At 46.0% G+C, this 115343-nt stretch carries 112 protein-coding genes, 4 tRNA genes and 1 riboswitch (1 of these 117 running past the window's edge); of the genes, 97 read left to right on the top strand and 19 right to left on the bottom strand.

The features are described 5' to 3' along the window. Positions 1–115: 115 nt before the first annotated feature. The 3 genes from V7Z69_RS01880 to V7Z69_RS01890 all read left to right on the top strand — a co-directional run bounded on the left by V7Z69_RS01880 (position 116) and on the right by V7Z69_RS01890 (position 2026). Positions 116–190 (top strand) — tRNA-Ala (locus V7Z69_RS01880). A gap of 221 nt (positions 191–411) precedes the next feature. Next, positions 412–822 carry an adenosylmethionine decarboxylase gene (gene speD / locus V7Z69_RS01885; RefSeq protein WP_014163526.1) on the top strand — a complete coding sequence of 137 codons (411 nt, stop codon included), beginning with the start codon at positions 412–414 and terminating at the stop codon, positions 820–822. A gap of 31 nt (positions 823–853) precedes the next feature. Further along, a complete protein-coding gene (locus V7Z69_RS01890; protein WP_334138220.1) occupies positions 854–2026 on the top strand; it encodes an RtcB family protein in 1173 nt (390 codons plus the stop codon). 63 nt (positions 2027–2089) lie between these two features. Here V7Z69_RS01890 and V7Z69_RS01895 read toward each other — a convergent pair. Together V7Z69_RS01895 and V7Z69_RS01900 are read right to left on the bottom strand one after the other, a co-directional pair. Beyond that, positions 2090–2165: transfer RNA gene (locus tag V7Z69_RS01895), tRNA-Glu, on the bottom strand. 9 nt (positions 2166–2174) lie between these two features. Continuing rightward, positions 2175–2249: transfer RNA gene (locus tag V7Z69_RS01900), tRNA-Gln, on the bottom strand. A 180-nt stretch (positions 2250–2429) separates the two neighbouring features. Between V7Z69_RS01900 and V7Z69_RS01905 the strand changes: the two genes are divergently transcribed. The 16 genes from V7Z69_RS01905 (at position 2430) to V7Z69_RS01980 (ending at position 19639) form a co-directional block, all read left to right on the top strand. Then, entirely contained in the window at positions 2430–3716 is a 1287-nt protein-coding gene (locus V7Z69_RS01905) for a class II fructose-bisphosphate aldolase (RefSeq protein ID WP_334138222.1), read from the top strand. Between the two features lie 29 nt (positions 3717–3745). Then, positions 3746–5470, top strand: a complete 1725-nt coding sequence (locus V7Z69_RS01910) for a ribonuclease J (protein WP_334138224.1) — start codon at positions 3746–3748, stop codon at positions 5468–5470. Positions 5471–5506: 36 nt separating this feature from the next. Continuing rightward, complete coding sequence (locus tag V7Z69_RS01915) at positions 5507–7123, top strand: Na/Pi cotransporter family protein (protein WP_334138227.1); 1617 nt, start codon at positions 5507–5509, stop codon at positions 7121–7123. 3 nt (positions 7124–7126) lie between these two features. Then, positions 7127–7930, top strand: coding sequence for an undecaprenyl-diphosphate phosphatase (locus V7Z69_RS01920; protein ID WP_334138229.1), 804 nt, complete (start codon positions 7127–7129; stop codon positions 7928–7930). Positions 7931–7936: 6 nt separating this feature from the next. Continuing rightward, the gene (locus V7Z69_RS01925; RefSeq protein ID WP_014163521.1) at positions 7937–8179 is read left to right on the top strand and encodes a DUF4321 domain-containing protein; all 243 of its coding nucleotides are present in this window, start codon (positions 7937–7939) and stop codon (positions 8177–8179) included. Beyond that, a complete protein-coding gene (locus tag V7Z69_RS01930) occupies positions 8164–8772 on the top strand; it encodes a Maf family protein (RefSeq protein ID WP_334138232.1) in 609 nt (202 codons plus the stop codon). Before V7Z69_RS01925 ends, V7Z69_RS01930 begins: the two co-directional genes overlap by 16 nt. Next, positions 8769–10676, top strand: a complete 1908-nt coding sequence (locus V7Z69_RS01935) for a DUF5693 family protein (RefSeq protein ID WP_014163519.1) — start codon at positions 8769–8771, stop codon at positions 10674–10676. Before V7Z69_RS01930 ends, V7Z69_RS01935 begins: the two co-directional genes overlap by 4 nt. Continuing rightward, complete coding sequence (gene csaB, locus V7Z69_RS01940) at positions 10673–11698, top strand: polysaccharide pyruvyl transferase CsaB (protein WP_014163518.1); 1026 nt, start codon at positions 10673–10675, stop codon at positions 11696–11698. The genes V7Z69_RS01935 and csaB overlap by 4 nt, the downstream gene beginning before the upstream one ends. Before the next feature lie 6 nt (positions 11699–11704). Next, the gene (locus V7Z69_RS01945) at positions 11705–12568 is read left to right on the top strand and encodes a transketolase (protein WP_334138233.1); all 864 of its coding nucleotides are present in this window, start codon (positions 11705–11707) and stop codon (positions 12566–12568) included. Further along, positions 12561–13505: a transketolase family protein gene (locus V7Z69_RS01950; protein WP_334138235.1), complete on the top strand. Its 945-nt coding sequence runs from the start codon at positions 12561–12563 to the stop codon at positions 13503–13505. The genes V7Z69_RS01945 and V7Z69_RS01950 overlap by 8 nt, the downstream gene beginning before the upstream one ends. A 2-nt stretch (positions 13506–13507) precedes the next feature. Then, positions 13508–14203: a cell division ATP-binding protein FtsE gene (locus V7Z69_RS01955; RefSeq protein ID WP_334138237.1), complete on the top strand. Its 696-nt coding sequence runs from the start codon at positions 13508–13510 to the stop codon at positions 14201–14203. Next, positions 14190–15077, top strand: coding sequence for a cell division protein FtsX (locus V7Z69_RS01960; protein WP_334138239.1), 888 nt, complete (start codon positions 14190–14192; stop codon positions 15075–15077). Before V7Z69_RS01955 ends, V7Z69_RS01960 begins: the two co-directional genes overlap by 14 nt. An 18-nt stretch (positions 15078–15095) precedes the next feature. Further along, a complete protein-coding gene (locus V7Z69_RS01965) occupies positions 15096–16301 on the top strand; it encodes a murein hydrolase activator EnvC family protein (RefSeq protein ID WP_334138240.1) in 1206 nt (401 codons plus the stop codon). Between the two features lie 39 nt (positions 16302–16340). Continuing rightward, positions 16341–17555 carry a S41 family peptidase gene (locus V7Z69_RS01970; protein ID WP_334138242.1) on the top strand — a complete coding sequence of 405 codons (1215 nt, stop codon included), beginning with the start codon at positions 16341–16343 and terminating at the stop codon, positions 17553–17555. 99 nt (positions 17556–17654) lie between these two features. Further along, positions 17655–18350 carry a divergent polysaccharide deacetylase family protein gene (locus V7Z69_RS01975; protein ID WP_334138243.1) on the top strand — a complete coding sequence of 232 codons (696 nt, stop codon included), beginning with the start codon at positions 17655–17657 and terminating at the stop codon, positions 18348–18350. Positions 18351–18352: 2 nt separating this feature from the next. Beyond that, complete coding sequence (locus V7Z69_RS01980) at positions 18353–19639, top strand: adenylosuccinate synthase (RefSeq protein ID WP_334138245.1); 1287 nt, start codon at positions 18353–18355, stop codon at positions 19637–19639. Positions 19640–19714: 75 nt separating this feature from the next. On the opposite strand, the gene V7Z69_RS01985 is transcribed toward V7Z69_RS01980, so the two are convergent. Beyond that, positions 19715–19789 (bottom strand) — tRNA-Val (locus V7Z69_RS01985). Positions 19790–19918: 129 nt separating this feature from the next. Between V7Z69_RS01985 and V7Z69_RS01990 the strand changes: the two genes are divergently transcribed. Genes V7Z69_RS01990 through V7Z69_RS02000 form a run of 3 tightly spaced genes read left to right on the top strand, consistent with a single transcriptional unit; the run spans position 19919 to position 22080 of the window. Beyond that, positions 19919–20407 (top strand): hypothetical protein, encoded by a 489-nt coding sequence (locus V7Z69_RS01990; protein WP_334138246.1) that lies wholly within the window; start codon positions 19919–19921, stop codon positions 20405–20407. Between the two features lie 54 nt (positions 20408–20461). Beyond that, positions 20462–21511, top strand: a complete 1050-nt coding sequence (locus V7Z69_RS01995; protein WP_334138248.1) for a carbon starvation CstA family protein — start codon at positions 20462–20464, stop codon at positions 21509–21511. Continuing rightward, entirely contained in the window at positions 21508–22080 is a 573-nt protein-coding gene (locus tag V7Z69_RS02000) for a carbon starvation CstA family protein (RefSeq protein ID WP_334138250.1), read from the top strand. Before V7Z69_RS01995 ends, V7Z69_RS02000 begins: the two co-directional genes overlap by 4 nt. A 91-nt stretch (positions 22081–22171) precedes the next feature. Here V7Z69_RS02000 and V7Z69_RS02005 read toward each other — a convergent pair whose 3' ends face one another. The 3 genes from V7Z69_RS02005 to V7Z69_RS02015 form a co-directional block, all read right to left on the bottom strand. Next, on the bottom strand, positions 22172–22342 hold the full coding sequence (locus V7Z69_RS02005) for a TFIIB-type zinc ribbon-containing protein (RefSeq protein WP_014163507.1): 171 nt from the start codon (positions 22340–22342) through the stop codon (positions 22172–22174). A gap of 102 nt (positions 22343–22444) precedes the next feature. Then, complete coding sequence (locus tag V7Z69_RS02010) at positions 22445–23131, bottom strand: aromatic aminobenezylarsenical efflux permease ArsG family transporter (RefSeq protein WP_334138252.1); 687 nt, start codon at positions 23129–23131, stop codon at positions 22445–22447. Beyond that, positions 23131–23619, bottom strand: coding sequence for a nitrophenyl compound nitroreductase subunit ArsF family protein (locus tag V7Z69_RS02015; protein ID WP_014163505.1), 489 nt, complete (start codon positions 23617–23619; stop codon positions 23131–23133). The genes V7Z69_RS02010 and V7Z69_RS02015 overlap by 1 nt, the downstream gene beginning before the upstream one ends. Positions 23620–23723: 104 nt before the next feature. On the opposite strand from V7Z69_RS02015, the gene V7Z69_RS02020 reads away from it, so the two are divergent. After that, positions 23724–25931, top strand: coding sequence for a heavy metal translocating P-type ATPase (locus V7Z69_RS02020; protein WP_014163504.1), 2208 nt, complete (start codon positions 23724–23726; stop codon positions 25929–25931). Further along, on the top strand, positions 25924–26124 hold the full coding sequence (locus V7Z69_RS02025; protein WP_014163503.1) for a heavy-metal-associated domain-containing protein: 201 nt from the start codon (positions 25924–25926) through the stop codon (positions 26122–26124). Before V7Z69_RS02020 ends, V7Z69_RS02025 begins: the two co-directional genes overlap by 8 nt. A gap of 18 nt (positions 26125–26142) precedes the next feature. Here the strand turns inward: V7Z69_RS02025 and V7Z69_RS02030 are convergent, their stop codons facing one another. The 5 genes from V7Z69_RS02030 to V7Z69_RS02050 all read right to left on the bottom strand — a co-directional run bounded on the left by V7Z69_RS02030 (position 26143) and on the right by V7Z69_RS02050 (position 30891). Continuing rightward, the gene (locus tag V7Z69_RS02030) at positions 26143–26766 is read right to left on the bottom strand and encodes a hypothetical protein (protein WP_334138253.1); all 624 of its coding nucleotides are present in this window, start codon (positions 26764–26766) and stop codon (positions 26143–26145) included. A 153-nt stretch (positions 26767–26919) separates the two neighbouring features. Continuing rightward, a complete protein-coding gene (folK, locus tag V7Z69_RS02035) occupies positions 26920–27405 on the bottom strand; it encodes a 2-amino-4-hydroxy-6-hydroxymethyldihydropteridine diphosphokinase (RefSeq protein ID WP_014163501.1) in 486 nt (161 codons plus the stop codon). Then, on the bottom strand, positions 27406–28617 hold the full coding sequence (gene folP / locus V7Z69_RS02040) for a dihydropteroate synthase (RefSeq protein WP_014163500.1): 1212 nt from the start codon (positions 28615–28617) through the stop codon (positions 27406–27408). Positions 28618–28729: 112 nt separating this feature from the next. Then, positions 28730–30172, bottom strand: a complete 1443-nt coding sequence (locus V7Z69_RS02045; RefSeq protein ID WP_334138255.1) for an NAD(P)/FAD-dependent oxidoreductase — start codon at positions 30170–30172, stop codon at positions 28730–28732. 68 nt (positions 30173–30240) lie between these two features. Continuing rightward, a complete protein-coding gene (locus V7Z69_RS02050) occupies positions 30241–30891 on the bottom strand; it encodes a histidine phosphatase family protein (RefSeq protein WP_334138257.1) in 651 nt (216 codons plus the stop codon). A 172-nt stretch (positions 30892–31063) separates the two neighbouring features. Here V7Z69_RS02050 and hrcA point away from each other — a divergent pair, with 172 nt between their 5' ends. The 33 genes from hrcA (at position 31064) to V7Z69_RS02215 (ending at position 64665) form a co-directional block, all read left to right on the top strand. Next, positions 31064–32092 (top strand): heat-inducible transcriptional repressor HrcA, encoded by a 1029-nt coding sequence (gene hrcA / locus V7Z69_RS02055; RefSeq protein WP_334138259.1) that lies wholly within the window; start codon positions 31064–31066, stop codon positions 32090–32092. After that, on the top strand, positions 32092–32736 hold the full coding sequence (locus V7Z69_RS02060; RefSeq protein ID WP_014163495.1) for a nucleotide exchange factor GrpE: 645 nt from the start codon (positions 32092–32094) through the stop codon (positions 32734–32736). The genes hrcA and V7Z69_RS02060 overlap by 1 nt, the downstream gene beginning before the upstream one ends. A gap of 16 nt (positions 32737–32752) precedes the next feature. Next, positions 32753–34582 (top strand): molecular chaperone DnaK, encoded by a 1830-nt coding sequence (dnaK, locus tag V7Z69_RS02065; protein WP_334138262.1) that lies wholly within the window; start codon positions 32753–32755, stop codon positions 34580–34582. A gap of 18 nt (positions 34583–34600) precedes the next feature. Continuing rightward, complete coding sequence (gene dnaJ / locus V7Z69_RS02070; protein ID WP_334138263.1) at positions 34601–35719, top strand: molecular chaperone DnaJ; 1119 nt, start codon at positions 34601–34603, stop codon at positions 35717–35719. 43 nt (positions 35720–35762) lie between these two features. Continuing rightward, positions 35763–36650 carry a 50S ribosomal protein L11 methyltransferase gene (locus V7Z69_RS02075; RefSeq protein WP_014163492.1) on the top strand — a complete coding sequence of 296 codons (888 nt, stop codon included), beginning with the start codon at positions 35763–35765 and terminating at the stop codon, positions 36648–36650. Then, positions 36619–37332, top strand: coding sequence for an RsmE family RNA methyltransferase (locus tag V7Z69_RS02080; RefSeq protein ID WP_334138265.1), 714 nt, complete (start codon positions 36619–36621; stop codon positions 37330–37332). Before V7Z69_RS02075 ends, V7Z69_RS02080 begins: the two co-directional genes overlap by 32 nt. A gap of 20 nt (positions 37333–37352) precedes the next feature. Continuing rightward, complete coding sequence (gene mtaB, locus V7Z69_RS02085) at positions 37353–38666, top strand: tRNA (N(6)-L-threonylcarbamoyladenosine(37)-C(2))-methylthiotransferase MtaB (RefSeq protein ID WP_041446086.1); 1314 nt, start codon at positions 37353–37355, stop codon at positions 38664–38666. 25 nt (positions 38667–38691) lie between these two features. Next, positions 38692–39762, top strand: a complete 1071-nt coding sequence (locus V7Z69_RS02090; protein WP_014163489.1) for a bis-aminopropyl spermidine synthase family protein — start codon at positions 38692–38694, stop codon at positions 39760–39762. 77 nt (positions 39763–39839) lie between these two features. After that, on the top strand, positions 39840–40181 hold the full coding sequence (locus V7Z69_RS02095; RefSeq protein ID WP_014163488.1) for a histidine triad nucleotide-binding protein: 342 nt from the start codon (positions 39840–39842) through the stop codon (positions 40179–40181). Positions 40182–40209: 28 nt separating this feature from the next. After that, positions 40210–40386, top strand: a complete 177-nt coding sequence (rpsU, locus tag V7Z69_RS02100; protein WP_014163487.1) for a 30S ribosomal protein S21 — start codon at positions 40210–40212, stop codon at positions 40384–40386. A gap of 4 nt (positions 40387–40390) precedes the next feature. Beyond that, positions 40391–40849, top strand: coding sequence for a GatB/YqeY domain-containing protein (locus V7Z69_RS02105; protein ID WP_334138268.1), 459 nt, complete (start codon positions 40391–40393; stop codon positions 40847–40849). Positions 40850–41028: 179 nt separating this feature from the next. Further along, the gene (gene nrdR / locus V7Z69_RS02110; RefSeq protein ID WP_334138270.1) at positions 41029–41505 is read left to right on the top strand and encodes a transcriptional regulator NrdR; all 477 of its coding nucleotides are present in this window, start codon (positions 41029–41031) and stop codon (positions 41503–41505) included. 4 nt (positions 41506–41509) lie between these two features. Beyond that, entirely contained in the window at positions 41510–43666 is a 2157-nt protein-coding gene (nrdD, locus tag V7Z69_RS02115) for an anaerobic ribonucleoside-triphosphate reductase (protein WP_334138272.1), read from the top strand. Between the two features lie 4 nt (positions 43667–43670). Continuing rightward, positions 43671–44363, top strand: a complete 693-nt coding sequence (locus tag V7Z69_RS02120) for an anaerobic ribonucleoside-triphosphate reductase activating protein (protein ID WP_014163483.1) — start codon at positions 43671–43673, stop codon at positions 44361–44363. A 44-nt stretch (positions 44364–44407) separates the two neighbouring features. Further along, complete coding sequence (locus V7Z69_RS02125; protein ID WP_014163482.1) at positions 44408–45598, top strand: glycine C-acetyltransferase; 1191 nt, start codon at positions 44408–44410, stop codon at positions 45596–45598. Positions 45599–45769: 171 nt separating this feature from the next. Further along, complete coding sequence (locus V7Z69_RS02130; RefSeq protein ID WP_334138334.1) at positions 45770–46843, top strand: ABC transporter substrate-binding protein; 1074 nt, start codon at positions 45770–45772, stop codon at positions 46841–46843. Positions 46844–46923: 80 nt separating this feature from the next. Next, complete coding sequence (locus V7Z69_RS02135) at positions 46924–47817, top strand: branched-chain amino acid ABC transporter permease (protein WP_014163481.1); 894 nt, start codon at positions 46924–46926, stop codon at positions 47815–47817. Next, positions 47814–48866 (top strand): branched-chain amino acid ABC transporter permease, encoded by a 1053-nt coding sequence (locus V7Z69_RS02140; protein ID WP_014163480.1) that lies wholly within the window; start codon positions 47814–47816, stop codon positions 48864–48866. The genes V7Z69_RS02135 and V7Z69_RS02140 overlap by 4 nt, the downstream gene beginning before the upstream one ends. Further along, positions 48863–49657 (top strand): ABC transporter ATP-binding protein, encoded by a 795-nt coding sequence (locus tag V7Z69_RS02145; RefSeq protein WP_014163479.1) that lies wholly within the window; start codon positions 48863–48865, stop codon positions 49655–49657. Before V7Z69_RS02140 ends, V7Z69_RS02145 begins: the two co-directional genes overlap by 4 nt. After that, positions 49650–50354, top strand: a complete 705-nt coding sequence (locus V7Z69_RS02150; RefSeq protein WP_014163478.1) for an ABC transporter ATP-binding protein — start codon at positions 49650–49652, stop codon at positions 50352–50354. The genes V7Z69_RS02145 and V7Z69_RS02150 overlap by 8 nt, the downstream gene beginning before the upstream one ends. Before the next feature lie 81 nt (positions 50355–50435). Continuing rightward, positions 50436–50975 (top strand): CDP-diacylglycerol--glycerol-3-phosphate 3-phosphatidyltransferase, encoded by a 540-nt coding sequence (gene pgsA, locus V7Z69_RS02155; protein ID WP_014163477.1) that lies wholly within the window; start codon positions 50436–50438, stop codon positions 50973–50975. A 123-nt stretch (positions 50976–51098) separates the two neighbouring features. Further along, positions 51099–52124: a tryptophanase gene (locus tag V7Z69_RS02160; protein WP_334138277.1), complete on the top strand. Its 1026-nt coding sequence runs from the start codon at positions 51099–51101 to the stop codon at positions 52122–52124. Positions 52125–52261: 137 nt separating this feature from the next. Beyond that, positions 52262–54949, top strand: coding sequence for a preprotein translocase subunit SecA (secA, locus tag V7Z69_RS02165; protein WP_014163475.1), 2688 nt, complete (start codon positions 52262–52264; stop codon positions 54947–54949). Positions 54950–55015: 66 nt separating this feature from the next. Continuing rightward, positions 55016–56833, top strand: coding sequence for a hypothetical protein (locus V7Z69_RS02170; protein WP_334138279.1), 1818 nt, complete (start codon positions 55016–55018; stop codon positions 56831–56833). Between the two features lie 17 nt (positions 56834–56850). Then, the gene (gene argS / locus V7Z69_RS02175; protein ID WP_014163473.1) at positions 56851–58530 is read left to right on the top strand and encodes an arginine--tRNA ligase; all 1680 of its coding nucleotides are present in this window, start codon (positions 56851–56853) and stop codon (positions 58528–58530) included. A gap of 2 nt (positions 58531–58532) precedes the next feature. Then, positions 58533–58838 (top strand): FtsB family cell division protein, encoded by a 306-nt coding sequence (locus V7Z69_RS02180; RefSeq protein ID WP_014163472.1) that lies wholly within the window; start codon positions 58533–58535, stop codon positions 58836–58838. 72 nt (positions 58839–58910) lie between these two features. Then, a complete protein-coding gene (gene rpsF, locus V7Z69_RS02185) occupies positions 58911–59192 on the top strand; it encodes a 30S ribosomal protein S6 (RefSeq protein ID WP_014163471.1) in 282 nt (93 codons plus the stop codon). Positions 59193–59204: 12 nt separating this feature from the next. Beyond that, positions 59205–59696 carry a single-stranded DNA-binding protein gene (locus V7Z69_RS02190; RefSeq protein WP_014163470.1) on the top strand — a complete coding sequence of 164 codons (492 nt, stop codon included), beginning with the start codon at positions 59205–59207 and terminating at the stop codon, positions 59694–59696. A gap of 33 nt (positions 59697–59729) precedes the next feature. Continuing rightward, on the top strand, positions 59730–59969 hold the full coding sequence (gene rpsR, locus V7Z69_RS02195) for a 30S ribosomal protein S18 (protein WP_014163469.1): 240 nt from the start codon (positions 59730–59732) through the stop codon (positions 59967–59969). Positions 59970–60101: 132 nt separating this feature from the next. Continuing rightward, positions 60102–61052 carry a YybS family protein gene (locus V7Z69_RS02200; protein WP_014163468.1) on the top strand — a complete coding sequence of 317 codons (951 nt, stop codon included), beginning with the start codon at positions 60102–60104 and terminating at the stop codon, positions 61050–61052. A gap of 7 nt (positions 61053–61059) precedes the next feature. After that, positions 61060–61506 (top strand): 50S ribosomal protein L9, encoded by a 447-nt coding sequence (rplI, locus tag V7Z69_RS02205; RefSeq protein ID WP_334138283.1) that lies wholly within the window; start codon positions 61060–61062, stop codon positions 61504–61506. A gap of 1 nt (position 61507) precedes the next feature. Further along, positions 61508–62863 (top strand): replicative DNA helicase, encoded by a 1356-nt coding sequence (gene dnaB, locus V7Z69_RS02210; protein WP_014163466.1) that lies wholly within the window; start codon positions 61508–61510, stop codon positions 62861–62863. Positions 62864–62892: 29 nt separating this feature from the next. After that, a complete protein-coding gene (locus V7Z69_RS02215) occupies positions 62893–64665 on the top strand; it encodes an O-antigen ligase family protein (RefSeq protein ID WP_014163465.1) in 1773 nt (590 codons plus the stop codon). A gap of 40 nt (positions 64666–64705) precedes the next feature. On the opposite strand, the gene V7Z69_RS02220 is transcribed toward V7Z69_RS02215, so the two are convergent. Both V7Z69_RS02220 and V7Z69_RS02225 read right to left on the bottom strand, forming a co-directional pair. Continuing rightward, a complete protein-coding gene (locus V7Z69_RS02220) occupies positions 64706–66817 on the bottom strand; it encodes a glutamine synthetase III family protein (protein WP_334138284.1) in 2112 nt (703 codons plus the stop codon). Positions 66818–66977: 160 nt separating this feature from the next. Continuing rightward, on the bottom strand, positions 66978–67628 hold the full coding sequence (locus V7Z69_RS02225; protein WP_014163463.1) for a GntR family transcriptional regulator: 651 nt from the start codon (positions 67626–67628) through the stop codon (positions 66978–66980). Positions 67629–67776: 148 nt separating this feature from the next. Between V7Z69_RS02225 and V7Z69_RS02230 the strand changes: the two genes are divergently transcribed. The 5 genes from V7Z69_RS02230 to V7Z69_RS02250 are packed head-to-tail and all read left to right on the top strand — an operon-like array spanning position 67777 to position 73472. Then, positions 67777–68523 (top strand): SDR family NAD(P)-dependent oxidoreductase, encoded by a 747-nt coding sequence (locus V7Z69_RS02230; protein WP_334138286.1) that lies wholly within the window; start codon positions 67777–67779, stop codon positions 68521–68523. Between the two features lie 24 nt (positions 68524–68547). After that, positions 68548–69312 carry an SDR family NAD(P)-dependent oxidoreductase gene (locus tag V7Z69_RS02235; RefSeq protein ID WP_014163461.1) on the top strand — a complete coding sequence of 255 codons (765 nt, stop codon included), beginning with the start codon at positions 68548–68550 and terminating at the stop codon, positions 69310–69312. 27 nt (positions 69313–69339) lie between these two features. Then, positions 69340–70731: an aminomethyl-transferring glycine dehydrogenase subunit GcvPA gene (gene gcvPA / locus V7Z69_RS02240; RefSeq protein WP_014163460.1), complete on the top strand. Its 1392-nt coding sequence runs from the start codon at positions 69340–69342 to the stop codon at positions 70729–70731. Positions 70732–70756: 25 nt separating this feature from the next. Beyond that, positions 70757–72346, top strand: a complete 1590-nt coding sequence (gene gcvPB, locus V7Z69_RS02245) for an aminomethyl-transferring glycine dehydrogenase subunit GcvPB (protein ID WP_014163459.1) — start codon at positions 70757–70759, stop codon at positions 72344–72346. Next, positions 72339–73472: an ATP-NAD kinase family protein gene (locus V7Z69_RS02250; RefSeq protein ID WP_014163458.1), complete on the top strand. Its 1134-nt coding sequence runs from the start codon at positions 72339–72341 to the stop codon at positions 73470–73472. The genes gcvPB and V7Z69_RS02250 overlap by 8 nt, the downstream gene beginning before the upstream one ends. A 22-nt stretch (positions 73473–73494) precedes the next feature. On the opposite strand, the gene V7Z69_RS02255 is transcribed toward V7Z69_RS02250, so the two are convergent. Together V7Z69_RS02255 and dapA are read right to left on the bottom strand one after the other, a co-directional pair. Further along, complete coding sequence (locus tag V7Z69_RS02255; protein ID WP_014163457.1) at positions 73495–74052, bottom strand: flavodoxin family protein; 558 nt, start codon at positions 74050–74052, stop codon at positions 73495–73497. A gap of 1 nt (position 74053) precedes the next feature. Further along, positions 74054–74953, bottom strand: coding sequence for a 4-hydroxy-tetrahydrodipicolinate synthase (gene dapA, locus V7Z69_RS02260; protein WP_041445790.1), 900 nt, complete (start codon positions 74951–74953; stop codon positions 74054–74056). Positions 74954–75078: 125 nt separating this feature from the next. On the opposite strand from dapA, the gene V7Z69_RS02265 reads away from it, so the two are divergent. The 11 genes from V7Z69_RS02265 (at position 75079) to V7Z69_RS02315 (ending at position 85336) form a co-directional block, all read left to right on the top strand. Continuing rightward, positions 75079–76014: a DUF72 domain-containing protein gene (locus V7Z69_RS02265; RefSeq protein ID WP_334138290.1), complete on the top strand. Its 936-nt coding sequence runs from the start codon at positions 75079–75081 to the stop codon at positions 76012–76014. Between the two features lie 68 nt (positions 76015–76082). Beyond that, entirely contained in the window at positions 76083–76445 is a 363-nt protein-coding gene (gene queD / locus V7Z69_RS02270) for a 6-carboxytetrahydropterin synthase QueD (protein ID WP_041446077.1), read from the top strand. Position 76446: 1 nt separating this feature from the next. Next, positions 76447–77220, top strand: a complete 774-nt coding sequence (gene folE2, locus V7Z69_RS02275; protein WP_014163453.1) for a GTP cyclohydrolase FolE2 — start codon at positions 76447–76449, stop codon at positions 77218–77220. Positions 77221–77225: 5 nt separating this feature from the next. Further along, on the top strand, positions 77226–78191 hold the full coding sequence (locus V7Z69_RS02280; RefSeq protein WP_014163452.1) for a 2-hydroxyacid dehydrogenase: 966 nt from the start codon (positions 77226–77228) through the stop codon (positions 78189–78191). Between the two features lie 15 nt (positions 78192–78206). After that, the gene (locus V7Z69_RS02285; RefSeq protein WP_014163451.1) at positions 78207–79163 is read left to right on the top strand and encodes an efflux RND transporter periplasmic adaptor subunit; all 957 of its coding nucleotides are present in this window, start codon (positions 78207–78209) and stop codon (positions 79161–79163) included. Further along, positions 79157–79855: a YggS family pyridoxal phosphate-dependent enzyme gene (locus V7Z69_RS02290; RefSeq protein WP_014163450.1), complete on the top strand. Its 699-nt coding sequence runs from the start codon at positions 79157–79159 to the stop codon at positions 79853–79855. The genes V7Z69_RS02285 and V7Z69_RS02290 overlap by 7 nt, the downstream gene beginning before the upstream one ends. Before the next feature lie 35 nt (positions 79856–79890). Further along, positions 79891–80382: a DivIVA domain-containing protein gene (locus tag V7Z69_RS02295; protein WP_014163449.1), complete on the top strand. Its 492-nt coding sequence runs from the start codon at positions 79891–79893 to the stop codon at positions 80380–80382. A gap of 8 nt (positions 80383–80390) precedes the next feature. Beyond that, positions 80391–82472, top strand: a complete 2082-nt coding sequence (gene recG / locus V7Z69_RS02300; RefSeq protein WP_334138291.1) for an ATP-dependent DNA helicase RecG — start codon at positions 80391–80393, stop codon at positions 82470–82472. After that, on the top strand, positions 82469–82906 hold the full coding sequence (locus V7Z69_RS02305) for a regulatory protein RecX (protein WP_334138292.1): 438 nt from the start codon (positions 82469–82471) through the stop codon (positions 82904–82906). The genes recG and V7Z69_RS02305 overlap by 4 nt, the downstream gene beginning before the upstream one ends. 98 nt (positions 82907–83004) lie before the next feature. Further along, positions 83005–84534: a ribonuclease Y gene (rny, locus tag V7Z69_RS02310; RefSeq protein ID WP_334138293.1), complete on the top strand. Its 1530-nt coding sequence runs from the start codon at positions 83005–83007 to the stop codon at positions 84532–84534. A gap of 19 nt (positions 84535–84553) precedes the next feature. Next, a complete protein-coding gene (locus tag V7Z69_RS02315; protein WP_014163445.1) occupies positions 84554–85336 on the top strand; it encodes a TIGR00282 family metallophosphoesterase in 783 nt (260 codons plus the stop codon). 41 nt (positions 85337–85377) lie between these two features. On the opposite strand, the gene hypE is transcribed toward V7Z69_RS02315, so the two are convergent. The 3 genes from hypE to V7Z69_RS02330 are packed head-to-tail and all read right to left on the bottom strand — an operon-like array spanning position 85378 to position 87699. Next, entirely contained in the window at positions 85378–86370 is a 993-nt protein-coding gene (hypE, locus tag V7Z69_RS02320) for a hydrogenase expression/formation protein HypE (protein ID WP_014163444.1), read from the bottom strand. Next, positions 86370–87476: a hydrogenase formation protein HypD gene (gene hypD, locus V7Z69_RS02325; RefSeq protein WP_014163443.1), complete on the bottom strand. Its 1107-nt coding sequence runs from the start codon at positions 87474–87476 to the stop codon at positions 86370–86372. The genes hypE and hypD overlap by 1 nt, the downstream gene beginning before the upstream one ends. Further along, positions 87451–87699: a HypC/HybG/HupF family hydrogenase formation chaperone gene (locus V7Z69_RS02330; protein ID WP_334138294.1), complete on the bottom strand. Its 249-nt coding sequence runs from the start codon at positions 87697–87699 to the stop codon at positions 87451–87453. Before V7Z69_RS02330 ends, hypD begins: the two co-directional genes overlap by 26 nt. A gap of 137 nt (positions 87700–87836) precedes the next feature. On the opposite strand from V7Z69_RS02330, the gene V7Z69_RS02335 reads away from it, so the two are divergent. From V7Z69_RS02335 to V7Z69_RS02440, 22 genes are all read left to right on the top strand, one after another. After that, a complete protein-coding gene (locus tag V7Z69_RS02335) occupies positions 87837–88613 on the top strand; it encodes a nitrilase-related carbon-nitrogen hydrolase (RefSeq protein ID WP_014163441.1) in 777 nt (258 codons plus the stop codon). Positions 88614–88824: 211 nt separating this feature from the next. After that, positions 88825–90165: a sodium-dependent transporter gene (locus V7Z69_RS02340; RefSeq protein WP_334138296.1), complete on the top strand. Its 1341-nt coding sequence runs from the start codon at positions 88825–88827 to the stop codon at positions 90163–90165. Between the two features lie 123 nt (positions 90166–90288). Further along, a riboswitch (glycine riboswitch) is annotated at positions 90289–90403 on the top strand. Positions 90404–90487: 84 nt separating this feature from the next. Then, entirely contained in the window at positions 90488–90922 is a 435-nt protein-coding gene (locus tag V7Z69_RS02345; protein ID WP_334138298.1) for a GrdX family protein, read from the top strand. Between the two features lie 66 nt (positions 90923–90988). Next, complete coding sequence (locus V7Z69_RS02350) at positions 90989–91306, top strand: thioredoxin family protein (RefSeq protein ID WP_014163437.1); 318 nt, start codon at positions 90989–90991, stop codon at positions 91304–91306. 35 nt (positions 91307–91341) lie between these two features. After that, positions 91342–92628 carry a glycine/sarcosine/betaine reductase component B subunit gene (locus tag V7Z69_RS02355; RefSeq protein ID WP_014163436.1) on the top strand — a complete coding sequence of 429 codons (1287 nt, stop codon included), beginning with the start codon at positions 91342–91344 and terminating at the stop codon, positions 92626–92628. Between the two features lie 45 nt (positions 92629–92673). Further along, positions 92674–93150 (top strand): glycine/sarcosine/betaine reductase complex selenoprotein A, encoded by a 477-nt coding sequence (grdA, locus tag V7Z69_RS02360; RefSeq protein ID WP_334138300.1) that lies wholly within the window; start codon positions 92674–92676, stop codon positions 93148–93150. A gap of 31 nt (positions 93151–93181) precedes the next feature. Continuing rightward, positions 93182–94489 (top strand): glycine reductase complex selenoprotein B, encoded by a 1308-nt coding sequence (gene grdB / locus V7Z69_RS02365; protein ID WP_334138301.1) that lies wholly within the window; start codon positions 93182–93184, stop codon positions 94487–94489. Positions 94490–94549: 60 nt separating this feature from the next. After that, the gene (grdC, locus tag V7Z69_RS02370) at positions 94550–96088 is read left to right on the top strand and encodes a glycine/sarcosine/betaine reductase complex component C subunit beta (RefSeq protein ID WP_334138302.1); all 1539 of its coding nucleotides are present in this window, start codon (positions 94550–94552) and stop codon (positions 96086–96088) included. 13 nt (positions 96089–96101) lie between these two features. Next, positions 96102–97253: a glycine/sarcosine/betaine reductase complex component C subunit alpha gene (grdD, locus tag V7Z69_RS02375; RefSeq protein ID WP_334138303.1), complete on the top strand. Its 1152-nt coding sequence runs from the start codon at positions 96102–96104 to the stop codon at positions 97251–97253. 249 nt (positions 97254–97502) lie between these two features. Next, positions 97503–98879 carry an alanine/glycine:cation symporter family protein gene (locus V7Z69_RS02380; protein ID WP_334138305.1) on the top strand — a complete coding sequence of 459 codons (1377 nt, stop codon included), beginning with the start codon at positions 97503–97505 and terminating at the stop codon, positions 98877–98879. An 80-nt stretch (positions 98880–98959) separates the two neighbouring features. Then, positions 98960–100075: an alanine racemase gene (gene alr / locus V7Z69_RS02385; RefSeq protein WP_334138307.1), complete on the top strand. Its 1116-nt coding sequence runs from the start codon at positions 98960–98962 to the stop codon at positions 100073–100075. Positions 100076–100188: 113 nt separating this feature from the next. After that, the gene (ald, locus tag V7Z69_RS02390) at positions 100189–101304 is read left to right on the top strand and encodes an alanine dehydrogenase (protein WP_014163429.1); all 1116 of its coding nucleotides are present in this window, start codon (positions 100189–100191) and stop codon (positions 101302–101304) included. 103 nt (positions 101305–101407) lie between these two features. Then, positions 101408–103357, top strand: coding sequence for a transketolase (locus tag V7Z69_RS02395; protein ID WP_014163428.1), 1950 nt, complete (start codon positions 101408–101410; stop codon positions 103355–103357). A 28-nt stretch (positions 103358–103385) separates the two neighbouring features. After that, a complete protein-coding gene (locus V7Z69_RS02400) occupies positions 103386–104015 on the top strand; it encodes a MotA/TolQ/ExbB proton channel family protein (protein WP_014163427.1) in 630 nt (209 codons plus the stop codon). Continuing rightward, the gene (locus tag V7Z69_RS02405; RefSeq protein ID WP_334138310.1) at positions 103993–104892 is read left to right on the top strand and encodes an ABC transporter substrate-binding protein; all 900 of its coding nucleotides are present in this window, start codon (positions 103993–103995) and stop codon (positions 104890–104892) included. The genes V7Z69_RS02400 and V7Z69_RS02405 overlap by 23 nt, the downstream gene beginning before the upstream one ends. After that, positions 104889–105284, top strand: coding sequence for an ExbD/TolR family protein (locus V7Z69_RS02410; protein WP_014163425.1), 396 nt, complete (start codon positions 104889–104891; stop codon positions 105282–105284). Before V7Z69_RS02405 ends, V7Z69_RS02410 begins: the two co-directional genes overlap by 4 nt. Further along, the gene (locus V7Z69_RS02415) at positions 105281–106027 is read left to right on the top strand and encodes an energy transducer TonB (RefSeq protein ID WP_334138314.1); all 747 of its coding nucleotides are present in this window, start codon (positions 105281–105283) and stop codon (positions 106025–106027) included. The genes V7Z69_RS02410 and V7Z69_RS02415 overlap by 4 nt, the downstream gene beginning before the upstream one ends. Before the next feature lie 157 nt (positions 106028–106184). After that, positions 106185–108329 carry an HD domain-containing phosphohydrolase gene (locus V7Z69_RS02420; RefSeq protein WP_334138316.1) on the top strand — a complete coding sequence of 715 codons (2145 nt, stop codon included), beginning with the start codon at positions 106185–106187 and terminating at the stop codon, positions 108327–108329. Positions 108330–108368: 39 nt separating this feature from the next. Continuing rightward, a complete protein-coding gene (locus V7Z69_RS02425; RefSeq protein WP_334138318.1) occupies positions 108369–109142 on the top strand; it encodes a tRNA (adenine-N1)-methyltransferase in 774 nt (257 codons plus the stop codon). Next, positions 109143–109730, top strand: coding sequence for an epoxyqueuosine reductase QueH (locus V7Z69_RS02430; RefSeq protein WP_334138320.1), 588 nt, complete (start codon positions 109143–109145; stop codon positions 109728–109730). Then, complete coding sequence (locus tag V7Z69_RS02435; RefSeq protein ID WP_334138322.1) at positions 109696–110682, top strand: AIR synthase family protein; 987 nt, start codon at positions 109696–109698, stop codon at positions 110680–110682. The genes V7Z69_RS02430 and V7Z69_RS02435 overlap by 35 nt, the downstream gene beginning before the upstream one ends. 3 nt (positions 110683–110685) lie before the next feature. Further along, entirely contained in the window at positions 110686–111792 is a 1107-nt protein-coding gene (locus V7Z69_RS02440) for a M24 family metallopeptidase (protein WP_334138323.1), read from the top strand. On the opposite strand, the gene galE is transcribed toward V7Z69_RS02440, so the two are convergent. Continuing rightward, positions 111785–112759, bottom strand: coding sequence for a UDP-glucose 4-epimerase GalE (galE, locus tag V7Z69_RS02445; RefSeq protein WP_334138324.1), 975 nt, complete (start codon positions 112757–112759; stop codon positions 111785–111787). The genes V7Z69_RS02440 and galE overlap by 8 nt on opposite strands. Positions 112760–113190: 431 nt before the next feature. On the opposite strand from galE, the gene brxF reads away from it, so the two are divergent. Together brxF and V7Z69_RS02455 are read left to right on the top strand one after the other, a co-directional pair. Further along, positions 113191–113685, top strand: coding sequence for a BREX-3 system P-loop-containing protein BrxF (gene brxF / locus V7Z69_RS02450; RefSeq protein WP_334138325.1), 495 nt, complete (start codon positions 113191–113193; stop codon positions 113683–113685). A 37-nt stretch (positions 113686–113722) separates the two neighbouring features. Then, positions 113723–115343, top strand: the beginning of a protein-coding gene (locus V7Z69_RS02455; protein ID WP_334138327.1) for a DUF6079 family protein. Its footprint extends 2129 nt past the window's final position; only the first 1621 of its 3750 coding nucleotides appear in the window; the start codon lies at positions 113723–113725; its stop codon lies off the right edge, out of view.

Below are 115343 nucleotides of genomic sequence, written 5' to 3' on the forward strand. Positions count from 1 at the left end.
TTATCTCTTTCACTTTACCAAAGTAGACGGAACGAAATATAGGCTCATCTACATTTACCTGAAACATTTATGTTGACAGTTGAGCCGTCCCTGCGTATAATGTTCGCCGTTATGTGGGGCGTTAGCTCAGCGGGAGAGCACTTGCATGGCATGCAAGGGGTCGGGGGTTCGAATCCCCCACGCTCCACCATTTTTATTGTCTTGTTCCCTTCTCCTGCTCCCCTAGTAGATGCGAAAGCGGCCTAATGGGTTATCTTTTAGTTGATTGTAGAGACTCGGTTTATGGTTTGTGGACACTCCATTTGTTTCCCTCAAAAGCGTAGGTTGGATGTATAATATTACGAAAGCAGCGAACCACTTCAATAGGATAAGAATAATCCTGTAACCAGGGAAAAGAAAGGAGCGAGAGAATTGGACCCTAAGGGAGTTCATTTCATAGTTGAAGCCTCAGGCTGTTCTCCTGTGATAGGAGAAGTAGATAGGATGCAGGAAATATTAGTTGAGTCTGCCAGGAGAGCCAATGCTCAGATATGGGCTGTGTCTTTCCACCGTTTTCCGCCGAATGGAGTTAGTGGAGTTGTGGTTATTAGTGAGTCTCATCTCTCTGTTCATACATGGCCCGAAGTGGGTTACGTAGCGTTGGATATCTATACCTGTGGTTCGGAAAGTCTTCCGGAGAAGGCCGTGGATTATGTGCTCGAGATGGTGGAAGCCAAGCATACTCATGTGACGGAGATAACTAGAGGTTTGGAGGACAACGGAGACCATGAATTTTACCATTCCCTTATAACATGGGAGGAAGTCCTGAAAGAAGATAAATAAGATTTGCTCCTTCGAAAAAAGAGTGTTGATTATGGCAGATGTGTTGATTCATGCCAAAAAAGTTGACGAAATTACAATGAAACAAATAGAAGACATAAGCCACCACCCCGTGGTGAAGGGGTTGGTGGCTATTATGCCTGATTGTCATGCAGGAGCGGGATGTGTGATAGGTTTCACTGGTAAGTTCGTAGGTGGGGTCATCCCCAACGTGGTTGGAGTGGATATTGGGTGCGGCGTTTCTGCGGTGTGCCTAAATGGGATTAAAAGAGATGATGTGAATTTCGGAGATCTTGACAGATACATAAGGGCAAAGATTCCTCTTGGGATGAAGCATCATAAGGACAAAAATGCTCTTGCCATTATGCGTAGAGAGTACCCTGCTCTCTACGAAGAGATGATAAGTTTGTCTGAAAAAGCGGAAACTGACTTTTATGGCGGCAAGATGGGGAAGAAAACCAAGATTCCCCCGTGGTCCCAATATGGTACCTTGGGGGGAGGTAACCACTTTATAGAGATAGACCAAGATCCTCAAACAAAAGAGTTGTACCTAGTGGTACATACAGGAAGCAGGCACTTTGGTTACGATGTGGCCAATTTCTTCCAAAGAGAAGCCAAAAAGTTCTGTAGGAAAAGGTCAGAGCATTTGCCCTCCGGCTTGGAGTATTTGCCTTTGGACGAGGGCGGAGCGGAATACATGAAGTGGCTTGTCGTGGCGCAAAGGTATGCGGAATTGAATCGCTTTACCATCTTGGCGATCATTTTGAGATACTGGGGTGAGATGTTACGCGAAGATAGACTAATTCAAAGCGTCCATAATTACATAAGCCAAAAAGACGGAATAGTAAGGAAGGGCGCCATTTCTGCTCATAAGGGTGAAAAGGTCATAATTCCTCTTAACATGGCAGAGGGTGTAGTGATCGGCTTGGGTAAGGGTAACGAATTGTTTAATTATTCTGCCCCCCATGGTGCAGGTCGGGCTTATGGCCGAAAAGAGATGAAAAGGATGCTTGAAAGGGGTCAGATAACCCTGGAAACTTTTAGGAAGAGCATGGAGGGAGTTTTTTCGACCTCAATAAGTAAAGACACAATCGATGAGGCTCCCATGGCATATAAAAATTGGGAGGACATACAGGAGGAGCTTCAAGAAACTGTCGATATAGAAAAAATATTGAAACCTGTTTACAACCTCAAAGCTCCTGAGTAGCTTCAAAATGCTGGAAGTTCCATTAAAAAAGCGGTGCTCCTAAAGGAACACCGCTTGATTTCTTGGTAGCCCCAACGGGATTCGAACCCGTGTTGCAGGACTGAGAACCCTGAGTCCTAGACCGCTAGACGATGGGGCCACTATTAGTTGGCTGGGGGACAGGGACTCGAACCCCGACTTCTTGATCCAGAGTCAAGCGTCCTGCCGATTAGACGATCCCCCAACTTGCGAAGCCATGACGTTAACTCGCCACGGCGCCGGTTATATTATCACGGCTTCGCACTTTATGCAAGTCCGTTTTGCACGTTTTGCTATAAAAATTTTCGTCTTGCCTTTAGACACGTTTTGACATGCTCTAATGGGCTTTTCGTGTTATAAAATATAAAGGCTTGGTAAGGATCATATGTCTGCGGGGGTGTTTTTTGTGATTAAGATAGAGTCAGCCGGATATAAAGAGCTCTTGAGCAAGAGGCCTTTAAATGTTCAGGCTGTATATTCAAATGAACCAGTTGCTTTGGTCAGTGGCAGAGACATAGCGGAAGCAGCGAAGCGGAAAGGCGCCATAGTACTTGCGGCTAACGTAAGAAACCCCCTTACCATAAAAGGGGTTTTGAAAGCAGCTAAGAAAAAACGAGCTGCCGTTTTGTTGGAACTAGCCAAATCAGAGGCAACCTACTGTGGTTGCACTTTTGAGAACGTTCCTGATTTTGCCGTTCAGTATTCCGCAGAGCTTGGACATGGGGTTGTATTTGGTCTGCACGTGGACCACTACGGAATTAAATCAAAGGAAGACCTTTTAAAAGCTATTTCCCATCTAGGCCGTATTGTGGAAAAGGGGTGGACTTCTGTCGCAGTTGACGCTTCCCATAACCCAGACTGGGAGAATTTTTGCTACACCCGAGATGTGGCAATGTCTGTGCCTCCATATTTGGGCCTTGAAGTAGAAGTGGGAGAAATCAAGGGGCCAGGAGAATTGACCACGGTTGAGGAAGCCCTTTTCCTGGTTGGGGGGCTTAACGCCTGGGGAATATTCCCAGATTATCTAGCCATATCCAATGGCAGCAAACACGGCACATACGATACAACTAAGGGAGAAAGGGAAGGCATAGATCTTGAAAGGACAAAAGAGGTAGCAGATGCTATATCCCAATTTGGTGTTTCCATAGCTCAGCATGGCATATCTGGTACTCCATTGGACAAAGTGTCCTTGTTCCCCAAGTACGGTATAAACAAGGGTAATGTAGGGACCCTTTGGCAAAACATAGTCTTTGGCCTGGTGATGGACCCAGAAACAGGTAACGCAATCACAGAAAACGGTGAGTTCGTCAAAGATCCAAACAGGGGAATACCTCAAGACCTGTGGCAGGAAATTGTAAAATGGGCTGATTCTCAAGGGTACTCTCGAAATGATGGCAACTACAAAAAAGCCAATAAGCCCTTCCATGATGCCATAATGTCCTTGCCTGAAAAGGTAAAAGAATCCATCGTGGAGGAAACTGCCGAGTGGGCTGAAAGGTTTATAGATTGCTTTAATTGCGAAGGAACAGCAGAACTGGTCCTTGAAATAATGTCGGAGAGGCAAGATCATAATTGCGCTCCCTGCAGGAAGGTGCTGTCTCATCGAAGTGATTACACACAGGAGAAAGCTCCTAACAGAAGAAAACTAGAAGGAAAGGATTATTCCGATTAATTTTTTGCGTTTTTTTCGGAGGTGAATTAATGGAGAAAAAAATCGGTAGGGGCAAAAAGAGGCGAAGGACCGCAAGGGATGGAGAGCTCCTTTTTGTCCCATTGGGAGGTCTTGGCCAAATAGGCCGCAACATGTTCGCCCTGGAGTATGAGGATGAGATGATGGTAGTAGATTGCGGTTTGATGTTCCCTGATGATGAGATGCTGGGGATAGATTTTGTCATTCCTGATGCCTCATACTTATTTGAACGGAAGGAAAAGATAAAAGGTCTCATCTTGACTCATGGTCACGAAGATCACATAGGTGCTTTGCCGTTCATCTTGCCCAAGCTGGATGTTCCTATATACGGGACAAAGCTAACGCTGGGGATGGTCGCAAACAAATTCTTGGATGTGGCTCCAGATTATCCGCTACAGATGAACGAGTTCAAGGCAGGAGATGTGTTCAAATTAGGTAAAAACTTTAAAGTTAAGACGATTTCTGTGTGTCATTCCATACCCGATGGTGTAGGCCTCGCCATAGAAACCCCTGTGGGCACAGTGGTACACACAGGAGATTTCAAGCTGGACCCCACGCCTGTGGACGGAAAGGAGACGGATTATGCAGCCTTTGCCGAGCTGGGTAAAAAAGGCGTACTGTTGATGCTGTCCGATTCCACTAATGTGGAAAGGAGCGGTTTTACTCCTTCAGAGCGTGTTATAGGGTCGACCCTGGAACGGCTTTTCCGCCAGTACAGGAACAAAAGGATCGTGATAGCAGCCTTCGCCAGCAACCTGCACAGGGCCCAACTGGTCTTCAACGCTGCAGCGGCCTTCAACAGGAAGGTTGCCCTTGTAGGCCGGAGCATGATTCAAAATGTTAGGCTGGCAAGGGAGCTTGGCTATATTACTGCTGAGGATGACCTTTTTGTGAAAGCCGAGGACATAGAGAAAATGCCTGCAAAGAAGATGGTGGTGTTCACCACAGGAAGCCAAGGTGAACCCTTTTCAGGGTTGGTGCTGATGAGTAAGGGCGAACATAGGCATATAACGTTGAACTCCAAGGATGTGGTAGCTGTCTTCGCCTCTCCCATTCCGGGAAATGAAAAGCTGGTTAGCAGGACCATAAATCAGCTTTTTTCCTGCGGTTGTGATGTGGTCTACGACAAGGACCAGCAAGTACATGTGTCTGGTCACGCATCAAGAGAGGAACTGAAGATGATGTTGAGCCTTGTGAAGCCCAGATATTTTGTGCCTGTCCACGGTGAGTACAGGCACTTGGTTAGGCACGCGAATGTTGCCCAGGAGATGGGCATACCTAAGAAAAATATTTTTTTGATGCAAAACGGTGATATCTTAAGAATTACCGCCCACAAGGCCAGCCTTAAAAAAGCTGCAGCGCCGGCAGAGGGTGTTCTGGTGGACGGTATGGCTATAGGTGAGATGCAAGGAAGTTTGTTGAAAGAAAGAAAAGACTTGTCCGAGGAAGGGGTGATGGTGGTCTCCGTAGTTCTTGATTATAAAGGGAGATTGTTAGCGGATCCTGTGATAGAGACCATGGGCTTCATCCATATAAAGGACGCCGTTGTTTTGCGAGAGGAGCTTTTAAAGGTCATTAAGATAGCTCTTGAAAGGGCAAGGGGTAAAAGACCGGGGGATAAAGATTATTTGTCCTCAATCCTGAAGAGTCGCATAAAAGAGTCTTTGAAAAGATTAGGTGTGGCCGCAAGGTCCTCTCCTGTAATTTTGCCACTAATTTCTGTCGTGGAAAGGTAATTATCTTCTAAATTCAGCAACCAGGAGGAGATTGTTTTGTCTACTAGTGTCATTTTCAACTTGCTTGGTGGTTTGGGGCTTTTCCTATATGGCATTAAGATTATGGGCGAGGCGCTACAGGATCTAGCTGGGGATCGGATGCGCAAGCTCATAGCAGCTTTGACCAGCACTCCTTTCAAAGGAGTTTTGGTGGGTACCTTGGTCACCATGCTAATTCAAAGCAGTAGTGCAACCACCGTCATGGCCACCAGCTTCGTGCATGCAGGGCTCATGACCCTTAAGCAGGCCATCGGTGTGATAATGGGGGCAGCAATAGGAACTACCATAACCGCGCAGATAATCGCCTTCAAGATTTCTGCTTTTGCAATGCCGCTTATAGGCGTAGGGATGGTCTTCGCTGTTTTTGGTAAGACGAAACGTCAAAAATATATAGGAAACGGCATAGTAGGGTTTGGTTTGCTTTTCGTGGGAATGAAAACCATGGAGCATGCCATGTATTTCTTGAGGGATCATCAAGGGTTGTTTTTGGCTTTCTCTCACAATCCCATCTTAGGGGTTATTGCCGGTACTGCGCTTACCATGGTTGTTCAGTCAAGCTCTGCTACTGTAGGTCTGACAATGGCCATGGCATCTCAGGGGCTTCTTCCATTGGAAGCTGCGATTCCCATCCTTTTTGGTGATAACATAGGAACCACGATAACTGCGGTATTGGCATCGTTGGGATTGAACAGGTCAGCCAAGCAAGCTGCGTTTGCTCACGTGTTCTTCAAAGTAATTGGTGTCGTCATATTTTTGAGCATATTACCTTTCTTCCTTAAGATTGTTGCAATGTCATCCCACGATATATCGAGGCAGATAGCTAATGCCCATACCATGTTCAACGTAATGAATACCATGATCTTTTTGCCTTTTACCGGGTTGTTTGAAAAATTTGTCAGGAAAGTGGTACCTGACACCGGGGAAGTCATGCAGATGGGACCTCGTTTTTTGGACCGTAACCTGATAACTGCTTCTCCCGTCGCTGCGGTAGAGGCAGTGAGGAAGGAAATGGTACGGTTGGGCCTTTTGGTTAAGGACATGTTGCAAGACGTCTTCAAGGCATTCATTGAGGAAGATGCCAAGGTAATAAATCAGGTGCTCCAAGCGGAAAGATGTGTCAACGAGCTCACTAGAGAAATAACGGCCTACTCTACTGAACTTATGCAGGAAGCCTTACCTCCAGTGCAATCTAAGTCGTTGTCTTTTTACGTCAACGGGATTGGGGATCTAGAGCGTATAGGTGACCACGCCGAGAACCTGATAGAGCTTTTTGAGTACAAGATTGAAAACAAAATTGTTTTCTCGGAGCAGGCCATAAAAGAATTCAAGGATATGATGAAAATAGTTTTGGATGCCGTTACCCTGTCCGTTGAAACCCTTGAAAACGTTGACTTGAGCAAGGTGGAAAAGGTCCTGTGGCTGGAAGTAGAGATAGACAAGATGGAAAGGCACCTGAGGAAACGACACATTGAGAGATTGAACGAGGGCGTATGTCAGCCTTCTGCTGCGGTTGTTTTCATGGATATACTTAGCAACCTGGAAAGGGTTGGAGACCATGCTCACAACGTCGCGCTGCTGGTTAAGGATATAGAGCAGGCCAGGAACGAGGAGTAAAATATGATCAAATCCGTTTTACTGGGAGCCCTACAGGGATTTACTGAGTTTTTGCCAGTATCAAGCTCTGGGCACCTAGTTTTGGCGCAGAGTCTCCTTGGCTTTGCTGAACATCCCTTACCATTCGATATATTGCTTCATATTGCTACAATGCTGGCAACGGTGTGCTTTTTTTATAAGTCCATCTGGGAAGCCTTGAAGGGATGGCTATGGGGGTTTACAAGGAGGGACCTTAGGGATTCGTGGGGCTGGAAGACAGGATGGGCGGTTATAGTTGGCAACGTCGCAACCGTTTTTGTGGCGCTCCTAATGAAAGACAAGGTGGCATATATGTTCCAGTCCCCTACATTTGTAGGTATAGCGCTCATCATAACGGGCTTGGTTTTGTGGTACGGATCCGGCAAGAAGGGAACACGTATAAAGCCTGACCTCAAATCTGGCTTTTTGTGTGGTTTAGCCCAGGGAATAGCTGTGATACCTGGAATTTCCAGATCCGGAATAACCATTGTAACGGCTTTAGTAAGGGGGTTTTCCCTGGAAGAGGCCTTTAGATTTTCTTTTATGCTCTCGCTGCCAGCAATAGGTGGTGCAGTCATATTGGAGATCTTGGATGCTGGTGCCATAGATGCTTTTGCTTCCAATCTTCCAAAGGGATGGATATGGGGAGTTTTGAGTGCTTTCCTCTGCGGTATGTTTGCTTTGGCCATTCTAAGAAGGGTAGTTATATTTGGCAAGTGGCGATATTTTTCGGTCTACTGTTTTGTTGTTGGTGTTTTAAGCCTTTTTGTCGGGATGAAAGGAGTTTGATGCTGTATGGCGAGTGGTCGTTCTGGCCGTTGGCTTATTTTCCTGTTGATGGTTATTTTGGGGACTTTTTTGGGCATTTTCCTGAGTAGGTTTGGTGTGCTTGCCAAGTATTTTAAAAATATAGTAGATGTTGGCTTTGATACTGGCTCGCTGGACCTGCTGTTTATAAATCTGCGATTTGCGCTCTCATTCAAGATAAACTTAGGCACCTTTATAGGAGCGTTGGCGGGCGTATGGTTCTTGAGATAAGGGATATGCATATAGTGTTGGCCTCTGGATCTCCTAGGAGAAAGGAACTTCTTCAAGGTCTAGGTTGGACCTTCTCTGTTGTTCCTTCGAACGTACCTGAAGATTTTCCTCCCGAGATGACCCCAGAAGAAGGAGCTGTGGATGTCGCCAGACGAAAAGCCGAGGATGTTGCTAGGAATTACCCTGATGCCTTAGTAATAGCAGCGGATACAGTAGTGGTTTTGGAGAACAGAGTTTTAGGAAAGCCCCAAAATAGGGAAGAGGCGTTCTCTATGTTGAGTCAACTTGCTGGGCGGCAGCACGTAGTAGTGACGGCCATCGCCTTGTGTTACAAGAACAGATGTCTAGTGGACGCTGAAAGGACAAAGGTCTGGTTCCGCTCCCTAACCAAGGAAGATATAGAATCTTATGTTGCCTTAGGAGAATCTTTTGATAAAGCTGGAGCTTACGGAATTCAAGATAGAGGAGCATTACTGGTGGAAAGAATAGAAGGTTGTTTTTATAACGTTATGGGTTTGCCTCTCTTTAGGTTAAGTAAGATGCTGGAAGAACTTGGTGTCTCTTTAGAAGCGCAGTGGAGGACTGGGTTATGAACAAAAGGATTTCGTTGTTTGCTTTATTGCTTCTTCTATCGGTTTTGGCTGCTGTACCAGGCCTTAAAAATCGCTTGGCCGTTGAAAGAACTCATAACACGGCTGGTATGGTCCTGGAAATCCAGGATATCGTGGGGATGGCATACGAATCGGGGAAAGCCTTTCCCCAGGTGATCTCAGAGCTTAGAGAGAAGGGGCTTTCTGCAATTGCTGTTAATGAGCTTACAGGAGAAGCTTTAACCCAAGGATACAGTCTATGTGGGTACGGGACAGCGTTGGATTTTGTCCCCAACCTCAGTTACCCTACGGCCTCAATGGCAGCGCTGATGTTGAACCAAGAGTTAGACCAAAAGATAAAGGCACTTATTCTAGAGTATTTGCGCAATAAATACCCAAAGACAGAAGTTTTGGATGTGCCAGGTGGAACTGTAGTGGTCCTTCCCTTTGATAGAACTTTGGCCTTTGATGCGGGGATAGTACCCGATTTTTCAGGCCTTTTGTTGGCTCAAGAGACAGGTCTGCCCATAGTTTACAGGCCCGGTTCCGCCCCAAAGGTCAAAAGTCATGACTTGGCTCGAGCATTAGATTGGCTTTTAGATAGGTTCCATGGTATCAAGGCTATTGTACCAGGAGGAGTAGTGGTAGCTGGATTTCCTGACGTTGATGCAGTAGCCGCAGTGTTGAGAAAACACTCCATTGCTGTTGCCGATATAGAGTTTTCTAGACAGATAGGCGCGAGTCAACTTGAAAGAGCTCTTTTCCCTATGATCTTACCTCTGCACAGTGTTACAAAGGAGGAGATTATAAGCAGGAGGCTCTCCAGGGATGTGCTTATAGATAGGTTCGTTAGGGCTGCAAGAGAGCGATCTGTCAGGTTGCTCTACCTTCGTCCCCCAGAGTTACTTTCTGTCTCCAGCCTGGACAGTACTGCTGGAGAGATGGAGAGGATAAAAAACAGGTTACAGAACTTGGGTATTAGCATAGATTGGCCTAGTACTTACCCGTTGATTAAAACTGGTTTGTTTTCATATTTCGCTTTAGCTTTAGTTGTTTATGCTCTTTCATGGCAGCTGTTACTTTGGTTTTTTGCAATAGAGGGTACGACCGTAAGTGGAAGGGCGGCTCTTTTGATCATTATCTTAGCTCTAATCTCTGCTCTTCCATTAAGCAAGGTTGGCTTGCTTTTAAGGGTTTATGGGGCAATTGCCGCAGCTTTTGGAGCCTTTGCAGGAGCTTACCTTGCTTTGGAGGAAGGGGACAGGCCTGTAACTAGAATACTACGGGGCTTTTTTGTTTCAGTAGCAGTGGGGCTTGTGATAGCTTCGGTTTTTGGGAATACATGGTATATGCTGAGAATGAGTGCTTTTTCGGGGGTAAAGCTGACACTGCTTGTCCCGCCTGTTTTGCTTTTGCTCTTGGATCTGAGAAGACGAATTCACCCCGAATCATTGAAAGAAGTCATGTCCAGGCCACCTCTTTGGGGAGAGATAGTTCTTTTTGCCCTTTTGGTGGTAGCTGCCGGAGTTATGCTCATAAGAAGTGGCAACGTTTCATTGGTTCCAGGCTGGGAGAAGGCCACAAGGGACCTTTTGGAAAAGGTCCTAATCGCGCGACCTAGGACGAAAGAGTTGTTGGTGGGATACCCTTGTTTGGCGATTTGGTATTATACAGTGCGATGTAATCTTTGGCCCAGGTATAGAGAAATATTTCGTCTTGGGGCGGTTTTGGCATTTGCTTCCATGATAAACACCTTTTGTCACTTCCATACTCATCTGTCTTTTACTTTACTGAGGGTTTTTAATGGTTTATGGGGAGGACTGTTGATAGGTATTTTGGCGATTGTGGCCATCAGGTTTTTGTTGTTACCTTTGTGGAAGCGTTGGGGAAGTTTATTGGTAGAATGAAAAGGATATTTAAAGTTGCCCTTTGTGGGTATTACGGTTTTGGAAATTTAGGTGATGAACTACTTGCGGAGGCCTTGGTTAAGCTCTTGGAGAAACAGGGGGTTGCAAGGAGCGAGATAGTTATTCTCTCTTCGGCCCCGGATCTTTACGAGAAAAGGTTTGGTATAAAATCAATACGACGAGATGATCCTGCAGCGCTGTGGGGCGTGTTTAGACGTACCGATAGCTTGTTGTTGGGCGGAGGTGGATTGTTTCAAGATGTGACCAGTTTCCGTTCTTGCCTGTACTATTGGGCTGTGGTAAGAATGGCCAAGCTAGCTGGTTGCAATGTTTGGGCTTTTGGAAACTCCATTGGACCTCTTAAAAGAAAGTTATCTGCATACCTGACTACAAGGGCTTACAAGGCATGTGATTTTGTGGCTGTAAGAGACCAGAAGGCTTTGACGTGGATAAGAGATAGGGGCATTGTAGGTTATAAGATTCCAGATCCTGTCATATATTTGTGGAACGAACGTATGCTTACTGCCTCTATGCCTATTGACAACAATAGGCTTTTGGTAAATTTTAGACCGTGGAATGGTGTTTTGGAAAGGCAGGGTGCCGAGGCGGTTAGTAGCTTTGCTAGAGAAAGAGGTTTAAGTGTAATTGGAGTTGCTCTCTCTGAGGAGGATAGGCTTTGTATGGAGGAAATCCATAGAGAGGGTATCATTGCCTTCCGAGAAATAAAGAGAATTGCTACGTTGGATGATGTTTTGGAAGTTATGGGGTCCGGCGAGATGGCAGTTGGAATGCGTCTTCACTTTTGTGTTTTATCTCTTATGTCGGGTTTTTCCCCTACTGCCATACCTTATGACCCAAAAGTAAGGGAGTTTGCCGCAGAATGGGGGTTGCCCATTTGGGAACGAGGAAGACCTCTTAGAGTTTTACCTAAGGAAGATGCTACAATAAGGAACAAGCTAGTGTCCGCAAAAGACAATATCGAAGCTTTAATGACTAAAGCTCTGAACCAAATGATAGGGTGAGTCCGAATGGAAAAAGAACGAGAAGACTTTCTTAAAAAAACGGCGCTGGAAATCAGAAAGGACGTAGTTAGAACTATAGGAGTTGCCAATGCTGCTCACTTGGCATCCTCTCTTTCCATAGTGGAGATACTAGTTTACTTATATTGGGAAGTAATGAAGTTTAACCCCCAAAAACCCTATTGGAAGGAACGGGATCGTTTTGTCTTCAGCAAAGGACACGCATGCCCAGCCCTCTACGCAGTCCTGGCGAGGTTGGGTTTTTTCGACAGAGAAGAGCTTTGGAGCTACAGGAGGCTTGGAGCTATGCTTCAGGGGCACCCTGAATACCGTAGGACTCCTGGGATAGATGCTCCTAGTGGGTCTCTGGGTATGGGGTTAGGCATCTCTGTGGGGATGGCTCTTTCTTTGAGGCTCAGGCGTTTGACTAGCAGAGTGTTTTGTTTGTTGGGGGATGGAGAATTCCAGGAAGGTGCTGTTTGGGAGTCTGTGATGAACGCAAACCACTACAAGCTCGACAACCTTATTGCGATCGTGGATGTCAATGGTTATCAAATGGAAGGAAAGACCGAGAGTATAAATAATTTGGAGCCGTTGCAGGATAAGCTGGAATCATTTGGATGGAAAGCCTACCAATGCGATGGGCATGACCTGAAGGAATTGGCGAGAGTCTTCAAGGCAGTTTTTGCCTGTAAGGGGGCACCCTGTGCAATACTTGCCAGGACCATTCCAGGCAAGGGATTGAAGAAGATAGAGGAGGGGGTTTTGAGCCCTACAGAGCCCATGTCTCGTCTTTTGATGGAGGAGGCCCTCAGGGAATTGGAGGAGCTGGATAGAACCTATTTCAGAGAAGGGGAAGAGCAAGGTGGATAGGAAGAGTACCCGCGATGGATTCGGCGAAGCCCTATGCGAGTTGGGGCGCATCAGAGACGACGTAGTTGTAGTGGACGCAGATGTTGCGACTTCAACACGCACTGAAGGTTTCAGAAAAGCTTTCAGCGAGAGGTTTTTCAACGTGGGGATAGCAGAGCAGGAGGCAGTGTTGGTTGCTTCCGGAATGGCTTTATGTGGTGAGCTTCCTTTTGTCAGCTCTTTCGCTGCATTCCTTACTACCAGAGCGTACGACCAGATACGGACTTGTATCGCCATGCCTAACTTGAACGTCAAGTTAGTAGGGACCCACGGAGGTATAACCGTGGGAGAAGATGGCATTACTCATCAAATGACCGAGGACATCGCCCTCATGAGGAGTCTTCCCAACATGAAAGTTTTTGTCGCATCGGATTTCAACTCAGCGAAGGCTTTGACTTTTCATTTGGCTGAAATAGAAGGGCCGGCATATTTGCGGGTGGGACGGGAACCCACACAAAAAATCTACGAAGCGGGAAACGACGATTTCCCCGTAGGAGAAGCCAAGCTGTTGAGGCCTGGAGATGGAGTAACCATATGTGCCTGTGGCATCATGGTCCCCGAGGCGCTAAAAGCAGCGGAGATCCTTGGCAGTCAGGGCATAAACGCAGAGGTTATGGATTGTTACTGCATTAAACCCCTTCCTAAACAACAAATTCTGGCATCTATAAGGAGGACAGGGTGTTGTGTGATCGCAGAGGAACACAACATTATTGGAGGATTAGGTGAAGCCGTTGCAAGAGTTGTAAGTGAGGAATATCCGGTACCTATAAGATTGGTTGGCGTGTCCGATAGATATGGGCAAAGTGGTACGGCAAGGGAGCTCCAGGAGTATTATGGGCTGACTTACAGAGAGATAGTAGGAGCCGCTGCGCAAGTTTGGGCTTTGAGAAGGAGGTAAGCATGGAGATAAAAATAGAAGGCGTGGTCAAGCAGTTTCCTCCTGATATACTGGCCCTTAGGAATATAACCATCACAATTCCCCAAGGAGACTTTGTTTACTTGGTAGGTCCAACAGGTTCGGGAAAGACTACGCTGATGCGCCTAATAACCAGGGAGGTCGTGCCCACCAAGGGTAGGGTCCTGGTAGGAGGAACGGACCTGAGAAAATTGGGCATGACGGATCTTGCGTACTATAGGAGAGAGATAGGAGTAGTGTTCCAAGATTTTCGTTTGTTGCCCCACCTTACCGCATACGAGAACCTCACTTTTGTCCAAGAAGCCATAGGAATGCCCAGAGACCTCATCGAGGAGAGGACGAACGAGATTTTGGATAAAATGGGCCTGTGGCGTAGGCGCTTTCTATACCCTGAACAACTTTCTGGAGGGGAGCAACAAAGGCTTGCCATAGCTAGAGCTACTATAAATTGTCCAAGCATATTATTGGCCGATGAACCTACTGGTAACCTGGATTTGCAGACTGCCGAGGAAATAATGAAAATATTGTTATCCATAAACGCTACGGGCACCACCCTGGTGGTGGCTACCCATAACCAATATATCGTGGATGAATTCAGGCAGAGGGTCATTAGTTTGAGAGGTGGGCGCATTATAAGAGATGAGAGAAAAGGAAGGTTCGAGATAGATGACGACTTTTAAATACATTCTCCGAGATGCGTTCCGACTTATGACGAGAAACGTTACTTTGAGTTTTTTGACTCTGGTTACGACGGTGGCAGTTTTTTTCTTGATCAGCTGCAGCATCTTGTTTGTAATGAACATTAGAAACATTGTGGCGGGTATAGAGAATAACCTCATGATTACTGCCTATGTTACCAAAGACAAATCTTCTGCACAGGCCGTGGCGGAAAAAATTGGCAATTTGGAATGCGTCGATTCAGTAAAGATAGTTACTCCTGATAAAGCTCTTGAAGAACTTAGAGCCAGGTTGGGCAACCAAGCCGATGTTGTGACCTTGCTAGACGACAATCCCCTTCCTCCGAGCGTAGAAATAAGGCTGAAAGATGCCAGTGCCGTTCCTGTTGTGGCCAGAGAGCTATTATCGATGGAGGAGGTTGAGGACATAGTGTACGCAGGAGAGTTGGCAAGAAGGTTGGAGACTCTGTCTGCGTTCGTGTCAAGGTTTTCCTTTGGGGTGCTTGTTATCGCCTTGGCCGTGGGGGCGTTGGTCGTTTTCAATACTATAAGAATAGGGGTATATGCGAGGAGAGAGGAAATCGAAATCATGCTGCTAATAGGTGCAACCCCGGGTTTTGTGGCATTCCCTTTCGTTCTACATGGATCCCTTATAAGCTCTTTTGGGGCTTTACTGGCAGGAGCAGGTGTGTATTTTTCATACGAGCGAGTTGTTAGTGCGTTGATGGCAAGCATGCCCTTTTTAAATTTTATGACTGACCAATCTGTAGTTATGGATTTATGGTTTTTATTGGTCGGTGGAGGTTTGACCGTGGGATGGATTTGCAGTTGGCTGGCCGTTTCCAAGTTTGTTAGGCGCGCTATGAAGCCTCGGTAGTTGGGGAGATCTTGGAAGATGAGTAAAAGAATAAGCCATGTGGCTTTATTGCTCTTAATAACTTTTTTGCTGCTTTTACCTTTGATGGGTATAACGCAAAAGGCTGTCTTTGCAGGCAGCTCCGCTATTGCTGATTTAGACACTTCAATAAAGGCCGAAGAGCAGCGTCTTGAAAGGATAAAAAAGCAGATAAGCTACCACGAACGTCAGGTTATCCAGGCCAGCAAGAGAGAGAAAAATATTCTAAAGGACCTTTCGCAGATAGGCCAAAAAATAGTTTTGCTGGAGCAACAGATAAGGCTTTTGAATTTGAGAGAAGAACGTACACAAATGAAGATTGAAGAGCTGACGAAGGAAATATCCAAGACTAACGGAAACATAGACAAAGGCAAGGAGATAGTGGCAAGAAGGTTGGTGGCTTTATATAAATATGGCAATGTGGCACAGTTCAATCTTATCCTGTCGGCTTCAAATGTCCATGAAGTTTTGAACAACGTTTTTATACTCAAGCGTATTTCCGAGCAGGATGAAAGATATATATTGGGACTTTTGGACTCTTCAAGACGCCTTGAAGAATCCAAAAAAGAACTAGAAAATCAAAAAGCGCTTTTGGCCAAACAAAAGGCCGAGCTGGAAGCTAAAAGAAGGGCCCTAAGGACGGCTCAGGCCCAGCGTGAACAGTTACTCAAGAGAATCTCCAATCGCAAGGAGCTGCACCTGAAGGCGGCCAAGGAATTACAGGATGCGCAGAAGGAGCTTGAAAACAAGATAAGAAATTTGATATTGAAGAAGAGACAACTTGCGGCCAGGAGTTCTCAAGTCCTCACTTACAAGGGAGGAAAGCTTAGATGGCCGGTGAGAGGTAAAGTTACCAGCACCTTTGGGGTAAGGGTACATCCTGTGTTCAAGACTAAAACAGCACATACTGGTTTGGATATACAAGCAAGGGAAGGTACGCCTGTAAGGGCTGCAGCCGAAGGGGAGGTTTTGTTCACGGGATGGCTCAATGGATATGGTCAAATAATTGTCTTGGATCATGGGAGCGACTTGACTACGGTTTATGCCCACCTTTCTAGAGTTTCGGTAACAGAAGGCAGCAAGGTAAAATCTGGCCAAGTGATCGGGAATGTGGGTAAAACTGGTTTGACTACAGGAGCTCACCTTCATTTCGAAGTAAGAGTGGACGGTAAAGCCGTTGATCCGATGAAGTATTTAAGAAGATAGAGTTAGGGAACGGGATTCTCAGAGAGGTGAACATAGAAGATGTGGAAGAGATTGCGAGATATCACAGCTGGAATAATCATTGGCGCCATTCTTGCAGGTGGGGTCCTGATAACTTTTGCGGGAGAGGGTAAGATATCGAAAAGTTCCGAGATAAGTGAACTCTTGCCGTTCAGTCCTTCTGAATTGTGGCTAATAAAGCAAGCCAGGATAATAATGGAAACTTACTTTGTTGAACCCCCGGAGAAGATAAAAGAAGAAGAGATTCTCTATGGAGCCATAAGGGGAATGATCAAGTCTTGGGGAGACCCATACAGCCGTTTCGTGGATCCCAAGGAACTAGAAAACGAAGAAATAGAGATGGAGGGAGAATATGGAGGATTAGGAATATATATAGCTCAGAGGGATGGCAGGACGTTGATCATAAGTCCAATAGAAGGAACTCCTGCTGAAAGAGCAGGAGTGAAGCCCATGGATGAGATCGTAAAGATCGGCGATGAAGTTATTTACGGTTGGGATCAGGACAAGGTTGTAAAAAACCTTAGAGGGGAGCCTGGGACGAAAGTCACTATATGGGTAAGAAGAGAGGGGCACGAGGACCTCATAAAGTTTGATATAACCAGGGAACTGATCCAGATACATACTGTAAGGCACGAAATGCTGGACGGTTATGGATACATAAGGATTATACAGTTCAATCAAAGGACTAAAAGCGAATTTTCCAGCGCCCTCAATGATGTTATAGAAAAAGGTGCAAAAGGGATTGTTTTGGATTTGAGGAACAACCCCGGAGGGCTTTTGGATGCCTGTATAAGTGTAGCAGACATGCTCATAGATGACGGAATAATAGTTAGCACCAGGGGGCGTTTCGAACGGGCTAATGAGGTCTATTATGCCACGCCAGGCAAAATGACGGATCTCCCGATCGTCGTTTTAGTGAACGAAGGTAGTGCTAGTGCATCAGAAATATTATCTGGTGCTTTGAAGGATCACAAAAGGGCCATAGTTATGGGGAAAAAGACCTTTGGTAAGGGATCAGTGCAGACCTTGTTTTATTTGCCGGATGCATCTGGAATTTTTGTTACAATAGCAAAATACTACACGCCTAACGGGACAGTTATAGACAAAATAGGCCTTGAGCCCAATATAGTCGTCGAAGGGGAGTTCGAGAAGGATCACGACAAAGATGTACAGCTTAAAAGGGCTATAGAGGAGCTTAGCAAGCTTGCCGTTGGCCAGGGAGTTAAAACCAATTAAATAGAAAGAAGGCTGGTTCTTATAAGCTTTCGGAGTAGATATAGTCTAATTTTATTAGTTTCTTCCATTATTTGTTTATTGATTAGTAGTGGTAGGATAGTGTATGCCAGTGATAAGCCAAAGGTGGCCATCGTCGTAGATGACTTTGGTTATTCTTTGCTTCAGGCAAGGAGAATCGCTAACATAGATTTGCCTTTGACGTGGGCAATAATTCCATATAAAACTCACAGTGCTGCGATAGCGGATATGGCTAGAAAACGAGGGATTCCTTTTATCGTTCATTTACCTATGCAGGCTTATTCGGATTCTGATAATGGGCCTTTTCTCGTAGGGGTGAACATGCCCTATACAAGGATTCGCCAGGTCGTCAGAAATGCCATATGGTCTTTGCCAGGTAGTTGGGGATTGAACAATCACAGGGGTTCAAGGGCCACTTCAGATAGAAGGGTCATGACGGCGGTGATAGATGAAGTAAAAGCGGAAGGCCTATTGTTTTTGGATAGCCGGACAAGTTCCAAATCTGTGGCGTTTGATGTAGCAAAGAGTGCTGGGGTTCCAAGCGCCAGAAACAGAGTGTTTATCGATGGAGATCCCGACATGGATGTTATGCAGGAGCGGTTTGCTCAACTTAAGAGCATAGCCATAAGGAGAGGCGGAGCTATAGGAATTTGTCATGTGAGGGAAAACACTATTGAGTTTTTGGAGACTATATACAAAAGTGCCCATTCTGATGTAGAATTTGTCACTGTGCCTGAATATCTGGAGAATTACCCTCTGGGCATAGAGGAGGAATAGTCGTGAGAGGAAAGATTGAAGCCTTATTAGGAGCCCAATGGGGCGACGAAGGAAAGGGAAGGGTTGTAGATGCCATTGCATCAAGGGTCGATGTCGTCGCAAGGTTTCAAGGAGGAGCTAACGCTGGTCATACAGTTATAGCTGAAGGCGAGAAGCATATATTTCACCTTTTGCCTTCAGGTATTTTGTTCCCGGGCAAGACGTGCATAATCGGTAACGGTGTAGTCGTGGATCCTGACCAGCTATTGGAAGAACTTGGTGAGCTTCAGAGAAAGCATAAAGACAGGGCTCGATTGATAATAAGCGGGGCTGCCCATGTGGTGATGCCTTACCATAAACTCCTCGACGGGATGGAAGAAAGGTTTAGAGGTGTAGGTAGGCGTATAGGAACTACGAAAAGGGGTATAGGTCCCTGTTATGTCGACAAGATCAGTAGATGTGGTATCAGGGTGGAGGATTTGTTGAACGAGGACGTGCTGCGGGAAAAGCTGGCTTATAACCTAGAGTTGAAGAATGTAATACTTTCGAAAGTATACAACGAAGAACCTTTGTCCTTTGGAAAGCTATTTGAACAGGCTAGAGAATGGGGTGAGAAGCTATCTCCCTTTGTTGGAGACTGCTCATTGGAGATAGAAAGGGCGCTACAACAGGGGAAAACGGTTTTGCTGGAGGGTGCGCAAGGAACCCTTCTGGACATTGATCATGGAACATATCCTTATGTCACCAGTTCCAACGCTACCATAGGAGGGGGACTAACGGGCTTAGGGATCGGCCCATCTTCTATTTCCAACGTCATAGGCGTAGCCAAGGCTTATTGCACCCGAGTGGGCTCTGGTCCTTTCCCTAGCGAAGCTGACGAGGAAACTGCCAATTGGCTGAGGGATCGTGGTGGCGAGTATGGTGCAACCACTGGCAGGCCAAGGCGGTGCGGTTGGCTTGACCTGGTTGCTCTGCGATATGCTGTCAGAGTGAATAGTATGACCATGTTGGCTCTTACAAAGCTCGATGTTTTATCCGGTCTGGAGAAAATCTACGTGTGCACTTCCTATATTACAGAGAAGGGAAAGACGGAGAACTTCTCCGGAGGTAGCGCCTTTCTTGAACAGGCTAAGCCAGTATACGAGGAATTGCCAGGGTGGCAGGAGGATATAGGAGAATGTAGGACCTTCGAGTCGCTACCCAAGGAAGCCAGAAAATACGTGGAGTTCATAGAAGAAGTGATAGGTATTCCTATTACGCTGATAGGTGTAGGAGCGGAAAGAGAGCAAGTAATAAAAAGAGGATTATAAGATAAATCCAAGCGATAAGCCCCAAAAAGCAAGAAAAGGAGAGGAAGATTACTCCCTCTCCTTTTTTTTTGCGAATGGTGGGCGACACAGGGTTCGAACCTGTGACCTCTTCCGTGTGAAGGAAGCGCTCTCCCACTGAGCTAGTCGCCCTTCGTGGGACATTATATACGGCAAAGGGCGTTTTTGCAACTTGGCATCGGAGAAGTCAGAATAATTATTAAAATTAAAATGCACCTTGCATCTAAGTTTGCTGTTGATGATTTTAAGGATGAATGTATAATGTATATTAAATGGGGGGTGGAGTGCAGGTTGTCTTTCATTGAGATACTAGAGAAAACAAAATTTTTTTGGGAGGAATATGGTTTTTCAACGTGGCAGTGGCAAGAGCTTGGGGGGGTTTACCGCAGGGTGACCTTCAAGAAGGATTCGCTAATGGGAGAAATTGCGAGGTATTACGCTGATGATTACGTAGTTTTCACTCATAACGGTTTGTCTTCTGCTCAGAAGATTCTAAGTCAGTGGAAGCCCATCCCCGACGTAATGACCCAAAGGGTGCTCATGGTAGTGAACGACCCATTACATGGTCATCAAAAGATTTTGCACAAAAGTTTCTTGTTTGGCTTTAGAGGATGGATAGATGTTTCTTTTTACTGCCCTGAGGGAGATGACGTGCATCGTAAATTTTCGGATCTGGCTGTTCTTGTGAGAAACGCTTTTAAAATCTACAATAAGGTGACATCTCAGGTAGAAGGGGGGAATGTCCAGTAAAGAAGGGGTTTTAAACAGGAATTTGCTAATATCAAATTTCGGGAGGTGTAAATTATGTATGCTGGCCTTTTTATAGGAGCGGTGGTCTTTTTTGCTCTATGTTACGTTTTTTACGGAAGGTTTCAGGCGCGTGTTTATGGCCTAAGCGACGACAACAAGCCGCCATCCGAGTTGTTCTTCGATGGAGTCGATTATGTTCCGGCTCACCCAGCGGTACTTTTGGGGCATCACTTTGCGTCCATTGCAGGAGCGGGCCCCATCGTTGGTCCCATAGCTGCAGCTAACCTTTTTGGATGGTTGCCTACTTACCTGTGGTGTTTGATTGGATCGGCTTTCTTGGGCGGAGTTCACGATATGGGAGCATTGGTGTCCTCCATGCGCCACAAGGGCTTATCTGTAGGTGAAGTTGTGGACAAGTGGATAGGGCGGAAAGGCAAAAGATTGTTCTTAACCTTTACTTGGCTTGCCTTGGTTTTGGTGGTCGCGGTTTTCTTGGAGCTTTCTGCAAGCACCTTTGCTGCAGATCCTGCCGTTGCTTTTTCTGGAACCCTCTACATTTTCATGGCCATGCTCTTTGGAGTGCTGATATATAAAAGAGGAGTATCCTTGAGCGTCGTGACCGTTGTCATGGTACCTGTAGTCATAGGTGCAGTATTCTTTGCCAGTGGTAATGAATGGGTTCAGACCACATTTGCTCTCTCCAAAAACACGTGGAGGCTCATTCTTACAGTCTACATATTCTTTGCTTCAGTTCTTCCTGTGTGGCTTCTTCTCCAGCCTAGGGATTACCTAGCTTCCTACATGCTTTATTTTTCTGTCTTGCTGGGCGCCATAGGTATGATATTTGGAAGCAAATTTGAAGTTAACCTTCCTGCCTTCAAGGGGGTGAATCCCGCTGAAGGTGTTTACCTTTGGCCCATGCTTTTCGTTATTGTGGCCTGCGGCGCTATCTCGGGCTTCCACTCCCTTGTGGGAAGTGGTACCACCTCTAAGCAGCTTCGTAGGGAAACGGATGCCAAGCTGGTAGGGTATGGCTCAATGCTCCTTGAAGGGGTTGTGGCGGTTATAGCTATCGGCACGGTAATGATGGCGGGGGGCATTTGAAGGGGGGACCCACCGTTACTTACGGGAAGGGCCTTGGACAATTCGCCTCATTGATAGGCATAAATCCGAAGGTTGGAACGTCCCTTGGTCTTTTGGCGCTCAATTCCTTCCTTTTGACCTCGTTGGATACGGCTACAAGACTTGCGAGATATCAGTTCCAGGAGTTTTTCGATATGAAGGTGAACCGCTATGTTGCTACAGCGGTGGGAGTCGTTTTTGCTTTGGCCCTTCTATACTACAAAACCGGTGGGGTTCCTGCGTGGAAGCTTATTTGGCCCGTATTCGGAGCCTCCAACCAGCTGGTTGCGGCGTTGGCCCTATTGGCTCTGGCGGTCTGGGTCAAGTTGGGTCTTAAGAAGAACAACGCCTTCGCCATGTATCCTTTCTTCTTCATGATTGCGACCACGATGGCGGCTCTTTTGTTCTTGATAAAGGCCAACATTAAGAATCCCCTTCTATCAGGGATATCCATACTGCTGATTATACTGGCTGTAATGCTGGTCAAGGAGGCGAAAGACGCACTGTCAGGTCACGGACCAAGCGCAAATGAAAGTGGCGCGGCGGAATAGTTAAGTACATACTGAGACTATAAATGGGCTGGTTGAAGTTTCAACCAGCCCATTATTGTTTCAAGATTCTATTGTCCGTTGTCTTTTGGACTTATTTTATTTTTGGAACGCTGAAGCTTTTACTGCCCCAAGGTTTTCCTTTGAGTGGTTCCCCCTCCACGAGTTCTACAAACCTGTTCAAGCACTTGGGGCATTTGAGACCTGTCGATACACTTTCTACTTCAAACTCGTGACCGCAATGGAGACATCTGAATTTTTTCATGGATCCAACACCTCCATTGTCCTCAGTGGTGTTTAACTAAACAGCTAAGCTAACCGTAGATATTATAATAAAAATTTTCTTCGTAAGTAAGTTCGTTCGTATTCACGTTATGATCTTTAGATTGTAAGCAAAGCAAAAATAAAGGCCTATGATTATCATCGCAGATCCTGTAACCGTTTTTGCCCAGGTTTGGATTCTCTGAAGTTGTTGCTCTGATTTTATGAAGGCCGATATACCTATGGACAAAGAGAGGGCCATTATGCTCACTGGCAAAGCACTTCCTAGACCGAATGTGGCCGGAAGTAATAGATAACTTTTCGCTCTCACTGCTAAGGGTACCAACCCGCCAAAGAATAAAGCTGCCGATACAGGACACAAAGCCAAAGCAAACAAAATGCCCATTAGGAAAGCGCTTTTTGGCCCTCCAACATAGAATTTGTACGCTTTCATCCTAGAGGTGATCTTCAAGGGAGGAATTTCAAGGAGGTCAAGAACAAAAACCCCTACGATTACCAGAATCGGACCTAGAAACATGTTCCCATGTTTTTGTAAAGCCATGGAGATTATGGATATATGAGAAGTACCTTGGGATATCAGGAAGCCCAAAAAAGTGAAGGTCGCTATCCTGCCTAGGGTATAGGATAGACCTGCCTTTAGAACTTCTCTGTGGTTAGTGCAATCTTTCTCAATGAACGAGAAGGCGGCAAGATTGGAGGCAAAAGGGCAGGGGCTTATGGATGCCAATATACCTAGCCACAAAGCAGAAAATACCTGAACTATGCCCTCCATTATGAACACCCTCCTAAGAACTCAATAATTTGATTTTTTATGTATTTTTTTAAATGTTCTCTGTTCGACGCAAGTTCCCATACATCGTCGAGGCGCCTCCAGTCTTGCAGGTCTGACGGATTTTGAAGGACCACAGTTGTCGAAAAAAGGCCGTATTGAGTGATATACTTTGCGTTTTCGCCCTCTTCAATGTTGATTTCTTCCCATACAATGTTTAAGTTGTTGGGGCATGTTTTTTTGATTTCGTTGATGGCTTCAATGGCTGATGCCTTTATTACATCGCAGGTGGGACATTTGCCATTGCCGTAAAAGAAATATATTTTTGCCGAAGGGCCAATATTTTCTTGCAGATGATCAAAGGAGGAACTCATTTTTGTGGTGGTATCACTTCCATTGTAGAGAGAGTTGTATAAGTCTATTCCTGCATTAAACATGCAGAACAGAGCGAATAAAACTAAAACCAAACCCGTTGATCTTTTTATGTTCATGAAGTCATCACCTATTCTTATCTAATTTGAGTGATAATACCATTCATGGTATCATCATACTTGATTATAGGCTTATTCTCAAGCTTTTGTGGAGGGTGTCTTAGATGGATGATGCTTCTATGAATTCTATAAATGGGGTTTCAAATAAGAAAGAGCCGAAAGAAGTGAAACTTTCTTTTAAAGTTTTAGGTATGACTTGTGCTACCTGCGCCAAGAACGTAGAGAGGGCGCTGAAAAAGGTAGAGGGTGTTCATTTTGCTGCAGTCAATCTAGCCACTGAGACTGCTTTTGTCGTCGCAGAAGAAGGTGTAACCTTTGAAGCAATAAAAGGGGCTGTAGTAAAGGTCGGTTATGATGCCACTCAAGAATCTTCGGAGAATGTGGAACAAAAACGCTATCTTGAGACGCGCAGGGCTCTTTTTTGGTCTTTAGCTATCACTTTGCCCCTTTCTGTAGCTATGATATTCCATATGTTAGGTTTTCATATCTCCCGTTTTGAGGTTATAGAGTTCCTAGCTGGTGGTGTAGTCATATTCTATGCTGGAAGAGGCACTATAAAAGGAGCGTGGATCGCTCTTTCTCATTTCCATACCAATATGGATGTGCTGATTTTCCTAGGGGCCACAGCTTCATGGATTACCTCTGCATTAGCAATGATAGGTGTTCCTATAGTTTCTTTTGGTGCCATTGGAGCCATGATAGTTGCCCTCCATATTACGGGGCGATACATAGAATCCAGACTGCGTGATAAGGCTACCAAGGAGATTCGTGCCCTAATGAAGCTTCAAGCAAGGGAAGCCAGGGTTATAGTGGATGGAGAAGAAGTAATGGTACCTATGGACGCAGTTAAGGAGGGGTTCGTTGTTCTGGTTAAACCTGGGGAGCGGATCCCGGTGGATGGTATCATAGAAGAAGGAGTCACCTCTGTAGATGAATCGATGATAACTGGCGAACCAATTCCTGTCCCCAAGACCAAAGGCTCATCTGTGACAGGTGGGAGCTTCAATCTTACCGGTCCAATAAAGGTAGTGGTTACGAAAGTGGGGGAGGACACGTTCTTGTCAAAGATGATAGAACTCGTTCAGGATGCCCAGGGTGCGAAAATTCCTCTCCAGGCGCTGGCCGATAGAATAACTTTGTTTTTTGTTCCCACGATCGTTTTTTTGGCTTTGTTGGCGTCTTTTATTTGGTACTTTAACGTCGATACCTTATATGCACATGTTTCCAGGTTAAGCCATGTTTTTCCTTGGATTGCTGTGCCTAAGGACCCTATGTCCTCTGCTGTCTTTGTGCTGGTCGCTACGCTGGTTATAGCTTGTCCTTGTGCCCTGGGACTTGCTACTCCTATGGCATTGGTGGCGTCGGCAGGCGAGGCTTATAAATTGGGGCTTATAATAAGGAACGCTGAGGCCATACAGACTACTAAGGATGTTGGAGTGGTGGTGCTCGACAAAACGGGGACCCTTACGGAGGGAAGGCCTGCGGTTACATATCACACTGTGCCAGAAGAAGAGATAGATGTGGTGGCATCTGCAGAAAAACAGTCTAACCATCCATTGGCTAAAGCCATCGCTGCTCTAGGGGAAAGAGACGTTAAGTTGGAAAATTTGGAGGAAAAAGCGGGAGAGGGGATATTTTTCGAATACGAAGGAAGTAGCTACAGAGTGGGTAAACCTGAGGATGCTGATAGTTACACAAAATTTCTAAAAGAAGGGAAAACTGTTGTAGAGGTCCATAAAAACGGCAACCTGATAGGTTTCATGGTGATAGAAGATCCGATAAGGGAAGACTCAAGGCAAGCAGTGAAGAAACTTTTGGATGAGGGTATAACCATAGTTATGGCAACAGGAGATAACCCCGTAACAGCTCAAGCTGTTGCTAGTAAACTTGGCATAAGAGAAGTTAAAGCTGGAGTCCATCCCAAGGAAAAGCTAGATATAATTAGGTCCTGGCAAAGAACGGGGAAAAAGGTAATGATGGTAGGAGATGGAATGAACGATGCAGCTGCCCTGAAGGGAGCGGATGTAGGTGTGGCTATAGGATCTGGAACCGATCTTGCCATAGACAACGCTGATATTGTCATAGTGAAGGGCGGTTTGTCTAAAGTTGCAAAGGCAATTTTGCTCTCTAGAAGTACATTTAAAATAATAGGGCAAAATCTTTTCTGGGCATTTTTATATAATACAATAGCCATCCCCATGGCGATGGCAGGTTTGCTTCACCCAGCAATTGCTGAGGCAGCCATGGCCTTGAGTTCCATCTCTGTGGTTATTAATTCGTTGAGAATAAAGGGGGAAGGAAGATATGACTAAGACGGTTTTTGTTGTTCCAGACATGTCCTGCGAGCACTGCGTTAGGCGCATTACACAGGTCCTCAGTGATGCTGGCTACGGGGACGTAGAGGTTTTGCTATCGGAGAAGTTAGTAAAGGTGTCAACCGACAAGCCAGAGGAAGTAATGGAGATCTTGGAGGATGCTGGTTATCCAGCAAGCATAAAAGGTTAGGGGGAAAGTGTAGTTTTGTCAGTTGTTCCAATGTAATGTAAGGATTCGCTTCCACTGGATGCTTTGGAGAGCTTCTCTGGTTGGTGGCATACCTGAAGCGAGGTTTTTGAAATCATTGATCAAGTAGGAATACGCTTCTCTACGCTTCGGGTATTGTTCAGAATTTGCCACTAGTTCAGCTATTTTAAGTATTTGTCTGTAGGCCTCAGGTTGGGGTACGAACTTGGGGCCGTTATTGGTTAGCTTGATGGTGCAGATGAAAGTCAGGGTTTTAGCTCCTCCAAAAGGAGGCAATCCATCATATCCGGGTAATTGGGGCAGAATGTAGGGGAGGACACCTTCTGGGAGATTTAAGCTTACCGGCAAGGTGTCCCAAAGGGTGCTTGCTACAGGGCAAATATCTACCCATATAGTTTTCTGACGACTTGAGTATCCGACCCACATCTGAAGTCCTCTCTGTTTGTTGTTGGGATTCCTGAAAGTCAGTACCCAAAGGATATCTTTTATCATATCTTTGTCCATATCAAACCTTGTGTATCTTTGGCCTACCAATAGGCTTCCCTCTAAGGGAAGGAGTTTTTGGATTCCTGCAGGACTTCGCAGGTGGGCAGATTCTACTAGTCCCCTTGAAAACTTTGCCACGATGAAAAAGGGAGAGCTAGGGAGAGATAGTATTTTCGTGTAGGCCGCAACCGGAGAACTTTTTAAAGCAAAAAGCAACATGAATATTATAAAAATAATAAACCCTTTCTTGATGGCAATACGCATTTTAACTCTCCTAGTAATCTTAAAAAGTCATAGCTCTGTTATCCTCAAAATGCCGCTATTATTGGACTCGCTGGACATTTCTTCTACCGTCTTTTTTAAAGTGGGGTGTGTCCATTTGGGGGATATTTGATTTAGTGGTATCAACACGAAAGGCCTTTCGTGCATGTGGGGATGAGGTATTTTTAAACTAGGCTCGTTGATAATCTGTTCGTCGTAAAAGACGATATCTAAATCTATCTCTCTGGGCCCCCATTTGAATCTTTGAATTCTGCCTATCTGTTTTTCTATTCTTTTAAGTTTTTCTAAAAGGGTGAGGGGTGATATGTCCGTCTCAATTAGTATACAGGCGTTGAGGAACCTAGGCTGGTTGGTAACCCCGAAAGGAGGAGTTTCAAAAACATCGCTAGTCTTTATAATATTGATCCCTTCACTTTTTATAAGTAAAACGGCTTTCCTCAGTGAACTTAGCCTGTTCCCTAGATTGCTACCCATGCTTATGGCTACGAGGCTCACCTATTTGACCTCCTTTATTGCGTTTATCATTCTTACGACGTCGTAGTTTTCCCTAACGTCGTGGACCCTAACGATAGGCACATCCTGCCAAGCACATAGGGCAGTTATCGCCAATGTGCCTTGTAGACGGTCTTTGGGATCGTCTTTTTTCAGTACTGCACCTATGGTGCTTTTTCGGGAGTGGCCTATGAGTATGGGACGACCTAAACCAGCAAAAGCCTTTAAGTTTTTTAATATCATTAAATTATGATCTTTTGTTTTACCAAAGCCCAGCCCAGGATCTAATATTATTTTGTTGGTATCTACACCTGCTTTGTGAGCTGCGTCCATTCGTTCCTTGAAGAAGTCAAGGAGTTCGCCAAGAAGGTTATTGTAGTGAGGATTAAGCTGCATAGTTTTGGGAGTACCCTTCATATGCATAAGAATTATCGGCGCCTTTTCCTGGGCTGCAACGCGCAGGATCTCAGGGTCCAAGATGCCTGCCGAGATATCGTTGATTATGTCCGCTCCTTCTCCGAGTGCAGCTTTTGCTATCTCGGATTTTGTTGTATCTACGGATATGGGCAGGTCGAAACCTTCCTTACGGAGTCTTTGTATGACAGGTAGAAGCCTTTCTTTCTCCGTTTCCGCTGGTACTGGTTCAGAACCGGGGCGGGATGATTCTGCCCCTATGTCAAGGATTATGGCTCCTTGCTCCTTCATTTCAAATGCTCTTTTTACGCATTCATCCAGCTCCATCGCACGGCTAGTGGAGTAGAAGGAGTCCGGTGTAATGTTAAGTATACCCATGATCTGGGTATTGTCGTTCAGTTCTATGCTCTTCCCGCTACCCAAGACGATGTTCCAACCCTTAATCGCTAAATTCTGAAAAAATTTTTCAAGCTCGCCCTTGATTTTCTCAAGTCCCCAATATGGCATGGCCTCCAGCTTTTTCGCCAGTTTTTCCAGGGAGCTTATTGTTCCCAAAAGTACTACGTCGCTTTTATCGATGGTTCCTTGTATTACGTTCCTGTGAACGATGGCGTCTCCGCCCCGGGACAGCATCTCCTGTTTTAACGCATTGGCAGCCCTGTAATCTACGTCCCTCAAAAAAATGGCATAGGTGTCCTTTTTTGCGCGGAAATAGGGAAAAGACCTTTTGTCTGCGTTGATTTTTTCTAGGATATCTACGAGGTCTTTGTCGGATCTTATGTTGATCAAGTATGGAAGCACTGCGAATCCCCCCATGTTAGTTCATTCTTAATGAATGATATGGTAGGCGAGAAGTGTAGTCAAGGAAGGGGATAGGAAAAACTTGTCCCCTTCCTTGAAAGCGTGATATTAATCAATTTATTCCATAACGAAACATAATTCCCATGTAGGGATCATCAGGTGGATTATGAGAGGGGCTGTGGATATGGAAATGCCCTATAAGCTCTGGTATGGTTTCGTGTCTTACAATCATGTCTAGGAATCTTTCCACTGTGGATAAAGGGCTTTCTCCATCAAGGATTATTTGAAAACCGAGGATTTGTCCCTTCTTGATGGAATCTGCGGGCTCAGTGGAGAAGATGATTTTCCATTGTCCGCTCTTGCCTTCTGGCATAGCGGGTTCTCTTGTCCTTACTGGCATAACTATGGCTGCCGCTTTCATGCCTAAAGATGCTGCTAATTCCTCCGTTAGGCCTACACTTCCCCAGTGAAGGTCAAAGATGGTAGATACCCCCCAAGAAGTTGCAGGTGGGTGCTCTGTGGGTTTGCCGGCTATATTGAGAGCAGCTATTAGGGCTTGCCTCATGGCTAAAGTGCCTATGAGAGGTAAATATGTTTTTCTGCTGACGGTATTTTCTATTTGGGTTGCGTCTCCGATGGCATAAATATTGGGAATGTTAGTTTGCATATATTTGTTTACCACTATGCCTTTTTCTACTTTTATACCTATCTTTGCTGCCAACCTAGTATCTGGTCTTACTCCTGTGGCGAAAACAACTCCAGAAGCCTCAAGCGTTGTTCCGTCGTTCAAAGTTAAAGAACCGTTATGATATGATGTGGCTTGTTTCTCTGTTATAACCTTTATTCCTCTTTCTTCTATCCTTTTCTCTAACAACTTTGCCATATCTTTATCTAGGGCAGGTGTGAGGTGAGGTAAAGCTTCAACTATAGTTACTGTTAGGCCTCGGTCTGCTAGAGCCTCCGCAACTTCAAGGCCAATAGCTCCACTTCCTATGATGATTGCGCTTTGAGCCTCTTGGGCAAACTTATCTAATGCCCTTGCATCATTGGCTGTTCTCATTACATAAATGCCTTTGGCTAGGGATGCTTTAGGGACAAATTGATTCCCAACGCATACCACTTCTCCAGAAAAGTCTTCGTTATCAATTCGATGGTCACAAGACATAAGGACGCCCTCTATTGGTGGGATCCATGGTACAGCACCTGTAGCTAGTATGACGTTATCGTAGGATACGTGCATATACTCAGATGCTTGCGTTTTGATAGTAGCAACTTTTTCCTCCGTGTTAATGGATATTACACTACCGATTATTGTGTTTTGCACTATATCCCTTGGCAGCCTTGGAGATTTTGAAATATCTACAACTGCATCTTCCGGTCCTCCGGGTATCAGTCGTCTTCCCACTCCGTATGGAAGGCTGCAGACTACGGTTGGTTCCAGGTTCATTACTAGCATTGATTTTTTTTTGTCCAAGCGATGTAAGGCAGCATAAGCAGTCCTTCCTCCAGGTCCTCCTCCTATTATCAGAGTTTCTACTTTTTTGGTTGTTTCCACTAAAATTCCCCCTCGTTAGCAATACTTTGGTGTAATTATTATACCCCTAAAGGTATAAGTCAAGGGGATTATTCCCATTCGCTGATGAAGTTCTTTAAATGTCGTGTTTGGTTTAGCAAGATTAGACAGTAACCTTTTTGTGGATCATGGGTAAGAACTGAGTAGGAAGCGGTATCCACGTGAATCTTCCAAAAATAGGGTTCTGGAATCCCTAATGCTCCCGCTATTAGGGGCTTTAGCACTGCCCGATGGGTAACTATTGCGAACGTAGAACCTTGGTGGACCTTTATTAAATGGTTGAGGTTGGCGAAGGCCCTTCTCTGGACGTCCGAGATGGTTTCTGCACCCTGTAGCCTAAGGCGTTCTGGATTTCTAAGCCATAAATTCCATTCCTCGGGGAATTCTTCTTTTATCTCTCTTTTGGGTCTTCCCTCCCACGGACCCAGTGAAATATTATTGAAGCCATTTCTTATCTCTGTAGGGATGTTGGTAACTGATGATATGGTTTGAGCTGTTTCCAATGCCCTGGACAGGGGGCTGGAATATATCTTATCCAGCTTGAAGTTTTGGGCAATCTCATGTGCTATGGCCTTGGCCTGAGATTTCCCGTTATCGTTCAAAGGAAAATCATATCTTCCCCTGAATAAGCCCTCTCTATTGCCCTTGCATTCGCCATGCCTTATGAGAATGACGGTGGTTTTGTAGTGATCTGATCCCATCTTTAACCTTCCTTTCTCTTTGCAGTCAATTAAGAATAATATATCACTTGTACTTAAAATATAGTTGACAACGATTGTGCTCGTTGATAATCTACGTTTCGGTGGAGGCTTATTTAGCACTCACTAAAAGGGAGTGCTAATAACGCAAAAGTGAAGACGGAGGTGACAAACTATGCTGACAGAACGACAGCTAGAAATAGTGCTTGCTGTTGTATATGAGTACATAAAAACCGGAGAGCCTGTGGGTTCTAGAACTTTGGCGAAACGGTATCTCAGAGGGCGCAGCGCTGCAACCATAAGGAATGAGATGGCAGATTTGGAGGAGATGGATTTTCTGTATCAACCTCACACGTCTGCGGGGCGACTTCCTACCCCCAAAGCATTCAGGGTGTATGTGGATGCCATATTGAGAAGGCAAAGAAACCCTGGTGAGGAATATAAATACTGGGTTCAGGAGCTCAAAAAGAAAAGGGATGACCTTGAGTCGGCTCTGAGATATGCCACAAAGCTTCTCGGAGACCTGACAAAGTGTGTAGGAGTAGCGGCTGTGGGGCCAGCAGATGAGGCAGTTCTTCAAAAGGTGGAATTCGTAAAGGTGGCTGAGCGAACTGCCCTCTTGATCGTTATATTGAAAGGTGGGCTTTTGCATCATAAGGTGATTCAGCTTCCTCAGGATATGGATCAGGAGATTCTTGATGAATTATCCCATAGGATAACCACAGTAGCTTCGGGAAAACCGTGGAGGAAAGTAAGGGATGCTTTGCTTCAATATGTATTGCATGGGCTTCAATCTTACGCAGAAAACTGCAAAGCAGCCCTCAAAGAGGTGGATATACTACTTTTAAAGGATTCGTACCACCTCTTCACGGGTGGGAAACATAATATATTGAGTGTTCCTGATTTCGCTGATTTAAGTAGGCTTCAGGTTATAATGACTCTTTTAGAGGAAGAATCATCTATCGTTGAGCTCGTGCAGAAGTTCTCTCCGGATAGGGGACTCTCCGTCATGATAGGTAAGGAGGATCCAGCCTTCCCTATAGAGGATTGTTCGGTGATAATGGCTTCCAATGTGAAGGATGGCAAAAAGACCGTTCTTGGGTTGATTGGTCCAGTTCGGATGGATTATGAGCATTCCATATCTGTTTTGGAAACTATTTTGGGTGGTATATCAACAGATGTGGAAGAGGAGGGGGATAAGTGATGAGTAAAGAAAGAAAGGATAAAGCAATGAATAAAGAACTAGAAAACCAGAAAAACGAGGGTTCTTCCCCTAAGGAGGACCAAAAGGCACATGAAAATGTAGAGCCTGCAGAAGGAAGTATCCCTTCGGTGGAGGCTCTAATGGAGGAAATAGGCAAACTTAAAACGCTCATGGAAAAGCTGGAGGAAGAAAATGCCCAGCTGAAGGAAGCCGCTATGAGGGTTACCGCTGATTTTTATAACTATAGGCAAAGAATTGAGAAGGAAAAGGAGAGGTTGAATGCCCTTGCGGCGGAAAAAGCAATAAAAGAACTATTGCCAGTACTGGATAATTTGGATATGGCCCTTTCGTCCAGTTGCGGAGATGACAGCGAAAAGATACGAAGTGGAGTGGAAATAATAAGAAAACAGTTTTTGGATGTTTTGTGCAAATTGGGCTTGGAACCCATAGATGCGGTAGGAAAGGATTTTGACCCCTCAATGCATGAGGCCTTGGCTATTGAGGAGGTAGAACCAGAACGAGATGGTAAGGTCCTGGAGGAGTACCAAAAGGGATTTATTTTGGGAGGTAAGGTTTTACGAGCATCCAAGGTCAAGGTGGGTAAATCTGAATCTAAGGTAGACGAAAAAGAAGAACAGAATTAAGAAAGAGGTGACCCTTTTGAGCAAAGTTATAGGTATCGACTTGGGAACCACGAACAGCTGTGTTGCTGTAAAGGAAGGAGACAATATAACGGTAATACCAAACGCAGAAGGCGGCAGAACTACGCCTTCCGTGGTGGCCTTTACTAAAGAGAAAGAGATCCTGGTGGGGCAGCTTGCTAAAAGGCAAGCCATAGTTAATCCGGAGAGGACCATAATATCCATCAAGAGGCATATGGGGACTGACCACAAGGTGGATATCGAGGAGAAAAGCTACACGCCTCAGGAAATATCTGCGATGATTCTTCAAAAACTCAAAAGAGATGCAGAGGCATATCTTGGGGAAAAGGTCACAAAAGCGGTAATTACTGTTCCTGCATACTTTACTGACTCTCAGCGTCAGGCTACAAAGGATGCGGGAAAGATAGCCGGTTTGGAGGTTTTGAGAATAATAAACGAACCAACGGCGGCCGCTTTGGCTTATGGGATGGACAAGAGTGGAGATCATAAGGTCCTGGTGTTCGATTTGGGAGGCGGGACCTTTGATGTCTCGATTTTGGACGTGGGGCTGGATGACGGGGTAATTGAAGTGTTGGCAACCGCTGGTGACAATCACCTAGGTGGAGATGATTGGGACCAAAGGATAATTGATTGGATGGTTTCAGAGTTCAGGAGAACAGAAGGGGTAGACCTTTCCAGAGATAAAATGGCCATGCAGAGGCTGAAGGAAGCTGCAGAAAAAGCCAAGTGCGAGCTTTCTTCGATGACTGAAACTACTATTTCTCTGCCCTTTATAACGGCCGATGCCAGCGGCCCAAAGCATTTGGAGATGACGTTGACCAGGGCAAAGTTTGAGGAGATGACCAGAGATTTGCTGGATAGAGTCGTAGGTCCAGTGAGGAGAGCTATAGAAGACTCTGGTCTCTCTACGCAAGATATAGATAAGATCCTTCTCGTCGGTGGTTCTACTAGGATGCCCATGGTCCAGAAGAAGATAGTGGAGATGCTGGGCAAAGAGCCTACTAAGGGCATAAATCCCGACGAATGCGTGGCAGTGGGGGCGGCCATACAAGGGGCCATACTTTCGGGGGAACATAAGGACATAGTGCTAGTTGACGTTACCCCTCTGTCTTTGGGAATAGAGACCTTGGGAGGCGTATTTACCAAGATAATAGAGCGAAATACGGCCATACCGGTTTCTAGAAGTCAGGTGTTTTCTACGGCGTCCGACAATCAAACGCAGGTAGAGATTCATGTTTTGCAAGGGGAGCGTCCTATGGCTGCAGATAATGTAACCCTAGGCAAATTCATACTGGATGGCATACCGCCTGCGCCCCGAGGAATTCCCCAGATAGAGGTTACGTTTGATATAGACGCAAATGGCATACTTAAAGTAAGTGCAAAGGACAAAGGAACCAACAGAGAGCAGCATATAAGAATAGAATCTTCCAACCTGAAGGAAGAGGAAATAGAGCGCATGAGAAAAGAAGCAGAGGAAAATGAAGAAAAAGACAGACAGAGGAAGGAATTGGCTGAAGCCAGAAATGAAGCAGATTCCGTGGCTTATTCAGCAGAGAAGGCCCTGAAAGATTTTAGGGAAAAATTTACTGAAGAAGAGATAAAAAGGCTGGAAACCGAGCTGGATAATTTGAAAGAGAAGGCTAAAGGAGAAAACATAGGGGCTATAAAAGAGGCTAGCAAAAAGTTGATGAGTTTAGTGCATGAGCTTTCTGCAAAGATTTACAATCAAAGCGGAAGTAGAGATGATGGGTTTGCAGAAGGACATACTGAAGGGCAATCACACGAAGACACTATGGATGCTGAATTTAACGAAGAACATAGTGCGTAAGACGAGAGGTGACGAATAGTGGGCGCCTTTGGAGAACATAAAGATCTTTACGAAATATTGGGAGTATCAAGAAGCGCCACTCAAGATGAAATCAAGAAAGCTTACAGGCGCCTAGCCAGAAAGTATCATCCTGATGTTAACCCAGGGGACAAGGAAGCTGAGCAGCGATTCAAGGAGATCAATGCCGCATACGAGGTTTTGAGTGATCCTCAGAGAAGGCAGCAGTATGATCAGTTTGGGACCTTGGATGGTACCCCTGGTAGTTCAGGACCCTTCGGCGGTTTTGGAGGGTTTGGTGACATCTTTGGCGACATATTTGACTCTATATTTGGAAATTTTGGAGGTACTTCCCAAGGGCCTGTGAAAGGACAGGACATTGAGATGCGCCTTGATGTATCTTTGGAGGAAGCTCTTACGGGGGTCTCCAAAGAGATCTCCGTACCTCGATGGGAGTCTTGTAAAAGGTGCAAAGGTTCAGGTGCGGAGCCTGGATATGGAACAAGAGTATGCCCCGTGTGTGGCGGTTCAGGTCAGGTAGAACAGCATAGGCGCACTCCCTTCGGCTCCTTTGTGAGCGTTACGGTTTGTCCAGAGTGCGAAGGTACGGGCAAGAAAATAGAGAAGCCTTGTAGCGAGTGCGGAGGAAGGGGTAAGACAAGGGTATACAAAAAGGTAAAGGTTAACGTGCCTAAAGGTGTAGATACAGGAGTCAGGCTCAGAATCCAGGGAGAGGGAATGGATGGATTGAGGGGTGGCCCCCCAGGAGATCTTTTTTTGGTCGTGAATCTTATCCCTCATGACGTATTTAAGCGGGAAGGTGATGATCTGCACATGTTTCTGCATCTTTCCTTCCCCGAGGCTGCTTTGGGGTGCGAAAAAGAGCTTGAGCTTCTTGATGGGACGTATAAGCTTGAGGTTCCCCAAGGAGTACAGAATGGCCATGTGTTCAAGATCAAGGGGAGGGGGATGCCCAAGCTCAGGCATATGGGACGAGGAGATTGTCTTGTCCATGTAATAGTTGATGTCCCCAAGAAACTCACAGATAAACAGCGAGGATTGATAGAAGCCCTCGCTAAGGAAATGAACGTAGAGGTTAAATCAGGAGGATTCATAGAAAAGCTGAAAAATTTACTGTAGCTGCCTGGATAAAAGGACGGGGCAGAAGGGGGAAAGATCTCTCATGGAAGAAAAAGGGAGTTTTTGGTGGTATGTAACCATAGAATCCAGGGGAATGGACGAAGAGGTCCTTAGTTCTTTAGTGGATCTTTCAGGCAGCATAGGTTCTGAGTTGGTGGAAACTCAAGATAAGATGGCAGTGAAGGCTTATTACAGGTCTTCCCACAGCTTGGAATATTGGATAAGCAGGATCAACGAAGTACTTAAGCCGTGGCCTGAATTGAAAATAATAGACGCAGGAAAGATAGAAAACCAGCGGTGGCATACCGTATGGAAAGAGGCGTTTCCTCCGATAGAGATAGGCAAGACGTTGGTTGTGATGGCCCCGTGGCATAAAAATTCATATAAGTCCGAAAAGGAAAAGAATGTTCTTCTGGTTTATCCTGGTACAGCCTTTGGAACGGGTTATCACGAAAGCACGCAGATAGCTTTGGAACTTTTGGAAAAGTGTATGGAAAAAGGCGACACTGTAGTAGATGTGGGCACTGGCTCCGGTATTTTAGCCATCGCGGCAATTAAACTTGGGGCAAAGAAAGTTTTTGCTAGGGACTTGGATCCAGCTGTTTTGGATGAGGTTAAATCCAACCTGAGACTGAATCAAATCTCCGAAGGTCTGGTCGAGGTTGAACAAGGTAATTTGCTTGATGGATTTAATAACATGGTGGACTTGGTGACGGCGAATATCGTTTTCGAGCCACTCATGAAACTTCTTCCTTCTTTGCCTGCTAAGCTAAAAAAGGGAGGAAGGGCAGTTTTCTCTGGTTTGGTTAGAAAAGAAAGGGACTCCTTCATCTCTGCTTTGAAGGAAATAGGTTTCGAAATAAAGGAGGAGGCTTCGAAAGGGGATTGGTGGGGTGTCTTTGCCCAGAATACGTCTGGAGGACAGCAGTAAAATAGACAATAATGTCTGGCTGATAGAGCCTTCGGAAGCTCACCACCTGCTCCATGTTAGAAGATGCAAAGAGGGGCAGAAGGTTGAAGGCTTGCTTGGGGATAGGCTGGTTGTTCTCCGATTGGAAGTTAGAGATGATAAGCTATTGGGGCATGTGGAGTGGGAGGAAGAATGTCCTCCCGAAAGGAGCCTCTGGGTCTTGCTGGGGCTTACCAAGGCGGAAGCTTTCGAGCTAGCATTAAGACAGGTGACCGAGTGCGGGGCTACGGTCATTGTGCCCCTACGTTGTGAGAGAAGTGTAGTAAGAATTGATGAAAAGAAAGAAGCAGCAAAGATGGCAAGGTGGAACAGCATATTAAAAGAGGCAACCAAGCAGGCCAGAGCCTTTCGGGTTCCCAAGCTTTTTCCTTTAGTGCAGGTAAAAGACATAACTACTTTGGCTTTACCTGCTTTTAAGTATGGAGCCTTTTTGGACGAAGGAAGCGTAGAGTTGTTGAGTTGCAGGCCTAAAGACGAGGCCGCGATAGCCATAGGCCCAGAGGGAGACTGGTCCGATGAAGAAAAGAAGATGCTTGTAGAGTTTGGCTTCAAACCAGTTAGTTTGGGTGCAAGGATAATGAGGGCGCCCACGGCAGCAGCAGTAGGAACTGCCGTTTTGTCTATGCTCTTGGAAAAGGGTTGATTTAATTGCCTTATGATCGCTTGAAGGGTAAGAAAATTATCATAGAGACTCTTGGATGCAGAAGCAATTTATACGAATCTGAGGCTATTGCCTCGGCTCTGGAGGCCCTAGGAGCTGAGATTGTCGAGTGCCCTCCGTATGATGTTGCAATCATAAACAGCTGTACTGTGACTCAGGAGGCGGATCGCAAGTGTAGGCAGTTGATCAGGAGATTGAAAAGGCTTTCTCCCGAAGGGCAGGTAATAGTCTGCGGGTGTTGGGCGCAAAAAGTGGAAGAAAGGGAGGCTAAAGCCCTTGGAGTAAGGGCCCTTGTAGGGAACAGGAAAAAGAATCTAATTCCTCAGATACTAGCTTCTCTGTTTAAAGAAACGCAAGAAGAACTTATAGTTAAAAGGCACTCGCTTCAAAGCTGTGGGGAATGGGACGATTTGTTTCTATCTAGGCCTCATTTTCACACAAGGGCCTTTGTGAAAGTCCAGGATGGATGCTCCAGAAATTGCTCTTACTGCATCATACCCAGCGTTAGAGGAAAGTCTGTCAGTAGGCCATTGGAGAACGTAGTAGAGGAAGTTCAAAGTCTTGCACTCAACGGATGCAAGGAAGTGGTTCTGACGGGGATCCAGCTGGGCTTTTACGGCAAGGATATAGGATCTAATTTGGCAAATTTAGTGGAGGCTTTATCGGGAATAAAGGGGATAGAACGTATAAGGTTCGGTTCTTTGGAGCCTTTTGGGTTGAGTAGAGACTTGATTTTCAGGCTTGCTTCCTTTAGTAAATTGTGTCCTCACTTTCATCTGCCTCTGCAAAGCGGCGATGACCAGGTGCTAGAGGCAATGAATAGGGGATATAACTCTTCTGATTTTGCAAAGGTTGTTAGTTGGTTTAGGGAAGCTTTTGGAGCGGACGTTCATATAGGGACCGATATAATGGTGGGGTTTCCCGGGGAGACGGAGGATATGTTTAATAGGTCTCTCCTTTTTGTGGAAAGGTTAGAACTTGGCAGACTTCACGTATTTCCTTATTCAGGAAGGGAAGGAACCAAGGCATATAGCATGAAAAGCAGTTTGACGAAAGAAGAGGTACGTGTGAGGGTAAGGGAAGCGATCTCGCTGGCTAATAGACTGCTTGATAAGTACGCAAGAAAATGGGTGGGTAAGAACGTTCCTGTCTTGGTAGAGGAGATCTCTAGCGGAGTGGCAGAAGGTCTGACACCTCATTTTTTAAGGGTAAAATTAAGGTCTGAAGCCTTAGTGGTGAACAATGAGGTCGCCCGGGTCTTTATAGAGGGGACGAAAGATGGAGATCTTTTCGGCAGGATCGTCAAAAATAAATAAACTGATTCTTGGGAGGGATGATACCTTGAACGCACGTAGCAAAACAAAGGCTTACGCAGAAGAAGTGGCTTTGAATACAAAGATTGAAGTAAGGAAGAGGGACGTGGAAAGAATTCTGTCCGCGATAATGAACAATTCCAACTTCTGGAAGATCGTGCAGCTTTCAGAGGAGCCAGTTCCGGTGGTGGCTGAGCTAATCAAAATCATGGAAAGAGACGGATTTGTTGCGATAGAGGGGGACCAAATAAAATTTACTGATGACGGAAAGGCTTTGTGCAAAGATGAGGGAATAGAACCTCTTCATATCCACTCGTGCCCCACTTGTAGTGGTAGAACTGTCATCTTGGATGAGTCATTGAAGGAGCCTTATGATAAGTTTCTAGAATTGCATGTAGAGAGACCTGAAGCCATAAGGCAATACGACCAAGCATACGTAACCCCTGAAACTACTTTCTCAAGGATAGCCTTGGCCGATAGCAGAGGAGATATAAGAAATAAAGATGTCATAGTTTTGGGGGATGACGATATGGTGGCCCTAGCTTTGGCTATCACCCGGCTTCCTCGTAGGATAGTGATGCTTGAGATAGACGAAAGAATAGTGGATTTTCAAAGAAGAAAAGCGAAGGAACTGGGACTTTCCAACTTGGAGGTAAGAAGGCATGATTTGAGGAAGCCCTTGCCGGAAGATCTTCTTGGACAATTTGACGTGTTCTTCTGTGATCCACCGGAGACGGTAGCAGCGTTGGCTGCCTTTGTCGGACGAGGTGTGGCTACCCTTAGAGGGATGGGTGGAGCTGGTTATTTTGGTTTGACTAGCAGTGAGAGCTCTTTTGCTAAATGGAGGCGTTTAGAGCAGGTCCTCCTAGATAAGGGCTTAGTGATAACTGATATAATTCGTAATTTTAACGAATATGTTAATTGGGGCTATGCAGAGGAAATGTTGGCTTGGAAATTGGCCCCAGTTAAAGTCAAACCGACTGAGAACTGGTATTATTCCTCTATCTTCAGAGTAGAAGTGGTGAATGAGATACCTGTGAGTAATGAGGATTTGACAGATTCAGATATTTACAACGACGCAGAAAGCTCTACTGTCTAGGGGCAGTTTTTGAAACAGTGGTTGTCTAAAAGGCGAACCTTTTCTAAAATAGAGGAACGCAAGAGAGGTGGCCTTTGGTGAGCGATGATTGTATCTTTTGCCGGATAATAAAAGGGGAACTGCCGGCACAGTTTGTGTATAAAGATGAGAAAGTAGTAGTCATCAGGGATATTAACCCCCAGGCGCCTACTCATTTGCTAGTTATTCCAAGAGAACACGTGCCCTCGGCTGACAAAGTAGAGGATCCTTCCCTTTGGTCCCAAGTAATGGGAGTGGCTACCAAGGTGGCAAAGGATCTTGGGTTAGTCGAGGATGGTTATCGTGTTGTGTTAAACTGTGGAGACCGAGCTGGACAAACGATTTATCACCTTCATGTTCATGTGTTGTCAGGTCGGTTTTTCCGATGGCCCCCAGGTTAGTGTGGGCGTTAGAAAGGGGGGAAGAGCAATGACCGAAGTAGTACGTAGAGAAAACGAATCTCTCGAAGATGCATTAAGGCGCTTCAAAAGAGAGGTTTCCAAGGGAGGTGTCCTGAGGGAAGCCAGAAGGCGTCAGCATTACGAAAAACCAAGCGAGGAAAAGAAAAGGAAGCGAGAGGCTGCCAGGAGAAAGAAGAGGAGGTAGCAACTTGAAGGATTTTGAAGAAAGGATCCAACAAGACCTCGTAGATGCGCTTAAAAGGGGAGACGACAAGGCTGTAAATGTGCTTAGAATGCTTAAAGCCTCAGTACAGAACAAAAAGGTAGAGAAAGGTAAGGATTCTTGCCTAGGCGAATCTGATTACGTGGCATTGCTGAGGCAAATGATAAAACAACGCAGAGAAGCCGCAGAGCAGTATGAGGGCGTTGGAGCCAAAGATAGAGCGGAGGCAGAGAGATTAGAGATTGGTATCCTTGAGAAGTACTTACCGGAGCAGTTATCTGAAGAAGAGATATTAAGGATGGCACAAGAGACAATAGAGGAAATAGGAGCTCAAAGCAGCTCGGATATAGGTAAGGTGATGGGCAAGCTTATGCCCAAGATAAGAGGCAAAGCTGATGGCGCAGCAGTAAGAAGCGTTGTGGAGAAGTTGCTCAAGCAGAACTAGCTTATTGCTTTTAGTGAAAAAAGCGTTGATTTGGCACTAAGTGAGTGTTTCGGAGTATGGGCGGACCTTCTAATTGGGAGGTCCGTTTTTTTATTAATTGTAAGAATATTATCTTGCTACTCAGACCTTAAATATAGTGTTATAATTTGATCTAGACATTATATATGGTGGTGGTTGGATTGAGATGTCCCAAATGCGATGCATGGGAGACTCGGGTCCTAGAGACGAGGACAGTCAGCGAGGGAAGGGTAGTAAGGAGGAGAAGGGAATGTCCAAGTTGCCAAAATCGCTTTACGACCTATGAGCGTTTTGAGGAGGCCCATGCGCTGTGGGTGGTCAAGAAGGGTGGCCAAAGGGAGGCTTTCGATAGAGATAAATTGTTGAAAGGAATGGCGAGAGCCTGTGAAAAGCTTTCGATCCCGTTGGATGTGCTTGAGGAAGCTGTAACTAGGATTGAAAACAACCTCCGAAGGTGCGGGCAAAATGAAATTCCAAGCCAAATGATAGGAGAAATGGCCATGGAAGAGCTTAGGGGGATCAATAAAGTTGCCTATGTGCGTTTTGCGTCTGTTTACAGAGAATTCACAGATGTGGCCAGTTTCATAGAGGAGATAAGGCACATTACCGATGGAATGAAGAGAGGGGAGGCAGATTGAAGCCATGAGTAGTGGAGCAGATAAAACTTTTGGGGAAGGCACGAAGACTCATAAAAGAAAACAGGGAGTGTTTTTCACATCCTCAGGTGATATAGTAAACGCTCAAGAGTCCACTGATTTGTTGTTGATGGTAGAGGCCCTAAGTGGTGAGGAACAAGCTCCATGGGATCTAACCAAAATAAGAGACGCCATGATAAGAGAAGCAGGAGTGGAACCCTCTCTAGCAGAGGAAATTGCTATTGAAGTTGAAGATGAAATATCTCGTTATGGAAGAAGTAGGGTGACCACAGATTTGATAAGGGAGATAGTCAACGTAAAGCTTTTTCAGCGAGGACTGGATGCCAAACTGAAAGATCATTCAAGGTTGGGGTTACCTCTTTACGATCTGGAAAGGCTGCTGTTGGCTCCTAATAAAGAAAACAGCAACACCACTCACAATCCAGAGTCAATAAACTTATCCATTGCAGAGAGGATACTCAAGGAGTATGCTCTCAAGAAGATTTTTCCTTCCGATGTTGCCAGGGCTCATCTTGCAGGGGATATTCACTTACACGATCTTGGTATGGTAAATAGGCCTTACTGCTCTGGACAAAGTTTGGCTTATGTCATCAAGTACGGGATAAATTTGCCCTCCATCACAAGCGTTTCATCGCCAGCGAAGCACCCTGAGGTCCTTATAGCTCACATGTCCAAGATGACTTCAGTCCTTCAGAATAATTTTGCAGGTGCCATTGGTTGGGATGCGGTGAACATGTTCTTTGCCCCGTATTTGGTTGGATTGGATTATCAGCATATCAAGCAGTTGGCTCAAATGATGATCTTTGAATTCAACCAGCTTGCAGGTGGCCGTGGGGGTCAAGTGGCTTTTACTGATATAAATCTGTATTTTGAAATCCCAAGGCACTTTAGAGACGTTGAGGCCTTAGGGCCGGGCGGCGTTCCTACGGGCAAAACCTATTCTGAGTATTCTCATGAAGCAAAGCTGTTTTTGAAGGCTCTTTTTGAGGTCTATTTAGAGGGAGACGAAAGAGGACAGCCATTTTTCTTCCCCAAACCTTTGCTTCATATAACTGATGATTTCTTCAAGGAACCCGGGTGGGAGGAGTGCCTTGCCCTCGCATGTAAGGTGGCCTCAGAAAAGGGCAATACTTATTTCGTCTTTGACAGAGGCGGAGTGGCAAAGTTGAGTGAGTGCTGCAGGTTGAGTTTTGAATTGACTGACGAAGATTTGAAGGAGGCTGCTACTCCTTGGAAGATGCGCTACAGTGCTTTGCAAAATGTCACCATCAATTTGCCCAGAATTGCTTACAGAAGCATGGGCGATGTGGATACTGCGTTTGCTTTGTTGGATGAAGCCATGGAGCTTGCCGCAAAGGCTCATAAATGCAAGAAACGCTTCTTGGAGGAGATTTTATCCTTAGGGGAAAACGGCCCTCTCTCTGCCCTTTGCGTTAAACATGATGGCGAGGCGTATCTTAGATTGAGAAAGGCTAGTTTCTTAGTGGGCGTGCTGGGATTAGAGGAAATGGTGAGCTGTTTGGTGGGCAGCTCCCTTCATGAAAGCAAAGAGGCTATGGATTTGGGGCTTGCGGTTATCAAGTACATGGAATTGAAGTGTCAGGAGCTTGCTGAAAAACACAACTTGAAAATGGTTATAGAGCAGACTCCTGCGGAGAGTACGGCTTACAGGTTTGCTAAGCTGGACCTTCGAAATTTCCCAGAGCTGGCTCCTCGTTATGTAAAGGGGAATATAAAAACTGGAGAAGTTTATTACACCAACAGCACCCATTTTGCGTATGACGCTCCGGTTGATCCAATCACTAGGGTCATAGAAGAGGGCCGGTTCCATCCCATGATAAAGGCAGGGGCCATAACTCACATTTGGCTAGGGGAGAAGAGGCCAGATCCTCGAGCATTGGCTTCCTTCGTGCGCAAAACCTATTTGCATAGTGAAAATGCTCAGATTACCTTCAGCCCCGAGTTTACCGTGTGCAGCGATTGTGGGAAGATCAGCAGAGGGCTCAAAGAGGCTTGTGTTTTTTGCGGTAGCAAGAACGTAGACGGTATAACCCGCATAACAGGTTACTTCACCAAGACTTCTTCCTGGAACGCTGGTAAAAGAGGGGAGCTTAAGGACAGGATCAGGGTAGGGGTGAATTGATGTTATGAGTGATGGGAATATACCGATAGGCGGGCTTTTGCCCGTCTCTTTTTTGGATTGGGATGGCAGAGTTGTCTCTGTGATTTTTACTCAAGGTTGTAATTTTCACTGTCCTTATTGCCATAACAGGGAGCTCGTATTGGGTGAGGTTGATCTTTTAAGTCAAGAATGGGTTATTGAAGAAATAAAGTGCAGGAAGGATTTCCTTGATGGTATAGTGATCTCTGGTGGAGAACCGACTGTACATGAAGGGTTGCCTTGTTTCATAAGGGAGCTTAAAAAAGCAACGGGTTTGCCCGTAAAGCTTGATACTAACGGTTCTAACCCAGACATGCTCAAGACTCTTATTCATGAAAAGCTGATATCCTGTGTGGCTATGGATATGAAAGGGCCATGGGACAAATATCAGCATATTACCCGCAGTAATGTGTCGGTAGAGTTGGTTAAGGCCTCTTTGAATGTTTTACGTCGTTCCAATTTGGAGTACGTATTGCGAACCACATACGTTCCTCATCTTATGTCTTTGGAAGACTTAAAGGAAGTCCAAAAGCAACTTTCCCACGATCGATCTTGGAGGATTCAGCTTTTCTCCTCCAGAAAAACCCTCGACGAGGAGTATCTCTATTATGCAGAACCGTCTCCTTTGGATGTGAAAGAATTTTTACCGGACGTTCCTGTCGTAGGGATTGATTTATAATAAATAACATATAGGGTGACCAAAAATCTTAACAGAAGGAAGTGATGAAAGTGGCCGTTAGGATGGATTTCGTAACAGAGGAATTAAAGAGGCTCAAAGACGAGGGCTTATATACTTACATAAGGACGATAGAAAGCCCTCAAGGGCCGTGGGTCGTGATTGAGGGACGCAAAGTATTGAACCTGTGTTCTAATAATTACTTGGGGTTGTGCAACGAGGAAAGACTAAAGGACAAAGCAAAGAAGTACATTGATCAATACGGAGTCGGCCCAGGTGCCGTAAGGACGATAGCTGGCACCATGTCAGTTCACATAGAGCTAGAGAAAAAATTGGCTGCATTTAAGGGAACAGAGGCAGCAATGCTGGTTCAGTCCGGTTTTTGCGCAAACCTTTCAGCTATACCTGCCTTAGTTGGCAAGGGAGACCTCATTTTCAGTGATGAGCTGAATCATGCCTCCATAATAGATGGTTGTCGCCTAAGTAGGGCCGAGATAGTAAGGTACAAACACAACGATCCAGATGATTTGGAAAGAGCGCTTAAGGAAAAAGAAGGAACAAATTGTAGAAAACTTGTGGTAACCGATGGAGTCTTTTCCATGGATGGCGACATAGCCCCCTTGCCTGAGCTGGTCGAGGTAGCGGAAAAGTATGGTGCAATGATAATGGTGGATGATGCCCATGGAGAAGGAGTCCTTGGCCGGAGAGGCAGAGGAATAGTGGACCATTTTGACCTTCATGGCAGAGTGGACGTGGAGGTGGGCACACTGTCAAAAGCCTTTGGAGTCATGGGAGGGTTTGTGGCCGGCAAGAGCGAGCTTATAGAGTATCTCAGGCAGAAAGCGAGGCCCAACCTATTCAGCAGCGCCTTAACCGTTCCTGATGTAGCGGCGAACATTGCGGCAGTCGAGATCTTGCAGGAGAGCGGCGAGCTCGTGGAGAAACTTTGGGATAACGCCTTTTACTTCAGGGCTAGGATGGGAGAGCTAGGTTTCGATACAGGACATACTCAAACCCCTATAACCCCTGTAATGGTCGGCGAGGCTACACTGGCCAAAGAGTTGAGCATGAAACTATTCGAGAGGAACGTTTTTGCCCAGGCAATAGCTTTCCCAACGGTTCCTAAAGGTAAGGCGCGCATAAGGGTTATGGTTTCAGCTTCTCACACTAGAGATGACTTGGATTACGCTGTTTCCGCCTTCGCCGAGGCAGGTAAGGAGTTAGGGATAATTGGCTAGTTGCATATACTGGCCATCCTCAAAGGGTTTCAAAAAAATATTTTTTCGTGTAGAATTTTTACAGAAACATACTAAAAGTGGGGGTGAAGGTGCGTGAGAAAAGGTTTATTGTGTAGCTTTTTGTCTGCTGTTTTAGTGCTGGGGTTATTGCTTGCCAGCGCGGGTGCCGTCATGGCAGAGGATACCATTAAGATTGGTGTCTATCTTCCGCTGACTGGTCAGAATGCCTTCGGAGGACAGCTGGAGCTTGATGGAGTCAAGATGGCCCATCAAGAAGCACCGGAGGTCTTGGGTAAGAAGGTAGAGCTCTTCGTCGTGGACAACAAATCTGACAAAGTGGAGTCCGCAAATGCCGTAAAACGTTTGATCAACAAGGACAAGGTCGTAGCAATCATAGGCACTTACGGTTCTTCCCTTGCCATGGCTGGCGGAGAAGTGGCAGAGAAAGCTGGCATCCCTATGGTGGGAACATCCTGCACTAACCCCTTGGTAACCCAGGGCAAGAAGTACATTTTCAGGGTGTGCTTCATAGATCCGTACCAGGGAGCGGGTGCAGCGACTTATGCTTACAGGGTTCTTGGCCTAAAGAAAGCAGCTCTGCTTGTGGACGTTGCCAATGACTACTCTGTAGGACTTGCAGGCTTCTTTGAAAAATCATTCAAGAAGATGGGCGGCGAGATAGTTGCCAAGCTCAAGTACAATTCAGGTGATCAGGACTTTACTGCACAGCTTACAGAGATTATAAGCAAAAAACCTGATGTCCTGTTTATTCCATCGTACTTTGCAGAGGGCGCTATAATAATGAAGCAGGCTCAGGAGCTGGGAGCCAACTTCCAGATCATGGGTGGAGATGCCATGGACAACCCGAAGATTGCGGAGATAGGTGGCAGCGCAGTTGAAGGATTCATCCACACAACATTCCCCTATGATCCTTCCATGAAGGATATGAATCCAGTGGCTAAGGAGTTTACAGAAAACTGGAAGAAGCTTCATCCCGACGAAGATCCCAATGTTAACGCAGCACTTGGATATGATGCATACATGATCTTGATAGATGCCATTAAGCGTGCTGGAAGCGCAGATCCCGAAGCCATCACCAAGGCTTTGGCTGAGACAAAAGGATTCGTTGGAGTAACTGGCGTCACTACCATTAACGAGACTCACGACGCGGAGAAGCCCGTTGGAATAGTTAAGATAGTAAACGGCAAAAAACAGTATGTTACCACTATAGAACCTGAACTGTAAGTTCCACATATTCAAAACAAAAAAGGGGGGAGGAGTGGATATAGCCTCCCCCATCTCTTTGAAAGCAAGAAGGAGCTCAAATGAGCTTAGCAATGTTTATTCAACATTTGTTAAATGGCCTTACTTTGGGTAGCTTGTATGCCTTGATAGCCATAGGTTACACCATGGTCTATGGTATACTGCGCCTCATTAACTTCGCTCATGGCGAGATATTTATGCTGGGTGCGTATTTTGTTTTTTGGGGAGTAACTCTTTTCCATTTGCCTTGGTTTGTGGCAGTTATCGTTTCGATCATAGTTACGTCTTTTGCAGGAATAATGGTCGACAGGGTTGCCTACAGACCATTGAGGGAAGCCCCTCGTATTTCAGCTCTAATCAGTTCCATTGGTGTTTCTTTTTTCTTGCAGAATTTTGCGATAGTCGTTTTCTCTGCGATACCTAGAGAAGTTCAAAGGCCAGATTGGCTTGTTAATGTCATAGTGTTGGGGAAGGTTAGGCTTTTGCCTCTTACTTTGGTAGTTCCTGCCCTTTCCTTTGTTTTGATGCTGGCTTTGCTGTTTGTCGTTTATAAAACGAAGCCAGGGTTGGGCATGCGAGCTATATCCAAGGATATAGAGACCAGCAGGCTAATGGGAGTCCCGGTAAACAAAGTAATTGCTCTCACCTTTGGTATGGGCTCTGCTTTAGCCGCTGCATCGGGGATAATGTGGGCTCTTCGATATCCCCAGCTGCAACCGATAATGGGAGTGATACCCGGTTTCAAGGCCTTTATCGCTGCGGTCTTTGGGGGCATCGGATCTATCCAGGGAGCCGTTATTGGAGGCCTTATATTGGGTTTCATAGAGATAATGATAGTGGCTTTTATGCCGTCGCTTGCAGGTTATAGAGATGCTTTTGCTTTTGTTCTCCTCATAATAATATTACTCTTCAAGCCCACTGGACTTCTTGGAGAGAAGCTGGAGGATAAAGTATGATGGAAGTGATCAAAAAAAGAGACTACATTTTGAATACCTTAGCGTTGGGTTGTTTGGCATTGTTCCTCTATTGGGCAGAAAATCACTTGGATGGCTATAAAATACAGATACTTAACCTTATAGCAGTCAATATCATATTGGCCCTAAGTTTGAACCTCATATATGGGTTTACTGGCTTGTTCTCCTTGGGGCACGCAGGTTTCATGGCTATAGGAGCTTACACATGTGCCCTTTTGATCCTTCCGCCCATGCAAAAGGAGATGCTCTTCATATTGGAACCTGCTATGTGGCCTTTCTCCGTAATGCATGCACCTTTCCTCGTGGCAGTTTTGGCAGGTGGTCTAATGGCTGCTTTGTTTGGTATATTGATAGGACTTCCTGTCCTAAGACTGGGAGGAGACTACTTAGGGATAGCTACTTTGGGTTTTGCTGAGATAATACGAGTATTGGCGAACAACTTGCCCAGGGTGACCAATGGAGCGCTAGGCTTAAAGGGTATTCCAGGCTATGCTAATCTTTGGTGGAACTATGGCTGGTGTTTCGTCACGCTGTTCGTTATAGTGAGGTTGGTGAACAGCAATTTCGGTAACGCCCTCAAAGCTATAAGGGACGATGAGATTGCAGCGAAGGCCATGGGGATAAATACCTTTAAATACAAACTTACGTCTTTCACGATAGGGTCGTTCTTTGCAGGAGTTGGTGGTGCCCTGCTTGCCAGTCTCCTGACCACCATAGATCCAAAGATGTTCCTCTTCATACTTACGTTCAACGTCCTAATGATAGTCGTTGCAGGAGGTCTTGGCTCCATATCTGGTTCCGTAATAGGAGGAGTAATAATAACGGTACTTCTTGAGTGGCTCAGGTTCGTTGAGAATCCTATCAACATAGGTTCTCTGTCCATCCCAGGGATCCCTGGTATGAGGATGCTTGTTTTCTCGTTGGCTCTTTTGTTTATTATCCTTTTCAGACGACAAGGCATAATGGGAATGAGAGAGATAACGTGGGATAGCGTGTTAGGGTTTTTTAGAAAGAGGGGTGGAAGAGGATGATGTCCACATCCCAAGATATAGTTCTTGAGACGAAAAACGTAACCATGCGGTTTGGCGGTCTCACAGCCGTGTCGGATTTCAACATCCAAATAGAAAAGGGTAAGATTTACGGACTAATAGGCCCCAACGGAGCAGGTAAGACTACCTGCTTCAACATGATAACTGGGTTTTATACTCCTACGGAAGGTCACATATTCTACAGGGGCATGGATATTACCGGGTTTCCACCCTATAAAGTATGTCAGCTTGGTATAGCGAGGACGTTCCAAAACATAAGGCTGTTTTCCAACGAAACGGTCCTGCAGAATGTCATGATAGGTGGTCATTTGAGACAAAAAACCACATGGTGGCATGCGTTGCTCAGTTTGCCCTCGTATTTTGCCGAAGAAAAGGCCATACGTCATAAGGCCTTGGAATTGTTGGAGGCCGTTGGATTGCGGGAATATGCAGCAGAGAGAGCAGATAGCTTACCCTATGGAGCCCAAAGGCGGCTTGAGATAGCTAGAGCTTTGGCAACTGAGCCTACCTTCATTCTCTTGGATGAGCCAGCTGCAGGAATGAATCCCCAGGAGACTCAGGAGCTGATGGGTTTTATTAGGGACATACGAGAACAGTTTGATCTCACCATACTTTTGATCGAGCACGACATGAAGGTGGTAATGGGTATATGTGAGAAGATATGGGTTCTCGACTATGGCGTCACCATCGCCCAGGGAACTCCAAAAGAGATCCAGTCTAACCCAAAAGTTATAGAGGCTTATCTTGGAGAGGAGTACGTGCAAAATGCTTAGCATTCAGGATTTGCATGTTTACTATGGCGGCATTCACGCTCTTAAAGGAATATCCTTTGAGGTGCCTGAGGGCAAGATAGTAACGTTGATAGGTGCAAATGGGGCTGGCAAAAGTACCACCCTTAGGTCCATAGCAGGCTTGGTCAAGAAGGCTAAAGGCTCCATATCGTACAAAGGTCAGAGAATTGATAGTTTGCCACCGGAAGATATAGTGAAAGCAGGAATAGTCTTGTCTCCAGAAGGTAGAAGAATATTCCCGCACCTTACGGTTTTGGAGAACTTGATGCTCGGGGCGTATACGAGAAACGACAAAGAAGGCATAGAGAAGGATCTTGAGTGGGTCTACGAACTGTTCCCCAGATTGAAGGAGAGGACTTGGCAAAAGGGGGGTACCCTCTCTGGTGGAGAACAGCAGATGCTAGCACTTGGTAGAGCTCTTATGAGCCGGCCAGATGTGGTCATGCTAGATGAACCTTCGCTGGGACTAGCTCCATTGTTGGTCAAAGAGGTATTTGAGATAATAGAGGCCATCAATGCTCAAGGGAAGACTGTCTTGTTGGTCGAACAGAATGCCTTTGCAGCGCTTAAGGTGGCTCACTATGCTTATGTCCTCGAAGTTGGTAAAATAGTGCTTGAGGGCCCCGGCCAAGAGTTATTGGAGAACGAAAAGGTCAAAGAAGCGTACCTGGGAGGGTAGCAAATTATTAGATGCCAACGTTGCGAGGGGGCCGCTTTCTTGCGGCCCCCTCGGTTATCTGTTCTTGTTTGGGAGGAAGATATGACGACGCTTAACTTACCCAATACGATAAGCCTGCTAAGGGTTTTTTTGGCTCCACTCATTATGGTAATTTTGACTTTACGAATTCAGTGGGGAGATTTCTTCGGGTTACCTTACGGTGATCTGTTAGCAGGGGTCATTTTTATAATAGCTGCCCTGACAGATACATTGGACGGGTACATAGCCAGAAAAAAAGGATTAGTAACAAACTTTGGCAAGCTGGTGGACCCCCTTGCGGACAAAATATTGGTGACCGCTGTTTTAATAGCCTTGGTAGAGTTGCAGCGCTTGCCTGCTTGGATAGTTGTGGTCATAGTTTCAAGGGAATTTTTCGTTACTGGGCTTAGAATGGTGGCAATATCGGAGGGGCGAGTGGTAGCTGCTTCTAAGTGGGGTAAGGCGAAAACCATTATACAGATCATCGCCATACTAGTCGTCATTTTCAACCTTCCAGGTGGTTTTTTGGCAATGATACTGGCGATGATAATTACAGTAGCATCCGGGGTGGATTATTTCTGGAAATTGAAGGACATTTTCTAGAGAGCTTTTAATGCTTCATGAGGCAACAGAAACGAGAAAATGTTGCCTCTTATTTTGTGGGTGGTAAGGTGCTATAATGTAAGACAGCCAAGAAAGCGGAGAGAGACCAGTTAGACCTCCAATATGCCTTTTGATACCACCAGAGCACACATATTCAATAACGGTGCTACGCCTGTAGACTGCGTCATAGATGAAGCTTTTGATCCGGAAAGTGATCATCCTTTCAAGGGTAACGTGGATATCAACAAACTTGAGAAGGTTATAATTGAGCATAGGGATTCCATTCCTCTCATAATGGTTACCGTGACAAACAACTCCGGTGGCGGACAACCAGTTAGTTTGAAGAATTTACAAGAAGTTTCTGCAGTGGCCAAGAAATACAATATCCCGTTCTTTATCGATGCTGCTAGGATGGCAGAGAACGCTTACTTTATAAAGATGAGGGAAAAGGAATATGCCTCTTGGAGTTTGGCAGATATCCTCAAGGCAATGATGGACACTGCTGATGGGATTTCTGTTTCATGTAAGAAGGATCCATTGGTCAATATCGGAGGAATGATATGCTGCAGGACCGAGGAGATGTACCACACCCTTTTGCCCAGGGTGATTCTGTTTGAAGGGTTCGCCACTTATGGTGGACTTGCAGGTAGGGACTTGGAAGCCCTTGCTGTGGGACTAAGAGAGATGACCGATGAACAGTATATGGCCCACAGGATTGCTCAGGTTAGATACCTTGGTGAGCTCCTTGAAGAAGGAGGGGTTCCCTTCGTCAAACCCACGGGAGGGCACGCTATATTTATAGACGCCGCAGCGTTTTTTCCACATATTCCTCAGGAGTACTTCCCGGCGGACGTTTTATCCATAGAGGTTTATAGGGAAGGAGCTATAAGAGGTATAGGGCTAGGAGCCTTGGCCTTCGGAACCAAGGACGAGAAAACAGGGGAATTAAAGTTGCCCAAGCTTGAGCTTTACAGGCTCGCCATAAACAGAAGGACGTACACAAACAGCCATCTCGAGTATGTGGCTAAGAAAATAATAGATGTGTACAAGAGAAGGGACCAGGTAAGGTACGGCCTAAAAGTGAAATACGCACCTCCGGTAGAGGGGATACACCACTTCTTAGCCCATTTGGAGCCCTTCAACCTGTAACAAATTCACAAAAATAAATAACCCAAAAAGAAAAAGCGGAGCTTGCAAGCTCCGCTTTTTTGACTGGACTTTGAGGGAACACTATAATGGGAATCTGATGTAAAGATTTGTTTTTTATTTTCGCAGAGGTGAATGGAATGTTTGAAGGGTTAAAGAAGAAGTTAGGGCTCGATAAGAACGAAAGACATTTGAAAAGATACAGGAAAATAGTGGAAGCTATAAATAGCTTGGAACCGGAAATGGAGAAGCTGTCTGATGAAGAACTTTCCAATTTGGGAGCCAAATATAGAGAAAGGATTTTGAGAGGCGAGAGTCTAGATTCCCTACTTTCTGAGGTTTTCGCGGCTGTAAGAGAGGTATCCAAGAGAGTTTTGGGGCTAAGACATTTCGATGTCCAGCTTATGGGCGGTATCGCTCTTCATGAAGGCAAGATAGCAGAGATGAAAACCGGTGAGGGAAAGACTTTGGTCGCCACTTTACCGGTTGTTTTGAATGCTCTTTCTGGAAAGGGAGTTCATGTCGTTACAGTCAACGACTATTTGGCCAAGAGGGATGCCGAGTGGATGAGGCCTATCTATAACTTCTTTGGTCTAAGTGTAGGGGTAATTTATGCTTTCATGGACAACCAGAAGAGGAAGGAAGCCTACCAAGCGGACATAACTTATGGCACTAACACGGAGTTTGGATTCGACTACCTGCGGGACAACATGGCTCTACATTCATCACAGTTGGTCCAAAGGGGACATGAGTACATCATCCTTGATGAGGTGGATTCAATATTAATCGACGAGGCACGAACGCCGCTTATCATATCAGGGCCTTCAGAGGATAATGTTGAAATATATAAGAGAGCTAATGATGTTGCCCTACGTCTCAAACCCCAAGTTCATTTTGAAATAGACGAAAAGGAACGAAATGTGGCTCTTACAGAAGAGGGCATAGCTGAATGTGAAAAGCTTCTTGGCGTGGAGAACTTGTTCGGAGAATATCATAATTCAGAGCTAGGACACAGAGTAGTTCAGGCCTTGAAAGCTCATTACCTTTTCGAGAAGGATGTCCATTATGTTGTGAAGGACAACGAAATAGTTATAGTTGACGAGTTCACCGGAAGATTAATGTTCGGGCGTAGATATTCCGACGGTCTGCATCAGGCCATAGAGGCCAAGGAGAGGGTGCCCATAGGCAGGGAAAACCAGACCCTTGCCACTATAACCCTGCAAAATTATGTCAGGATGTATCGCAAAATAGCAGGTATGACGGGTACCGCTGCTACGGAGGAAGAAGAGTTTAAAGAGATATATGGGCTTGAGGTTGTAGTCATTCCCACCAATAAGCCCATGATACGCCAGGATTATCCTGACGTCATATTGAGGACTAAAAAGGAGAAATTCGCTGCTGTTGCCGACGAGATAGAGGAAACCTACAAGTCGGGGCAGCCAGTCTTGGTAGGAACCACCTCCATAGAGAATTCGGAGCGTTTAAGCAAGATTCTGAAAGCCCGAAAGATCCCTCATCACGTCCTTAATGCAAAATATCACGAAAAAGAAGCCCAGATAGTGGCTCAGGCGGGTAGATTGCACGCTGTGACGGTCGCCACTAACATGGCAGGTCGAGGTACTGACATAATCCTTGGAGGCAACCCGGAGTTCCTTGCCCGAGAGGAGATGGCGAAAGCTGGACTAGATTGGACAGAACACAAAGATGAATACGAGAGGATATTGAAAGAGAAAAAAGAAGAATGCCAAAAGGAACATGAAAAGGTCGTTGCTCTAGGTGGTTTGAAAGTCATAGGTACCGAACGGCACGAGTCTCGCCGAATTGATAATCAGCTCCGAGGGAGAAGTGGAAGACAGGGGGATCCAGGCTGTAGCAGGTTCTATCTTTCTCTGGAAGATGATTTGCTCCGTCTGTTTGGTTCGGAGCGAATTGATGGACTGATGCAAAAGTTGGGGATGGAGGAAGGTGAGTCCATAGAACACGGCCTAATATCGAAAGCCATAGAGTCAGCTCAGAAAAAGGTGGAGCAGTATCACTTTGATATACGGCGCCAACTTTTACTGTATGACAACGTGATGAATCAGCAACGGGAAGCTGTATATGAAGAGAGACGAAGCATCCTTACAGGGAACAACCTTATAGAAAGGGCGCTACAAATAATAGAAGACGCTGTCAAGAGTGTTCTTTCGAGTGCTTTTTCAGAGGAAGGAGAACCACAACTGGAGGCGGTATCCATAAAACTCAAGGGCATTTTCGGTCCTGGCGTGGAAAGGCCCCTTTTGGATGTGGAGGATCCCAGGGATCTCGAAGAAGCCTCTGAGAAGATAATAGATCTTTTGAGGGAGAGATTCAGAAAGAAGATAGCTGAAATGGGAGATGAAACGGCAAACGAGATCATAAGGTTTGTCTTCCTCCATGTGCTGGATAGCGCGTGGAAGGAGCATTTGTTGGCAATGGACGAGCTTAGAAGGGGTATAGGACTGAGGGCAATAGGACAGAAAGATCCTCTTTTGGAATATCAGTTTGAGTCTTTCAATTTGTTCAGTGAAATGATGGAGAGGGTAAGGCTCAACATAGCTGAATACTTGTTTAGGGTCTCGGTGGTAAAGGATGAAGAGCTTCAAAAAGGCGATGATAGTAGGGTAAGAGAAAGTAGGGATTTACTGCCCATAGGCATGTCTGTTCCCGATCAGAGAGGGACACAAACAGCTGCTGGAGACCAGGTTGGCAGGAGAGAGCCCATACGCAAGGGGCCCAAAGTAGGAAGAAACGATCCTTGCCCATGTGGTAGTGGTAAAAAGTACAAGCACTGTTGTGGGAAAAATTAGAAGGCTTAGTCTGGAAAGGATAGGTGCTCAATGAAAAGGTTGTTTCCCTCTAAGCTACGCCCTTGTTTGTTGGTAGGGATAATGCTGTCAGCGGCTTTGCTTTTGGCCCCTTGTGCTGGTGCCTTCGACGTCGAACAGGACTTGCAGAGGTTACTTACTGAGGCACCTTCCTCGGAATTGTTCGAGGGGTCCAATGGCCTGATTCTGTTAAGGGAAATAAAGTACAGTTTGACCGCTGATGGATCAATGGAGCGTACCACGTTTTTGGTTTTTGAGGAAGTAAGCCGTCTCGTTGATGTTTTGCCAGAAGTTGAAATTGCCCCGCCTGAAGGTGGAAAGTTGGAGATACTGGAGGCTGCTGTTTTTGGAAGGGATACTTTAAGAAGGACGTTGCCACTACTCCCTGAATCAGCCTTTGGAGTTCGCAGCACGCCTGTATCTGTACGAGTTCCTAGCAGTTTGGACGGCAACGTGATGGTTTTAGGGTTTAAGCAGACTTGGCCCGGAAGAGTAAACGTCGAGGACAGGGTGGCTGTTTCATTGTCTTTGCCTCAATGGGAACAGAGAATAATAGTTGAAGTACCTAAAGGAAGCGATTTTTATTGGAAGACTGAGGGTATGGATCCTCCAGTTATGGAAAGGGGAAATTTGAAAGATAAATATGAATGGACTTCAATTAACGTAAGACCCAAAAGGTGGAATTCCATTTTCGTTCATAACGAACCTGTCATCGCCTTTAGTATGCGAGAAGGCTTGAAGAGATCTTTGGAAGCAGGTTATGAGTATATTCAGTATCTTGCAGATATATTGGAGCCGGTGTACGTCAAAGAAAATAAGATAAATGGTGCTAACAAGACAAAAAGGGGATTTGACCTGCTGAGCGAATTAAATGCTAAAACATTCCATCCTCTGGATCTTTCGGGAACACTACCAGCAGGGGCTGATACCTTAAAAGGAAAAGGGCTTTTAACTCAGTGGGAATCTGCTGCGTTGGCATGGAGGCTTCTAGGAAGGATGGGATGGGAGACAGACCTCTTCTTTTTGCCTGCTGTAGAAACGGAAGGTAAGGTTCCTGGGTCTTTGGCTTTGTGGGAGGCCCCTGTGGTTTATGTCAAACCGCCAAGTGGAGAAGGTTTTTTCTACAAGTTTGGCCAGATTGAGAAGCCAGGAGCTGTAGCTTCAGGGCTTTATGGGAGAACCATGTTGGGACTTAAGGAGGGGGAGGTAACCAGAGAAACTGTCAGTGCTCAACCAGCCCAAAAACATCTTCTTGAATTACAATGGGATCTGTCCTTGAGTTCGGAAGGCAAAGCTGAAGGCTTTTTGTATATGAAGGCCTCGGGCGCGTGGATCTCAGACCTTTTGGAAGAGGGGCAGAATGGAAAAGAAGGGGTACGAAAGTTTATGGGTGCCCTCAGGTTCCAGAACGTTTCAGGGGTGTCTTTGCGGGACGCCGAGATAGACTACAAGGGATCGGCGTTCACCGTTACATTACCGGTGGATACCAATCTTGGAATAGTGGGACAAGATAATCTGTTGGTTCGATGGCCAACGGTTTTCATGCCGTGGCAAGAGGAAGTGCTTGATGAAACAGAGAGCGCTAAGATTAGACATCCTTTCGTGTTCCAGCAAAAACTAAAGTTGCGTTTGCCAGATGGCTATAAAGTGTTAGTTTTACCGACGACAGGATCATATGAAAAAGAGGGTGTTAGCCTTCTTGAGGATGTCAGGATTCGTGGCAAGGGAAAGGTACTTGAAGGAGAGACTAAATTGGTCGCTGCGGGGTCTTCCCTGTCGGGAGAAAAACTTGATATATTGAAGGCATTAATGACAAGGCTTATGAGGTGGAAGGACGTTACCGTCCCCCTCCAGAAAAAACCTTAAGTGGGGTGAGGATATAAATGATGGGACCATCAGAGGTTTTACGGGAGCTAATAAAAAATGCAGTGCTTGAGTTGGCCGAAGAGAAGGGAATTGAGATTCAAAAAGATATAGAAGTTGAAGTGGAAAGACCCAAAAGAGAAGAACATGGAGACTGGGCAACGAACATTGCATTGCAGTGCGCTAAGGTTTTTGGAGAAAAGCCGAGGGATTTGGCCTTGGGTATCGTTAGCAAACTAGGTGCCAATCCATATATTGAGAAGGCAGAGGTCGCTGGTCCTGGATTCATTAACTTCACGCTCTCTAGCAAATGGATAGGAGAACTTCTAAGTGACGCCATAAAGAAAGGTTCTGATTATGGCAGATTGGACTTGGGCAAGGGGAGAAAAGTACAAGTTGAATTCGTAAGTGCTAATCCTACTGGTCCTCTTCACGTAGGGCACGGAAGGGGCGCTGCCGTGGGGGATGTTTGCGCTAACATACTTGCCTTTGCTGGGTGGAACGTACAAAGGGAGTATTACATAAATGATGCCGGCTTGCAGATGGACCTTTTAGGAAAATCCACTCAAGCTAGGTATTTCGAGATATGTGGAGAGCCTAGCCGGGTCCCCTTCCCAGAAGACGGCTACAAAGGGGCTTACATATATGAGCTAGCCCAACAGATAGTCGAAAAGGAAGGCCGTCGTTTCTTGGAAGAACCACCAGAAGAGTCTCTACCGTATTTCAAGGATTATGCCTGCAAGGTGATACTTGATGGTATCAAGAAAGACTTGGAGGACTTCGGCGTCAATTTTGATATGTGGTTTTCCGAGAAATCTTTATACGAAGGTGATTTGGTTCAAAAGACGCTGGAGACGCTGAAGAAAAATGGCTACGCTTACGATGCTGATGGAGCAACGTGGTTCAAGGCAACGGCCTTTTCCGATGATAAGGATAGGGTCCTCATCAGGAGCAATGGAGCTCCAACCTATTTCATGTCTGATATTGTCTATCACAAGAACAAGTTTGATAGGGGCTTTGATATGGTCATAGATGTTTGGGGAGCAGATCACCATGGATATATCCCAAGGATGAAGGCTGCCGTGCAGGCATTGGGAAGATCCCCAGAAGATCTGCAAATTCTTCTCATTCAGTTCGTAAACCTCTTGAGGGGTGGTAAACAAGTATCCATGTCTACCCGTTCGGGGGAATTTGTCACCCTGAGGGAGGTAATGGATGAAGTAGGTGTGGACGCAGCAAGATATTTCTTTGTTATGCGAAGATCTGACAGTCATTTGGATTTCGATCTGGATCTGGCCAAAAGTAGCACTAACGAGAACCCAGTTTTTTACGTACAGTACGCTCATGCCAGAATCCACAGCATATTCAGGGAGGCAAAGACCAGAGGCGTCTTTCTCCCAGAGAATTTGGAAGAGGTCGACTTTTCTTTGTTGACTTCCCCGGAGGAGCTATCTTTGATAAGGAAGATAAGTGTGTTTCCTGAGGAGATTGCCAAAGCAGCTGAGGAACTTGCCCCGCACAGGGTTACGTTCTACCTGTACGATGTGGCCAGCGTTTTCCACAGCTTCTATAACGCCCATAGGGTTTTAGGAGTAGAGCCGGAACTTGAGAAAGCTCGATTGTGTTTGGTGGAGGCTGCGAGGGTAGTGATAGCCAACTCTTTAAAACTTTTAGGAGTGTCAGCCCCGGAGAAGATGTAGTCATGGTGAGATTACGCTGGGTCCTTTTGGTTGCGTCAGTTTTATGTCTAGTTGCCATAATGGGAACAGCGTATTTCATGGAGATAAGGAAGGTCAGAAGACTTTCGGAGTTACTTGATTCTAGGATGAATTATTTGATCGAATTAACCAGAAGAAACCAAAAGATGGAGGAGAAGCTTAAATTTTATAGTACTCCGGAGGGAATAGCCAGGCTGGCGAGAGAACAGTTCAACATGACGTTTCCTGGCGAAAAGTTTTACGAGATAGAAATAGTTTCATCTGATGGGTTGTCCAATGATAACCCATAGCGTATAATACATACTCGCATTTCCCTGTCTCTCCGTAGAGAGACCTAAGTCCAAAGGGAGGAGGTGAATGGCGTGCGACCATATGAAATGATGGTTATTCTTGAGCCTGAGGTCGAAGACCACAAGGCCCTTGTTGAGGAGTTGCAAGAGGTCGTACGGAACCTGGGAGGAGAGATAGGCAAGGTTGATGTCTGGGGCAAAAGGACCTTGGCCTATCCCATTAAGAAGAAAACAGAAGGTTTCTATGCTGTTTTCCAGTTTAAATTGGATCCCTCACAGGTGGCGGAGCTTGATAGGCTCATGAAACTCCGGTCTCAGGTTATGCGCCATATGGTTGTTCTCAATGAGAACTAAGGAGTGATATATTTGGCTCGAGGGTTCAATAAAGTTATTTTGATGGGTAATCTTGCGAGAGATCCAGAGGTTAGATACACCACGTCAAACCAGGCCGTTGCGAAGTTGTCCGTTGCTGTGAACAGGGTGAGCCGCGGTAAGGATGGCGAAGTTTTGGAACAGGTGGATTTCATCCCGGTGGTTGTTTTTGGAAGCCAGGCGGAAAACTGCGAACGGTACCTCAGGAAGGGACGCCCGGTTCTGGTGGAAGGTAGACTTCAAGTGAGAAGCTATGAGACCGGAAGCGGCGAGAGAAGATGGGTAACAGAAGTGGTGGCTCAATCGGTTACCTTTTTAGGAAGTAGAAGGGATAATTCCGATTTGGATGATGTGGCTGTCTCTTCAGTTGACAAAAAAAGAGTAGGAAGCCTGAGGGAGAAGGATTTTGGTGACGAGTTCCCGATGGATTTCTCGGAAGTCTCTCCGGATGCAGATGAAGAAGGAGAGATAGACATCCCCTTCTAGGTGGATTGATTTTTTGGGTAAAGGAGGTTCATCATGGCCTATCCTCAAGGTAATAAAAGGAGACGGAAGCGACCTAAGGTATGTTTCTTTTGTGTGGACAAAGTAGAAAAGGTCGATTATAAAGATGTTGATAAGCTGAGAAAGTACATGAGCGACAGGGGTAAGATTATCCCCCGTAGGGTTACGGGAACCTGCGCCAAACATCAGAGACAGGTTACCACTGCTATAAAACGTGCAAGGTTCATGGCGCTTTTGCCCTACATAGCCGATTAGTTGTGATTCGTGAAAGCTGTATATGCGTAGAGATTGAATAGCTGTATGTTATCAAGGGGGGGAGCCAAGCTTCTCCCCTTGATTGTAGTTGTGTATTAAAAGTCAATGTAAAAATTATCAAGGGGATGAGTCATGAATAAACCTAGAGAAATTGTAGAGTCTGCTTTGCTTGTTGCCCTTGCCGTGGCTCTTTTTTTGGCAAGCTATGTCCTTCCAGTAGTTGGTATGGTCTTTGCTTTTTTATGTCCAGCACCTTTGGTGGTTTTAGGTTTGCGCCACAGCTTGACCAGAGCCTTTCTTGGCTTGGGGGTTGCTTCAATCCTCGTTACCCTATTTGCTGGCATAAGCGGCGCTTTGTTTTTTGTCTTAAGTTTCGGTATTTTGGGTGTGGGATTAGGTTACCTATCCAGACGATACAAAAATTCCATTGAGATAATTTTGTACGGAGTTTTGATATCTCTTGGAGGCAAACTTGTACTAATGGTCATCTTGGCCAAGTTGACGGGTGTTAATCCCTTTGATGTGCGCCCTGATGAAATGATGGCTGTAATAGATAAAGTGGCTTCCATTTATAAGGAGATGGGGATGTCTAAAGAGACCTTGAATACGGCAAGATCCCAGATGGAAGCGACTATATCAATGATCCCCAAAATATTTCCTGCTTTACTAATAATGGCTTCGGCAGTGGACTGTTTTTTGAGTTATGTCATAAGCAGGACGGTGCTATACAGGTTGGGCAGCAATGAACTGCCTCCTATAAGGCCGTTTGCAAGATGGTCCTTCCCCAAGAGCGTTTTTTGGGTTTTTATACTTTCTGGTGTTTTGAGTTTTATGGGACTAAGTGGCACTTTCCCGGAGATTTTTTTGCGGATAGGGTTAAACCTGAGGCTCCTTTCCAGTGGCCTTTTAATGCTGCAGGGGTTGTCGGTTTTTTGGTTTTATCTTTCCTACAAGAATGTCAAGAAGGTTATAAGGTGGATTCTTGTTGGAATGGTAATGTTGTTTCCGTTATTGACTCAAATAGCCCTAATTTTGGGTATTATAGATATGTGGCTTGATTTGAGATCTAGAATAGGGAGGTAGAGGTGCTATGAAGTGCATCTTGTTGTCAGATGTTTCAAAGTTGGGAAAAAAAGGAGAGCTTATAGAGGTTTCTGATGGTTATGCCAGGAACTATTTGATACCTAGGGGCCTCGCAGAAGAGGCAACTCCCGCGAAACTGGCAGAGTGGAAACAAAAGCAAAAATCCATGGAGATAAGGGAAAAAAAGCTCAAAGAAGAGGCCCTTGCCCTTCAGAAAAAGCTGAACGGCAAGGTTGTGAAGATTGCTTTAAGTGCTGGAGAAAAGGGCAAGTTGTTTGGCAGTGTTACAACAGCTCATTTGGCAAAGGCTTTGGAAGAACAATTGGGTGTCAAGATAAGCAAAAAAGATATAAAGATCGAGGGAGCAGTAAAAGAAACTGGAGAGCATCCCTTTGTGGTTAAACTGTATCCCGGAGTGGAAGCTCAAATGACCATGCTTGTGGAGGCTGAATAAGTTGTCGGATAAACTCTTTGAGAAGGTCCCCCCGCATAATCTCGAAGCGGAAAGGGCGGTTTTGGGCGACTGCTTGCTGGATGCTGATGCCCTCACTTTGGCAGTCGATTCTCTGAGGAGCGACGATTTCTACGATGCAGTTCACAGATTGATTTTCGAGATTATTTGTGAGATGTCGTCCAAGTCCAAGGCAGTGGACCCCTTGACTGTCATGGAGGAATTGTCCAAAAAAGGTCTTCTGGAATCAGTAGGAGGGCAGGCCTTCATAGCGGAACTGGTCGATGCCGTACCTACAACTGCGAATGTGGAACACCACATACGAATCGTGAAAGATAAGGCAGTTCACAGAAGGCTTATTCAGGTAGGAACGGAAATTGCCAAGATGGGGTATGCAGAGGATAAGGAGTTAGAGGAGATCTTGGACGATGCGGAGAGGGCCGTTTTTGAGGTCACCCAAAGTGGTAATAAGGCCTTTTTCAGAAAGATCAGTGACGTTCTTGCTCCTACCTTCAAAGATATAGAGGAACGTTTTCATTCTCCTGCTGCAAAAGTAAACGGTGTTCCTTCAGGATTTGACGACTTTGAGAGGATAACTGGAGGCTTTCAGCCTGGAAGCCTTAATATTTTGGCGGCAAGGCCTTCCATGGGAAAAACGGCTTTTGCCCTTGGTATAGCCCTTAATGCTGCAGTGGAGCACTCCATTCCTGTTTTGATATTTAGTCTTGAGATGAGTGCCGAGCAGCTAGTTTTAAGGATGCTGGGATCAAGAGCCAGGATAAACATACATGATTTGAAGACTGGAGTCTTTCATGAGAACAGTTGGCATGACCTAGCAGAGGCAGCGGGAGAGCTTTCGAGCGCACCCATTTTCATAGATGACAGCTCCGTTCTTTCAACGCTAGAGCTTAGGGCCCGTAGCCGTCGTTTCAAATCCCAGTACGCAAAGGACGGCTTGGGTTTGATAATAGTGGACTACCTCCAGTTGATGCACTTACCCAGGAGAATAGAGAGTAAGCAGCAGGAGGTAGCCGAGATATCTCGTTCGCTGAAAGCTGTAGCCAGAGAACTGGACATGCCGGTGATAGCCCTTTCTCAGCTTTCAAGGGCAGTAGAGCAGAGAAATGAAAAAAGGCCTCAACTTTCGGATCTCAGAGATAGCGGGGCCATAGAGCAGGACGCTGACTTGGTTATACTGCTTTACAGACCAGGTTATTATGAAGCCCCAGGTAGTGAAGCAGAAGATCCTACTGCTGAGGTCATAATAGCCAAGCACAGGAACGGACCTACCGGAACGGTAAGCCTGATTTTCCAGAAAGAGTACGCAAGGTTCGTAAACAAGGCTTACGAGTCCTATTAGAGCCTATCAACTTTTGGGGGGATAGCGCCTTGATCTCAGCTAAAAGAGCAAAGGAACCCAAGATAGAGAACAAAGGGAAGTTGATAAATAGTACCGTGCTTTTTTTATGTCTTTTGGTTTCTTTGACCATCCCTAACGTTATATTTTCTGGTGCAGGGTGGTATCAGTCGCTACATCTTATGAAATGGGCGGTAGCCTTTGCGCCTATAGCCTTGGCTGCGGCTTGGGCAGGAACCAATATGTTGCTAAAGGGCAAGAAAAAATTGAACTTAGAGATGGAGCCCTTCGGTGTAGTGTGGCTGTTTTTGATCTTGTTTTTGACCGTTCAACCTCTGTGGGCTCCAATAACCTCCGTCCCTACCTTTGTTAGAGAATGGTTTTTCTTTGCTGCTTTGTGGATCACATATTTTTTGACCTATCATGATTTTGATAACAGAAAACTAGTTATCCTGCTTTGGTTCGGTGCTCTGAACGCAGCGTTAAACGTTATTTTTGCTGAGCTGCAATATCGGGACCTTATTAAGGATCTTTGGTTCATATTGCCCACGCCGGGGAAGTATATAGGAAATACAGGGCAGCAGAACATGCTTGGCCTTTGGGTTGCAATGATGCTTTTTTCCTCAAGTTTCATGTTTTTGTTCAAAAGGGGAGGCAAAGTATCACAAGGACTGCAATGGGCTAACATAGTCATTCTTTTCCTTCTGAGTTGGGGGTTGTGGAACACCACCAGCAGATCTGCAATATTGTCTTTCGTGGTAGGTTTTGGCGTTTTGCTGCTGACTGCATCTAGACTTAAAGAGCACATTTCAGTTGAAGGCAGAGTTTGGAAGCGTGCCATCTTGTTGGGGGTGATTTTGGTTACTACCTTGGTTGGTACCATCCTCTATGGAAGGGGAGGAGCCTTCTTGGACAAGGCCAACAACATGCTAACCCAGGTGGAAGAAGTGGGCAAAAGAGACAGCATATGGGCCACCGCCTTGACTATGTTCAAGATGCATCCCCTGACGGGGGTGGGGCTAGGGCACTTTAAGTGGAATTACCTGGAAGCCCAGAAAGAAATGCTCAAGGTCTACCCCGGCAAGGAGTGGAAGTTTACTCTTTGGGCTCACAATGAAATTTTCCAGTGGTTTTGCGAGACGGGCCTGTTTGGAGGAATGGTGCTAGTCGCTCTGGGGGGATGGTGGCTTTGGTGTTTTGCAAGAGCTGTCTTAAGCAAGAAAGCCCTATCCCTTGAGGCTTTGTGGGCCTGCGGATTGCTGTTTCTTATATGGTTTGATGCTTTATGGACAAGACCATTCCATAGAATAGAGGATGCCCTTTGGATGGCCTTTGCATTTGCTATCGTCAACAGGGAGATTTTGCCTAAGAATTTTCAATGGACGAAGATAAGAAGAGATTACATGGTGAGGGCTTTGGGTGGTGCTATTCTCTGTTTCAGCTTGTTGGGGATCTTTTCCTTTGGAGGGGCGATGGTGGCCGACAAGCTAATGGTTCGTGCATTGAGATCCAAGGATCCTGAGGTCGCAAGACGACTCTTGGAAGAGGCCCAAGAGCACCTCATGGTGCAAGATCTTGCTGAAAAGCTGATAGCCTATCACTACCTCGAAAAAGCCAAATATTCAGGCAACGTGGAAGACCTGGTTGAAGGGATAAACAGGTTACAGACTTACTTCAATAAGGAACCTCAGTCGCGGGAGCTTTATCGTTTGATTTATTTATACAAGGCTTTTGGAGACAAAAAGATGCTGGACAGCCTAATTGGCTATGCTAATCCATCCAGCTTGGACGAAATTTTAAAGTAGGAGATGGCTCCTTGAGCCATCTCCTACTTTTTGTGCCTTTTTAGTCTAGAGTTAGAAGTTCCCTATATCGGGGATAGGGCCAGTACTCTGATGCTATGGTTTTTTCTGCCGCGTCGCACATGCCCCGTATGCCTTCCATGAAAGGAAGAGCTTCGTTCGTTAAAAATTCCGACTGCTCGTCTGATGACATCTCTTGAGCTTTGACCCGGATGTTGGATAACATCTGAATGGATTTCAGTAGGTTGTTTTTGATTTCGCAAATGCTGCCTAGTTGCTCCTGCCATTCTTGGAGATTGGTGTTTAAATGTTCTATGGCCTTTAAAGCATTGCCTTCCAAGCATATCTGCTTTGATATGGCAGGAAGGACCCCTTCCCAGACCATTGACTCCATTACGGTCATCTCAATTTCCAGCGTTTTGTTGTATTGTTCTATTTTTGTCTCAAAAAGAGACGCTATTTCCTTTTCTGTCATTATTCCGAGGGAGCTTAATAGCTCCATGTGCTCAGGTTCCAGGTAAAGCCTCAAGGCATCGTAAGTTGTTTCTGCTATGGGTAGTCCCCTTCGCTTTGCCTCTATTACCCACTCAGGGGAGTAGCAGTTTCCTTCAAATCTTATGTTCTTGCTCTCTACTATTGCCCACCGGATTGCGTCCAGAGCAGCATCGGCTATGTCTGTTGAGCCCAGCCTTGATTCGATTTTACCCAGCAATTGATCCATACCCCATGCCCATACTGCCAAGATCATGGTAAGGGGGCCCGCTGGAGACTGGGATGCTCCTGGAGCTCTGAACTCAAACTTGTCGCCGGTGAAAGCCAGGGGGGCGGTTCTATTTCTGTCGGTGTTTTCTTTTCTGATAGTGGGTAGTCGGCTTAGTCCGATATCCAGTAAGCCCTTTGAAGGCATCTCATCTGGAAGGCCTTTTTCTATCTGTGTCATTATTTGAGTCAAGACATCTCCCAAGTAAACGCTTATTATGGCTGGAGGTGCTTCATTTCCTCCTAAGCGATGCATGTTACCCGGCGTTGCTACCGAGGCTCGCAACAATCCACCATATTTGGCTACGCCAATAAGCAGTGAGGACAGCAGGGTCAAAAATTGCAGGCTTTTTCTTTGGTTCGTTGGAGGTTTTAGCAAGTTTCTGCCTTCGCTGTCCACTAGGGAGAAGTTCATGTGTTTCCCGCTTCCGTTTATGCTGGGGAAGGGTTTTTCATGGAGTAGCAACCTGAGGCCATGCTGTCTAGCTAATCTCCTCATCTGCTCCATTAGTATCTGGTTTTGATCCACCGCGAGGTTTGCCTCCGAGAATTGGGGGGCGAACTCGAATTGGCAGGGAGCTACTTCGTTGTGTCTGGTTTTAACCACCATTCCCAGGGATCCCATCATTTCAGCCACATCTTCCATGAAGGATAATGCCCGTGGGTGAATGGAGCCAAAGTAGTGATCTTCCATCTGTTGTCCTTTAGGGGGAAGAACTCCCATTAGCGTCCTGCCGCAAAAGAGGATATCTGGCCTCTTTAAGCTCTTTTCTGCATCAACGAGAAAAAATTCTTGTTCAGGTCCCATGGTCACCTTTACCCACTTTACGTTTCGATTCCCGAAAATTTTCAGGATTTTGAGAGCTCTGTTTTCCACGGCGGTTAGTGCTTTGAGTAGGGGGGTTTTCATATCAAGGGGAGTACCGTCGTTGCTTATAAAGACCGAAGGTATGCAGAGAGTGCCTCCTTTCTCTGAAGGAATGACGAACGCAGGGCTTGAAGGATCCCATGCAGTATAGCCTCTAGCTTCGAAGGTAGACCTCATTCCCCCCGAAGGTAAGGAAGAGGCATCGGGTTCACTTTGTATCAAGTCCTCTCCTGAGAAAGTCTCAAGGGGTATGCCTTTTTTGGTGTCTATGCTCAGGAAGGACGAATGCTTTTCAGCGGTCAGTTCAGTTCGAGGATGAAACCAGTGAGTGTAGTATGTCGCCCCCCTGGAAATAGCCCACTCCTTCATGGCCGTCGCTACTACTTCAGCGACATCTTCTTCCAGGCGATTTCCTTCCTCTATTGCGCTTTTTAGTTTTTTGTATATTTGCTTGGGAAGTCGTTCAAGCATTGCTCGATCGTCAAAGACGTTAGTAGCAAAATTCTTTATGGTTCTTGCATCTGCCATTGCGGTAACCCCCTTTATGGGAAATAGTTAGAATATTATGGGGGTTTTTATACTACATAATTTGACTTTTTGCAACAACTATCTGCTCAAAAAGCGCAAAATCAAAGAAATTAGGTTGCAAAAAATGTGTTTTTTTGTGTATACGCAAGCAAGAGGTGTTTTATTCGACCTTAAGTGCCTCAGCAGAGTGTAATATGTGGTGTTCCATCAATTTTTGCGCAAGTTTTTTGTCCCTGAGCTTGAAAGCTTTCACTAGCTCTCTATGCTCATCAAGGCTGGGATTTGTGTCGAAATCAAAAAATGATTCGTAAAAGACCATGAATACATAGATCCGAGAAAGCACGTTGTCCACGTATTCCACAAGCAAGCTGTTACCCGTAGCCTCTGCGATTATATGGTGAAACTGTATGTTTATTCGTAGATAATCTTCAAGATCTTTTCTTTCGAATATTCTCTCTTCTTCCTCTATGGCTTCTTCAAGCCTGCAGATCTGAAGGGGGGTTATTTTATGGATGGCCTTGGCTATGGCCAATTGTTCGAGATAATTGCGAAGTTCGAATGCATCGTTTATTTCCTGCAAAGAAGGAGAGACTAGCCTTGCTCCAGCGTTGGGGGTTATGATGACTAATCCCTCGTTTGCCAATTTTCTAAGGGCCTCTCTGACAGGAGTTCTGCTCACTTGCAGCTCTTTTGCTATCGCTGCTTCAGGTAGTCTCTGGCCTGCCTTTAGCTTCTTTGTAAATATGTCTTTTTTTATTGCTCTGTAAACATACTCTGCTGCCGTTTCGTAATTAACTTGTGGGTTGTTCATGTTCGCCCTTCCTTTCTTCTTACGAGCAAAAATTCTACAACAAAACCTTATCTCTTGACATGAGGAAAAAAGTATTGTAAAACGAACGTATACACAGTATACCATGTATGCAAATTTTTTGAAAGGTTTGTTTCGGGGGGTGATTGATGTGTATCCAGACTTGAAGGGGAAGCGCGTAGTAGTGACAGGAGGCGCAAGCGGGATAGGCTTTGCAACTGCGGAAAGGTTCATCCTTGAGGGGTGCAGGGTTGCTGTGTTCGACAGGGATGAGGAGGCTTTGGAACATACCAAAAGGACATTGTCTGGCTTGGAGTTGGGGATAAAAGCTGATGTTAGCTCTGAAGCTGAGGTTGAAAGAGCTTTCGCGGTTTTGGATCAAGCGTTTGGCGGAGTTGACATCCTAATTTCTAATGCAGGTATAAGCGTAAGGAATAAATTCATCAACATTGGAGCTTCCCAGTGGGACAAGGTTTTGAGCGTAAACCTCAAAGGCATGTTCCTGTGCTCCAGGGAAGCTGCTAAAAGGATGTTGGATCAAGGTAAAGGTGTGATACTAATGACAGCCTCTACTAATGGAATGGAGGGGCATCCTCTGTACGCGGATTACAACGCTTCGAAGGCCGGAGTGATCCTTTTGACAAAGACGCTGGCTTTAGAGTTCGCACCTATCATAAGGGTCAATTCAGTAAGTCCCGGATATGTTCTTACTCCCATGCAGAAGGCTGAATATACGCCTGAGATGTTGGAGGAAGTAAATAAAAAAATACCTTTCAAAAGACATGCACAACCAGAGGAGGTTGCTGCGTTGTTTGCTTTTTTGGCTTCCTCGGAAGCTTCGTACATTACTGGTGCAAATATTCCCATTGATGGGGGAGAAACTGCAGGTTTGGTCTAAATTAGCGGTAGGAGGGTAAAGCCGATGAGGGAAGAACTTTTCAGTTTGAGTGGTAAGGTTGCAGTTGTAACAGGAGCTGCCTCAGGTATAGGAAGAGGCTGCGCGGAGTTTCTTCATGAGATGGGGGCAGCAGTTGCTATTGTGGATGTCTCCCGGGATAAAGGAGAAGAGGTTGCGCTAAAACTTAAGGATCGAGCAAAGTACTTTTTTTGCGATGTTACTGCAGAGCAAAGCTGCGCAGATATGGTGCAAAATGTCATAGACCACTTTGGAGGCATCGACATCTTGGTGAATTGCGCGGGCGTTATTCGGCGGAAAAGCGTAGTTGAACTTGAGGAAAAAGATTGGGATGCAGTGTTGGATGTGAGCCTCAAAGGGACTTTCCTGGTGTCAAAGTACGTAATACCCCAAATGGAAAAAAGAGGCGGTGGCAGCATCGTTAACATAGGTTCCGGATGGGGTATCAAGGGAGGGCCGAAAGCAGCGGCGTACTGTGCCGCAAAAGGAGGAGTGGTCAACCTCACTAGGGCCATGGCGATAGACCATGGGCCTCAGAACATTCGGGTAAATTGCGTAAGCCCAGGAGACACCGATACTCCCCTTTTGAGGGACGAGGCGAGACAACTGGGGATAGACGAGAATAAATGGCTTGAAGAGAGCGCTCAGAGGCCTCTGGCTAGGTTAGGTGAACCCCTGGATATAGCTATGGCCGTTTACTTCCTTGCTAGCGATCTATCAAGATGGATAACAGGAGCCAACCTTGTCGTAGACGGCGGCGGAACGGCTTAAGAGTTGTCAAAAAGGAGGAATGAACTGATGGAGAAACGAAAAGTAGTACACCCTTATATTCCCAACTCAGTACCTGAAGTTCAAAAAGAGATGATGGAGGCCATAGGAATAAATGATATAGAGGAGCTTTACAAGTGCATACCTGACGAATTGAAATTTAAAGGCCCTTTGAACCTTCCGAAACCTCTGCTTTCCGAGTGGGAGCTTAAGCGACATGTAGATGGTATGATGCAAGAGAACGCATCCTGCCTGGAGTATTTGAGTTTTCTAGGTGGGGGATGTTACCAGCATTATGTGCCTGCTATATGTGATGAAGTAAACAGAAGGTCGGAGTTTTTGACTGCCTACGCAGGGGAGCCATATGAGGATCACGGCCGCTTCCAGGCTCTTTTCGAGTATGCGAGCATGATGGCAGAGCTGTTGGAAATGGACGTGGTGAACGTTCCTACTTACGATGGTTCTCAGGCTGCCGCAACGTCCTTGCGCATGGCCTCTAGAATAACCAAAAGAGACAAGGTGCTGGTTTTAGGAAATTCCAATCCCGACAGACTTCGCATAATAAAGAACTATTGTCATCCGGGAGTGGAAGTTGAAGTCCTTCCTTTTGATTTGGAGACTGGGACCGCCAATTTGGATTTACTGAAGCAAAAGGTTGATGAAAACGTAGCTGCGGTATACTTCGAGAATCCCTCTTTCTTTGGAACCGTAGAGGCAAAGGGCCAAGAAATCGCTGATTTAGTGCACGACGCAGGAGGACTTTTGGTTGTTTTCGTAGAGCCCAACTCGCTAGGAGTTTTGGCTCCTCCCAGTAGGTACGGGGCCGACATAGTATGTGGAGATCTTCAGTCTTTGGGGCTTCACATGTACTACGGAGGGGCCAGAGCAGGTTTCATAGCTACTCCGGATGAAGAAAGATTTGTGATGGAGTATCCTTCCAGGCTTTTTGGAATAGCTCCTACATCTCATAAAGAATGGGGTTTCGGCGACGTTGCCTGGGAAAGGACGTCCTTTGCTAAACGAGAGAACGCCAAGGAGTTTGTGGGTACAGCCGCAGCGCTGTGGGCCATAACCGCTGGAGTCTATTTGGCGTTGATGGGGCCCCAAGGCATGGAGGACCTTGGAAAGGGAATCTTGCAGAGGACTCGTTACGCCAGAAAACTGCTCTCGGAGATACCTGGAGTAAAGCCTGTTTTCCCCCAGACTCCAGCTTATAGGGAGTTTGTGCTGAATTTCGACGATACCGGAATGGATGTTGAAGAGATAAACCAAAGATTACTGGAAGAAAAGATATTTGGATGTATTGACCTGTCGAAAAGATTCCCATCCTTGGGTTTCAGTGGTTTGTTCTGTGTTACCGAAATTCACTCTGCAGGTGACATAGAGCGTTTGGCAAAAGCGCTAGCAAAGGTAATAAGCTAGATTTACAAGAAAGGAGATGTGCTATATGGGCATGGACATGAATACCAAATTGCGGGATTTCCACCAGGCAAGATGGGATGAGCCTATAATATATGAACTTTCACGAAAAGGAGAAAGAGGTATATTGGTTCCTGAGGCAGATCAAGTAATGCAGTCTCCTGATGAGGGGTTAGGTGATATCCCAGAGGGATTGCATCGCAAAGAGCCACCAAACTTGCCTGAGATGGGTCAAATGAGGGTGCTGAAACACTACCTTAGGCTATCTCAAGAAAACCTAGGTGCTGATTTGAACATAGACATTGGCCAGGGAACTTGTACCATGAAATACAGCCCCAAGATAAATGACCAACTAGCAGCCAATCCTAAGGTTTCAGAACTTCATCCTTGCCAACCAGAAGAAACGGCCCAGGGTTTGCTTAAGATGATGTATGAGACGGAACAGTATCTCAAGGCCATCTCGGGCATGGATCGCTTCTCCCTCCACCCAGGAGGTGGATCTCATGCTATCTTCACCATTGCGTCCATAGTTAGGGCGTGGGTCGATAGCAGAGGAGAATCAGATAAGCGAGATGAGATAATAACCACTATATTCTCACATCCTTCAAACGCTGCAGCCAGTAAATTGAAAGGGTTTAAAATTATTACTATCTATCCAGGGCCGGATGGAAGGCCTGACATTGAGGCATTGAAAGCTGCAGTTTCGGAGAGGACAGCAGCGCTTTTCATAACGAATCCAGAGGACATAGGAATATATAATTCCAGGATAAAAGAGTTCACCGATATCGTTCATTCTGTAGGGGGATTATGCAGCTACGACCAAGCAAACTTGAACGGCATATTAGGGCTGACTAGAGCAAGAGAGGCTGGGTTCGATCTTTGCTTCTACAACCTTCACAAGACCTTTTCCTCCCCTCACGGTTGTGGAGGCCCTGGTGGAGGAGTAGTAGGGGTGACAGAGGAGTTAGCTAAATTCCTGCCGGTACCCTTGGTATCCTTTGACGAGGGATCTGGTAGATATTTCTTGGATTATGATGTTCCCTGCACCATTGGCAAGGTGAAGGATTTCTACGGAGTAATACCTGTGATCCTAAGAGCATACGCATGGATTAGAAGCCTTGGCGATGAAGGATTGAAAGAAGTAGCCAGGGTAGCTCTGCTAAACAACAACTACGTCTTTAAGGAGATATTGAAGATAAAAGGGGCTAGTGCACCTTATGCTGAAGGCGAATTGAGAATGGAGCAGGTTCGTTACAGTTGGGAAAAGCTTACCAAGGACACAGGAGTAACGACTACGGACATCCAAAACAGGATGTTTGATTTCGGTGTCCATTACTGGACCAGCCATGAGCCATGGATAGTTCCGGAGCCCTTCACCATAGAGCCTACGGAGTCTTATTCGAAGGACGAATTGGACGAGTTCTTGGCGATATTGAGACATGTGGCCAATGAAGCTTACACCAACCCTGAAATAGTCAAGACAGCTCCTCATAGAAGCGTAATACATCACATAGATCACGACTACCTGGATGATCCCAAAAAGTGGGCTATCACTTGGAGAGCCTATAAGAAAAAGTACACGGGATATTTCGAACCCAAAGAGAGAAAAGATGGTTAGCACAGCAAAGAAGATAGGACTGATAATAAACCCTATAGCGGGAATGGGTGGAGCTGTTGGATTGAAAGGTACCGACGGCAAGGACACTTTGGAGAAGGCCCTATCCCTAGGAGCAAGTCCCCGCGCCCCAGAGCGGGCGCGGGAGGCTTTGGATATGTTTTTTCGTTGTGGCACAGAGGCATTTTTTTACACCTGTCCTCAAGATATGGGAGAGAACGTGCTAAAGGAATATACCAAAGAATACGAGCTGGTTTTCCCTCACTTTAAAGAGAAGGCTTCCAGTAGGCAAGATACTTTGAGGGCTGCAAAACGCATGGAGGAGCTGGGAGTGGAGCTCATACTGTTTGCTGGAGGAGATGGCACTGCTCGAGATATATGCGAGGCCGTGGGCCTGAGGGTTCCGGTTTTGGGTATTCCTGCTGGCGTAAAGATCCATTCAGCAGTTTTTGCGGTGACCCCGAAAAAAGCAGGTGAACTTGCTGCTAGGTTTTTGGACGGCAAAGTAAGGAACTTGAAGGAATCGGAAGTAATGGACATAGATGAGGAAGCTTACAGAAAGGGAGAGGTAAAGGCCAGGCTTTTTGGCTACCTGTTAGTGCCTTGGGAAAGAAGCAAGGTCCAATGCAGGAAGTCGGGCTCTATGATGACTGAAAGGGTCGTTCAGCAAGCCATAGCGGAAGAAGTGGTTAGTACCATGGATGAGGGGGTACTATATTTGCTGGGGCCTGGCACAACAGTAAAGGCCATAGCTGATAGGTTAGGCATTGAAAAAAGCCTCCTGGGGGTTGATGCTGTCCTAGACGGGATGTCCTTAGGTCGCGATCTCGCGGAAAAGGACATATTGAAACTGTTGGATGAGTATCCAAAGGTAAAGACTGTAGTTTCACCTATCGGCGGGCAGGGTTACATATTGGGCAGGGGCAATCTCCAGCTTAGCCCAAGAGTAATAAGGAATGTGGGAAAAGAAAACATCATCATAGTCGCCACGCCCCAAAAGATAGCGTCTCTGCACGGTGCACCTCTTTTGGTGGATACAGGAGACTCCTCCTTGGACATGGCTCTTGTAGGAGTATATCCAGTCATTACAGGATACAGAGAAAAGATTTTTTATAGAGTAGAGGCTTGAGGTGCTCCTCAAGCCTCTATTTTTAGTCTTTTGTCAAGCTCTCTCCTAGTCTCTCTGCTTCTGTTAAACTAGGAGAGCCGTCGATGTCACTTGGTTCGTACACGTTGGGCACGGTGATTTTCGCGGCAATTTTCATGCCTAAGAGAGAACACGATTTTTCGAAAGAGTAAACAAGCCCTTTAAACACTTCTTCAGAGGAATCTCCCGCAACAGCTAGAAGTATCGCTTCTTTTCCGGCGAGAGTCCTTGGAGCCTTATTTGAGACATACGGCAACAACCTGTCCCATACGGGTTTAATTTGGGTGCTCCAAGTATACCAGTAGAGAGGCGTTGCAAATACTACGATGTCCGCTTTATCCAAGGCTTCATATATTTCGTGCATTTGATCTGGAACTACACAATGTTTACCGTTGTTCCAGCACATTCTGCAATCCTTACAACCTTTGAGCTCTTTCTCTGCCAACCTTATGATCTCAACGTTGGAGGTATTTTTATTGGCTCCTTTTATAAAAGCCTTGGCCAGTTTTTCACTGTTACCCTCGGTTCTTGGACTTCCTAGAAGAACCAAAAGGTTTTTCATGCTATTTACCCCCTTCATAAAAGTTCTTGAAATCGTTGTAGATACCTTTTATTTCCTCTCTTATCTCCTTTGAAACGGGCAAAAGCGGAGGTCTTGGCGGCCCTCCGTAGAGCCCAGCGATCTCCATTGCGGCCTTCAATCCAGGAACGCCATATCGTTTGGTAACAGCTTGGTTTATATCCACCAGGGCCAGTTGTATTTTTTGAGCATTCTTTATATCTCCGTTGTTGAAGTGCTCAAATATTTCTTTGCATGGTTTTGCGAATATGTTGGCCACTGCCATGGTTCCTCCACTGCATCCCACTGCAAGGGAGGGCAAGAAATAGCTTCCCGATCCAGCAAATACGTTGAAATCTGAAGGAGTGTTTTTGCATATTTGGCATATCTGAACTATGTCGGCGGAGCTGTCTTTGATGCCGATTATGTTTGGGTGCTCTGATAAGGTTTTCACTGTTTTGTGATCCATGTTGAAGCCAGTGTTGGCAGGCATGTTGTATAAGACTACAGGTATGGGCGTATTATCTGCTAGCTCAAAAAAGTACCTTTTAAGGGATTCTTGGGTATTTTGTCCCTTATAATAATGAGGGGGAAGAACTAGCACAGCGTCACAACCTACCCTTGCAGCTTCTTTTGACAGTGCTATAGTCTCTTGGGTTGATGGGCAGTGGGTTCCAGCTATGACCTTAACTTTTCCTCCAGCGTATTTGACGCAGGCTTCGAAAAGTTTTATTTTCTCCTCGTAAGTAAGAAGAGGCCATTCACCGTTGGATCCTGCCGCCACGATTCCGTCTAGTGGTGTGGTTAGCCAGTAATCCATGTTTTTCTTCAAAGCATTCAGGTCAAGTTCATAATTGTCGTCAAAAGGTGTTGGTATGGGTGCGAAAATTCCTTCAAGCTTCATTTTCACTACTCCTTCCAAATTTTAGAAAACTGCGTTCAATATAAATTTTATCCACTTAAGTTATTATACTATAGAGGTGATGAGCATACAGACATAGATGTACAAAAAGAGGTGGTCTGATATTCATGTCCGAGATTAGAATTGGGACATGTTCGTGGATGGACCGCTCGCTGGTGGCAAGCGGGTGGTATCCCAAAAGTGCGAAGGATCCCGAGGATAAGCTGAAGTTTTATTCCCAGCACTTTGACACTGTGGAGGTAGACAGCTCCTTTTACGCCATCCCCAAGGAAAAATCTATTTATGCATGGGCGTTGAGAACCCCTCCTAATTTTTTGTTCAACGTGAAGGCCTTTGGATTGTTCACTTTTCATGCCATATCGCTCAAATCTTTGCCTCTAGAGATAAGAGACGGCATGAATTTAGCCAGGAGGGACCGAGTTAAGTTGTTCGACCTTGAAAGGTCTGTCAGGAGTTTACTTTGGGAGGTTTTTTATCGTAGGATATATGTTCTGCATAATATGGGACGTTTAGGATATCTTTTGTTTCAGTTTCCGCCCTGGTTCAAGTATGAAGCTAAGACTTTGGAGTATATAAGGTTCTTGGCTAAAAAGAGCAGGCCGTTTAAGGTTGCGGTGGAGATCAGGCACAGGTCTTGGCTAGAAGATGATAACAAGGCAGCTTTCCTGAAATTGCTGGAGGATGAAAACTTGGCTTATGTAGCCGTTGATGAGCCCAAGTTGGTATGGACCGTGCCGTTTGAATGGCCCGTGACTGCAAGCTGGGGAACGGTGTTGAGGTTGCACGGAAGAAACAGTGAGGCATGGATGAAAAAGAATATCTCTGTTGCGGAACGCTTTGCCTATAGATATGACGAGGCGGAACTAAGGTCGATAGCAGAAGAAGTAGCAGCTAGAATAGAACAAGTTCCATCAGCCTACGTCATGTTCAACAACTGTTTTAGAGATTTTGCTGTCAAGAATGCTCTCCAGATGAAACGTTATTTAGGTATGGGGGGAGGAAGCACTTTAGAAGTTGAGCAAAAAAATCTTCCCATGGATTGAGCTAAAGGCTATTATGAAGTTAACGTCCTGAGTTTTATAAGATTTTGGGGGTGTGATAGTTGACAGTTATGTACGTTAAGAAAGAATTTACTTTTGATGCAGCTCATTATCTAGGGAAATATCACGGAAAATGCGAACGCCTTCATGGGCATACATACAGGCTGGCAGTCACTGTAAAGGGAGAACCCGACAGTGAAGGTATGGTGATGGATTTCTTGGAGCTCAAGGCAATCGTGCAGGAAAAAGTATTGTCAGCCCTTGACCATTCTTGCTTGAACGATCTGGTAGCCCAACCGACGACGGAGAACATGGTTTTATGGATAAAGGAAAAGTTGGAACCTGAATTTAAAGGGAAGAGCTGCTCCCTTGCCGAAATAGAGCTTTGGGAGAGTCCGGGCAGTTCCGTTATATTGAGGCTGGAGAAGATTTGACATGAAGGACGTTCAGAACGAAAAAGATACCCGCAATATCCCAATAGATAGGGTAGGAGTTACTTCCGTCTCCTATCCCATCGTCGTTTTGGACCCTAAGGAGAACCTGCAACACACGGTCGCTAACGTCACCATGGCGGTGTCGTTACCCCGTAAATTCAGGGGCACTCATATGAGCAGGTTCCTTGAGGTCCTCAACGAATTCAAGGGAAGGGTAACTCTTGAGAGCCTTGAGCAGGTTACCGTCGACTTAAAAAGAAAATTGAATGCAAGTGGATCAGAGGTGAAAATAGAATTCCCCTATTTTATAAACAGAAAGGCTCCCGTTAGCGGATCCACTAGTTACACAAGGTACGATGTGGTTTTCTGGGCCTCCTACGATGAACATTTTGATTTTACGATGAAAGTCACAGTCCCAGTTCAGACCCTATGTCCTTGCTCGAAAGAGATATCCGAGTATGGTGCTCACAACCAGAGGGCAAAAGTTTCCATTGAGGTGAGAATGAACAAACGCATTTGGATAGAGGAGTTAGTGGATGTAGCAGAGAGTTGCGCCTCCTCCCCAGTCTATACCCTGCTTAAAAGAAAAGATGAAAAATTTGTAACGGAGCAGGCATATTCCAATCCTAGATTCGTAGAAGATGTAGTCAGAGACGTGGCCCTAAAATTAGATCAGGATGACAGAGTGGATTGGTTCTCCGTTTCAGTAGTAAGTCAGGAGAGCATCCACAATCATGATGCCTTTGCGAGTCTAGTAAGGGATAAGAGGAGTTGAAGCCCATGGGAAGTAAGGTGTTATTGGTAGGCAAGGCTTTCAAGAAGCTTTTTCCAGAAGTGGAGAGTGTTTTTGATGGTCTGGAGGTAGATGTGTGCTCGGAAGAAGAGCTCTTGAATTACCTTCCCTCAACTGAGGTAATGGTGATAGGACCTATGAAAGTCGACGAAGCCCTTTTGAATAAGGCCCCGAATCTCAAATTTATACATCAATGGGGTGTAGGCGTAGAGAAAATAGATCTGACAGCTTGTGCCGAGCGAGGGGTAAAGGTTTGCAATGTTCCGGCCAAAGGCACAGGAAACGCAGAGGGTGTTGGAGAATTGGCGATAATGCACATGCTTCTTTTAGCTCGGAGGTGGAACCGTACCCAGGAGAACTTACGTAAAAAAAGGCTGTATGCCCCTAGAGGTGTGGCCTTGTGGAAAAAGACGGTGACAGTAATAGGACTTGGAAATGTGGGCCAATGTGTCATCCAGAGGGTTAAAGGTTTTGGTATGAATGTAATAGGAGTGAACAGGTCTTTCAGGCCGGAATTCGACTCTTTAATGCTAGACGAGTTCTGCCTGCTGAAGGACTTGCATCGGGTCCTTCCCAGAAGCAATTTTATAGTTTTGGCATTGGAGCTTAATAAGGAAACCATGAACATAGTTGATGAATCATTTTTCGACGCTGTCTCTGAAGGAACTTACCTAATCAATGTGGCGCGGGCGGAACTTGTGAAAAGAAGCGCTTTAGAGAAAGCTCTTGAGGGAGGCAAGCTTGCGGGTATAGGTTTGGATGTCTTTTGGGATGAGCCTGCAGATCCTGAAGACCCTCTGTTAGCCGATCCTAGAGTCTTGGTTACCCCTCATATAGGAGGGGTAACAGATGAAGCCGTGAAGGGAGTTGCCAATTTTATTGCAGATAACATAAGACGTTTCTACGGAGGCGAAGAATTAAAATCTTTACTGACACGTGGTAATGAGAACTGAAGGTCTGTACCTGATATGAGAAGGAATAGAAGGAAGAACAAACATAAAGCCACTGACAAGATATTCTTGAAATTGCTTTACGTCATATGCTTTGCAGGCATAGTGGCGGGGGCCGTTTACGTATATATCAAGTGGTATGAGCGCTATTCTGCTGCAAGGCCTGCTTTGGCACTGGCGGAAGGATCTTTTTATATCGACGAGACACCTTTAAAGGCCGTGCTGTTGTGGAATGAAAAGGTTATTTACTCCCCAAACGTAGGTAGGGTCTTTTATCCTAAGGGAGTGGGACCGTTCTTCGTTGGAGAGAACGAGACCTTAGCATTTATAGAGTTGGATTCTGGCAGTAAGGTGCAAATTAAGGCCAAAGAACCAGGCTACTTTGTTGCAGGAACAGATGGATATGAAGATAAATGGAATTATATCAATCTATGGAATCATCCTGGGATATCGGTAGAGAAGAAACTAAAACTTATGAGGGATGGTGCGGTTGTCTCTAAAGGGACACCTATAGGCAAGTTAATACCCCAACCCCAACGTTTGCGAGCGATCGTATATTTGGGTCATTTCCCGCTATTGAATGAGTTGATTAAGGGTAGAAAGATGAGCATTAAGATGAACAAAGATAGTTTTATGTTTGATGCAGACATAGAGGCAATAAGCCAGACTGGTTCTCTGAGTAAGGTTTATGTTACATTACCTTTTTTCCCTTTGGAGTATATTTATTCAAGGGGTACCAGTTTAATTTTGTGTATGGGGGAGAGAAGAGGTGTAGTTGTACCAGAAAGCTCTGTTCTTATGCAGGATGGGAAGCTGTGGGTTTACAAAGTTGAAGGAGATGAAGTAATAAGACACGAAATAGAAGGCCTTCCTGTTGGCAAAGGGAAGTTTATGGTCACTAATGGACTTAAACCGGGCGAAGTCGTGGTTAAGAACGCTTCAAAGGCCAGGGAGGGAGTGATCAGATTATGGTGATAGAGGTTATATCGATGAATGTAGCGAAGATAAAAGAGAGGATAGCGGATGCTGCCATCAAGGCCGGCAGAAAGCCTGAGGAAATCAAAATAGTAGCAGCCACGAAGACGAGGACATTGGAGGAAATGATCGCGGTTGCAAAAAGCGGAGTTTACGCCATAGGTGAGAATAGGGTTCAAGAAGCCATGGCGAAAAAGAATAGCTGGCCCGAAGATGTCCGTATACCGTGGCATTTCATTGGTACCCTTCAAAGGAACAAGGCCAGAAAGGCCATAGACATATTTGACTGTATTCAGAGTGTGAACAGCTCTACCTTGGCTGATACGCTCCAGCGCATAGCCAAGGAAAAAAATAAGAAGCTGGAGTGCATGGTTGAAGTGAACATATCAGGCGAGGAAAGCAAACAGGGAGTAGATCCAGGGGACGTTGAGGCGTTGGTGGAACATGTATTGAACGACTGTGATTGCCTTAAACTCATAGGATTGATGGGCATGGCCCCTTTAACTGAGAAAGAGTTCGAGATCAGAAGATCTTTTGCGCTTCTTAGGGAGCTTTGTTCTAAGCTTGAAGAGTCATTACAAATAAGGTTGCCGGAGCTTTCAATGGGAATGAGTGATGATTTCGAATATGCGATAATGGAAGGTAGCACCATGGTTAGAATAGGCACGGCTCTTTTTGGTCCAAGAAGGTGAGCTTGTGAAGAAAGGTGAGGAAAGGAGGGAACGGCATGGGAACTATTATGACGGTGCTGGACATCGAGAACATTTCTTTCAGCAGGTCATTGCGGGGATACAACCCGGAAGAGGTGGAGGATTTCATCGAAAAGGTTATAGCTACTGTTCAGGACTACGCTGAAAAGGTTAAGGTCCTTGAAACAACGGTTGCAAGGATGGAAGATCAGTTGAGGGAGTACAACGAGTTAAAGAAATCTCTGCAGGACGCCCTCATCCTTGCGCAGAAAAGTGCCGAGGAGCGGGTGAGCAATGCAGAGAGCAAGGCAGAGGTTATAATAGCCGAAGCGGAGGCCGAGGCCCATAAGATCGTCATGGATGCCAGAGAGAAAGCTGAAGCATACAGGAGAGATATTGAACGTCTAAAGCAGGTAAGGTACCAGTTCATAGCAGAATTCAAGGGCTTGATATCAAAATATGGATCGTTGCTCAATTCTTTGGAGGCGACGAACATCGAGAAGGAAGAAGTTTTATCTGAGGAGGCATAAAAGCGCATTTGGAAAAGTTGAGAAAAATTGATCTTAGTTCTCCTATTCAGTACCTTAAGGGAGTAGGTCCAGTAAGGGCAAGAAAGTTTAGAAAGCTTGGGGTTGAAACTGTAGAAGATTTGCTGTGGTTTATGCCGAGAAGGTATGAGGATAGGAGCAAGTTATCGGATTTGTCATCCCTGGAACCAGGAGAGACAAAGGCCTTTTTGGCCCGTGTTGTAAGCACAGAAGAGAGGAAAGCCAAGAGAAGGAATCTTACTATCAGCACTGCTTTGCTCACTGATGGTTCATCGTTTGTCCAGGCAGTTTGGTTCAATCGCCCAGGGTTGAAGAGTGTCTTAGAGCCTGGCACTAGAGTGGCTGTTTATGGAAAAATCGAAATAAGGGAAGGAATAAAACAGGTCAATAACGGTGAATTTGAGGTGTTGGACGAGGATTCATCTCCCGAGAACGTGGGAATGATCGTGCCTGTATATCCCGGAACTCAGGGATTGGTTCAAAAGTGGATTAGGAAAATAGTGAAGGAAGCTTTGCGTTTGATAGAGGAAGAAGTGGAAGACCCTTTGCCCATAGACATCTTGACTAAATACGATTATCCCGACTTTTTCCGAGCTATCAAGGAAATGCACTTCCCAAGCTCCAGGGAGAGTTGGTTGGCTGCCCGTAACAGGTTGGCCTTCCAGGAGCTTTTCTTGTTGCAACTGGGACTTGCTGTGAGGCGAAGGTCTTACGTTGAGGACAATAAGGGGCATAAATTCAACGTGAACGGCCCTTTGGTGGATACGTTCATTCACAAAGTGCTACCCTTTAAGTTAACGGATGCCCAAAAAAGAGTGTTTTCAGAGATAAGGGATGATGTGTCGAAAGAAATACCAATGAACAGGCTTTTGCAGGGAGACGTAGGATCTGGTAAAACGGTTATTGCGATACTTTTCATGCTCTGTGCTATAGACAGCGGATATCAGGCTGCTTTTATGGCCCCTACCGAGGTTCTTGCCAAGCAGCATTTCGAAAAGATTCATAAATGGTTGACCCCCTTGGGAGTAAAGGTTTCTTTGTTGACAGGTTCTGTGCCTTCCGCAGAGAAAAGGATAATTTACGAGGAAGTTTCTAATGGATTGGTGAACATCGTCGTAGGTACCCATGCCCTAATACAGGACAATTTGGTTTTCCGGGATCTAGGTGCTGTTGTCATAGATGAACAGCATAGGTTTGGGGTATTGCAAAGGGGCATCTTGGCTGATAAGGGGGAACATCCCCATGTTCTGGTTATGACTGCGACTCCTATTCCAAGGACTTTGACGCTTTCGGTTTATGGTGATTTGTCCGTGTCTGTCATAGATGAAATGCCGCCTGGCAGGAAAGATATAATAACTAAAAGCGTGAAAAAGGAGCAGGAGTCAGAACTCTTAAGTTTTTTGAAAGAAGAGATAAAAGCAGGTGGGCAGGTCTACTGGATATGCCCTATGATAGATGAAAATGAGGAGTTGAGCATAGCGTCAGCAGAGAGTCGGTTTTCTCATTTGAGGGAGATATTTAAGGAAGAGACCGTTGCCCTTCTCCATGGAAAGAAACCCTATAGGGAGAAAGAACAGATAATGAGAGATTTCGAAAAGGGGCATATTGATGTTTTGGTGTCCACAACTGTTATAGAGGTGGGAATTGATGTGCCCAATGCGACTGTCATGGTGATTGAAGATCCGTGGAGGTTTGGACTATCGCAATTGCACCAGTTGAGGGGTAGGGTCGGCAGAGGCAATAAGCAGGGATATTGTTTCCTTTTGGGCCGGCCGGACGATTATGATGGAAAAAGGAAGATTGCAGCAATGTGTTCCACTAACGATGGCTTCAAGATCGCTGAGGCGGACCTTGCCATAAGGGGGCCAGGTGAAGTGTGTGGAACAAGACAGCATGGAGTAACAGATTTTAGGGTTGCCAACTTGCTTCGTGACAGGAAAATACTTAACTTGGCCAGAAAAGAAGCTTTCTCTTTGATAGAAAAGGATCCCAAGCTGGAGGGATACCCCAAACTGAAAGAATTATTATTGAGACAGCTGGGAGATAAATTGGATTTGGTGATAACGGCATGAACGAAGAAGAGAGAAAAGCCAAAGAGTTTGCAATGAGGCTGTTAAGTAAAAGGGCATACACCCGAAAGGAAGTGATGGATAAGCTCAGAAGGAAAAACTTTAAAGAAGAAGTTTCGACAAAGGTGGTAGAAATTCTGGAAGAATATGGTTTAATAGATGATAAATTTTATGCTGTGTGTTTTGCTGAAACCCACCAGGAGTGGGGCCTGAGAAGGATTTTGCTGGAGCTTCGTAGAAGGGGAATATCGCAAAGAGATATGGAAGAGGTGAAAGAGCGGTTTGGCGAGGAGGAGTTTGAAAAATGTCTCAGGTTGGCTTCTGAATGGAACGGTCTCCTGAGCAAGGAACAAATGACAGCTAGGCTGCTAAGGAGGGGGTTTGCCCCTTCAACAATAAGGAAGGTCTTAGACGCAACTTGTGAAGATTTAGTTTAATGGGTAGAATACGGTTGGTGCGAAAGCACTCGTAAGATATGGAATATCCTGTAATTACTATTATGTAACTTGACAATGGAATAAGGGGTGATGTTTACATGCTACCATTTGTGCTCGTAGCGGGCGCTGTCGTAGGCGTTGCTGCCGGCTTTTTTGCTTACAGGATTCTCATAACGAAAAAAATAAGAACTGCGGAAGAAGAGCGAGAGAGAATCCTTAAAGAGGCCCAGCAGGAAGCCGAAAGGCAGAAAAGAGAGATATTAACGGAAGCTAAGGAAGAAATAATAAGGTTGCGCCAAGAAACTGAGAGGGAGATTAGGGAAAGGCGAATAGAGCTGCAAAGAGCGGAGAGGAAAATAGAACAGAAAGAGGAAAATTTAGAGAAGAGGCTGGACATTCTTCAGAGGCGCGAGGACGAAATAAGGCAGAAACAAGAAGAACTTAGAAAGAAGAGCGAAGAAATTGATGTCTTGCATAAGGAACAACTGAAGAAATTGGAAGAGATAGTAGGTATGACGAGGGAAGAGGCCAAGGATCTATTGCTGAAAGAGGCCGAAGAGGAAGCAGCATATTTTATCGGAGCAAAAATTAAAGAGTTGGAAGAAAAGGCTAAAAGGGAAGCTGAAAAGCGAGCAAGAGAGATAGTGGTTAGCGCGATACAGAGGTGTGCAGTGGATCAAACCTCGGAGATGGCGGTCAGCGTGGTAAATTTGCCGTCTGACGAGATGAAAGGAAGGATAATAGGTCGTGAAGGCAGAAACATAAGAGCCTTCGAGACTTACACGGGGGTAGACTTGATTGTAGATGATACCCCTGAGGCGGTTGCTCTGAGCAGCTTTGACCCGGTAAGGAGAGAGGTCGCGAGGTTATCCTTGGAGAGGTTGGTCACGGATGGTCGCATTCATCCTGCCAGGATAGAAGAGGTCGTAGAGAAAGCTCAAAAAGATGTGGAAGAGATGATACTTGAGGCGGGAGAGGAAGCTTTACTGGACGTGGGGATAAAATCCATCCATCCTGAGTTGGTTAAGCTACTGGGACAACTCAAGTTCAGGACGAGCTATGGACAAAACGTTCTCTCTCATAGCTTGGAGGTTGCACACCTAGCTGGAATGATGGCGGCAGAGCTCAATCTGGACGAAACTCTGGCTAAGCGTGCTGGCTTGCTGCACGACATAGGCAAGGCTGTGGATCACAAAATGGAAGGTCCCCATGCTCTGATTGGAAGGGATTTAGCCAAGCGCTATGGGGAACCTCCCGAAGTTGTCAGCGCTATAGCTTCTCACCATGAAGATGAGGAAATGACTTCTGTCTACGATGTCTTAGTGGCTGCTGCCGATGCTGTAAGTGCCTCAAGGCCTGGTGCTAGAAGGGAAAGCCTGGAGTCGTATATCAGAAGGCTTGAAAAACTTGAATCTCTGGCAAAATCCTTCAAGGGAGTAAGCAAGGCATATGCAATTCAGGCTGGAAGAGAAGTTAGGGTCATGGTCTCTCCTAACGTTGCTGACGACGAGGCCATACATAAAATAGCCTTTGATATAGCCAGAAAAATAGAAGAAGAGATGAAATATCCAGGCCAGATAAAAGTTGTCGTGGTAAGAGAGACCAGGTCCGTTGAGTACGCAAAATAGGGAAAGATAGGAGAAAGCAATGAAGATTCTTTTTGTGGGGGACATAGTCGGAAGACCGGGAAGAGTGCTCCTTCGTGAAAACTTAAAGCAGCTGGAATCTCGGTTTGGCCCCTTTGATTTTCGCATTGCCAATGCAGAAAACGCTGCCGGGGGGTTTGGGCTTACAGAGAAGGTGATGAACGAGCTTTTCAGTATGGGTTTCCACTGCCTAACTAGTGGGAATCATATATGGGACAAGAAAGACTTTCTCGAGGTTCTGGACAGCGAAAGAAGGCTGCTGAGGCCTGCCAATTACCCTCCGGGGGTTCATGGGCAGGGGTATGGTTTTTTCCTCTCAGATAAGGGTACTAGGGTGTTGGTTGTAAATTTACAAGGCAGAGTATTTATGCCTCCAATTGATTGTCCCTTCAGAAAGGCCGAGGAGATCATTAGAGATAGCAATGCTGAAGTAGTTGTAGTTGACTTTCATGCAGAGGCGACCTCAGAAAAAAAGGCGATGGGGCTGTTTCTAGACGGAAAAGTATCTTGCGTCCTGGGTACTCATACGCACGTTCAGACGGCAGATGAGCAAATATTGCCCAACGGGACGGCTTACATAACCGATGTGGGTATGACAGGCGGTCATGCTGGAGTTATAGGCATGGAGAAGTCAGGAGTCATGGAAAGGTTTCTCAAGGGTACGCCTTCCAAGTTTGAGGTATGCAAAGAGGGATTGATATTGAACGCAGTGGTGGTGGAAGTAGATGAAACCACAGGGAAGGCAACCAATATTTTAAGGATTTATGAAGTTTACGAAAAATGAGAGGCGGGAGAATTCTCCCGCCTCTCATTTTTTTGTCTAGCTCAGCAGATTCGCGGGAGCATCTCTCCTACGGGCATATCTACGAGTCGTTTTCCCCCAGCTTTTGTGTTCATTCCCACATAACCTTTGTGTTCTTCAGTGATTTGTCCAATTATTTGTGCCTTTTTCCCGAGCTCGTGGGCTTTTAACTTCGAAAGAACCTTTTCAGCATCTTCTGGGGCGACAGCTATCACGGCACAGCCCTCGCATGCTAAGTAAAGGGGATCGAAACCTAAAATGTCGCATATGGAAGAGACTTCACTGGAGATTGGGATCTTTTCTTCATAAATGTCTATTCCCAAGGATGTGGATTCGGCCCACTCACATAAGACTGTCCCTAAACCGCCCCTGGTGCAGTCCCTCATGCATTTTATGCCTTTCATCTCTATTATTTGCTCCACCAAGGGCCATAACGGGGCACAATCGGATTTTAGAGAGGGCACTGTCAGTCCGTATCTTGCGGCCGCTATAGTTGCTTCGTGTTGACCTATCTCTGTGGTGACTATTAGTACGTCGCCAGGAACAAGGCGCACCATGCCCAGAGGCTCCCTGTCCAAAGGCGGAGTGCCTATAGCACAAGTAGTTATATATAGTCCGTCGACTTGACCTTTCGGTAGCACCTTGGTATCTCCTGTCACAAGCTGTATTGAGAGTTCAGCGCATGTATTTGCAGCGCTTTCCATGTAGGATAAAAGCTCATTTTTATCAAGTCCTTCTTCTGCTATCAAGCCCATAGCGATGAATTTGGGTTTAGCCCCTCTCATGGCTAGGTCGTTTACGGAGCCACAGATTGCAAGTTTCCCTATGTCGCCCCCAGGGAACGTCCTTGGAGATACGGTGTATCCGTCTATAGTTACAGCGATATTACCGTCGACGATTGCACAGTCCTCCAGATAGGGGCTGGAGGAGGTCTTTTGGAAAGGCCTCAATATTTCGGATATTATTTCTGAGGTCAGCCTTCCGCCGGTTCCATGTCCTATGTGCAGTTTCTCCATTATAATTGCCCCTTCCTGTCGTACTTGTATTGTGCAGCGCAGCTACCTTCGCTTGACACCATGCATGGCCCTACGGGCTTCATGGGGGTACAAGCCCTGCCGAAGAGAGGACATTCTATTGGGCTTATGAGGCCCTTCAAGACGTCGCCGCATCGGCAGCCCGTTGGGAGGGGTGAAGGCTTCTTTTCTATGTTTAGGCGGAGTGACGCGTCGTGGATTTCGAACTCTGGGCGTATCTTATAACCAGAAAGAGGTATCTCTCCTAGTCCTCTCCAATAGGCGTTGCATGGTTCGAAGACTTTGTCGAGAAGCTCTTGTGCGGTCTTATTGCCCTCCGGCCTTACCGCTCTTGGGTACATTGATTTAATTGTAGGTTCTCCTTTTATTACCTGCCTGGCTATTTCTAGAAGACCGGCCATTATTTCGAAGGGTTCAAATCCTGCAATAGCACAGGCTTTTCCGTATTTTTCAGGTATGAAGCGGTATGGGTTTAATCCTATGATTACGCTCACATGTCCTGGAAGTAGGAATCCGTCTAAAGACAGCTCTTCGGAGTTGGCTAAGGCTTCCAGTGCGAGGGGGACAGTTTTATGCATGCAAAGAACCAAAAAATTATCGAGCTTTCTTTTTTTTGCCTCAATCAAAGCCAAAGCTGTTGCTGGTGCTGTCGTCTCAAACCCGACTCCCAAAAAAACCACGTTTTTATCTGGGTTCTCTTCGGCAAGGTCGAGGGCTTGAGTGACAGAGGTTACTACCTTTACAGATCTTCCTCTAGCCCTACATTCTTGAAGAGAGGTCCAGCTTCCTGGGACCCGCAACATATCACCATATGTGGCCACTATGGAATCTTCCCTTTCTGCTATGGAAATAGCTGCATCTATCTCCGATTGGTCTGTTACGCATACGGGGCATCCAGGCCCTGATACGAGTTTGAAGGATTTAGGTAGTAGTGCCTTTAGGCCGTGGCGGAATATGGCAACTGTGTGAGTCCCGCATACTTCCATGACGGTAATGGATTTCGTAGCAGCTTCCTCTAGGAGAGAGTTTAAGGCGTGGGATAGTATAGGAACTATTTTTTCTTTATTTTCTGTTTGAGGCGTTTTCATTTTCCATCACTTCCCTTAGCTCTTCCCATAAGCTGCATATTTCTTCTCCTTCGCTTCCTTGAAGTTTTTCTATGGCGAAGCCAGCATGAACTAGAACCTTGTCGCCAATCGAGATGTTGGATACCATATCTGTTCGTATTTCAACCTCAACCGGTCCCGCTGCGGCTATGGCCCTGTTTTCGTCCAGTATTTTTATTATTTCGTGAGGTACTGCAAGACACATATCGGTGCTCCTTCCATAAGAGGTTGTAAGTCGTTAAACATTCTATCCTTAAATGGAAGAATTAGGAAGTGTTAGGATCCTCTGTCTTTGTTATTATAAATAAAGAAGCTTTTTGAGAGGGATGAAAGGAATTGAAGGTGAGCATAGTCCAGCTTGCAGTTTCTCACGGAGACCCTGAAAAAAACATACGCATGGTCATCAATACCTTGGAGAGTGCTCTCAAAAGAAGATGCGATGTTGTGGTGTTGCCTGAACTTTGGAATGCCACCTACCCAGTAACTGACCCTCGTATTCTTGTCAAGGATAATTCACATGTGCTTGACACCATTGGAAGACTGGCGAAAAGACATAAAGCTTGGATAGTGGCTGGTTCCATGGCTATTGCTACTAAAAGGGGAAACAGGAACAGATGCTATGTATACTCTCCTGATGGCGATAGGGTATTTTACGACAAAATTCACTTGTACCCAGGAATGAAAGAGCCTAACTTGTTCAGTGGCGGATCATCTTTAGGGATTGTGCCAATAGCGGGAATTTTGTGTGGAGTGATGATATGTTTCGACATGGAGTTCCCGGAAGTTCCCAGGGCTTTGGGAGAAAAGGGTGCAGTGGTGTTTTTTGTTCCAGGCGCTTGGCGAAGAGAGCATATTCGCCTTTGGAGAACTCTGCTTATAGCAAGGGCAATAGAGAACCAAGTGTTTGTCGTAGGAGTCAATAGATGCGATAAGGGCAAGAACTTTTCTTTCGGCGGGCAAAGCATGATAATTGATCCCTTTGGTGATGTATTGGTACATTTGGGCGAAAATCAAACCATAGAGAGTGTGTCGCTAGATTTGAGCTTGGTGGATGAAGCCAGGAGGAAAAATTCGATTGTGTCCTCCAAAAGACCCGCTCTTTACCGAAAGTGGAAATAAAAATATAATAGCATGCAAAATAAGGAGTTGCTGAGGAAAGGAAAGTTGAATTTAGGTTACAAGGTTTTTTAAAAATCAACCCAAGGTATTGCATGAAAATTCAAAAAATACTTATAATATAAAGGGCCTTTTATGAAGGGGAGGTGATGGCCAGGGCAGAGATGTAGGAGGCAAATGGTAGAGGCTATAAATAGATGATAGGAGGGATAGTATGAGTAACGGAGCGGAAAGAGAACAGTGGGGTTCCAGGTTGGGATTCATCTTGGCAGCGGCAGGCTCGGCTGTAGGTCTTGGGAATATATGGAGGTTCCCTTACATAACAGGACAAAACGGTGGGGCTGCCTTTGTTCTGCTTTACGTGGCTTTGGTGTTTATTATAGGCTTCTCTGTCATGTTGGCCGAGATAGCAATTGGTAGGGCTGCCCAGCTTAACGCCGTTGGCTCTTTTAAGAAGCTTAAGGGTGGAGCTTGGACGATTGTTGGTTGGATGGGTGTGGCCGCAGGTTTCATAATTCTTTCCTATTACGGTGTAATCGCAGGTTGGACCATAGCTTATTTCATCAAATCTTTTACTGGTCTAATGCAAATTGCGGAGCAAGGCAAAACAGCGGACTTCTTCGTAGGATTCATAACCAATCCCGGTTTGGTTATAGCATGGCAGGCTCTGTTCATGCTGGTGACGATTTATATAGTTTACAAAGGTATAGGAGAAGGGATAGAAAAGTATTGTAGGGTTTTGATGCCCGCCCTTTTCATTATTTTGCTTGTTTTGATCGTAAGATCTGTTACCCTGCCGGGTGCAGGAGCCGGTATCGATTTTTATCTAAAGCCTGATTTCTCCAAGATAACCGGAGGGACTTTGGGTGCCGCTTTGGGGCAGGCCTTCTTCTCTTTGTCTTTGGGCATGGGGTGTATGATCACCTATGGCAGCTATCTGGATAAGAAAGAAGTCCTGCCTGGTGCTGCAGCTCAGGTTTGTTTCCTGGATACTTTGGTAGCTTTCCTGGCCGGTTTGGTCATCTTCCCGGCAGTTTTTGCCTTTGGAGTAGAGCCTGGTGCAGGACCTGGGCTTACTTTCATCACTCTTCCCAACGTATTCGCTAAGATGCCTGGGGGAGCCATATGGTCAGGATTGTTCTTCTTGCTTCTTTTCGTTGCAGCGTTGACTTCTGCTATATCTCTTCTGGAAGTGGTATCCGCGTATTTCATTGATGAAATGAAATGGTCGAGGGCGAAAGCCGCGTGGATTAATGGGCTTGTTATATTCCTGCTGGGTATCCCTTCTGTGCTCGGCTTGGCGGGTAAGCTTCCCAAGTTTGCTGGAAGGGATTTCCTCGACTCCGCGGACTTCATAGCCTCCAACGTCCTCTTGCCCTTGGGCGGACTGTTTATAGCTTTGTTCGTGGGCTGGGTCTGGACGGAAGGAGCAGAGAAAGAAGTTACCAACAATGGCACAAAACCTTTTGCCCTTCACACTGCATGGCTCTGGGTGTGCAGAGTGATTGCCCCTATCGCTATCGCTTACATATTCATCACTGGCCTGAAATGGTAATGAAAAAGTAGTCATAGCCGTGTAAGAGCCGGCCCTAGAAGGGCCGGCTCTTACGTTTTTAAATTCAACAAAATCGGTTGACCGACAGAGGTATTTGTGCAAAAATACACTTGCTAGGTTCGGATGAAGGCCGCAAGAGAGACCTCTGCCCTGTAAGGGATAAAAGAGGCGCCGAAGGTGCAACCCTAGCGGAAGGTTGCTGGGGGAAACTCTCAGGCTAAAGGATTGCGGCTGGACGAGTCTCTGAACACGATGCCCCTCTGTCTCTTGTGGCATCGCAGGAACAGAGAACCCACCTATTCAAGTAATAGGGGGTTTTCCAATGTTCGACGAATACAAAGAATATAAGGTCGTTTCGAACAATCCTCTGCTCGAAGGTAAGGTTTCTTCTTGCCTTGAGCTAGTCAGTGGTGGTGCTTTATCTGTTTTTGAGAAAGCGAGAGACTACATACACTTAGGGTGGACCCTTCTAAATCATCCCCTTTACGGTAATTTTACTCCGAAACAGCAACCTTACAGAACTATACTTCTTGGCCGCAAAGCGGTAGAGGATCACAAGTTTCATCAGGTGGATTTGGATTCACTGCAGCTAATAGAAGGTAGTATCCAACGATTTTCCTCCGGTTTCCCTGAGGGAGCAAACCCCCTTTCGTTCAAACATTTTTCCCAAGAGATTCTTGATGATTTTGCTACCGTAGATTTGTACCTTGTGTCAGTTAACTTGGAAAGATACGGGATAAAGCTTAATACAGCATAGCTGGAATTGTTAAAAGGCGCTCCGATGTGGAGCGATCAGAAAGATTTTTAAAAGGAGGTGAAAGAGATGATAGAGGTAAACAAGGATAATTTTGAGGACGAAGTTATCAAAAGCGAACTGCCAGTAGTGGTAGACCTGTGGGGGCCAAAGTGCGGTCCTTGTTTGGCGTTGATGCCTCAGGTTGAGGAGCTTGCAAAGGAATACGAAGGCAAGGTTAAGTTTTGCAAGCTCAATGTGGCAGAAAACAGGAGATTGGTGATTTCCCTCAGAGTGATGGGCGTTCCTACGTTCCTTTTCTACAAAGATGGGGAATTGAAGGACAGGATCACAGGCGGGGATGTTACACCTGAGGCCATAAGGGAGAGAGTGGAAAAGCTGCTCTAGTAGAAAGAATACGACAATGAAAGGAGGGATTGAGTTTGAGGTTAGAACTGCATAAGGTGAAAGTAAAGGATTTACAGTGGGGGGAGAAGACTTCTTTTGATGGGGGCGTACTATACATTAACAAAGAAGAAATAGAAAAAATGCTTTTAGAGGATGAACGTTTCGTTAAAGTATCTGTCGACCTCGCTAGACCTGGAGAAAGCGTAAGGATCATGCCTGTAAAGGATGTCGTTGAACCCCGATGCAAACTCGAAGGGGAGAACGAAGTTTTCCCTGGATTCATAGGCGATGTGGATACAGTGGGTTATGGTAAAACTTTGGTGCTTTCCGGCGCTGCAGTCGTGACATGTGGCAAAATAGTCGGGTTCCAGGAAGGAATCATCGACATGTCAGGCCCTGGCGCGGAGTACACTCCTTTCTCCAAGACAAATAACGTTGTTTTGGTTTTTGAACCCAAAGAAGGGCTTGAGAAGCATGACTATGAAGCTGCTTGCCGCGTGGCCGGTTTGAAGGTGGCTTATTATTTGGCCTGTGCCGCAAAAGGGGCAAAGGCCGATGATGTGGAGGTTTATGAGCTACCTTGCTTTGCCGAGGCCATGAAGTCCCATGAGGGCCTTCCTAAGGTGGCATATCTTTACATGCTGCAATCCCAGGGGTTGCTCCATGACACCTATGTTTATGGAGTAGATGCTAAAAAGATATTGCCCACGCTAATACACCCCAACGAAGTAATGGATGGAGCAATTATTTCTGGCAACTGCGTCTCCGCCTGCGACAAGAACAACACTTATTCTCATCTCAACAACCCTGTTATAAAGGAAATGTACGCAAGGCATGGCAAGGATTTTAATTTTGTTGGGTGCATAATCACCAACGAGAATACCACACTTGCAGATAAGAAGAGAAGCTCCTCCTATGCGGTAAAACTTGCCAGGCTTTTAGGGGTTGATGGGCTCATAATCACCGAAGAAGGATTTGGGAACCCAGATACAGACCTGATAATGAACTGTCGCAAGGCAGAAAAGGCGGGCATCAAAACGGTTCTTTTGACTGATGAATATGCAGGTAGGGATGGTGCAAGCCAATCCCTTGCTGATGCCTGCCCTGAGGCTGATGCAGTGGTCACCGCTGGTAACGCAAACGAAGTGGTTGTGCTACCTAAGATGGACAAGGTCATTGGTTTCCCAGAGTATGCTGACGTAATAGCAGGAGGTTTCGACGGTTCCCTTAGAGAAGACGGCTCCATTGAAACGGAAATTCAGGCAATAACTGGTGCCACCAGTGAGCTTGGTTTCAATAGGATAGCTGCTTACACAGGTTAATGTTTTAGGTTAGGACTTAAAGATTAAAGACAGGGGGTGTAAGTCATGGGTAAGCTAGCGGGGAAAAAGCTGATCCTCCTAGGAGAGCGCGACGGCGTCGCCGGGCCGGCTATGGAGGAGAGCTTGAAAAACAGCGGTGCTGATATAGTTTTCTCCGTAACAGAATGCTTCGTCTGAACGGCTGCAGGAGCGATGGACCTGCAGAACCAGCAGAGGGTTAAGGATGCAGCAGAAAAATTTGGCCCAGAGAACGTAGTTGTGGTATTGGGTTCTTCCGATCCAGAAGGGGCCGAGATATATGCTGAGACCGTCACAAACGGTGATCCGACCTTTGCAGGTCCATTGGCAGGAGTCTCGTTGGGACTCGCCGTATATCATGTTTTCGAGCAGGAGATCAGGGAAGAGGCTGACCCCTCCATCTGGGAAGAACAGATTGGCATGATGGAGATGGTCCTTGACACTGAAGCACTTGCTGAAGCGGTTAAAAAGATCAGAGAGCAGTACAGCAAATATTCCCTTTAGACAACAGATATCTGCGGAAGGGGGGGGAAGAATGGCGTATCGAGTAGTGCATTACATAAACCAGTTTTTTGCTGGTGTTGGAGGAGAAGAAAAAGCTGACTACAAGCCTGAGGCACGAGATGGTGCAGTAGGGCCCGGGATGGCGCTTAATGCTGCCCTTGGCGGTGAGGCAGAAATTGTAGGAACGGTTATATGCGGAGATTCCTACTTTGCCGACAATATAGAGGAGGCAAAGAAGCAGATTCTTGAGCTTATTGCGGGATTCAAGCCAGATGCCCTGGTAGCAGGTCCGGCTTTTAATGCCGGTAGGTACGGTACGGCCTGCGGTGCAGTTTGCGAAGCTATTGCCAAAGAGCTTGGCATACCCACTGTCACTGGTATGTACGAGGAGAACCCCGGTGTCGATATGTTCAGGAAGGCAACATACATAGTAAAGACGGCGGATAGCGCCAGGGGCATGAAGGATGCCATACCTGTAATGGCTAAGCTCCTACTCAAACAGCTTCGTGGAGAGCCCATAGGAAGACCAGAGGAAGAGGGTTATATTCCTAAGGGCGTAAGGATCAACTACTTTGCAGACAAAATAGGCGCTGCAAGGGCAGTTGAGATGTTCGTGAAAAAACTTAAGGGCGAGCCGTACGTTACGGAGTATCCAATGCCCGTGTTTGATAGGGTGCAACCCAATCCTCCTATAACAAATATGGCCGAAGCCACTGTGGCTTTGGTGACATCGGGAGGAATTGTTCCCAAGGGCAACCCCGATCATATTGAGGCGTCCAGCGCGTCCAAGTATGGTGAGTACAGTCTGGCAGGAATGGAGACCATCACCTCTGAGACTCATGAGACTGCTCATGGTGGATATGACCCCACGTATGCCAATGAGGATCCTAACCGGGTTCTTCCGGTGGATGTCATGAGGGAGTTGGAGAAAGAAGGGGTCATTAAGAAGTTCCATGAGGTATACTATTCAACAGTTGGTAACGGAACTTCTGTTGCGAACGCTAAGAAATTTGGAGCCGAGATTGCGCAGAAACTGAAAGATGCCAACGTCAATGCAGTAATAGTGACTTCGACCTGAGGAACCTGTACTCGTTGCGGTGCAACGATCGTAAAAGAAATTGAAAGAGCAGGTTTGCCTGTGGTTCATGTCTGCACGATAGTGCCCATTTCCTTGACTGTAGGAGCTAACAGAATAGTTCCTGCCGTTGCTATACCTCATCCATTAGGAGATCCAACAAAAACCAAAGAAGAAGAGAAAGCGATACGCAAGCATCTCGTAATGAAGGCCCTTAAGGCTCTTCAGACAGAGGTGGAAGACCAAACTGTATTTAATGATTAACATTTAAAAGGGAGGGGGAGGTGTGTCTTTCCCCTCCCTTTTTAGGAGGAGGAAATCAAAATGGCTAAAGCATCGATAAAAGGCTATTCTTACTGCTTAAATCACGTTCCAAATCTGGCTTTTCATTACGGCAATACTCCTTTCACGGAGAGAGTTTTGAGAGGAGAGACGGAGTTCTTAGGAAACCTTAAGGGTAAAATGCAAAGTTTCGAAGAGGCTTGCGCATATGCTCCCAACCAGGCCTACATAGGTGGCATTTCTTTAACGGATCTGGAGCAGCAGCCTAGCCCTATGTACGAAAATAGATTGAAGAGTTTCGACCGTTTTGGCAAATATGGGGAAATAATGCCCGAGGACGAATTCATTGGGCTGATGGATATATGTGATGTCTTCGACATAATATGGCTAGAGCAAAGTTTCGCTGCAGAAATAAGGGAAAAGTTGGAGAAACACCCCCTTTTGAATGAATCTCACTTAAAGAGACTTGAAAGTGGACATGCCGAAGAAGAGATATCAAAAGAAGTAAGCGAGCAGGAGGCTCTTCCTTTATATTTGGGTGAAAGGCTTGTGGGATGCTGCAGGAGGGGGCACGAGACGGATGAGTGTCTTTCATCGTATGTCCTCCTGGAGAACATAGCTTGTAAGGCCGGAGGAGTGCTTTCCTTGCTCCATTTGATGAAGAATGCAGGTTTGAAACCGGAAGAAATTGATTATGTCATAGAGTGCTCAGAGGAGGCAGCTGGAGATGCCAACCAGAGAGGTGGAGGCAACTTCGCCAAGGCTGTGGCGGAGATAGCTGGATGCAGCAACGCCTCTGGCTGCGATGTCAGAAGCTTCTGCGCTGGTCCCGTGAACGCGATCATTGCAGGCGCATGCCAGGTTGCATGTGGAGCCAGGAAAAACGTGGTTGTCTTGGCAGGGGGTGCAGTGCCCAAGCTTTACATGAACAGCCGAGATCACGTGAAGAAAGGTATGCCAGCTTTAGAAGATTGTCTTGGTGGATTTGCCGTTCTTTTGGGGCCATCAGATGGAGAAAATCCTGTAATAAGGCTCGATGCACTGGGGAAACACTCTGTTGGAGCCGGTGCCTCTCCGCAAGCCATAACCAGCGCTTTGGTCTGGGAGCCCCTTCAGAAATTGGGACTGGATTTTAACGACGTAGACAAATACGCAGCGGAGTTGCAGATACCTGAGATCACGTTGCCTGCTGGAGCAGGTGATGTGCCTCTGGCTAATTTCAAAATGATTGCAGCACTCGCTGTCATGAAAGGGCGTTTGGAGAAGAGCGCCATGAACGAATTTGTCAAAGCGAAGGGCATTCCAGGGTTTGCCCATACTCAAGGGCATATTCCTTCGGGTGTTCCCTTCATAGGACATGCTTGTGACGCCATAAAGGCCAATGAAATGAAAAGGGCTATGATCATTGGTAAAGGTAGTTTGTTCTTGGCAAGGTTGACTAACCTCTCCGATGGAGCTTCCTTCGTTATAGAACAGGACCAGAAGGAGGAAGAGAAGGCGGCGCTCACGAGAGAAGAGATAAGGGAAACCATTCTGGATGTGCTGCAGGAACTGGCAGATGACCTTAAGAAGGAGCAATGAGGAGTGTTGTCTCATGGATAGCTTAAAAAGGATAATAGGAGAAGAGCTTTCTGAGATAGTTCAGAAAGCCAGATACGGCGAAAAGCCGATGAGAGTGGGACTCATGGCTTCTGGTAGTGAGCATGGAGACCAGGAGTTGCTGGAAGGAGCGCTCCTTGCTAGGGCCAAAAACAAGGGCGTAGAGGTTGTTATGATAGGTCCTAAGCCTGCAGACGATCATGGCTTCGAATGGATCGAAACTTCAAAAGATGAAGGCGAAGTCGCAAAGGCCATGGAAGAAGCTTTGAGCTCAGGTGCCATAGATGGTGCAGTGGCTTTGCACTATCCATTCCCATTGGGGGTTACAACTATAGGTAGGGTGGTGACCCCAGCCAAGGGCAAGGCCATGTTTATCGCTTCCACGACAGGAACGAGCTCTACTTCCAGGCTGGAAGCTATGGTACTCAACGCTATTTATGGAAACGCCGTGGCAAAGGCCGTGGGAATAGAGAATCCTAAAATTGGTATTCTGAACGTTGAAGGAGCTCAAGTGGTCTATAGAAAGCTATCAGAGCTCGTTGAACATGGCTATCCTTTGACCTTTGGAGAGAGCGTCCGCAAAGATGGGGGAGCTATCTTAAGAGGTAACGACCTTTTGGCTGGTGCTGTTGACGTCTGTGTGACCGATACCTTAACCGGGAACGTACTGATAAAACTTTTTTCAGCCTTCAACACAGGTGGAAGCTACGAGGCTCTGGGATGGGGATATGGGCCTTCCGTAGGAAAAGGCTGGCCCTACATAGTATCCATAATCTCCAGAGCATCGGGTGCTCCGGTGATATGCAACGCCATAGAATTCACAGCGGAAGCAGCCAGAGGGAAACTTGGGAACGTAGTTGAAAGAGAATTGAAATTGGCCGAGCAGGCAGGTCTTTCTGGGGTGCTTGATTCTATGCGACAAAGTGCTCCAACGACGAAAGAAGAAGTGACGCCACCACCTGCAGAACCTACGGAAGAAGAAGTCCATGGCATAGACGTCTTGTCTATAGAGGATGCGGTAAAGGAACTCTGGAAAAATGGCATTTATGCCGAATCTGCCATGGGATGTACGGGGCCAGTTGTAAAGGTGTCGGCGCAGAAGCTAGCTAAGGCTACAGAGGTGTTAAAGGAAAAGGGATATATATAAGTAAAAACTTTGTAGCTTTGTAATGTCAAACTTAACACGAAAAGAGGTGTTGTCCCTGGTTATTAGTTGAGCGTGGTAACCGCTTGTAAAGGGGATGCACCTCTTTTTTGTGTTTAGCTTGATGATATAATTAGGGCGTAGTTGTTTGTGAAGGAGGTGATTAATAAAAGTCGAGGTGCTTGGTTTTCCTGCGATTCGGGGGAAAGTTGTAGGGGAAGTCGTGTGGGTTAAGAAGAGGAGGGATTACAGTTGGAGACCTTAATGAGGATCAACGGTATTGTTAATGGTTTTGTGTGGGGGCCACCTATGCTGGCTTTGCTGGTGGGAACGGGCATATACCTCACGATCATTTTGGGTTTTCCGCAGGTTAGGTATTTTGGATTTATGTTTAAAGAGGTGCTAGGTAAGCTAGGAAAGAAAGCAGAAGGTGAAGGTACCATTTCTTCTTTTGGTGCTCTGGCCACTGCTTTGGCTTCAACTGTTGGTTCAGGAAATGTTGCCGGGGTCGCGACAGCCTTGCATTTGGGCGGACCGGGTGCCCTATTCTGGATGTGGGTTACCGCTGTGTTCGGTATGACCACCAAGATGACCGAAGTTGCGCTTGCCGTGAGGTTCCGTGAAAAGGACGCTGCAGGCAACTGGCGCGGCGGAACCATGTATGTTATGGAGAAAGGCCTAGGGCAGAAGTGGCTGGCTTGGCTATTTGCCTTTTTTACCACCTTTGCAGCTTTCGGTATAGGTAACGCCATCCAGGCTAATTCAACCGCTGAAGCTCTTTATTTGGGATATGGCGTCCCCCACTGGGTGTCGGGGATAGTCGTAGCTGTTTTGGTTGCTTTGGTTATACTGGGAGGTTTGAAGAGGATCTCCGACGTCACTACATACCTTGTTCCCTTCATGGCTATCTTTTACATTGTAGGTGGACTTATCGTAGTTTTCATGCACATAGATATGGTTCCTGCTGCTATAGGGCAAGCCGTTAAATATGCTTTCAATGATCCCATGGCTATGCCTGGAGCCATAGCAGGATGGTCTGTTAAGATGGCTTTGACCAAGGGTGTCGCCAGGGGGGTATTCTCCAACGAAGCAGGATTGGGTTCTGCTCCAATGGTTCATGCTACCGCCATAGTTGATCACCCTGTGAGGCAGGGGTGCTATGGCCTTTTCGAAGTGTTTACTGACACCTTGGTAGTGTGTTCCATAACTGGCATAAGCATTTTGGCCACCGGCACTCTAACTGGTTCTCCTGACCTTACGGGGGCTCAGCTAACACTGACAGCTTTCCAGTCTGTTTTAGGGAAAACCGGAGTCATGGTTCTCTCCGCTGGTTTGGCAATGTTTGCCTTCTCAACCATTTTGGGGTGGTACTGGTACGGTGAGACCGGAGCTACGTACATCTTCGGCCTTAAAATAACCCCCATATACAAAGCCCTTTGGATTTTGGTTGTTGTCGTGGGAGCTTGGGGAGGAGGAGGTGAGTTCCTCTCCAATATATGGAACCTTTCAGATACAATGAACGGTTTGATGGCCGCACCTAACTTGATAGCCCTTTTGTGGTTGTCCAACGAGATGCGCAAGTTGGTGAAGGATTTTGACGCGAAGAGGAAGCAGGGGTTAATAAAATAAGTAATTTGTTTTGCACTGATATAGCGACGCGCGGGGGACAAAATGTCCCCCGCAGATATTAATCAGAGGGGGTGAACGCCTTGAATTTTCGCCCAACCAGGATGGAAGTTAACCTTGAGAATATCAAGCATAACTTCTTACAGGTCAAGGGGCTGTTGAAGGCAAAATCCCAAATTATAGGGGTAGTAAAGGCCAATGGCTACGGAATGGGTATGGTTCAGGTAGCAAAGACTCTCATAGAAGCAGGGTGCTCAAGATTGGCTGTTGCAACTCCTGATGAGGCTATCATTCTCAGAGAAAATGGGATCTATCTTCCAGTACTAGTTTTGGGGCCTTCCCCGGCGTCAGTAGCAGAGGAGTACGTAAACAAGGATATATCATCCACGATAACGGACCTGTCTTTTGCCGACGCACTAAGCAAAGCAGCTATCGACTTGGGTAAGAGAGCAAGAGTTCACATCAAAGTCGATACAGGTATGGGCCGTATCGGCTTTTTGCCTGAAGAGGTTCCTGAAGTAGTAGAGAGGCTCCTTTTAATGAAGGGACTTGAAATCGAGGGGATATTCACTCATTTTGCTACGGCTGATGAGCGAAACGGGTCGTACACCGAGACACAATTTAAGCGATTCTGTGACGTACTTGATGTTTTGAGGACGAAGAACGTTCACTTTAGGTTGAGGCATTGCTGCAATAGCGCAGGGACGTTGAACTTTAGTCACATGCACATGGATGCAGTAAGGCCGGGAATAATTCTCTATGGTATGTGGCCCTCTGAATGGTGCAAAAAAAAGATAAAGCTTAAAAGAGCCTTTAAGGTTGTTACTGCAGTGGCATGCGTTAGAACTCTACCGCAAGGTAGTGGCATAAGTTATGGATTGAGATATATGACTAGAGGAGAGGAGAGAATAGCTGTATTGCCCATAGGATATCATGATGGGTATCCTAGGAGTCTCTCAATGAAGACCGAAGTCCTGATAAAAGGACAAAGAGCACCGATAGTGGGCAACATCTGCATGGATCAAACAATGGTGGATGTTACTCATATCCCTGATGTAAAGGTAGGAGACGAGGTGGTTTTGGTAGGGCCGCAAGGGAATGAAGAAATAACTCCCGAGGAAATAGCGAAGCACTTGGGGACCATTAACTACGAAATACCGAATTTGTTTACACCCAGGGTTCCCAGGGTCTACGTTTAAATGGAGAAATAGATAAAATAAAGGTGTAAGGGGTTGAAGGTTTTTGCTGTAAGATATACAATATACACTGCGGCTAGCGGAATCTATCAAGTTAAAGAGGAGGCGTAATTTTAATGAAAATAGGGTGCCCTAAGGAAGTCAAAAACCACGAATACAGGGTTGGGTTGATACCCGCTGCAGTGCACGCTTACGTGGCTGCAGGTCATGAAGTGTTCATTCAGAAGGGTGCAGGATTGGGGTCTGGTATAACTGATGATGAGTATGTAGCCGTTGGTGCCAAGATTTTGGATACGGCAGATGAGGTTTGGAACGTAGCAGATATGATAGTTAAGGTCAAGGAGCCTCTTCCTGAGGAATACGACAGAATGAAAGAGGGACAGCTCATTTATACGTATTTCCACTTTGCGGCCGATGAAGAGCTGACCAAAGCCTGCATGGAAAAAAAGATAATAGCTTTAGCATACGAAACCGTTACAGAAGCCAACGGTTCGCTGCCTCTCCTCAAACCCATGAGCGAGATAGCAGGTAGAATGTCCGTTCTCATGGGAGCGTACTACCTTGCCAAGCCTTATGGCGGAGAGGGCTTGCTCCCAACGGGTGTTCCTGGCGTAGCACCTGCGAACGTTACCATAATTGGTGGCGGAACGGTGGGAACCAATGCAGCCAAAGTAGCTGCTGGCCTGGGATGCAAGGTGACCATACTGGATATAAACCCAGATAGGCTTGAGTACCTGGAGACCATAATGCCGGCCAACGTCTTCCCTGTTTACAGCGACAAGGTCAATTTGGAAAAAGCCCTCCAGGAGGCGGATATAACGGTGGGAGCAGTTCTGATTCCTGGAGCCAAGGCTCCTAAGCTTATCAAGAAGGACCATCTGAAGATGATGAAGCCAGGCTCAGTGATAGTCGATGTGGCTATAGACCAGGGTGGCTGCACCGAAACTTCAAAGGCTACGACCCACAGTGATCCTATCTATGTTGTGGATGGAGTGATACATTACTGTGTTGCTAACATGCCGGGAGCTTATGCAAGGACTGCAAGCTTTGCCTTGAACAACTACACCATACGTTATGGTCTACCTCTGGCGAACAAGGGCGTGGAGGCTGCATGTAAAGAAAGCCCAGCCCTCTTGAAAGGCCTGAACATGTACAAAGGCAAGGTCACTTGCAAGGCTGTCGCGGAGGCATGGGGTCTGCCTTATACACCTGCAGAGGAAGTTCTGGGTTAAGGTAAATTTGCAATAACAAACGGCGGCCTTTCAAGGCCGCCGTTTTTTTGTTTGCTGATAGAGGGTATAATTTCAGTGCATAAACGAAAGGGGAGAGTTTGGTATGGAGATAAACATAAAAGAGGTTCTGCGCGATTATAAAGAAAGGGAACTAAACGAGGAGCTTATAGAGGCTCTGAAAGATGCAGCCAGGAAATGTCGCCTTTGGGCTTTGACCATGACCACGGCAGCCAAAAGTGGACATATAGGCGGTTCCTTGTCCAGCATGGAAATGTATCTTCTCATCTATGGTCTTGCGAACTTAACGCCGCAAAATGCAAGAAGCACCGACAGAGACCATGTGGTGATAAGCCATGGGCACACATCTCCCGGAGCATATGCAGCTTTGGCATACTATGGTTTTATTGATGCAGAGGAGGTTATGGCTCTCTTCAGGAAGGGGGGCAGTCCTTTCCCTGGTCATGTAGAAAGGGAGGTCCCCGGGATAGATTGGAGCAGCGGCAATTTGGGACAGGGCTTAGCTGCTGGTGTAGGTTTTGCCTTGGCTAAGAAGGCGAAGAAATCAAAGGATCATGTGTTCGTATTAATGGGAGATGGAGAGCAAGTAAAGGGTCAAGTCGCAGAAGCCAGGCGGGTGGCTGTGAAAAATGCTTTGGATAACATTACCGTTTTGGTGGATTGGAACGATATACAAATTTCGGGGAAACTGGAAGAAGTAATGCCGTTTAACATAGTTTCCCTTTGGGAAGCTGATGGTTGGAAGGTTTACGAGGCTGATGGGCACGACTTTGCATCTATTTATAGAGTTGTAAGACAAGCTATGGAAGATGACTTGCCCTCTGTGGTTTTGTGCAGGACGACCATGGGTAAAGGCGTTTCGTTCATGGAGGGGACTCCTGATTTTCACGGAAAAGCAGCGTCAGAGGAACAATACAAGAAGGCCGTTATGGAGCTAGGCGGAACACCGGAACTATTGGATCGTGCTAAGGTAAGTAGAATCCAAATGGCTGGCAAAAAAACGATTGAATCCCTTCGCAAGGATTTTGGCGTGTTCGTTGAGCTGGGTAAGCCCAGAACATATCTTCCAGATGTCAAGACTGACTGTAGATCCGCTTTCGGTGAGGCTCTCATGGACATAGGGCTGGCAAACTATAAAATTCCAGGGAGAACGCCAATTTTGGTATTCGATTGTGACTTGGCAGGGTCAGTTAAGGTCAATGGTTTTGCTAAGAGCTGCCCAGATTGGTTCTTTGAAATGGGAATCCAAGAGCATGCAACGGCAACGGTCGCAGGCGCAGCTTCCTGCGGAGGGGTTGTGAGTGTGTGGGCGGACTTCGGTGTTTTCGGCTTGACAGAGGTTTATAACCAGCAGAGGCTCAACGATATAAATGAGACAAACCTCAAGCTGATATTGACTCATATAGGGCTTGACGTAGGAGAAGACGGTAAGACTCACCAGTGTATAGATTACATTGGACTAATGCGGAACATGTTCGGGTGGAAGCTGGTTTTGCCTGCGGATCCCAACCAAACGGACAGGGTGGTAAGGTGGGCCATAGGTTCTCACGGTAACGTATGTGTTGCCATGGGTAGGAGCAAGGTGCCAGTGATAACTAAAGAGGACGGAACTTGCTACTATGATGAGGAATATGAGTTTGAGTATGGGAAGTCAGATTTGCTTCGTGATGGTACCGATGGGGCGATTTTGTGCTGTGGGCACATGGTTTACAGGGCCATAGAAGCCTGGGAAAAACTCAAGGCCAAGGGAATCTCCGTCAAGATTTTCAACGTTAGCGCGCCACTAGCGATAGATAAAGCCACTATAGAAGAGGCAACCAAGACAGGATTGGTTGTTACTTACGAAGATCACCACTGGCGAAGCGGACTGGGTTCCATAGTTGCTGAAAAAATGTTGGAGTTGGGGTGTGTTTCCAAATTTGTGAAGCTAGGAGTCCATAGATATGGAGATTCAGGAACCGCTGAAGAGGTAATCTCCTTGATGGGGTTGTCCCCTGATAATCTGGTGGAGGTAATAGAGAGTAACCTAAAGTAGGCAAAAACTTTCAAAAGGAGCTGTGGATATGGAAATTTTTACCTACGGGGGACCCATATTATGGGTGTTGACCATATTGTCGGTTTTGTCCTTGGCAATAATTTTGGAGAGACTCTGGTTTTTCAAGGTACAGTCCACTGACCCTCAGAAGTTGGAAACTGCTTTGGGAGAGAGGCTGTATCTTGGGGATCATAAGGGCGCAGCGGAACTTTTGATGTCTGGAAAATCGTCTCTCCATAGAGTTCTTAAGGTAGCTGTAGACCATTGGAAAGCTGATTCAGATGCCCTTCAGATCTTACTGGAACAAGAGGTAAGAAGGGAGCTTTTCAAGCTTGAAAGGGGCTTGAGCTTTTTGGCAGTGGTCTCAAGAATTGCCCCTCTTTTAGGGCTTTTAGGTACCATATTGGGGATGATAGACGTATTTCGCAATTTGCCTGGATTTAGCGGGGCAAATATGGCAATGATGGCTGAAGGAATATGGAAAGCTTTAATTACCACGGTTGCCGGTCTTTCTCTTGCCATTCCTGTCATATTGAGCTTAACGTACCTTCAATCGAAGGTGGAAGACATGGAAGAGACTCTTTCTAGAGGCGTGGATTTCATCATAAGGGAAAAATTGTTAGGGAGAGGCGAGAATGTGGAAGGACAAAACTCATAAAAGTCCTCCAATAATATTTTTCCTAGCCGTCGTATTGGTTTTTGTGGGGTGGCTTGCCGCGGATTCAGCAGAGGCAGACGAGGGAATCAACAGGATCGTGTCTTTGGCTCCCAGCGTGACTGAATCGCTAGAGCTTTTAGGTTATACGTCTAAAATAGCGGGAGTTACAAGTTACGACCCGCTAAGAGAAAAGGGAAATGTTGATTCTGTTGGTGGATTCTCCAATCCGTCGCTGGAGAAGATCATGTCGCTGGATCCCGATTTAGTTATAGGTGTCTCTACGTTTCACCATGAGATATTGGAAAGGATAAAGGCCTTTGGAGTGGGGGCTCTTGAGATAGAGCCTCACCGGCGCCTGATGGAGGTAGAAAAAAGCTTTTACAGGATCGGAGATGCCCTTGGTTGTCTTCGAAAAGCCGAAGAAACTTGGCATAACGTCGTAGTCAAGTTGGACAAAATAAGGGCTCTCGTAAAGGAGACCTTTCCTGAAGGCAGTCCTTCTGTGCTTATTGTCGTATGGCATGACCCTTTGACTGTCGTTGGTGGATACAACTACATAGACGATATCTTGGACTGGATTGGTATACGTAACGCGGCGGAGGAGATAAAGTTTACTTTCCCCAACATAGATAGAGAAAGACTTCTTTTGATGGATCCTGATGCAATATTGATCGCATCTGCAGAGACAGGCATGTCCATGGGGGTCCAAGATTTTTTAAGTGAATTTGGCAAGCTGCCGATTGACGCGATCAAGAAGGGAAAAGTAGCTCTTGTTAAAAGTGACCTTTTATTTCATCCTGGGCCTAAGGCACCGGAAACTGCCATGCTCGTACTGGAAGCGACGGCTAACCTTTATGGAAAGAAGGTCAAAAAATGAAAAGAAGACCAAGAACAAGAACTTCTCCGGAAGTGGAGCTTACTCCTCTAATAGATGTCCTTTTCTTGTTGGTGGTTTTTTTGGTCTTAACTACAACTTTCGCCAAAAGTCAGTTAGGTGTCGCTTTACCTGAAGCGAAAGGGGAGACCTCTTCAGTTGAACCGGTAATAATCGAAATTTTGGCGGATGGAGATTTTAAGGTAGATGACAAAGTTGTGGATGAAAAAGACCTCCTACCGCTTATAGAAAACATGAAAATTAACAAAAGAAGTGTGGCTGTTGCGGCAGATAAGCGTTTGCCCTATGAAAAGGTTATATCTCTTTTAGATCTCCTTAAGGAGGCAGGAATTTCTGAAGCGGGACTGCTAGTGGAGGAGCGAAGGGAAAATTGAAGCGCATTATTGTATTTATAATAGCAAGTTCCCTAGTTCATGGTTTGTTGTTTTACTTCATACCTAAAATTTCCCCCTCCCGTGAGCGAGTAAAAGCAGAGGATAGAATAGTAGTAAAGTTGGAATTTCTAAAACCCCAAAAAGTAGTGAAAGAAGAGCCAAAGACCGTTTCAAGGGTTGCAGAGCCGCTAGAAGAAAAGCAATCCCCTAAAATGGTCGAAACAAATGAAAGCAAAGCCAATGAAACCAAGGCTGTAGACGAAAAAAAAATAACAAATAAAAAAACAGTCCAACAGGCATTGCAAAGGGAAACCAAGACAAAGCCGGAAACCAAACAACTCAATGTACAAAAAGAGACAAAAAAGATCGAAGAAACTCCACGTAGTAGCGAAAGTGCGGAGAAAAAGCCCCAAGAAGCATTGGGGGAAAAAGTACCAGTTGGCAGTCTTCAAGTATCTGAAAGGGGAAACGAGTCCGAAAAACATGTATTTGTGAGCGAGGAGATGGTTTTAAAGAAGGTCTCTCCTATTTATCCCCTGTTAGCAAGAAGAAAAGGCCTTTGCGGAGAAGTTCTTTTGATGGTGGAGCTTAACAAGGACGGCAGCATAGCAAACATAGCGGTAAAAAAAAGCAGTGGGTACGATATTTTAGATAAAGCAGCGTTAAGTGCCGTAAAGAGGTGGATTTTCGCTCCCAATATAGGAAACACTGTCATTGTCCCAGTGGTTTTTGAATTAAAATAACCTTCCTAATACATACTTTGCTGGCCTTAGGAAGTTTTGCACATGAGTGATTACTTACTGTAGCTTGTTTTTAAAATGATTGGTTACCAAGGGGATGTTATTGGTGTACAATGTAAAAATGATGATTTTATGCTCTACGAAATTGGGAGGCCTCTAAATGAGTATCCGTAAGCTCTTTACGGTAGCTATCGGATTCTTGGTACTTATCATTTTCGGCAACTTAGTGCTAAATTATTATGCTCAGATAAAGTGGAAATATAATCAGCTTGATGGGACCATGTCCAGCGAGCTTGATGGTATATCTCAGCAGATTGATAAAGAGCTTTCCTTGCTGAAAAATTCCATATTTACAAATGAAGATTCAAATGCTGCGCCTTTTTCTACAGCCTTCAATTTTTCTCTTAGGGAAGAAACTCATTTAATGGATTTGTTGAAATCCCACGATAAGTCTTCTCTTTTGGCTGAAGGATACGCTATCTATCGTGTCCCCCGTAAAGGAAAGGATAACACCTTTTTATTGTGGAAGCATCCAGAGGGCAGGGTTTTAACGTGGGCCATGGAGCCTAATTTTCAGTGGCTGAGGCGAACCTTGCACTTGAGCGATAATAAAGAGTTTTTGATTTTCGTAGGGCCTGGCGGTGAGGTGTTGTGGAAGAGTCCATCGTATTTCTTGGAAGGTACCGAAAACCTTCATGGTCCTATAATCTACAATGTCAAAGGGCCGTGGTTTAAGGACCTTAACGGCAGGCTGTATTGGGGTAAGTATAGCCCCATCATGGGAGGCAGTGTCAGGCTTTACGTATTGATTCCTCTGAAGCGTTTCTTCTACTTGCTTTGTGGCAACATTCTAAGCATGGCGGCCTTTGATGTTTCTTTGCTCATCATAATAGTGGGGATTGGTTTTTTAGTCTTCAAATATGTATTGGCTCCAATGGAAGAGATTACGGTATTGGCCTCGGATATGCAGGATAAACTGTTTACCGCTACAACACCGAAGGATCTATCCATAACGGTTTCTAAAGTGGCAAGGGGGGTACGAGAGATAATTTCCCGTAGCAAGCTTGAGGAAGTAGGAATACTTTGTCAGGCTCTATCTAGCGCCCTCCAGAGTTATGTTTATCAGCAGGAGAAACTACTAGCTAGCGGAGAAAAAATGGCTGAGCTCAATAAAACGTTACAGGCTACCAATGAAGCTCTGATCACAAGGGATAGGGCATGGAGGAGGATAATAGAGATCTCCAAAACAGTCACCATGACAACAGGTTTCAATAAGGGATTAGGCAGGATTGCAGATATAATACGAGAGGCAACAGGTGCCAGTGAGGTGGTTATTTCAAAGAAAGAGGGTAACGAATATCTGCCTTACACGGAAAGCGGCTACGGGGTCAAGCTTTCTGACGTAAAGAGGAGCCTAGACCTTAGACTAAAGGATGCTTCGTTCAAAGAAGACAATGTTTTGTGGATAGAGGATGTGTATACTGATCCATTGTCGTTGGCTATTGGAGCCCCAGTCAAGAGCGAGGCCATTTTCCCTGTGTTTCATTTAGGCAGACCCGTTGGAGTTATTTACCTGGGATGGGCCAAGCCCAAGAGGGAAAGTCAGGAGGTTTTGGATCTCCTTTTGCCCATAACGTCTTATATAGGAGGAATGATAGATTCAAAGAGCGCGCTGCAGGGGTTGAGGCAGTCCTATCAGTATATGGTTGAGAGGATCCAAACAATAACATCGATCTTCCACGAGGAAACCTCTGCTCATTTGGAGAGGGTCGAAAAATACTGTTTTTTGCTTGCCAAATCTTTATCCCTTCCGGCAGATCAAGTTGAGGATATAGCGCTGTTTTCTCGACTCCACGATATAGGCAAGATGAAGGTCCCTTTGGATTTGCTGACCAAACGTGATGCCCTTGCAGAGGAAGAGTTCGATATTATAAAAAAACATACCATATGGGGCGCAGAGATATTAGGCGATGCTCCTTGGCTTCGGATAGGCAGAGCTATATGTTTGTATCATCATGAGAAATGGGATGGCAGCGGATATCCATATGGATTAGCGGGTGAGGATATCCCAGTTGAAGCTAGGGTAGTTGCCCTTGCTGATACATATGATGCTCTCCGTTCAAGAAGAGCATACAAGGAGCCCTTCTCTCACGAAAAAGCTTGCGAGATAATAACGAAAGGGGATGGAAGAATAGAACCATTCCATTTCGACCCTACGCTGCTTTCTTTGTTTGTTGAAATTGAGCAGAGTTTCGATGAAATATATAATTCTTTCGAAGAACCAGAGGGCGTAATAAGCCTTTGAGCCTATAAAGGCAAAAAATTAACGTGCGAGGTTGATTACATGCTTAAGGATAAAGATGTTGTATTTTTATGGTCGCCAGAAAAAGGCGATACTTTTTTGTTGAATTTGGAGGAAGGTGCCAAGTTGGATAGCAGACTTGGCGTGATCAATCATAATGACATAATAGGTCGCTCCTACGGGGACGGAGTAAGGACTCACCTGGGGAGCATGTTCTACATATTAAGACCCAATGTCCTTGAGTTCAGCCGGAGGATAAAAAGAAAAACCCAAATTATTTTCCCCAAGGAAATAGGTATGATCATCGTGGCCCTTGGTGTTGGACCAGGATCAAAAGTGGTTGAGTGTGGGACAGGTTCGGGTAGTTTGACTGCGGCTTTGGCACATTTCGTGGGGGACGAGGGCAAAGTATATACATATGATAGAAGAGAGGAGTTTTCCCTTCTTGCGAGGCGCAACTGCGAAAAGTGGAACGTTGCCCATAGAGTGGAATTCAAAGTAAAAGACATCGCTGAGGGATTTGACGAGCGAGACGCAGATGCTCTTTTCTTGGATGTGCCTACTCCTTGGGATTATCTAAGACAGGCTAAGGAAGCTCTCTCTCCTGGCAGTAGGCTGGGAATCCTGGTTCCCACCACGAACCAAATAGAGAAAACCCTTGAGGGCCTTAACGATCACGGTTATGTGGATATTCAAGTTATGGAACTTTTCTTGCGTTATTACAAAACTAATGCGAAAAGAATAAGGCCGGAGGATATTATGGTAGGCCACACGGGTTATCTCATATTCGCTTCCACTGTGAGGGATATAGCGTAGATGAAAACACAAGGGCGGGTTCTTTTGCACATATGCTGCGCCCCAGATGCAACGGTGCCCTGGACGGAGCTCCTCAAGGAAAATGAGGATGTATGGGGATATTTTTATGGATCCAACATACATCCGAAGGAGGAGTATGACAGGCGGCTAAACGCTGTAATACAACTTTCTGAGACCTTGGGGGCGCCTTTGTTGGTGGAACAGCGTTATAGCCCTTTGTCTTGGCTTTTAAGTTTGCGCGGCCATCTTTACTACCCAGAAGGAGGGGTAAGGTGTGCCCTTTGTATAAGGGCCCAGTTGGATAGCGCTGCCCAGGTTGCACGTGAGGGAAACTTTGCCTACTTAGGTACCACTCTCACCATAAGTCCTCATAAGAAACCAGACCTTATCAATGCCATGGGAAGGGCGATATCCCGAAGATACGGCCTTAAGTGGTTGGACGTGGTTTGGCGAAAGAATAATGGTTTCTTGTGTTCTGTTGAGATGAGCAAGAGGTTAGGCTTGTATCGGCAAAACTATTGTGGTTGTATTTTAAGTTTTAGGGGTGAAAAACATGATAAAAAACAAGGCGCTGCACGAGCTTCCTAGCGGCAAGCTGCCTCCAGAGGTTTTGGAAAGTTCGGTGCTTTCCTTTTGTGGTTTCAAAAGGCCAGAGGTTCTTGTGGGGCCAAGGGTTGGCGAAGATGCCGCGGTTATAAAGTTGAAAGAAGATGAGTATCTCATCGTCACCACGGATCCCATAGTAGGGGCGACGAAGGGCGCTGGTAGACTTCTGGTCACGGTGAACTCCAACGACGTGGCAGCTAAGGGGGGAGAGCCCTACTACCTGGCTACCACCATGATCTTTCCTAAGCATACTACCAAGGAGTCAATACAGGAGTTGGCAAAGGAAATACATGAAGCCTGTAAGGAGATCAATGTGGCCGTGGTTACTGGCCATACTGAGGTCAATACGAGGTATTCTTCACCTGTTATATGCGGGACGATGATAGGAAAGGCAAATAAACTTTTCTCGGCAGATCAAATAAGGCCTACGGATGTAATATTGATGTCCAAGCATGTCGGATTGGAGGGCATGTCCATTTTGGCTTCAGACAGGCCCGATTTGTTGTCCAGGTTCTTGTCACCTTCCGAAATAGAAGAAGTAAAGAGCTGGGTTTCCGAAACCAGCGTATTGAGAGAAGCCAGGATATTTAGAAAATACGCTAAGTTTATGCACGACCCCACGGAAGGGGGAGTATTGGGAGGCCTTTCGGAGCTCATGGAGCTGACGGGGTTGGGAATAGAGCTGTTCAGGGAAAGTCTTCCCATACATCCCGTGACAAGAAAGCTCTCTGAACTGTTGGAATTTGATCCCCTTCATCTTATCTCTTCAGGAGTGCTGATAGCTGTGGTTTCAGCCAAAGATGCAGAGGCCGTGTTGGAGGATTTTTCTTGTGCCGGAATAGATTGTGCTGTTGTGGGCCGTTTTGTGGAAGGAAAGGGCAACATTGAGGTCGATTATACCGAAGAGCTGTGGAGGTTAATGGAGGTCAAGTAAGAAATGGTTTTTTCTGGAGCTTTGATAAACAAGAGATTGGATAAATTACGGGAGAAAGCTATAAACAAGACGACAGATGCCGTTTTTGTTCCCGTGATAGAAGGCTACAACTGGCAAAGCTGTTACTATTTCTCTGGATTCACAGGGTCCAGTGGAGCAGTAGTAGTAACCAAAAGGGACGCTTTTTTTATAACAGATGCCCGGTACACTACTCAGGCAGCTTTTGAAGTTCCCTTTGAGGTTGTGGATCGTAAGGGAAGCAGGCTGATAGATGGGGCAATCGAGCTGATGAAGAAGCTTTCGATCAAGAGACTGGGCGTCCAGGAAGATAAGATGCCCGTTTCCTTGTATTTTTCGCTGGCAAAGGAGTTTGAGATGTTCGATGTTTCCCAGGATGTTTCTTCTATAAGGCGAAAGAAATCAAAAGAGGAAGTCGATCTGATAAAAAAAGCGTGTGACTTGGCAGCCTGTGCGTTGAAAGACACAGTAGCTTCCATTAAGGGCGTAAGAACGGAGAAAGAGTTTGATGCCCTTTTGGAATACAATTTGGCCAAGATCGGTGCCGATGGAGGTTGGCAGGACCACAAGTTCATTGTAGCTTCTGGTGCAAGAAGCGCTCTTCCCCATGGGAGGGCTTCTGATAAGGCATTTACTGTAGGGGAATGGATAACCGTTGATTTTGGTGCTAGGTACAAGGGGTATGTGAGCGACATAACCAGGAACGTTTTCCTAGGTGACATTCCAGAGGAATGGAAAGATCGTCATGAAATACTATTGGAGGCCCAAAGGGCTGCTGCTCAGGTTTTAAGGCCAGGAGCCCAATGTGCAGATGTAGATGCAGCAGCAAGAAATGTTATTGAGAAGGCAGGGTATGGGAGCGCATTTACCCATGGAACCGGCCATGGGATAGGTCTTGACGTTCATGAGGCGCCGACTTTATCCCCTTCTTCCAAGGACGTGCTCGTTGTAGGGGACGTAGTAACTATAGAGCCAGGGATATACATTGAGGGTGTAGGAGGCATGAGGGTAGAAGACAACTATGTCATAACGCCTCAAGGTGCGGAATGTATATCCAGCGCAGTACCCAAGGTTTTTTTGGTTTCTATCTAAATCGTTTTTGGTGCCAAGCCCAAGCTGTCGATACTATAGTTTCGAGGTCCGAATGCTTCATCTTCCATTGTAATTTTTCTTGAGCCCGCTGCGAAGAGGCTATTAATACTGCCGGGTCGCCTTCCCTTCGGTTTCCATATGAAACGGGGAAGTCGATGCCCGTAACCTTTTTTACAACTTGCACTATTTGATTGACGCTGTAGCCTTTTTCACTTCCCAGGTTGAAGGACTCACAATCCAGTTCGCCCTTTTGGAGTTTCTCGAAGGCCAGCAAGTGGGCCTCCGCCAAATCGCTTACATGGATGAAGTCCCTTATGCAGGTTCCGTCATAGGTGGGGTAGTCGGTGCCGTATATGGTAAATTCCTTCCTTTTGCCCAAGGCCGTGTTGAAAGCTATGGGCAGCAAGTGAGTTTCGGGATCGTGATCTTCCCCGGCCCTACCTTCGGGGTCTGCTCCTGCAGCGTTGAAGTACCGCAGGGAAACGCTCTTCAGGGAGTAAGCTGCGAAGTAGTTTCTTAACATCTCTTCTATGACGAGTTTTGTATGGCCGTAAACGTTTTGGGGGTTTTTAGGCGAATCTTCAGTTATGGGAACGTGTTCTGGTTCACCGTACACTGCGGCAGTGGATGAAAACACCAGGTTTTTAACGCCGTATTTTACCATTGTTGACAGGAGGTTTATGGTGCCAGTAACGTTGTTCACATAATAAAGGTCGGGTTGTTTCATGGACTCAGGAACGATGCTCTTTGCTGCGAAATGGAAAACACCCTCAATGGGGAATTTTTGGAAAACTGCCTCCACAGAGCTTCTGTCGGTTAGGTCTCCTACTACCAAGTGAGCTTTACCAACGAGGTCCCTATGCCCAGTCGATAGATTGTCCAAAACCACTACATCTTTTCCTTTATCCAAAAGCGCCAGAACGGTGTGGCTTCCTACGTACCCTGCGCCGCCTGTAACGAGTATCAAAGGTTTTCCCCCCAACATTTTTAAAAATTTTTGAATAACGACCAGTGAAAGTTATAGCACAATTGCACTCTTGCGCCAAGATGAACAAGCCGAAGCGCAAGTTGAAAGATGAAGGTACAACGTTGATAAAGTCTTTTAGACAAGCTCATATATTGCTTACAGAATTTTCTTGACACATGGTTTAGTTAATATTATATTAAAAAACAAATGGTTTGCAATGGAACGCAATCTGTATAGAGCCAGAGGTTTATTTTGGTGTGTGAAAAACGAAGCTACGCCCTGGGCATCGAAGAGTTATCTGACTTCTGGAATATGTCGAAATCTGTACTAGATATACTCAGAAGGTTATCCGTTGGTTGGAGGACCTGCCTGTTCTGCTAGGGCTGCGCAGGTAGAATAAACGGTAGTGCAAAAAGCAGGGGAAACGAGTAATGATGGAGTCCATGGTGGATAAGGTTCTGCGAAAGATTGGCGAGACATGTTACCTCTATCATCGTCTGATCCTGATAGTGGGTCCAGCAAGAAGTGGAAAAACGTCTGTAATGCAGAAAGTTTCAGAAATAACATCTGTGCCGCTTGTTAACGTCAATCTTGAGTTGTCTCGTCGAATGCTGGAATTGACTGAACGTCAGCGAACTTTTAGCCTGCCGAAGCTTTTAAGTGAAGTTGTGGAAGAAGTAGCAAACGAGTTGGTTTTACTTGACAACATCGAAATCCTTTTCGATATCCATCTAAAGCAGGATCCTTTACGCCTTCTTCAGGGATTATCCCGGGATAAGACGGTTGTGGCTGCTTGGAACGGATCCGTTGTGGACGGTCACATAATCTATGCTGCTCCAGGACACCCTGAATACCGACGCTATCCAATTTACGATGAGCATGGTGCGCAGAAGTTCCTGTTTGTCTGCACAGAGGTGGGAACATGAATAAAACAAGAAGAGAAGATGCAAGGGGGAGTGTGCAGTGAAATACAAAGATCTGATCCAATTTGAGCCCATTGAGTCTGTAGTACAATTACGGGATGCCGATAAAACCGAAAGAGCCAAACAACTAATAAGCAGCTATGTCATCTCCGACGAGATGGCCGAAAAGCTGACCGACCTTGTGATCCCCCAGCTTCAGTTCGATCAGCCCGTCGATAACAAGGGGCTACTTGTCGTAGGCAACTACGGCACCGGTAAGTCACACCTGATGTCTGTGATCTCCAGCATTGCCGAGGACGCGAACCTGCTGACCTACCTGGGCAACGCACAGGTGGCACAAGCCGCAAAGCGGATCGCCGGCAAGTTCAAGGTGGTCCGCACCGAGATCGGGGCCACCACCATGTCGTTGAGGGACATCCTCGTCGGCGTGCTAGAAGAGCACCTGGCCGCCATGGGGGTGACCTACACTTTCCCGGATGCCAGCCAGGTCCACAACAACAAGCGGGCCTTCGAAGAGATGATGGCTGCGTTCCACCAGGAGTATCCGAACCATGGCCTGCTCCTGGTCTTGGATGAGCTGCTGGACTATCTCCGCACCCGCAAGGACCAAGAACTGATCCTCGACCTCAACTTCCTCCGCGAGGTGGGCGAGGTCTGTAAGGATCTGCGCTTCCGCTTCATAGCGGGTGTGCAGGATGCCATCTTCGACAGCTACCGTTTTGCCTTCGTGGCCGATCAACTACACAGGGTCAAGGACCGCTTCGAACAGATTCTTATTGCCCGCAATGACGTGAAGTTCGTAGTCGCCGAGCGCCTGCTCAAGAAGACCGGCGAGCAACAGGCCAAGATCCGCGAGTACCTAACACCGTTCGCCAAGTTCTACGGCCATATGAACGAGCGGATGGACGAGTTCGTCCGCCTCTTCCCAGTCCATCCCGACTACATCGACACCTTCGAGAGCATCACTCTAGTGGAGAAGCGCGAAGTGCTCAAGACCCTGTCGTTGGCCATGAAAAAGCTACTCGACCAAGAGGTGCCGAAGGACTGGCCTGGTCTTATCGCATTTGATAGTTACTGGGAGAATATAAAGGAGAACCCAGCATTTCGTGCTGTGCCTGAGATTCGTGAGGTAATCGAGTGTAGCTCGAAATTGGAAGGTCTTATTGATTCCAGTTATCCAAAAGGAAGGAACAAGGATTTCGCAAGGCGAATTATATACGGCCTAAGTGTTCATCGGCTAACGGTTGGCGATATAAACAAACCGGTTGGTCTAACAGCAGAAGCATTACGGGACTCTCTTTGTCTTTTTGATCCGCTGGTGGCAGAACTCGGCGGAGATCCTGCCGATGACCTACGAGGAGAGGTTGAGGCAAGCCTGCGGGTGATCAGCCAAACGGTAAATGGCCAGTTCATTTCCGCGACAGAAACTGATTCTAAGGGGCGTTTGAGTGGTCAGTTTTACTTAGATGTAAAGAAAGATATCGATTTTGATGCTCAGATCCGGAGCCGCGCCGAGAGCCTCGATGCCTCCCAGCTCGACCGTTACTACTACGAGGCCCTGAAGCGGGTCATGGAGTGTACCGACCAGACCTATGTCCCCGACTACAAGATCTGGCAGCACGAGCTGGAATGGTTGGATCGCAAAGCGGCAAGACAAGGAT

The sequence above is a fragment of the Thermovirga lienii genome, from assembly GCF_036847465.1.
Taxonomy (GTDB): domain Bacteria; phylum Synergistota; class Synergistia; order Synergistales; family Thermovirgaceae; genus Thermovirga; species Thermovirga lienii.

What these genes read in the sequence shown, in the direction of transcription:
- V7Z69_RS01890 (WP_334138220.1), top strand. Translation starts at nt 854, where the DNA reads ATGGCAGATGTGTTGATTCATGCCAAAAAAGTTGACGAAATTACAATG.
- V7Z69_RS01905 (WP_334138222.1), top strand. Translation starts at nt 2,430, where the DNA reads ATGTCTGCGGGGGTGTTTTTTGTGATTAAGATAGAGTCAGCCGGATAT.
- V7Z69_RS01910 (WP_334138224.1), top strand. Translation starts at nt 3,746, where the DNA reads ATGGAGAAAAAAATCGGTAGGGGCAAAAAGAGGCGAAGGACCGCAAGG.
- V7Z69_RS01920 (WP_334138229.1), top strand. Translation starts at nt 7,127, where the DNA reads ATGATCAAATCCGTTTTACTGGGAGCCCTACAGGGATTTACTGAGTTT.
- V7Z69_RS01925 (WP_014163521.1), top strand. Translation starts at nt 7,937, where the DNA reads ATGGCGAGTGGTCGTTCTGGCCGTTGGCTTATTTTCCTGTTGATGGTT.
- V7Z69_RS01930 (WP_334138232.1), top strand. Translation starts at nt 8,164, where the DNA reads ATGGTTCTTGAGATAAGGGATATGCATATAGTGTTGGCCTCTGGATCT.
- V7Z69_RS01935 (WP_014163519.1), top strand. Translation starts at nt 8,769, where the DNA reads ATGAACAAAAGGATTTCGTTGTTTGCTTTATTGCTTCTTCTATCGGTT.
- csaB (WP_014163518.1), top strand. Translation starts at nt 10,673, where the DNA reads ATGAAAAGGATATTTAAAGTTGCCCTTTGTGGGTATTACGGTTTTGGA.
- V7Z69_RS01945 (WP_334138233.1), top strand. Translation starts at nt 11,705, where the DNA reads ATGGAAAAAGAACGAGAAGACTTTCTTAAAAAAACGGCGCTGGAAATC.
- V7Z69_RS01955 (WP_334138237.1), top strand. Translation starts at nt 13,508, where the DNA reads ATGGAGATAAAAATAGAAGGCGTGGTCAAGCAGTTTCCTCCTGATATA.
- V7Z69_RS01960 (WP_334138239.1), top strand. Translation starts at nt 14,190, where the DNA reads ATGACGACTTTTAAATACATTCTCCGAGATGCGTTCCGACTTATGACG.
- V7Z69_RS01965 (WP_334138240.1), top strand. Translation starts at nt 15,096, where the DNA reads ATGAGTAAAAGAATAAGCCATGTGGCTTTATTGCTCTTAATAACTTTT.
- V7Z69_RS01970 (WP_334138242.1), top strand. Translation starts at nt 16,341, where the DNA reads ATGTGGAAGAGATTGCGAGATATCACAGCTGGAATAATCATTGGCGCC.
- V7Z69_RS01990 (WP_334138246.1), top strand. Translation starts at nt 19,919, where the DNA reads ATGTATATTAAATGGGGGGTGGAGTGCAGGTTGTCTTTCATTGAGATA.
- V7Z69_RS01995 (WP_334138248.1), top strand. Translation starts at nt 20,462, where the DNA reads ATGTATGCTGGCCTTTTTATAGGAGCGGTGGTCTTTTTTGCTCTATGT.
- V7Z69_RS02005 (WP_014163507.1), bottom strand. Translation starts at nt 22,342, where the DNA reads ATGAAAAAATTCAGATGTCTCCATTGCGGTCACGAGTTTGAAGTAGAA.
- V7Z69_RS02010 (WP_334138252.1), bottom strand. Translation starts at nt 23,131, where the DNA reads ATGGAGGGCATAGTTCAGGTATTTTCTGCTTTGTGGCTAGGTATATTG.
- V7Z69_RS02015 (WP_014163505.1), bottom strand. Translation starts at nt 23,619, where the DNA reads ATGAACATAAAAAGATCAACGGGTTTGGTTTTAGTTTTATTCGCTCTG.
- V7Z69_RS02020 (WP_014163504.1), top strand. Translation starts at nt 23,724, where the DNA reads ATGGATGATGCTTCTATGAATTCTATAAATGGGGTTTCAAATAAGAAA.
- V7Z69_RS02025 (WP_014163503.1), top strand. Translation starts at nt 25,924, where the DNA reads ATGACTAAGACGGTTTTTGTTGTTCCAGACATGTCCTGCGAGCACTGC.
- V7Z69_RS02050 (WP_334138257.1), bottom strand. Translation starts at nt 30,891, where the DNA reads ATGGGATCAGATCACTACAAAACCACCGTCATTCTCATAAGGCATGGC.
- hrcA (WP_334138259.1), top strand. Translation starts at nt 31,064, where the DNA reads ATGCTGACAGAACGACAGCTAGAAATAGTGCTTGCTGTTGTATATGAG.
- V7Z69_RS02060 (WP_014163495.1), top strand. Translation starts at nt 32,092, where the DNA reads ATGAGTAAAGAAAGAAAGGATAAAGCAATGAATAAAGAACTAGAAAAC.
- V7Z69_RS02075 (WP_014163492.1), top strand. Translation starts at nt 35,763, where the DNA reads ATGGAAGAAAAAGGGAGTTTTTGGTGGTATGTAACCATAGAATCCAGG.
- rpsU (WP_014163487.1), top strand. Translation starts at nt 40,210, where the DNA reads ATGACCGAAGTAGTACGTAGAGAAAACGAATCTCTCGAAGATGCATTA.
- nrdD (WP_334138272.1), top strand. Translation starts at nt 41,510, where the DNA reads ATGAGTAGTGGAGCAGATAAAACTTTTGGGGAAGGCACGAAGACTCAT.
- V7Z69_RS02120 (WP_014163483.1), top strand. Translation starts at nt 43,671, where the DNA reads ATGAGTGATGGGAATATACCGATAGGCGGGCTTTTGCCCGTCTCTTTT.
- V7Z69_RS02125 (WP_014163482.1), top strand. Translation starts at nt 44,408, where the DNA reads ATGAAAGTGGCCGTTAGGATGGATTTCGTAACAGAGGAATTAAAGAGG.
- V7Z69_RS02130 (WP_334138334.1), top strand. Translation starts at nt 45,770, where the DNA reads ATGGCAGAGGATACCATTAAGATTGGTGTCTATCTTCCGCTGACTGGT.
- V7Z69_RS02135 (WP_014163481.1), top strand. Translation starts at nt 46,924, where the DNA reads ATGAGCTTAGCAATGTTTATTCAACATTTGTTAAATGGCCTTACTTTG.
- V7Z69_RS02140 (WP_014163480.1), top strand. Translation starts at nt 47,814, where the DNA reads ATGATGGAAGTGATCAAAAAAAGAGACTACATTTTGAATACCTTAGCG.
- V7Z69_RS02145 (WP_014163479.1), top strand. Translation starts at nt 48,863, where the DNA reads ATGATGTCCACATCCCAAGATATAGTTCTTGAGACGAAAAACGTAACC.
- V7Z69_RS02150 (WP_014163478.1), top strand. Translation starts at nt 49,650, where the DNA reads ATGCTTAGCATTCAGGATTTGCATGTTTACTATGGCGGCATTCACGCT.
- pgsA (WP_014163477.1), top strand. Translation starts at nt 50,436, where the DNA reads ATGACGACGCTTAACTTACCCAATACGATAAGCCTGCTAAGGGTTTTT.
- V7Z69_RS02160 (WP_334138277.1), top strand. Translation starts at nt 51,099, where the DNA reads ATGCCTTTTGATACCACCAGAGCACACATATTCAATAACGGTGCTACG.
- secA (WP_014163475.1), top strand. Translation starts at nt 52,262, where the DNA reads ATGTTTGAAGGGTTAAAGAAGAAGTTAGGGCTCGATAAGAACGAAAGA.
- argS (WP_014163473.1), top strand. Translation starts at nt 56,851, where the DNA reads ATGATGGGACCATCAGAGGTTTTACGGGAGCTAATAAAAAATGCAGTG.
- V7Z69_RS02180 (WP_014163472.1), top strand. Translation starts at nt 58,533, where the DNA reads ATGGTGAGATTACGCTGGGTCCTTTTGGTTGCGTCAGTTTTATGTCTA.
- rpsR (WP_014163469.1), top strand. Translation starts at nt 59,730, where the DNA reads ATGGCCTATCCTCAAGGTAATAAAAGGAGACGGAAGCGACCTAAGGTA.
- V7Z69_RS02200 (WP_014163468.1), top strand. Translation starts at nt 60,102, where the DNA reads ATGAATAAACCTAGAGAAATTGTAGAGTCTGCTTTGCTTGTTGCCCTT.
- rplI (WP_334138283.1), top strand. Translation starts at nt 61,060, where the DNA reads ATGAAGTGCATCTTGTTGTCAGATGTTTCAAAGTTGGGAAAAAAAGGA.
- V7Z69_RS02220 (WP_334138284.1), bottom strand. Translation starts at nt 66,817, where the DNA reads ATGGCAGATGCAAGAACCATAAAGAATTTTGCTACTAACGTCTTTGAC.
- V7Z69_RS02225 (WP_014163463.1), bottom strand. Translation starts at nt 67,628, where the DNA reads ATGAACAACCCACAAGTTAATTACGAAACGGCAGCAGAGTATGTTTAC.
- V7Z69_RS02235 (WP_014163461.1), top strand. Translation starts at nt 68,548, where the DNA reads ATGAGGGAAGAACTTTTCAGTTTGAGTGGTAAGGTTGCAGTTGTAACA.
- gcvPA (WP_014163460.1), top strand. Translation starts at nt 69,340, where the DNA reads ATGGAGAAACGAAAAGTAGTACACCCTTATATTCCCAACTCAGTACCT.
- gcvPB (WP_014163459.1), top strand. Translation starts at nt 70,757, where the DNA reads ATGGGCATGGACATGAATACCAAATTGCGGGATTTCCACCAGGCAAGA.
- V7Z69_RS02250 (WP_014163458.1), top strand. Translation starts at nt 72,339, where the DNA reads ATGGTTAGCACAGCAAAGAAGATAGGACTGATAATAAACCCTATAGCG.
- V7Z69_RS02255 (WP_014163457.1), bottom strand. Translation starts at nt 74,052, where the DNA reads ATGAAAAACCTTTTGGTTCTTCTAGGAAGTCCAAGAACCGAGGGTAAC.
- dapA (WP_041445790.1), bottom strand. Translation starts at nt 74,953, where the DNA reads ATGAAGCTTGAAGGAATTTTCGCACCCATACCAACACCTTTTGACGAC.
- V7Z69_RS02265 (WP_334138290.1), top strand. Translation starts at nt 75,079, where the DNA reads ATGTCCGAGATTAGAATTGGGACATGTTCGTGGATGGACCGCTCGCTG.
- queD (WP_041446077.1), top strand. Translation starts at nt 76,083, where the DNA reads ATGTACGTTAAGAAAGAATTTACTTTTGATGCAGCTCATTATCTAGGG.
- folE2 (WP_014163453.1), top strand. Translation starts at nt 76,447, where the DNA reads ATGAAGGACGTTCAGAACGAAAAAGATACCCGCAATATCCCAATAGAT.
- V7Z69_RS02280 (WP_014163452.1), top strand. Translation starts at nt 77,226, where the DNA reads ATGGGAAGTAAGGTGTTATTGGTAGGCAAGGCTTTCAAGAAGCTTTTT.
- V7Z69_RS02285 (WP_014163451.1), top strand. Translation starts at nt 78,207, where the DNA reads ATGAGAAGGAATAGAAGGAAGAACAAACATAAAGCCACTGACAAGATA.
- V7Z69_RS02290 (WP_014163450.1), top strand. Translation starts at nt 79,157, where the DNA reads ATGGTGATAGAGGTTATATCGATGAATGTAGCGAAGATAAAAGAGAGG.
- V7Z69_RS02295 (WP_014163449.1), top strand. Translation starts at nt 79,891, where the DNA reads ATGGGAACTATTATGACGGTGCTGGACATCGAGAACATTTCTTTCAGC.
- V7Z69_RS02305 (WP_334138292.1), top strand. Translation starts at nt 82,469, where the DNA reads ATGAACGAAGAAGAGAGAAAAGCCAAAGAGTTTGCAATGAGGCTGTTA.
- rny (WP_334138293.1), top strand. Translation starts at nt 83,005, where the DNA reads ATGCTACCATTTGTGCTCGTAGCGGGCGCTGTCGTAGGCGTTGCTGCC.
- V7Z69_RS02315 (WP_014163445.1), top strand. Translation starts at nt 84,554, where the DNA reads ATGAAGATTCTTTTTGTGGGGGACATAGTCGGAAGACCGGGAAGAGTG.
- hypE (WP_014163444.1), bottom strand. Translation starts at nt 86,370, where the DNA reads ATGGAGAAACTGCACATAGGACATGGAACCGGCGGAAGGCTGACCTCA.
- hypD (WP_014163443.1), bottom strand. Translation starts at nt 87,476, where the DNA reads ATGAAAACGCCTCAAACAGAAAATAAAGAAAAAATAGTTCCTATACTA.
- V7Z69_RS02330 (WP_334138294.1), bottom strand. Translation starts at nt 87,699, where the DNA reads ATGTGTCTTGCAGTACCTCACGAAATAATAAAAATACTGGACGAAAAC.
- V7Z69_RS02340 (WP_334138296.1), top strand. Translation starts at nt 88,825, where the DNA reads ATGAGTAACGGAGCGGAAAGAGAACAGTGGGGTTCCAGGTTGGGATTC.
- V7Z69_RS02345 (WP_334138298.1), top strand. Translation starts at nt 90,488, where the DNA reads ATGTTCGACGAATACAAAGAATATAAGGTCGTTTCGAACAATCCTCTG.
- V7Z69_RS02350 (WP_014163437.1), top strand. Translation starts at nt 90,989, where the DNA reads ATGATAGAGGTAAACAAGGATAATTTTGAGGACGAAGTTATCAAAAGC.
- grdC (WP_334138302.1), top strand. Translation starts at nt 94,550, where the DNA reads ATGGCTAAAGCATCGATAAAAGGCTATTCTTACTGCTTAAATCACGTT.
- grdD (WP_334138303.1), top strand. Translation starts at nt 96,102, where the DNA reads ATGGATAGCTTAAAAAGGATAATAGGAGAAGAGCTTTCTGAGATAGTT.
- ald (WP_014163429.1), top strand. Translation starts at nt 100,189, where the DNA reads ATGAAAATAGGGTGCCCTAAGGAAGTCAAAAACCACGAATACAGGGTT.
- V7Z69_RS02395 (WP_014163428.1), top strand. Translation starts at nt 101,408, where the DNA reads ATGGAGATAAACATAAAAGAGGTTCTGCGCGATTATAAAGAAAGGGAA.
- V7Z69_RS02400 (WP_014163427.1), top strand. Translation starts at nt 103,386, where the DNA reads ATGGAAATTTTTACCTACGGGGGACCCATATTATGGGTGTTGACCATA.
- V7Z69_RS02405 (WP_334138310.1), top strand. Translation starts at nt 103,993, where the DNA reads ATGTGGAAGGACAAAACTCATAAAAGTCCTCCAATAATATTTTTCCTA.
- V7Z69_RS02410 (WP_014163425.1), top strand. Translation starts at nt 104,889, where the DNA reads ATGAAAAGAAGACCAAGAACAAGAACTTCTCCGGAAGTGGAGCTTACT.
- V7Z69_RS02420 (WP_334138316.1), top strand. Translation starts at nt 106,185, where the DNA reads ATGAGTATCCGTAAGCTCTTTACGGTAGCTATCGGATTCTTGGTACTT.
- V7Z69_RS02425 (WP_334138318.1), top strand. Translation starts at nt 108,369, where the DNA reads ATGCTTAAGGATAAAGATGTTGTATTTTTATGGTCGCCAGAAAAAGGC.
- V7Z69_RS02430 (WP_334138320.1), top strand. Translation starts at nt 109,143, where the DNA reads ATGAAAACACAAGGGCGGGTTCTTTTGCACATATGCTGCGCCCCAGAT.
- V7Z69_RS02435 (WP_334138322.1), top strand. Translation starts at nt 109,696, where the DNA reads ATGATAAAAAACAAGGCGCTGCACGAGCTTCCTAGCGGCAAGCTGCCT.
- V7Z69_RS02440 (WP_334138323.1), top strand. Translation starts at nt 110,686, where the DNA reads ATGGTTTTTTCTGGAGCTTTGATAAACAAGAGATTGGATAAATTACGG.
- brxF (WP_334138325.1), top strand. Translation starts at nt 113,191, where the DNA reads ATGATGGAGTCCATGGTGGATAAGGTTCTGCGAAAGATTGGCGAGACA.